We start from the raw sequence: 114,755 nt of genomic DNA on the forward strand, positions 1-114,755 counted from the left end.
GGCGAGCCGGCAGCGGTCAGGCCCAGCACTGAAGCGCCATTGGCCCGGGCAATACGTGCCACTTCCACCAGTTCCCGCGTACGGCCTGTGTAGGAAATGATCACGAACAATTCACCGGTGTGTGCCACCGAGGCAATCATGCGCTGCATGAGCACGTCGGCGTGAGCGGTCACCGCCAGATTGAAACGGAAGAATTTGTGCTGGGCATCCAGCGCCACAGGTGCCGAGGCACCCAGCCCGAAGAAGTGGATCTGCCGCGCCTGAATCAACATGTCCACAGACTTGCTGATCAGCGCCGGATCCAGTTGCTGGACTGCACTGTCCAGCGAGGCAATCGCGCTGCCGAAGATCTTCTTGGTGTAAGCCTCGGGATCATCGTCGGCTTCCACTGCACGACTGACGTACGCGGCACCGCTGGCCAGACTTTGTGCCAACTGCAATTTGAGCTCTGGATAACCGCTGACTGCAAATGAGCGGCAGAATCGATTGACGGTCGGCTCGCTGACTTTTGCAGCCTGAGCCAATGCCGCGATACTGAAGCGAGTTGCTTGTTGTGGGTTAAGAAGAATCGCTTCAGCTACCTTGCGCTCCGCTTTGTTGAGCTCTTCGAGGCGGCTCTGGATCTGCTCCAGAAGATTTCTTGAGTGGTCCATTCAAAGTCCTAATCAGGCAGTTTTGCTCAGGTTTTTTTGAGGGCAGGCACATAGGGCCTTTAGCCTGTAGCAAAGGTGGCCTATCGTACTCAGGGCCTGTGTTGATCACCACTGGAATATGCTTCTAGATGGAATGTTGTGGTTATTACTACATATGGCCTTGAGTAACGCCTTTAAAAAAGGTATTTGTAGCTTAACTTGATAAAAGAACCAACATTATGCTCTCGATTACGGTTGAACCGTGCACTTTTGCCTTGTTTGGCGCCTTGGGCGACCTGGCAGTGCGCAAACTGTTCCCGGCGCTTTATCAGCTCGACCGCGCTGGATTGCTGCACGCTGACACGCGAATTCTTGCGTTGGCGCGTGAGTCTGGCGACGCACAGCAGCATTTGGCACACATCGAAGATTCATTACGCCGCTTTGTTCCCGAAGCACAGCTTGAAACTGAACACGTGGAGCGTTTCCAGGCGCGTCTGAGTTACCTGCACGTCGACTTTCTCAAGGCCGAGGATTACGTCGCGCTGGCGGAGCGTGTGGGCGATGCGGAAACCCTGATTGCCTACTTCGCCACGCCGGCTTCGGTATACGGCGCGATCTGTGAAAACCTGGCATCGGTTAACCTGACCGAGCGCACCCGTGCCGTGCTGGAAAAGCCCATCGGCCACGACCTCGCCTCGTCGCGTCGTGTCAACGATGCCGTGGCGCAGTTCCTGCCGGAAACCCGCGTCTACCGCATCGACCATTATCTGGGCAAGGACACCGTTCAGAACCTGATCGCCTTGCGTTTCGCCAACAGCCTGTTTGAAACCCAGTGGAACCAGAATCACATCTCCCACGTTGAAATCACTGTGGCGGAGAAGGTGGGTATCGAAGGCCGTTGGGGGTATTTCGATCAGGCCGGGCAACTGCGCGACATGATCCAGAACCACTTGCTGCAATTGCTGTGTCTGATCGCCATGGACCCGCCGAGTGATCTGTCCGCCGACAGTATTCGTGACGAGAAGGTCAAGGTGCTCAAGGCCCTCGCACCGTTCACGCCGGAGCGCCTCGCCACTCAAGTGGTTCGCGGTCAGTACACCGCGGGTTACAGCGAAGGCAAGGCTGTGCCGGGTTATCTGGAAGAAGAGAATTCCAACACCCAGAGCGACACCGAAACCTTCGTTGCCCTGCGTGCCGATATCCGTAACTGGCGTTGGTCAGGTACACCGTTCTATTTGCGTACCGGCAAGCGTATGCCGCAAAAACTGTCGCAGATCGTGATCCATTTCAAAGAGCCGCCGCACTACATCTTCGCCCCTGAGCAACGTATGCAGATCAGCAATCGCCTGATCATTCGCCTACAGCCGGACGAAGGCATTTCTTTGCAGGTCATGACCAAGGATCAGGGCCTGGACAAAGGCATGCAGCTGCGCAGCGGCCCGTTGCAACTGAATTTTTCCGACACTTACCGCAGCGCGCGCGTGCCTGATGCGTACGAACGTTTGTTGCTGGAAGTCATGCGCGGCAATCAGAACCTGTTTGTTCGCAAAGATGAAATTGAGTACGCCTGGCAATGGTGCGATCAGTTGATCGCCGGCTGGAAAAAGGCGGGCGATGCGCCCAAGCCTTACCCCGCCGGAACGTGGGGGCCGATGAGCTCCATTGCCCTGATTACTCGTGATGGGAGATCGTGGTATGGCGATATGTGAACTTGAATTTCCGCAGGGCCTCGTGGCCCGTGAATTCGATAATCCGCAGCTGCTGGCCGAGACGCTGGCAGCCAATGTAGCCGAACAGCTCAGCGCTGCAATCAACGCCAAGGGCGTCGCGACGCTGGTGGTCTCCGGTGGCCGTAGCCCGGTGGCGTTTTTCCAGAGCCTGGCGCAGCAGCCGCTGGACTGGTCGAAAGTGGTTATCAGCCTGGCTGATGAGCGCTGGGTGCCCGTTGAGCATGCCGACAGCAATGCCGGGCTGCTGCAGCGTTTCCTGTTGCAAGGTCCTGCGGCCAAGGCGCGCTTCTTCGGTCTATACACCGTCGCGCCGAGCCTTGAAGAGGCCGCCGACGCGGCTGATCAGGCGCTGGCCGAACTGCCACCGATTGACGTGCTGATTCTGGGCATGGGCGATGACGGTCATACCGCGTCGCTGTTCCCGAACAGTCCGAACCTGAGCGAAGCGTTGCAACTGGACAGTACTCGTCGTTGCTTGCCGATGCTGGCGCCAGCTGTTCCGCATCAACGCCTGACCATGACCCGTCAACTGCTGGCTTCGGCGCGCCTGCCGATTCTGTCGGTTTCCGGCCAGGCCAAACTCGACACCCTGCGGGCCGCATTGGCGGGCGATGACCTCGCTGAAATGCCAATACGCGCCTTTCTTGACTCTTCACTTGAGATTTACTGGTGCCCATAACAAAAGGATCCGCCGCCATGAACACCGTCGATACCACTCAGCCGCTGAACAGCATGGCGAACAAGATCAAGCAGATTGACGACCTCTGCGCCAAGGCAAAGATTTTGCCTGTCATCACCATCCTGCGTGACGAAGACGTCCTGCCGCTGGCGGATGCTTTGGCCGCCGGTGGCATGACGGCGCTGGAAGTTACCTTGCGTTCGGCGTTTGGCCTGAGCGCAATCCGCATTCTTCGTGAGCAGCGCCCTGAGCTTTGCGTTGGCGCTGGCACCATTCTCGACCGGCACATGCTGGCCGACGCCGAGGCAGCCGGTTCACAATTCATCGTCACGCCAGGCAGTACGCAAGATTTGCTGCAAGCCGCGCTCGACAGCCCGCTGCCGCTGTTGCCCGGCATCAGCAGTGCGTCGGAAATCATGATCGGCTACGCGATGGGCTACCGTCGTTTCAAGCTGTTCCCGGCAGAAATCAGCGGCGGCGTTGCGGCGATCAAAGCCCTTGGCGGCCCGTTCAATGAAGTGCGTTTCTGCCCAACCGGCGGCGTCAACGCCGACAACCTCAAGAGCTACATGGCGCAGCCTAACGTCATGTGCGTCGGCGGTACTTGGATGATCGACAACGCGTGGGTCAAGAATGGCGACTGGGGCCGTATCCAGGAAGCCACCGCGCAGGCGATGGCGTTGTTCGATTAACACCAGTCCGTAGGACCGGCTTCAGCCGGGAGGACGTCAGTGCATTCGCTGAATTTGTTTCGTCAGAAATGCCGCCCTCCCGGCTGAAGCCGGTCCTACGAATGGATCGATATTACTGGTCAAGCTTTTGCAGCGCCTCCACCAACAACCCCATATCCGCCGCTGAGGTACTGAACCCCGGCGTAATCCGGATACAAGGCCCGCACGCTGCGCCCTCACGGGCGACGGTGAACAGGTTGTAGTCCTCCAGCAAGCGCTTAACCATTTTCTGCTGATCTGCCTGACGGGTGAAGCGCAGCGCGGTGATCCCGCAATACAGCCGCGGATCGTCCGGGGTCAGAATCTCGATATGGTCCAGCCCTCTGGACGGCTTTACCCACAAGTCGCGCAAGTAGTTCAGGCGTGCGCCTTTACTGGCCGAGCCACCCATCGCCGCATGCTCTTCGAACACTTTGGGCAAAGTCATCCAGGCCGGAATATTCGGTGTGCCATAAGGCACCAGCGACAGAATGTTATCGGGGGAGTAGCGGGTGTCGCCCATGTCCGGGTCGATGGCTGAAATCCTCTCCCGCGCTACATAGATAACCCCAAGGCTCAACGGCGCGCCAATCCACTTCTGCAGGTTGTAGCCCGCGAACGCCACGCCCAGCTCGTCGAGTTTGAAATCCAGTTGGCCCAGTGCGTGGGCACCATCAAGGATGATATCCACGCCGTGCTCTTTCGCCAGACCGGCAATGGCCTGGACCGGCATCACGAGTCCTGTGCGGTGAGTGACATGGGTCAGCGCCATCAGCTTGAGCCGTGGATACTGCTCGAAGGCTTGCTGATAGCTGTTCAACAGGCTTTCGTAGGTAACGGGGTGGACGTGGGAAATCTCGATGACTTCGACGCCACGGCTTTTGGCCAGCCAGCGCATGGCAGACTGCACGCTGATGTAATCCAGATCACAGATCAGCACCTGATCGCCAGGTTGCAGCTGGTTGTAGTTGCGGATCAGCGACTGTAACGATTCGGATGCGCAGCGGGTGATTGCGATTTCTTCTGCGCTGACTTGTAGCAGTTGCGCCAGTTCGGCGTGGATCATGCCGCTGTCATGGGTATCGAATTGGCGACGCACATACACCGAGTTGCTACGGTTCACATAATCAATATTGCGACGATAGTCTTCCATGACTTCACGTGTCATGCGCCCGAAGTAGCCGTTCTCCAGATTGATCGGCCCTGGCTCAACGTCGTAGCGCCCGGCGATGTCCTGCCAGAACTGTTCATCCCTTGCCTGTTGCTCGAGCATTGCGTCCCCTCTTGTCAAAACAATCTAACCATCTCTATGAATTGCTGACGAACTATGGAAGCGGTGCTTGGTGATGCGTAATCCCGTAGGACCGGCTTTAGCCGGGAGGGCGTCGGCAACATTTGCCAAACCTTCTTCGCCAGAAATACCGCTCTCCCGGCTAAAGCCGGTCCTACGGAATTGCAGGCGACCAAAGAATCTCTCACGTGATCCGGCTGCCAGTCAGTCCAGCTTCTTCCGCGGCCCCTTGCGTAGCGGTTCCAGCAGCTCCGACAGGCCGTTATGGTCAATCTCCTGCATTAACGCCAACAGGCTGCCCAGTTCGCCCTTGGGAAAGCCCTCCCGCGCAAACCAATTCAGGTATTGGCCCGGCAAGTCGGCCAGCAGGCGGCCTTTGTATTTGCCAAACGGCATTTCGCGGGTGACCAGCAGCAAAAGTTTTTCCGGATCCATGAGCTTCGCGTTACCTGATTTCAAAACACCCTGACGATACGTGCATTCTGCATGCAGGCCAAAGGACAGTTCATGCAGAAATCACGACTCATCTGTATGGCGTTTAATATAAGTCATTGATTTTAAAGATTTAAGTTTATTCAAAAAAGCTGGCATGCCCCCTGCAATTACCTAAGCATGCAAATCATTTTGTATAAACCTGCCCATAAGGAACTTGAAAATGACTGACATCAATAAAGAATCGATCTCCCTTCTGAACGACCTGATCGAAACCAGCAAAGATGGCGAAAAGGGTTTTCAGACCAGCGCAGAAGATATCAAAAACCCTGCGATCAAGGCTTACTTCCTGAGCCGTTCTGCAGAAATCAAAACTTCGGTCGCTGAACTGCAGGCTGAAGTACGTTCACTGGGCGGCGATCCAGAAACCTCTTCCAGCGTAAGTGGCACCCTGCACCGCGCATGGGTTGACCTGAAGTCGGTATTGACCGGCAAAGACGACAAAGCAATCCTGGAAGAAGTAGAGCGCGGCGAAGACGTAGCGCTGAAGGCTTACAAAGAAGCCCGTCAGAAAGCGGTTGAGAAAAATCTGCCAGCTTCCGTTACCTCGTTGATCGACAAGCAACTAGTTGGCGTGCAAGCTAACCACGATAAAGTCCGTGACCTGCGTAATGCTGCTCGTGCCGAGAAAGCTGCACACTAAGACTTGATTTTCTAAAAAACGCCAGCCAGTCTGGCGTTTTTTTATGGCTGTAATTCAGCGATATTTTTGGCCTCCCTCGGGACAGGCAGGAGCGAATTTATTCGCGAAGAGGCCAACGTTATCGCTGGATAATCAACTGACTGAACCCTGCCTTCGTCTCAACATCCCCTAAAACCTAAGTCGGCTCAACTCTGTTGCGCCCGTTGCTCTTGGCAACATACAGCGCCTTGTCGGCAGTGTTGAACAGCGTATCAACAGGGGCGCCAGCATTCGCCTCGGTACAGGCGATGCCAATGCTGACGGTAATTGGCTGGTTATCCCCCGCATAAGGGGCAATGTCCTGTACGGCTTGCCTGATGATCTCTGCGATGGCTCTGGCACCTTCCATATCGGTTTCACCCAGCACCACGACAAACTCTTCGCCGCCATACCGGGCCACAAAATCACCCGGTCTTCTGATGTGGTTGGCGATGGTCGTCGCTACGTTGCGTAGCGCTTCATCTCCGCCATGATGGCCGTGGCGATCATTGAAGGCTTTGAAGTGATCAACATCTATCACCAGCAGCGAAACGGGTTTGCCTGATCGTATGCTGCGCATCCATTCGCTTTTAATCACTTCATCGAGCCTGCGCCGGTTGGCCAGCCCGGTCAGCGCATCGGTTGATGCACGGGCTCGGAGCTCTTCTTCGGCCTGATGCCGCAGGCCTAGTTCACGGCGCAGCAGCAGGCTCAGCCACAAGATACCCAGACACAATACGGTGGTAGCGATGCCCACCAATAGCACATTGCGATGCCAGAGGGCGTAGACCTCTTTGACGGACTGGCCTACTACAACAATCAGCGGCAAATCGCCGACATGGGAAAACGTGTATAGGCGCTCTTTGCCGTCGATGGATGACGTACCAGAAAAACTGCCATTACCTTCTTCAATAATCCGTTTGAAATTTGGGGTGCTGGCAAAGCTGGTGCCGATAAGGTCCTTGCCGGAGATTTCTGGATGACGGGCGAGCAGAACGCCGTCAGTGTTAAGTAGCGTGATGTTGCTGTCCGGACCAATGTCCAGCGTGCGAAACAACTGCTTGAAATACACCAGGCGCATCGCCGCACTGGCGATGCCTTGAAAAGAGCCGTCCTCGCCCGATATCCGCCGACTGAAGCTGATGCACCAGTCCTTGAACCCGCCGCGGGACTTGAAGGGCGCACCCACCAGCATCTCGTTTGACGGGTTACGCCTGAGCTCCTGGAAGTGCGCGCGATCAGCAAGATTGACAGTTCGGGGCGTCACTGATGTGGAGTCGGCGAGAATACGCCCGTCCTTGTCTATCAACAGCAGGTCGCCTTTGTAGCGTGCAGCGGTGGAGCGATCAAACAGGACCAGGTGACGCAGATTCGGCGCAATGTTTTGCAGTTCGGGCATTTGCCATGCGCTGATCATGCCCTGCAACGAGGTGTCGTAAAGCTCAGCATTACGCAATACATCGGCATCAATCAGGCTCACGATATTGGAAGAAGCCCGCGCTGCAGCTTCATTTGCGTCCCGTCGTTCACGGATCAATAACGAGACAACAATGATCGCAATGGCGGCGATTGCCAGCACACTGCCGCACACCAGGAAAATCTCTGGCCGAGTCCATTTTTTATTCGGTGCCTGCATGGCGTGATGAGCAATCATTGCGCGGAGTGAACCCGGTAAATAATAAATATCCCTCAACGCTTTGTTTTAAAAGCGTTTTAAGGGATTGATATATTGATAGTGGTTGTCGACCCGCTATTTATAACCCATACAGGACGCGTTGAAACAGCAGTGATTTATTATGTTCGTGAACACGTTTTATTTGCTGGAGTGTTGTATCTGTAAAAAAACACATGCCTGGACGCTCATCCTTGTGGGCGCCGGGCTTGCCCGCAATACATGAGACGCACCTGGAAAATAGACTGCGTCATTGTTTATCGCGCGCAAGTCGGATCGCCGCACGGTGTGACCCCTCAGGATTGAATTCCAGGCCCGTTAGTCAGGTGTGGTTTGCTTCAAGGAAAACCATCACAACGGCAAGTTGATCCCGAAGGTATTAATACCCTCGCGGCTGTGCACAAATACGCTGCCGCCATGCATCAGCGCAATGGCTTTGACGATGGCCAGTCCCAGGCCATGGTTGGCACCGCTGTTGGCGCGCGAGGCGTCCACCCGGTAAAAGCGTTCGAACAGCTTGGGCAGGTGCTCGCTGGCGATCTGCGGACCGGGGTTGGCGACGCCCACACTGACATGATCGGTCTGCTCGGCAATGTCCACGCGAATCGTTCGCCCAGCCTCGGTGTGTTGCACGGCATTGTGGAGCAAGTTGATCAGCGCCCGACGCAAGTGGGCCTTTTCCATGGGCACACGAGCGTCACCGTGGACTTCGACGCGCACCTGGGCATCCTCAAGAATGAAGTCCAGATAATCCAGTGTGGTCGCCACTTCCTCAGCCAGAGACGCGCACGTCAGTTCCGTTACCTTGCTGCCTTGGTCAGCGCTGGCCAGGAATAGCATGTCATTGATGATCGAGCGCAGTCGTTCGAGCTCTTCCAGATTCGATTGCAGCACCTCGAAGTAGTGTTCCGCCGAACGCCCTCGGGTCAAGGCCACCTGAGTCTGGCCAATGAGGTTGGTCAGCGGCGAACGCAGTTCATGGGCGACATCCGCGTTGAAGGATTCAAGCCGCGCATAGGCCTGCTCGACTCGCTCGAGTGTCGAATTGAATGAGGTTACAAACTGGTTCAGTTCCGGTGGCAGGGGCGTCATCTGCAGGCGCCCGGAGAGTCTGGGAGGTGTGAGCTTGCGCGCCTCCAGTGAAAGGCTGGTCAACGGCCGCAATCCAATACGCGCGGCCCAGTAACCCAGCACCGACGCCAGCAGGATACCGAGCGTCGCGAATCCGATCAGAGCGATCATCAGCGAGTGCTGGGTTTGCAGAAATGTATCGGTATCGACGGCAATCAGGAAACGAAGAGGCGGGCGTTGCTCCCTGGCGTCGAACTGGCTGACCAACACCTTGAACGGATATTCGTGCCCGGTAATTCGCAGTTCACGCATGCCCAGAGGGCCATTGGCGAAACGACGAATGTCGGCATCCGGGTTGCCAAATTCATAGACCGGATTGTCGCTGACCACCCAGAAACGCAGGCGCTTGTCTTCTTCGCTGAGAAGCTTCAGCTTGTTTTTGATCCGGCCCCAGTGCTCGACGTCGCTGTGGCGATTGACCGCAGATTCCAGCACGCTGTAGCGGGCTTCCGCCTCGGCTTCAGGTAGCAGCGCCATGCTTTTATCAACCTGCAGATACAACGCCCAGCCGATCAGGGTAAAAACCAGCAACGCCACGAGCGCGAACAGGCCGCTCAGGCGCAGGGCGATGGAGTCCGTCCTCACTGCGGCTCTCCGGCACGACTTTCAAGCACGTAGCCCATACCGCGAATGGTGTGCAGTAATTTCTGCTCGAAGGGGCCGTCCAGCTTGGCGCGTAGCCGTTTGATCGCAACCTCGACGACGTTGGCGTCACTGTCGAAATTGATGTCCCAGACCATCTCGGCGATGGACGTCTTGGAGAGAATTTCACCCTGGCGGCGCGCCAGCACACTGAGCAACGAGAACTCCTTGGCTGTCAGGTCCAGACGCAGCCCGGCGCGCGTTGCCTTGCGGCTGATCAGGTCGATCCACAAATCGGCAATGCTGATTTGCATGGGTTCGTGACCGCTGCTGCGTCGGGTCAGCGCTTGCAGGCGAGCAACCAGTTCAAGAAATGAGAACGGCTTGCCCAGATAATCATCGGCACCTTCGCGAAGGCCGCGGATACGGTCATCCACTTGCTCGCGGGCGGTGAGCATGATCACAGGCGTTTGTTTACGGGCGCGCAACGTGCGCAGTACCCCAAAGCCATCCAGACCGGGCAGCATCACGTCGAGAATGATCACCTCGTAATCGCTCTCCAGCGCCAGATGCAGGCCTTCTATGCCGTCGCGAGCGAGGTCTACGGTAAAGCCTTGCTCGGTCAGACCGCGACGCAGGTAATCAGCGGTCTTCTCTTCGTCTTCGATGATCAGGACACGCATGGGGCAGGGTCTCGATAGGTAAACAATAACTTTTTAAATACAGCGGACCTTGTTGGCTCTCATTAAGCAAATTACAACTTACTGAATATGGCGTTTTCTGTTGGAGCGAGGCTTGCCCGCGAAGAACGATCACGCGGTGCGCCAGGCTCATCGAGTCGACGCCTTCGCGGGCAAGCCTCGCTCCAACAGGCCCGGTAGCGATGTGTCAGCGGAAATGTCCTTTGCTGGTAATCATTTGTTCATTACCAAAGAAGGCTCGGCCTCATCCTTGCGCTTATGAAACACCCGCTCCAGCTGCAAGTAGATCACCGGTGTCGTAAACAGTGTCAGCATCTGGCTGACCAGCAAACCACCCACGACGGCAATCCCCAGCGGCTGGCGCAGTTCGGCACCCACACCGTAACCGAGCATCAAGGGCAGTGCGCCCAGCAAGGCCGCCAAGGTGGTCATGATGATTGGACGGAAACGCGTCAGGCAGGCTTCATGAATTGCATCCAGTGGGCTCATGCCTCGGTCACGCTGCGCCTCGAGGGCGAAGTCCACCAGCAAAATACCGTTCTTCTTGACGATACCGATGAGCAGCACCACGCCGATCAAGGCCATGATCGAAAAATCCTGCCCCATCAACCACAGCAGCAGCAACGCGCCGATACCCGCCGAGGGCAGGGTGGAAATGATCGTCAACGGGTGGACGAAGCTTTCGTAAAGCACACCCAGAATGATGTACACCGCCACCAGCGCCGCCAGAATCAGCCACGGCTGGTTGGCCAGTGAACTCTGAAACGCCTGCGCCGCCCCCTGGAAGTTACCGATGATGGAAGCTGGCATGCCGATCTCGTTTTTGGCCTGATCGAGCATGCGCACCGCATCTCCCAACGCCACACCGTGCGACAGGTTAAACGACAGGTTGGCGGCGGGGAACATGCCGTCATGGGCGATGGACAAAGGCCCCATGGTCGGCGCGCCGACCTTGGCCAGCGCCGACAGTGGCACCATCTCGTTGGTCAGGGGCGAACGCAGATAGAAATACCCCAGGCTTTCGGCCTTGCCGCGTTGTTTGGCGTCCAGTTCCAGAATCACTTTGTACTGATTGATTTCAGTCTGGTACTCGCTGATCTGTCGCTGGCCGAAAGCGTCGTACAGGGCCTGATCGACATCGTTGGTCGTCAATCCGAAGCGAGCGGCAGCGCTGCGGTCGATATTGATATGGGTAACGCTGCCGCCCAGTTGCAGGTCATTGGACAAGTCACGGAATGCCGGGTTGGTGCGCAGTTTTTCCGTCAGGCGCTGGGTCCAGGTATTGAGGAGCGGACCGTCATTGCTTTTGAGCACATATTGATACTGGCTGCGGCTCGGACCGGGGCTCAGGTTGATGTCTTGCCCGGCGCGCAGGTACAGAACGATGCCGGGAATCTTCGCCAGCTTCGGACGTATCCGGTCGATGAACTCACTTACAGAAACGTCGCGTTCACCCCGGGGTTTAAGGGAGATCCAGAACCGCCCGTTGGCGATGGTCTGGTTGCTGCCGCTGACCCCAACCGAATGGGAGAACGCCTGCACTGCCGGATCGGCACCGATGATTTTCGCCAGTTGCAGGTGTTTTTCCACCATGTCGGGATAGGAAATATCGGCGGCCGCCTCGCTGGTGCCAAGGGCGAATGCGGTGTCCTGTACCGGAAAGAACCCTTTGGGGATCAGTACGTAGCCAACGCCTGCCAGCACAAATGTCAGCCCGAAAACCCCGAGCATGATCCGTTGATGGGCCAGGGCCTTGTTCAGGCCCCGCTCATAAAGTGCCAACAGGCGTTCGCTGAAACCTGGCTTTGCATGCGGATCATGTTTCGGCGCACGCATGAACAGCGCCGCCAGTGTCGGCGCCAGGGTCAGTGAAACGACAACCGAAATCAGAATGGTCGCGGTGGCAGTGAGGGCAAACTCCTTGAACAGCCGCCCGACCACGCCGCCCATGAACAGCAACGGAATAAACGCCGCCACCAACGAGAAGCTGATAGACACCACCGTGAAGCCAATTTCGCCAGAGCCCTTGATCGCCGCTTCGCGCATGCCGTCACCGGCTTCAAGGTGTCGGTGAATGTTCTCCACTACGACAATGGCGTCGTCCACCACAAACCCGACCGCCACCACAATCGCCACCAGCGTCAGGTTGTTCAGGCTGAAACCAAACACGTACATCATCGCGAAGCTGGCGACCAGCGAGACGCCCAGCACAGCGCTGACAATCAGCGTGGCCGACAGCTGGCGCAGGAACAGCGCCATGACCGCGACCACCAGCAGAATGGCGATCACCAGGGTCATTTCCACTTCGTGCAGCGAGGCACGAATGGTTCGTGTCCGGTCATTGAGCACCGAGACGTCGACCGAGGCCGGAAGCATTTCCAGCAGACGTGGCATCTCGCGCTGAATGCGGTCCACGGTTTCCACGATGTTGGCACCGGGCTGGCGGAAAATCGTGACGTTGACGCCTTGCTGATCGCCCGACCAGGCCTGCACGTAAGCGTTTTCCGAACCGTTGATGACCCGCGCCACGTCCTTCAGGTGAACAGGGGCGCCGTCCTTGTAGGAGACGATCAGTTGCGCGTAATCCTGAGGCCGAAACAGTTGATCGTTGGAGGCAATGGTGGACACGCTGTCCTTGCCATACAGCGCACCTTTGGCGAGGTTGAGACTGGTCTGTTGCACCGCGACGCGGATATCGGCAAGGGTCAGGCCCAGTGCGGCGAGCTTCTCCGGTGCTGCTTGCACGCGAATCGCGGGCCGCTGTTGACCGGTAATGAACACCTGACCCACACCGTCGATCTGGCTCAGTTGCCGCGCCAGCAACGACTCGGTCACATCGCTGAGTTCAGTAGGCGGCATCAGATTGGAGCTGACGCTGAGAATCAGCACCGGGCTGTCCGCTGGATTGACCTTGCGCCAGGTCGGCAGGTTGGGCATGTCAGCGGGAAGGCGGCCCGCTGCGGTATTGATCGCGGCCTGGACTTCCTGCGCGGCGGTGTCGATGCTTTTGTTGAGGGTAAATTGCAGGGTCAGGTTGGTGGAGCCCAAGGCGCTGCTGGAGGTCATTTGCGTCATGCCGGGAATGGCGCTGAATTGCACTTCCAACGGCGTCGCGACTGATGAAGCCATGGTTTCCGGGCTGGCACCGGGCAACTGCGCGGTGACCTGAATGGTCGGGAACTCGGCCTCAGGCAGCGGCGCGACGGGCAGGCGCGGGAACGCAATCGCCCCCAGCAGGACCATGGCAAACGTCAGTAATAACGTGGCGACCGGATGGTCCACGCACCAGGCTGAAACCGATCCACGGCCCTTCATCGTGTGCCGTCCAGTTCTGCCGTCTGGCTAGTCTCTGTCGTGTTACGCAGCACTTCGATTTTCGATCCTGCCTTGAGTCGTGACTGACCGTCACTGACCAGCACGTCGCCCGCCTTGGGGCCGGAGATCAGCATCAGGCTGCTGTCCTGATACAGCACCTGCACCGGAACCACTTCGACCTTGTCGCCGTTGACCCTGAACGCGAAGTGTTGATCGATGCCGCGTTGCACGACCTGCGGTGGCACTCGCAAGGCATCGCGGTCTATGGCTGTCTGGATTTTTACCGTGACCAGTTGACCTGGCCACAACAGCTGTTTCGGATTATTGAATTCGGCTTTGGCGCGAATGGTCCCGGTGGTGGCCGAGACCTGGTTGTCGATCAGGGTCAGCTTGCCGTCGCCCAGCAATGTGCCGTTATCGCCATCACCGAGGAAGGCTTTGACGGCTGCTGGCGAGCTTGAAGCAATCAAACCTTGCAGCGTTGGCAGCATTTGTTGCGGCAACGAGAACTCCACCGAGACCGGATCAATCTGCGTGACCGAAAACAGGCCCTGAGCATCGCTGACGCGCAGGAAATTGCCTTCATCGACGTTGCGAATCCCGACCCTGCCGGTGACCGGTGAGCGAATCTGGGTGTACGAAAGTTGCACTTGAGCGGCGTTGATCGCGGCCTCGTTGCCCATCGCTGTGGCTTTGAGTTGATGAACTGTGGCTTGCTGCTGATCGAAAGTCTGTTTGGAGATGCCATTGTCTTCACTGAGCAGCCGATAGCGCTTCAGGTCTATCTGGGCCATGTCCAGCTGTGCCTTGCTTTGCGCAAGCTGAGCCTTGGCCTGTTCCAGCGAGGCGCGAATGGCCCGGTCGTCAATCGTCGCCAGCAAATCGCCGACTTTGACCGTTTGCCCTTCCTTGACCAGCACTTTGGTGAGGATGCCATCCACTTGCGGGCGAATGATCACACTGTGCAAAGACAGCACCGAGCCGATACCCGTGACGAAACGCGGCACATCCTCCTCGGTCACCTTGACGACTTTGACCGGCACCGCCGTCGGTGTGCTGACTTTTGCCGTCGCCGGACGAGTCAGGGTCCAGCTGGATACACCGATCAAGCCCGTGATGACAACAACGGCAAGAACGGTTCTGGTCTGTTTACGCATTCGAGAGACGCCGGAAAGTCGGGGAAGGAGGGTCGTTGTGGATGGCGCTTCTCTTATAGCCCGTCAACCCGGTCAGCAGGGTGACGGCCACCTGTCAGAATTGTCAGCAAGAAAGGCGCAACGCGCACGAACGTTATCAAGAAACACGGGCTGGAGACGATATCTATAGAAAGGAATTCTCGGGAAATTTTCCTGCTTGTTCCAGTTGGTTTTCTTTGCTGATCAAAACGTACCAGGTTGGAGCAAGCCCATGAAGTGCAGCGTCTCAAGCGGGAACCGTTGGTTTGAAGTCGTTCATGAGGCGCGCAAGGTCATCGCCGTTCTGATTGTTGGTCCTTTATGCCTGAGTGCGTTTACCGCATCGGCCGCTAACGGTCAGCTGAGTTTTAGCGGGGCCGTCAACAATGCCAGCTGCGCGGTGCTGCCGACGAGCCTGGTTGGAGGGGTCAACACTCAACGGGTCAACGTTTCCGCCCATATGTCCATTGTGGTTGATACGGCGCAAAACGCCTGTACTGGCTCCGTCATCCCGTTCTCGACACAGTATCAGGCGCTGCCAGTATCATTATCGAAGGGCAACCCGGCGGGTGCCGGGGTTCTGACCCTCACGTATCAATAGTCTCCTGGCAAACACGTCCGCGCTATCGCCTGACAAACGTTGGACCTGCAGGAGCGACCGGGGTGGCGCTCCTCCGAGCAGGTCAGATGTTTACTGCATGAACGCTCGGCTCCTCTTACCTAATCCCTCCGCTAATCTGATACCTGTCGAGTGAGTGACAGCTCTGGTTGCAAATAAAGTTGATCGTTGTAGCAATGTCGTCAACTTTATGTGAAGTATTGCCTGACCTTTTTTATCGGGTATTATCTCAGTGTCACGGTTTATACGGGCTGCAAAAGAGTTGCGGTTATTCCTACGGAAAGTTCCTGCAAGTTCCGTGGCTTATTCCATGTGATTAAAGTAATAAAGCCGACATCGATCCACAAGATCGAACCTTATAGTGCGTGGCGTCCGATTTAGGGCATACACGGAATAACACAAGGAATGTCGTTACTATGAAAAATATCACTCTTGCCCTGGCCGTTAGTGGCGCTTTGGCTTTGAGCCTGGCTAACACCGCCAATGCTGCGAACAATGGTGTGCTGAAGTTTTCCGGCACGCTGACCAACATTTCCTGCAGCGTTTCTCCCGGCGCAGGCACCGGCCCGGGCACCGCGCCTGGCGATATTGCAGTCGATCTGGGTAACGTTTCGTTCTCTGATATTGGTACCTCTGGCGAGAATAAACTGGAGACGGCGACTCCCATTCAGTTGTTGGTCAACTGCACTGCGGGTGCCGATCAATACAATCTGGTGAAGATGCGCTTTAAAGCCGGTATGGGCCATGGTACCGATGACAATGACAGCAAGTTACTTCGCGTAACCGGTTCGGCAGGTGGTGTTGCCATTGGTGTGCTTAACGCTTCGAATCAACTGATGGATTTGTCTGGAACCGGTACCATAGACAAGCCGCTGGTCAAGGACAGTGCGAGTGGTGCCACCGCTGAGCTCAACCTGGCGGGGGTCTACATGCTGAATGGCACGGTAACCCGCCCAGGTACGGCCATGGGCGACCTGCCGTTCACTCTGGATTACGAGTAATACGCCGCATGGAGCGAGCATTGCTCGCTCCATCTCGGGTTACCTACTCCATCGAACATTGAAGGGTATGGACGTTCGCAGGGGCGGCTTAAGCCGTGCGCGGTTTGATCCCGGCCCTGCTGACCGTGTCTGGTCAAGACACTGTGGGATTTCATACCGAGTACAAGGCGAGCGCCAGCATGTTTTTGTTTTTCTACCGTCGTATGGCCCGGTTGGCTGCAGCGGCTTTATGGTCATTGCTGTTCTGCGCCAGCGCGCAGGCCAGCATCGTAATAAATACCACACGCATCATTTATCCCGCTTCAGACAAGGAGGTCAGTTTCGGCGTACATAACGCAGGAAATAAAGAGATCCTTGTGCAAAGTTGGCTGGAGCCAAGCGCCGAACATACAGATCCGAATAACCTGCCGTTTGTGATAACCCCTGCGATTGCCCGTTTAGCCAGCGATGGCAGACAACTGGTGCGTATTATCTATGCGGGCAAGGACATGCCGCAGGACCGCGAATCAGTACTCTGGCTCAATGTTCAAGAGATTCCTCAAGTGGCCGCGCAAAACACATTGCAGATCGCCATCCGGCAGCGCATGAAGCTGTTCTTCCGGCCCAAAGGGCTGGTAGGCGATGTCGCCGAAGCGCCGGAACATCTGCGCTGGAAGCTGGCGGCAGATAATAAGTTGCACGTTGAAAATCCGGGGCCGTTTCACGTTTCAATGGTCATGATTACCGCACAGCGTGCGGGCAACCAGTTGCTGAACCAGGACAGTCAGATGATAGCTCCCGGTCAGCAACTGCAACTACCGTTAAGTGCGTTCGGCGATGGAGCGACGTTGAACTTCATTAGCATCAATGATTTTGGCGGTCAGGTTGCATACCGCACCACCCTGAAATCTGGCGAGATCACACAGGCCGTCAAGGTGGAGCCTCGATAACGGTCACGTCGTTTTTCGTCACTGCGTTACTTACCCAATTCAAGCCGCGTCACGCGCAATGGCTCAGTAGTTGTGTGCCTGCCTGAAAGGGATTCGGGCAAGGCTCAGAACTTCCAGATCGAGTGGAAACAGCTAATGGAATGGCTTTACAAAAACATTGGGGAATCAACTCCGGGATCCATTCTGCGCATAGCAAAGGGGGTCAGATTCAAGTCGGTAACCGGCGGTGTGGTTCTGGTCGTCATGCAGGTGTTTACAGTGCAAGGCTGGGCGATCGAAAGTCCGCCTGTTAAACCGGTAAGGTTTAATACAGCATTCATCCAAGGCAGCGACCAGCCTCCAGAACTGACTGAATTCCTGCAGGCCAATACGCTGTTGCCTGGAACGTATCGGGTGGACATTTATGTCAATCGCGCATTGAGCGGTCGGCGCGATATCGTCTTTGCCAGCAACCCGATATCTGACCGTATCGAACCCTGCCTGACGCTGGAGATGCTTCAGGCTTTCGGGCTTGATCTCAATCGCCTGTCAGTTGACCCGACAACGCAAAGCGCACAGGCATGTTTCGATTTGCCTGCCAATGTCGAGTTCGCCCGGGTTGAGTACCAACCCAATACGCTTCGCCTCAACATCAGCGTGCCGCAAGCTGTCATGCAGCGCAGCGCCAGAGGTTATGTACCTCCGGAGTTGTGGGATGGGGGCGAGTCCGTCGGCTTTGCCAGTTACTCGTTCAACGCTGTTCGGCGTAGCAATCAGCGGGAGAAGACTGACCAGTATTACCTGGGGCTGCGCAATGGCCTCAACCTCGGCGCATGGCGGCTGAGGAACGAGTCCTCTCTGGTCTATGGCGACAATCAGTCTTATCGCTTCAGTAGCAACCGGACTTATCTGCAACGGGATCTGAGCACATTGCGCAGTCAACTGACACTCGGCGAAACATTCACCGACTCGCAAATCTTCGACAGTGTGCGTTTTCTGGGTGTGGGAGTGAGTTCCGACGATGCCATGCTGCCCGACAGTGAGCGCAACTATGCGCCGGTGATTCGCGGTACCGCTGAGACCAATGCGTCGGTTGAGGTTCGTCAAAACGGTTTCCTGCTCTACAGCGGCAACGTTTCACCGGGGCCGTTCGAGATCAATGACATTTATCCGAGCGGTTCCAATGGTGATCTGCAGGTCACCATCATTGAAGCCGACGGTCGTCGGCGCTCTTTCACCCAAGCCTATGCTTCGCTGCCGGTTATGGTCCCCGAAGGCGCATTTCGTTACAGCCTTGCGGCAGGGCAGGTCGACAGCGGCAGCGATGACGCAGCGACTCCGACCTTTGCCAGCCTTGCCCTGATTTACGGCGTGTCTGAACGGATCACGAGCTTTGGCGGTTTGCAGTGGGCTGAGGATTACCAGGCAACCAATGTCGGCGCCGGTCTCAATACCGGGTACGGGGCACTGTCAGCCGACCTGACCCACTCCGTCAGCGAGATCGATGATCAGCGGCAAGCGGGGCAGAGTGTACGCCTGCGATACGCCAACACCTTGAATGCCACTGACACTACCTTCGCAGTGGCGGGTTATCGCTATTCGACCGAGCGCTATCTGTCCCTCAACGAACATGTCGAATCCTCACGAGCGCGGTTCCGTCGGGCGATGACTGGCCGTCCCAAAGACCGCATGGAGCTGACCGTTACGCAGACCTTGCCTGCGCATTACGGCAGCCTCAGTCTGACCGCGTCCGAACAGCGTTACTGGAGCCTTGGTAGCAAGACTCGACAATTTTACCTCGCGTATAACGCTGCCTGGCGGTCGCTCAGTTACAGCTTGTCCCTGGAAAACAATCGTCAGTCTGGTCGGGACGGGCAGGCTGAAAATGACAACCGGGTCGCGGTCAGTCTGACCTTCCCGCTGGGGGAAAACTCCAGTTCTCCTCGCTTGTCCTTCAATGGCGTACGCGACAACGCGGGCGAATACAACGCTCAGGCAGGCATCAGTGGGCAGGTTCTCGATCAGCGTCATGCGTTCTATTCGGTGCAGGCCGGACACGACAGCAGTTCCGGAAGTTTTGGCTCAGGAAAAATCAACACCACGCAGCCCTATGGCCGCTTCGAGGCAGGCTACAGTCAGGGCCGTGATTACGATGCTTTCAGCCTTGGGGCTTCCGGGTCTGTGCTGGTTCATGGTGGCGGCATAAACCTGGGACAGTCACTGGGAGAAACCTTTGCCTTGGTGGAGGTCCCTAAGGTCGGCGGTGCCAGACTGACCAGCTTCAGTAATGTCGAAACTGCTGCCAATGGATATGCCGTGCTGCCTTACGCGCAGCCCTATCGAAGCAACTGGGTCAGCCTGGATACCCGTCAACTCGGCGCAGACGTTGAACTGGATAACGCGGTTAGCCAGATTGTGCCGAGTCGTGGCGCGATGCCGGTGGTGCGCTTCAAGGCTTCAACCGGACGTCGTGTGCAATTTGAACTGGTTCAGGCCGACGGCAGCAAAATCCCCTTGGGCGCGAGTGTCGAAGCCCTCGATGGCAAGGCCCTGGCGGTAGTCGACCCGACAAGTCGGGCGCTGGTTCTCAGCGAGCAGGACCACGGCGAGTTGCGGGTAAGGTGGGCCGGTCAAAGCTGCCGTGCGCCTTTCGCCCTCCCCGCCCGTGATCCTTCACGTGCCTACGAACGCATTCGGGTGATCTGCCAATGACGAAGCTCATTTATCTGGGCCTCGCCGCCTTGTTATCGAGTTTTAATCTGCAGGCTGCTGTGTCTCTGAGCGGGACACGCCTGATCTTTGATGGCCGTTACCCTGAAGTGAGCCTCGAAGTCGCCAATCGCAGTGACCGTGAAGTGTTGATTCAGGCCTGGTTGAGTGCCCCGGCCAATACCGACGGCGATCTTGAAGATGCCGCTGCCGAGCTGCCCTTCGTGCTCAGTCCGCAGCTGGCGCGCCTCGACGCCCGCGGCAAACAGACGCTCAGGGTTTTGTATCAGGGCCAGGGTATGCCGCTCAACGAGGAATCCTTGCTGCACGTGTATGTGCTGGAAATACCAAGGCGTACCGAAGTCACTAATGCGCTGAACATTGCGATTCGCCAGCGCATCAACCTGTTCTATCGTCCTGCCGGGCTTACCGAAGACCCTGCGGCAACCGCTTACCGTCTGCGCTGGACGCTGGCTTCCACCTCGTTACGCGTGAGTAATCCGACTTCTTACCATGCCGCGTTACAGGATGTGCGGTTGGGCGGGGTGGCTGCCAGGGACTACCTGCTGCTGGCGCCAGGTGCCAGCCATGAAATGGCTGTTCCTGCCGCGGGCGGAATACGGAGTCTGTCGTTCAAGGCGCTGAACGATTATGGCGGCGCGGACGCTTATTGCGCGGCGGGCAAGAGCGATGGTTTTGACAACACTGAACACCGGCAAAAGGACTGCTGAATGATGAATACCTTGTTCCAGACTGCACGCAATTTTCTGAACTCAAGCGCCTTTCCTGTAGAAGTGCGCTCCTATAAAGCAAAATATAAATCACTGAATAAACGGGGGAGCTGTTGGAGCGAGTGGGCGGCAATCCGACTTGCCCGCGAACCAATCGACTCGGTAGGTCAGACGCACCGCGCTATCGTTCTTCGCGGGCAAGCCTCGCTCCAACAGTCCAATGTTTGTTTCGCGACAGCGGGGTGCCTGGGACACAGCGCTGCCTCCCACATTAAATCGAGTTTGCCGCGCAGCTGCGGGGCGCCTTGGAGACTGGGCGGCTCCTGCAGAGTATTGTTTCTGCTTGCTCTGTTATTTACCCCCGCCACCAGCTTCGCAATGATCTGCAAAACCCAGGGCGCAGGGGAAACGGTGGTTCGTGGCGATCTGGACAGCAGCGTGGCTATCCCGGCCAGCGCGCCCGACGGAGATATTGTCTGGCGTTCTGAACGGATGGACCTTCAGGTCGAGTGCATCAAGGACAGCGAGCTATCAGCGCAGGAGGAAATTTTCCTCTACCTCAACCCGGACAACCTGAAGATAGGCCAGGGCATTCGCGCCGGTCTCACGTTGGCGGGAGTCGATCATTCGCAGAGCAGCGGGCGAATCAGTACCGGCCAGTACCTGCCTGTTTGTCACGAAGGCGCGGAGAACATCGGTGCCTGCCCCAAGGCCCGATTCAATCTCGCGTTTTCCGTGTTCATTCAGAAGTTCGGGCCGACCCCTCATTCCGGTATCGCCAGTGATCTGCTTGATTACCGGTTATTCCAGCTCGACAGTGGCAAGGGGCTTAATCCTCTGCCGGATCACAGCCTCAGTTACCGCATCAATAACCTGAACGGGCTGCGCTTTGTGGCGTGTGATGCACAGTTGCAGGTGGTGCCTGAAACCCTGGATTTCGGCCACATAGGCATTCAGCAGGTTGCGGTGGGCAAGGTCATTGAGCGCCGTCCGTTTTCGCTCGTCACCCGACGCACCTGTGATTCGCCGTTCAGCCTGGGCGCGCGCTTCAAGCCAGTCAGTGGCAGGTTGTCTGGGGACTACCTGATCCCTGCAGCCAACGACGGTGTCGGTATCCGCATTTTGAAAGCCCGAGATGATTCGGTGTTGAGCTACAACGAACCTTTTCATCTTGCCGATCTGCTTAACGATACCCAGGCGGCCACTGTCGACTTCAATGCCGAGCTGGTCTGGCAGAAAAACAACCCCCAAGCCGGGCCATTCGAGGCCGAAGTAATGGTCGATCTGTTCTACAAGTAGCTTCAGCCGATGAGAGGCTTGGCCCGGTGCAGGCGGAGGGCAAATGATTCAGGTATGCTGCGCGACCTTTCGACGACTGATTGCCAATTTCTGGAGCTTTTCATGACTTCTACTGACTCAACACCGGCTCCTGAAACCGTCGTCGCCGAGGATTCGGCTGCGGATAAGAAAGCACCGATCCCTGCGTTCAGCTTCCCTTTCAAGCCCGCTGACTTCGCGCAATCGAAAAAAGACGAGCCCTGGTATCAGAAGTCGAACAAGCACGGGCACAACAAAACCCCGGGCGCCGCTCCCCACGGAACGCGCAAGTCGATGGGCAAGCGATAAGCAGGATTAAATCATCTGGCCTGGAATGAGATTAATCGTGGGAGATTCCATGGTTGTCTTCAAGCTTGGTCTTGTAGGACCGGCTTTAGCCGGGAGAGCGGTATTTTTGACGAAGAAAATTTAGCGAATGTACCGACGTCCTCCCGGCTAAAGCCGGTCCTACGGGATTGTGGAACCTGTGGGAATTTATTCGCGAAGAGGTCGGTGATTCCATTGCATATCCACAAATTGGAAAACCTTGTTCGCGAATGAATTCGCACACAGCTCCTGCGCCATTTCGTAGGACCGGCTTTAGCCGGGAGGACGTCAGTACATCCGCTAAACATCCATCGCAGAAATACTGCCCTCCCGGCTAAAGCCGGTCCTACAAGGTCAATAGCGCATGAGCAAGCTGCAGGCCAACATAGAATCTTCCACAGATACTTCGCCCGTCAGGACTATCAACTCGCCTGCAGCGGTATGAACATGTAACCCGCAGGCTCGCCCGTCGCCAGTTCGGCCCCAGCCACATTCAGTGTCTCGATCACGGCGTCGCCTGCCACATGAAAGGTCCAGCCATTGCTTGTCGGGGCCGCATCGGTGTTGTCCACCAGGTCCATGACAGCAGTGGCAAAGGCATCCATATCCGGTAAGTACGCAACGAACCCATTGCCTTTCAAGGCCGTGACGCGAATCCCCAGCCGTTGGCAGATCGCCTCTTTGGCACCGATGTCTTCCCGGTCAGCCTGGCGAGACTGCTCAATCAGGCGGCTGAGTTCGGTATCGACCAACTGGCCGCCGACGATCAAATCCGGTCCTTGCTCCCATGCCTCGGGCGGACAGTCCTTGGCCTCTGGGCGTAGTGGAATGTGCGGGTTGATTTCCATCGGGTAGATACGGCATACCAGCGGGCGCCGCTCATAAATGCCGCAGCGATTGTCTGCGTCAAGATTCCGGCAAGGTCCTTTGTTATAGGCCGCGAAAGTGATCGCGACCTGCGCCTGGGTCACACCACTCTGGACCAGCGTCGAGCGGCGTGTCGCGTGGGTCAACTGACCCTCTGGCAAGCCGTAGCCATCAGCCAGAAATGCCTCGATCAGGATGATCAGCGAACCGCCGTCAGCCGCCCATTGCAGGGATTCCCCGAGAGTGAGTGGCACATGATGGTCGCTGCAGCAGCGGCCGCAACCGGTGCAAGAGTATCGCGTATTCATTGCAATAAAGGTCCGTCATGACAGACGTCGAACGCGACAGAAACCAGACCTGCCGGAACGACTGAGACGGTGTTCGAAGCAAGTTGTGAGCCAGCGAGCGCGATGCTTACTTTTTCACAGTGGCGGGAAGCTCGGTCCACTCACTGACCGTGGCTTTCTTGCTCGTTCGGTTGTAAAGGCACAGCTCGGCTCCGGGCTGGTTTTTCATATGCGGCTGTGGGTAACGGCCTCTGAGCATGAGCGCTTCGTACCCGACATGGTCGTCAAACCCCGCCTTGCCGACAGCGCGCACTTCTTTGAGCTGGCTGGCTTTCATGCAACTGTCGATAACCGCTTTGTCCAGTGCCTTCCAGGCGTCTGTGCTGGAAGCATTGGCCTGGCTGGCGAGTGTCGCCGAGGCGATCAGCAGGAAGGTGGACGCTTTCATTGTCGTTCTCCATGAACATCGATTGATGATGGAGTATGCCAGATCAGACCTGATCGGTTTCCTGGCGCTGGACGTAGCGCATGCCTGCCTTCTCATACAGGCAGCGCGCGGCCAGATTATTCTCCATGACCTTGAGGTCCACCCAGGCTTCGCCTCGCTGCCGAAAAATGTTGAATACATGGTTGAGCAACTGAAGCGCCAGGCCTTGATTTCTGGCGCGGGGGTGTACGACCAGATCCTTGATGAAGGCGCTGGTCCAGCCCTGAATCAGCCCGACCATTCCTTGCTCATCCCGGAGGGCAAAGCACAGCGTCGGATCGTATTCGGGATCGGTTCGCCAGTCGTTTACCCAGTCTTGATACTCGGGCATCCGTATATCGTCGGCATGCCCCTGCAACAACAGAGCGTGAGCTTCCGGGGCGTCTTCGAAGGTGAACGGCGTGATCTGGATATGACCGGGCCATGCTTGTGCCGGGGCCAGATTTCCCAGATCACGGCGCATCAGCCACCAATGCCGGTCTGAACCGCCGAGGCGGTCCATCACACTCATGCGCCTTGAGCCTTGACCGCGCGTGCAGCGACGATCAGGCAGCGGGTCAACTCAGGTGACGAAAACTTGGTCAACACCGCGTTGGCCCCTGCAAGCCTGGCTTTCTCACTGTTCATGGCGCTGTCGAGCGACGTGTGCAGCAGGATATACAGGTCTTGATAGTCAGGCGTTTCACGCAGTGTGCGGGTCAAGGCGTAGCCGTCCATCTCGGACATTTCGATGTCCGAAACCAGCACGTTGATCTGCGCAGGAGAACCCTGGAGTTCGAGCAAAACGTCAATGGCCTCCTTGGCGCTGCGGGCCGTGTGGCAATCGATACCCAGATTGCGCAGTGTGAGCAGCGATTGCTGCAGCGCCACCTGGCTGTCATCGACTACCAGAATGCGGGTGGCAGCCAGCAGTTCAGCTTCTTCCATGGTCAGCGCATCCGGCTGTGCAACGATCTGCGCCGGGGCGATACCGTGGATGACTTTTTCGATATCCAGTACCTGCACCAGCGTGCCATCGACCTGAGTGACACCGGTGATGAACGATCTGCCGTTGGCACCAAAGGGCGGTGGGCGGATATCAGTCGTCAGGCAATGCACGATCTTGCTGACGGCCTGAACATGCAGCCCCTGTTTCGAACGACTGACGTCAGTAACGATCAGGCAGCCGCCATCCGGGTCGACCAAAGGTCTTTCACCAATGGCCCGGCTCAAGTCGATCACCGACAGCGAAGCTCCTCGCAGCGTGGCGACGCCTTTGACGTGCGGGTGCGATTCGGGAAGTCGTGTCAGGGCAGGGCAGGGGATGATTTCGCTGACTTTCAGCAGGTTGATCGCCATCAACTTGCCGCTGCGTAATGTGAACAGCAGCAGCGAAAGGGAATCTGCTCGGACGTTCTTGGTGGACATATAAAACCTTCTGGCAATAAAAGTTTTGCCGCAGTAAGCAGCAAATAGCCTTCTCTGGACAGGTTATCGACCCGGTACAGGCACGCTTGAGGGTTTTTTGTGCGCTAACCGGATTTGCCTGATCCAGTCGACATGTCGACAGCGGACTGGATGAAGCTCACAGCGATGAGTCATTAAGACCTCGTGTAGTCATAATGACCGCTTTTCTTTTGGAGTCTATTTGACTAATAACCGCTAACTCATTGATTTTAAAGGTCTGAAATTTTGGCATGGTTTCTGATACGGCATGAGTACTTTTTTCAACGCCTTTCTGCAAGGAGTACATCATGTTGACCGCCTCGGATCGCGCCATTGTCAAAGCCACCGTCCCACTGCTGGAAAGCGGGGGCGAAACATTAACAACTCACTTCTACAAGAAGATGCTCGATGAGTATCCACAAGTCAGGCCGCTGTTCAATCCAGCGCATCAGGCCAGTGGCGATCAGCCCAGAGCTCTGGCCAATGGTTTGCTGATGTATGCCCGGCACATTGATGAACTGGAACAGTTGGGTGGCTTGCTGACAAAAATAATCAACAAGCACGTCGCCCTGCAAATCCTGCCGGAGCACTACCCGATTGTCGGTCGTTGCTTGCTGAGTGCTATCCGCGAGGTGCTGGGTGATGTGGTCGCCACTGAAGAGGTGCTGCAGGCCTGGGGTCGTGCCTATCAACAACTCGCGGATGTGCTGATTGGCGCCGAGCACGCAATCTATGAAGAAAAGGCGCAGGCCCCTGGCGGCTGGCGTGGTACGCGTGAATTCACGCTGGCAGCCAAAGTCGCTGAAAGCTCGGAGATCACCTCGTTCTACCTGCGGCCCGCAGACGGTGGACAGATACTGGATTTCGCGCCGGGCCAGTACATCGGCGTGCAATTGCAGATCGCCGATGAGGAGGTGCGCCGTAACTATTCGCTGTCAGCGGTGGCGGGTGATAACCAGTACCGGATCAGCGTTAAACGCGAGCCTCGCGGTAAGGTTTCCAACTATCTGCATGATCAGTTGCAAGTGGGCGACAGCCTGCACCTGTTTCCACCCTCGGGCGAGTTCACCCTGACAGCCAGCGACAAGCCGCTGGTGTTGATCAGCGGGGGAGTGGGCATCACCCCAACCCTGGCGATGCTCGAAGCTGCACTCACAACACCGCGTCCGGTGCATTTCATCCACTGCGCCCGCAACGGTGGCGTGCATGCCTTTCGCGACTGGGTTGACGGGCTGGCGGTCAGGCATCCGCAACTCAAACGCTTTTACTGCTACGCCGAAGATGACGGTGTCAGCCCGGCGGCAGATGCACTTGGCCTGCTTGATCAATCGCGCCTGGAGCAGTGGTTGCCCGAGGAGCGAGATCTGGATGCGTACTTCCTCGGCCCCAAGGCTTTCATGAAGGTCATCAAACGTCAGCTCAAAATCGCCGGAGTGCCGGAAAAGCAAAGTCGCTTCGAGTTTTTTGGTCCGGCTTGTGCGTTGGAGTGAGGTGCGACAAATAGTCGCGCTCTTCTATATATAGAAGAGGGGCTCCCGAGGAATGCGTTTTCCTCAAGCATGGCTGCCGCCGATAAGCAAAATATGTTCCGTTTGCTTTCTGTAGGAGCTGGCGGAGGCTGCGATAGCGTGCTGCCTGACACACCGCTATCGCAGCCTCCGGCAGCTCCTATAGGGGTGGCCCGATGCTATGCGCTGCGACAAATAGTCGCATCCCTCTATATATAGAAGGATGCGGTTTGTCCCGATTTGGTCTTTGAATGGAGATGCGTTTTCTGTAGGAGCTGCCGAAGGCTGCGATAGCGTACTGCCTGACACTCCGCTATCGCAGCCTTCGGCAGCTCCTACAGGGGTGGACCGATGCTACCGGCTGCGACAAATAGCCGCATCCTTCTATATATAGAAGGATGCTGTTCGTCCTGCGCAATGCAGTTGCTCATGCACTGAACTGGCGCAACCAACACCACCGGGCGGCCAAATATGCCCATATGGCGGGTACAGGCTTGAGTTGTCTGTCACGGACCATGATTATCGCGAGCGATCAGGGCGTTGAGCCTTTACAATCCGGTGTCTGCCCTCGGGGTGCTGGCATCAAGTCCCCCGGCATTGATCGAACGGTCCCAATGGACACCCTTTCGAAAGGTAAGTGAATGAGCGACAACATGTTGTACCTAAAACGCGAGAAGCGCTTTCTGGTCCTGCTGGGCGTTATCTGCCTGGCGCTGATCGGCGGGGCGCTGTACATGCAGATCGTATTGGGCGAGGCGCCTTGCCCGCTGTGCATCCTGCAACGATATGCGCTGCTGTTCATCGCCATCTTCGCCTTCATCGGCGCGGCCATGCCGGGCCGCCGCAGCATCACTGCGCTGGAAACACTGGTAGTGCTCAGCGCAATAGGCGGGATTGTTGCCGCAGGCCGCCATGTCTACATCCTTTCGCATCCTACCGAGAGCTGTGGCATCGATGTGCTGCAACCGATTGTCGACGGCCTGCCTCTGGCCTCGATGTTCCCGATCGGGTTCCAGGTCAGTGGGTTCTGCACGACCCCTTATCCGCCAGTCCTCGGATTGTCACTCGCGCAGTGGGCTCTGGTCGCGTTCGTTTTGACCGTCGTACTGGTGCCGATCGGCATCATTCGTAACCGTCGGAAATACCGCGGGCTACAGGGCCTGTAAGGAAAAAATGCCCCTACGGAAAGGGGTATTTTTTGTGAAAAATTCGTGAGCTGTTTGTCGATTTTTACAGATCCTGATACAAACTGTTGCTAAAAAAAACATAGTCATTAAATTTCTAGATATCTACAATCCCCGCACTTGCCCCGCTGGCTTACCCAGTGATGAGCATTTTCGAGGTCAAAAAGCGCCTTTTGCGCAGGCTGTGCCGTAGTGCCAGTCGGACTCTGAAGTACCATGAATGCATGCACCAAAGGGAGTTGGCCCGTATTCCGGGCGTGATGCCACGCATTCGAACAAGAAATTAAAGATAAATATGGATTTGTCGTTACGCTTTGCATGCGTCGTGACAGGCTTTGTTCAATCCAAAAAATATGCCAACACGGCAGGTTTCGGTGTTGGCGGTCGAAAACCAATTGCACCCGCAAGCTGCTTTTGCTTTTAGAGGTCGTGAGATGAGTAAAAAAAGGTACCCCAGGTTTTTTGGCTTCTTGGCCCTTTTCAGCATGCTTTTGCTCAGTGGTTGCGAGGGCGTGCCTCTGCTCGATCCTAAAGGGCAAATAGGGCTTGACCAGCGCAACCTGATTATCACCGCAACGCTGTTGATGTTGATCGTGGTGATTCCGGTCATTTTCCTGACCATCATCTTCGCCTGGAAATATCGTGCCACCAACAAGGACGCCACTTACACGCCTGAATGGTCGCACTCCACCAAGATCGAGGCCGCAGTCTGGGGCATTCCTCTGGTCCTGTTGGTGTTTCTTGGCTACATCACTTACAAGTCTACTCACGCTCTGGACCCGTATCGTCCAATCGAATCCGATGTGCCGCCGATTACCATCGAGGTGGTTTCGCTGGACTGGAAGTGGGTCTTCATCTACCCGGAACAAGGCATCGCGACGGTCAACAAGATCGTTTTCCCAGCCAATACGCCGGTGAATTTCAAGATTACCTCTGATTCGGTGATGAACTCGTTCTTCATTCCGGGTCTGGGCGGCCAGGTTTATGCCATGGCTGGCATGCTGACCAAGCTACACTTGATATCTAACGAAAATCACGAATACGACGGTATCTCCGCCAACTACAGTGGCGCGGGTTTCACCGGCATGAAGTTCAAGGCAATTGCAACGTCCAAGGCGGATTTCGACGCCTGGGTCGCCGAAGTCAAGAGTTCACCTAAAAAGCTTGAAGCTTCGGAATACGCTGCTCTGCTCAAACCGAGCGAGCGTAACCCGGTCGAGCTGTTCTCCGCAGTCACTCCGAACCTGTTCAATGCCGTCATCGACAAGTACGAAGGCATGAAGCCAGGCAAGGTGAACCCTCACGAGCAGGAAGGTACTGCACGCGAGTCGGACGCCAACGTGGGTGAGAAAGTGATGGACATGGGCAAGGGTAAGCATTCAGCTGCTGGGGCAGAGGAGTAAACGATGTTTGGTAAATTAAGTCTGGACGCGATCCCGTATCACGAGCCGATAGTCATGATCACCCTGGCGATGATCGCCTTGGGTGGTATCGCTCTGGTTGCGGCACTCACCTACTTCAAGAAGTGGACCTACTTGTGGACTGAATGGCTGACGTCAGTCGACCACAAGAAAATCGGTGTGATGTACATCGTGGTTGCCATGGTCATGCTGTTGCGCGGTTTCGCCGACGCCGTGATGATGCGTACCCAGCTGGCTTTGGCCCAGAATGGTGCCGAAGGCTATCTGCCGCCTGAGCACTATGACCAGATCTTCACCGCTCACGGTGTGATCATGATCATCTTCATGGCGATGCCATTCTTCACCGGTCTGATGAACATCGTCGTGCCGCTGCAGATTGGTGCCCGTGACGTTGCCTTCCCGTTCCTGAACTCCCTGAGCTTCTGGCTCCTGGTGTCCGGCGTACTGTTGGTCAACATCTCCCTGGGTGTCGGCGAGTTCGCTAAAACCGGTTGGGTTGCTTACCCGCCATTGTCCGGGCTTGCTTACAGTCCTGGAGTGGGGGTCGATTACTACATCTGGGCGCTACAGCTATCCGGACTCGGGACGACGTTAACGGGTGTCAACTTCCTCGTCACAGTGCTGAAAATGCGCACGCCTGGCATGAAGCTGATGGAGATGCCGATCTTCACCTGGACCTGCACCTTCGCTAACATCCTGATCGTTGCTTCGTTCCCGATCCTGACTGCCACCCTGGCAGCCCTGACTCTGGACCGTTACCTGGACTTCCACATTTTCACGAACGAGTTGGGCGGTAACCCAATGATGTACGTGAACCTGTTCTGGGCGTGGGGTCACCCTGAGGTTTACATTCTGGTACTGCCGGCGTTCGGTGTGTTCTCCGAAGTCATCTCTACCTTTACCGGCAAGCGTCTGTTCGGCCACAAGTCGATGATCTACGCCAGCGGCGGTATCACCGTCCTCGGCTTCATGGTCTGGCTGCACCACTTCTTCACCATGGGTTCTGGCGCCAGCGTCAACGCCTTCTTCGGTTTGGCAACGATGCTGATTGCGCTGCCGACGGGTGTGAAGTTGTTCAACTGGCTGTTCACCATTTACCAGGGCCGTCTGCGCTTCACCGCGCCAGTGCTCTGGACCCTGGGCTTCATGATCACCTTCTCGATCGGCGGTATGACCGGCGTTCTGTTGGCGATCCCGGGTGCTGACTTCGTGCTGCACAACAGCCTGTTCGTAATCGCTCACTTCCACAACGTCATCATCGGCGGTGCGGTATTCGGTTACATCGCTGGTTTCGCGTTCTGGTTCCCTAAAGCGTTCGGCTTCAAGTTGAACGAGAAGTGGGGCAAGGCTTCGTTCTACTGCTGGTTCTTCGGTTTCTTCGTCGCGTTCATGCCGCTGTACTTCCTGGGCTTCCTGGGTATGACTCGTCGTCTGAACACTACCGACAACCCGGCCTGGAACCTGTACCTGGACATCGCCTGGTTCGGTGCAATGCTGATCGCCGTTGGTATCGCATGCCAACTGATCCAGATCTTCGTGAGTATCCGTGACCGCAACAAGCCAGAGAATCTTGATCTGACTGGCGACCCATGGAATGGCCACACGCTGGAATGGTCGACGTCTTCGCCGCCACCGTTCTACAACTTCGCTGAACTGCCTAAAGCCGACGAGCTGGATGCATTCACCGCGGCCAAGCGTGATGGCGTTGCTTACAACGTACCGGCTCACTACTCGGCGATCCATATGCCGAACAACACTGCGACTGGCCTGGTAATGGGTCTGCTGTTGACAGTGTTCGGTTTTGCCATGATCTGGCACATCTGGTGGTTGGCTATCGCCAGCCTGGCGGCGACCGTTGTTTCGTTCGTCATCCACGCCGCACGTGACGATCAAGGCTATATGGTGCCCGCTGAAGAAGTGGCGCGTATCGAAGGTGAGCAGCACAAGGTCCTCGTGGCTCAGGGTGCATACACGCCTGGCAAATCCACACTGGAACAGGTTTAAACATGTCGAACTTAGTATTGAATCCAGGAGATGCCCACGATCACAGTGATCACGGGCACGATCACCACGATGCGGGGCCGATGACCGTTTACGGTTTCTGGCTCTACCTGATGACCGACTGCGTGTTGTTCGCATCCTTCTTCGCGATCTACGCGGTGTTGGTAAACAACGTTGCAGGCGGTCCTTCGGGACACGACATTTTCGAACTGCCATTCGTGGCCGTCGAAACTGCTTTCCTGTTGTTCAGTAGTATCACTTACGGCTTTGCGATGCTGGCCGTTCACAAGGGCAAGAAGAGTCAAGTGCTGGGCTGGTTGGCCCTCACCTTCCTGTTCGGTGCCGGCTTCATCGCGATGGAAATCTACGAGTTCCATCACCTGATCGTTGAAGGTTATGGCCCTAGCCGTAGCGGCTTCCTGTCTGGCTTCTTCGCACTGGTAGGCCTGCACGGTCTGCACGTGACCAGCGGCCTGATCTGGATGGGCATCATGATGTATCAGGTCAAGACTCGCGGCCTGACGTCGACCAACGCTACCCGTCTGAGCTGCCTGAGCCTGTTCTGGCACTTCCTGGACGTGGTGTGGATTTGCGTCTTCACCGTTGTTTATCTGATGGGGACTTTGTAAATGGCTAACGCACACGCGCATACCTCTGCTGACGACCATAGCAATGGCGTAAAGGACTATGTGATCGGCTTCGTCCTGTCCGTGATCCTCACTGCTATCCCGTTCGGCGTTGTGATGTACCCGGTCATGTCCAAGTCAGCGACGCTGATCACTATCCTGTTGTTCGCTGTGGTGCAGGTTCTGGTTCACCTGCGCTACTTCCTGCACCTTGATCGTTCGGTTGCCCAGCGCAATAACGTGTTCGCTTTTGCGTTCACTGCGATGGTCATCGTGCTGCTGGTCGGCCTCTCGTTGTGGATCATGTTCAGCATCCACACCGTCATGATGGCTAAATGAGGTAACCCTGATGTCCCTTAAGCACTTTATCCAAATCACCAAGCCGGGGATCATTTTCGGTAACGTGCTTTCGGTGGCAGGTGGCTTTTTTCTGGCCTCCAAAGGGCAAATTGACTTCGGCATGTTCCTGGCCGCAGTCATAGGCACCTCATTGGTCGTGGCATCCGGTTGTGTATTCAACAACTGCATCGATCGTGACATTGACCAGAAGATGGAGCGCACCAAGAACCGTGTGCTGGTACAAGGCCTGGTCTCACTGAGACTGGCCTTGCTCTACGCGACGATTCTCGGTGTTGGCGGGGTGGGGTTGCTTTACACCAAAACCAACCCGCTCGCAGCGATGCTCGCCGTGATCGGCTTCGTGATTTACGTCGGCTTCTACAGCCTGTATTTCAAACGCAAGTCGGTACACGGCACATTGATCGGTAGCTTGTCGGGGGCTATGCCTCCGGTAATCGGTTACTGCGCAGTGAGCAACAGCTTCGACTTTGCGGCATTGACCCTGCTGGTGATGTTCAGCCTCTGGCAGATGCCGCATTCCTATGCCATCGCGATTTTCCGTTTCAATGACTACCTGGCTGCAAAGATTCCGGTTCTACCGGTTGAGCGCGGTATCAAGGTCGCCAAGCGGCATATCCTGCTCTACATCCTGGCGTTCCTGGTCACCACCTTGATGTTGACCTTCGGCGGTTACGCCGGGCTCAACTATCTGGCGGTTGCTGCGGGCATGGGTATGTACTGGCTGTATATGGCCTGGAAAGGCTACAAGGCGGTGGATGACACCGTCTGGGCCCGCAAGCTGTTCGTGTTCTCCATCTTCACCATCAGCGCTTTGAGCTTCATGATGTCGGTGGACTTTCAGGTAACCAAAGATCTGCTGGTGACTTACGCCTTCTGATCCACAGTTAGTCTGAAAACAGAAAGCCCCGTTGCTCGTTTGAGCAGCGGGGTTTTTTATTTCTGGCGTTTCACCTCTCACTCAATTCTCAAACCAAAACTCATACTTCCCCGTCGGCTGCTCCAGCGCATAAGCCTGCATCACCTCCCTGAGTGTCTGCGCTGATTGCTCGTCGGTCGCGTAAAAAGCAACGTGGTTGAACGCCGTAGCGATTTTAGGGATGTGCATCTGCAGTTCGCCGACCTTGATCCAGTTGTCCGGGCGTTCGGGGAACCACTCTTCGTAAACGAAGGCATAGTGGACGTTCTTGCGATCCATCAAATCCTTGATCCATTGCGGGCCGCTTTCGGACTTGCGCAGTTTCAGCGCTTCAAGGTTGCCCAGGCCCCAGAGGTCCAGCACGTATTGTCTGGAGTTCAGCGCCACCAGTCCAAGATCGTTGACTGCCACCGGGGCGTTGAGCCGCTGGGCGATCTGTGACATCGGGTACTGCTGGTTATAGACCGCTGCTGACGCTAGCGGTGTGCTCAGGGTGGTGTACACCAGTTGCGCGAACGCCAGTGGTAGCAGGCCGAAGATGATTGCTGTGGTGCGCGCCTTGAGATGGGTCAGGCACAGGTGCAGGAAAAACACCCCAAGAAATGTCAGCCAATAGATTTCATAGCGCCCGAACCATCCATTCTTGCCAAACAGGGTATGCAGCGCGGTGACCGTAATCAGCAGCATGACCAGCAGTTTTCGGTTCGGCATGAAGGCACACATGACCAGCATCGCGAGAATGATCCAGCCATACTTTTCGAACTGGCCAATGGCATTCATGACGATGGACGATAGCCCGGTCGTGTCCGATTTGGCGATAACAGAGGAGGGCAGGTAGCCAACGCCCAGCCTGGCCAGAAACAGAGAGAACAGCGCCACGATACCGACCAGTGCGACTCCGCAGACCAGCGGCTTCAGACGCTCACTCTTGCACAGCAAATAGAGCAACACCGGAAGAGACACCGCCAGCCCTTCGTAACGCACCAGTGGCAATAGCAGGATGGCCAGGTAGACGCCGTTGCTCGTGATCTGTTTGCCGTAAAACTCTTTGCGCAGCACGCCCACTGCAATTACCGCCACCAGATAAATCTGCAGGCAATGTTCCATGCCGTTGAAGATCAGCCCGTAGAAGTTGGTCGCGAGGAACCAGCCGCCCAGAATGAAGAACCGATGGGCAGAGCTGATACCCGACAGCAGTCGGTTGAAAAGCGAGAAGGTCAGAAAGGAGAAACCGATGTTCAGGAGCAGCGGCACCCACAGCATCAAGCCGCTGAGAGGGGTAAAAGGCGCCAGTAGAAAGGGCCAGAGGATGCTCGACGACGGTGCCGAATATTCGCCGGGATTGATGCCGTAATGACCGCTGAAGATGCGCCTGGCCAGATCGATATGGATATATGGATCATCGAGGGTATACATCAACGTGCCGCCGTTGATGACCAGTATGCTCAGCAACAGCAGAGTGACTGGCAGGCAGAACAGCAACAGCAACAGCATCAGGCGGCGATCAGGAGTGGTTGCGATAGAGCAAGTTGCTGCGTTGATGCCCGTATCCATGGCTATCTGCTCATCAAAGAAGGCGAAGGAGTCCTGTTTGTCTGAAACAGGGTCAGCCTAACGCAGCACCACTTGATGTCAAATTAATGGCCTCAATCGCGTCCTGTTTGGTGGGGTGTTTATCACGCGTCAAAATAACCACTTCAGGCGTGAAGGCTGCTGTCACGAGTGCGACTGACAGCCTCCGCCCTGAACCTGATTACTTGGCGAACAACTGACCGATGTCCTTGAACGCCTTGAACTCCAGCGCGTTGCCGCATGGGTCGAAGAAAAACATGGTGGCTTGCTCACCGACTTCGCCTTTGAAGCGCACGTAAGGTTCGATCACAAACTTGATGCTCTGCGAACGCAGGCGCTCGGCCAGGATTTCCCAGTCTTCCCAGCTCAACACCACACCAAAATGCGGAACGGGCACGTCATGGCCGTCCACCACGTTAGTGCCTGCCGATTCTTGCGAGGCGGTTTTCGGGTGCTCGTGGATCACCAGTTGGTGGCCGTAGAAATCGTAATCAACCCAATGATCGCTGGACCGGCCTTCGGTGAAGCCGAAAATATTCGTGTAGAAATGGCGGGCGGCGGCCAGGTCGTGGACGGGGATAGCTAAATGGAAAGGGGCGAGGCTCACGGTAGTCATCCTTTTTTTATGAGGCAAAGGCTATGGAAGATGGATTGATTCTAGATAAGAATAAATTTATGCAAAGCGGATATATTTACTGCTCAGCTCAAATAAAATCGATCAATTGGACGGCTTATGTTGCGTGAATTGAAGACCTTCATCGCCGTGGCCCGCTATGGCACCTTCGCCGCGGCGGGCATGCACATTGGTTTGACCCAGTCAGCTGTCAGTTCGCAGATCAAGAACCTTGAACAGGCGCTCGGCGTGCGTTTGTTTGATCGCACCGGGCGTCAGGCGATTCTCAATGCCGCTGGCGTTCGCGCGCTGCCCCTGGCGCAAGAAATGTTCGAGCTGTTCAATCGCATGTCGACGCCGGTGGACCCGGATGAGTACCGCGGCGAAATGAAGATTGGCGCGATTGCCAGCGCGCAAACCGGGTTCCTGCCTCAAGCGTTGTTAAGGCTGAGGCGTCGCGCACCGGCGGTGGAGGCCAAGCTGGTGCCTGGCGTGTCGCTCAACCTGCTGAGTCAGCTGGACGCGGGTGAGCTGGACGTGGCGATCCTGATCAAGCCGCCCTTCGAGTTGCCCAAAGAACTCCATGTGCAGGTGCTGGAAACTGAGCCCTTTGTGCTGATTGTGCCGCTGGATGTCGAGGAGACCGATCCACTCAAGCTGTTGGCCGGGCAGCCGCACGTGCGCTACGACCGCGCTTCGTTCGGTGGGCGTCAGGTCACCCGGTTTTTGCGTGAGCAGCAGATCGAGGTGCACGTCGCGCTGGAACTCGACGAGCTGGACGCCATCGTCAAGTTCGTCGAAAGCGGGCTGGGCATTTCCCTGATACCTCGGGCCGGACTCTGGCTGGAGCGCGAAGCCAGGGTGCGGGTCATCAGCCTGGGCGACCTGACCTTTCATCGCGAAGTGGTGTTGATGATGCGCCGTAGCCAGCGCGATCTGCCGCTGCACAAGCTGTTCACCGATTGCCTGACACCTGACGCCGGTGGAGAGAATTCGTCAGATTGAAGGTGTATCAAGGTTTATGCGTATTTGAGGCCGCAAGCCGCGGATGATCTGGCAGAATACGGCCATTGCCTGATTCGTCCAGGCAGCCGCTAAATGAAAGAGGGCGTTATGAGTCACGACAGCATTAACTGGGACACTCTGGGTTTCGACTACATCAAAACTGATATGCGCTACCTCTCTCACTGGCGCGATGGCGCATGGGACGAAGGCTCGCTGACTGAAGACAACGTACTGCACATCAGCGAAGGCTCCACCGCGCTGCACTACGGCCAGCAGTGCTTCGAAGGCCTGAAGGCCTATCGCTGCAAGGACGGCTCGATCAACCTGTTCCGCCCTGACCAGAACGCCCTGCGCATGCAGCGCAGCTGTGGTCGCCTGTTGATGCCGCAAGTGCCGACTGACGTATTCATCGAAGCCTGCAAGAAAGTCGTTGCTGCCAACGAGCGTTTCATCCCGCCTTACGGTTCTGGCGGCGCGCTGTACCTGCGTCCCTTCGTCATTGGCGTGGGTGACAACATCGGCGTGCGTACTGCGCCCGAGTTCATTTTCTCGATCTTCTGCATTCCAGTAGGCGCCTACTTCAAAGGTGGCCTGAAGCCGAACAACTTCGTGATCTCCGGCTACGACCGCGCAGCGCCACAAGGCACAGGCGCAGCCAAGGTCGGCGGTAACTACGCCGCCAGCCTGATGCCAGGTTCGGAAGCCAAGAAACTGAGCTTCGCGGATGCCATTTATCTGGATCCGCAAACCCACACCAAGATCGAAGAAGTCGGCTCGGCCAACTTTTTTGCGATCACTCACGACGATGTGTTCGTCACGCCGAAATCCCCATCGGTTCTGCCGGGCATCACTCGCCTGTCATTGATCGAGCTGGCGCAGAGCCGTCTGGGCCTGAAGGTCGTGGAAGGTGATGTGTTTATCGACAAGATCTCTGACTTCAAAGAAGCCGGCGCTTGCGGCACTGCTGCGGTTATTACGCCAATTGGCGGGATTTCGTACAACGACAAGCTGCACGTGTTCCACAGCGAAACCGAGGTCGGCCCGGTGACCCGCAAGCTCTACGCAGAACTGACCGGCGTACAGTCCGGTGACGTTGAAGCGCCAGCAGGCTGGATCGTCAAGGTTTGATGTAAACCTGTAGGAGCTGCCGAAGGCTGCGAACGAGGCTGTGTCAGACAGACCGCTTTCGCAGCCTTCGGCAGCTCCTACAGATCTCCGTTATTTCGTGGAATCTGTCTCCTTCGCCGGCCCCAGCACAATCACCAGGTGCCGCAAGTCTTCCACGCTCAAACTGATGCTCTTTCCCGACGGGCTTTCGCTCACTTCACCCAGCGCATACACCGTAAAGAACTTCACCTCTTCGGCATGGCTCAGCAGTTCGCTGATGTATCGGCTGGAGCGGTAGGCTTTCATCTGCGCAGGCGACACATACAGCGTCACCAGCTTGCCCTCAAGCCGGTCGAAGAACTTGAACTTGAACCCCAGCCCGTAGCGCTCCACCAGACCGCCGCCGTATAGCACCCGACCGTTATCGCCCAGCTTCGCGTATTTGATATGCCGGAAGTAGGAGCGCAGCGTCAGCTCGCCCTGGCCAGGAATCTTCAGGGTCAGCAGCTTGAAGTCATCGGCGGATAATTGCGCTTTGGCTTGACGATAGCTGTCGACGAGACGTTCAAGGTTGTTGGTGCGGGTTTCGCTGTCGCGAGGTTGCTTTGCCGCTGGAGCCTTAACGGGAGTGGGTTCGTCCGCTATCTCTGCGGCGACAGCAGCCGGTTTGGCTTCTTTGGTTTTTCCTGCACCGGGCGTCTTGATGGCTGGATCAAAGACATCAATGTAGTCATCCAGCTTGCGCTTGGCCTTGCGGATGCGCGTCTGTGGTTCGGTTTCTTCGCTGCCAGCGGGCAGCTGGTTTTCTTCTGCCTGCTCATCGATCCACTCACAATCGGGATGATGATCGGAGTGCGGGTTAGCGCGAAAGTGAGCAGACACAAACGTCGGATTGTCCTGCGGCTTCACGTCGTAACGCACGCCCGTAATCTTCGCCCCGAGCCTGCGACAGGGTTCGCTCGAACAGAGAAACTCAAAACGCTGCCGAGGCTCTTCCTGAGAAAAGTATTCCCGGCGCGCAGCACTGATCGACAACTCCTCCTGGAGCTCGACACAGAACGCACGGGTGATGGTTTTGTTGGTTTTCATCTGGCAGGTCCGACAGGTCAGAAGCACGTCGTAGTGTCTTTGACATAACTGTGTCCTGCAATAGACACCAAACCGGTAGGAGCCAACCTGTTGGCGAGGCAGCGTGTCTGATACACCGCGTCAAGCCTCTCGCGAACAAGTTCGCTCCTACCGGTTTTTGGGTTTTACTGTCCCGGCACTGCCAGCCAGTTACCCACTGCTTTCTGATAAGCACCGGTGGCTTTGCTCAAGTGCAGCCACTGATCGACATAGCTTTTCCAGGCCACATCGCCACGCGGCAGCAGATAGGCTTTCTCACCGTATTGCAAAGACTGGGTCGGATTGATCGCGCACAAACCCGGCATGCGCTTCTGCTGGTAGAGCGCTTCGGAGGCTTCGGTGATCATCACGTCAGCTTTTTTATCCAGCAGTTCCTGGAAAATGGTTTTGTTGTCATGGAACGCCAGCTGCGCGTTGGGCAAGAAGGCGCGGGCGAAGGCCTCGTTGGTGCCACCGGCCGGTTCGATCACGCGTACGGACGGCTTGTTGATCTGCTCGAGGGTTTGATACAGCGCCACATCTTCACAACGGGCCAGTGGAATCTTGCCATCGACGTCCAGCGTGCTGCTGAAGAACACCTTCTTCTGGCGCTCCAGTGTCACGGAAATCCCACCCACGGCGATGTCGCATTTCTCGGCGACCATGTCCGGGACCAGCGTTTTCCAAGTGCTCGGCACCCATTGCACCTTCACCCCAAGGCTTTGCGCCAGAGAGCGGGCCAGTTCGATATCAATGCCTTCGTACTCACCGTCTTCGCGCAGGAAAGAATACGGCTTGTAATCACCGGTGGTGCACACCGCGAGTTGTCCCTCTTGCAACACCTTGTCCAGATGCGACGGCAGTTCCTGTGCCTGGGCAAAACCCGACAGCCCGAAAAGCAGGGCGGCGGTAGCGCTGTGTTTCATGTTTTTCATAAGAGGAGAAGCTCGAGGGTTGGAGTGATGCTGCGGACAAAGCAAGAACGGAGCCATGTCGCGCAAGTGCGCAACCACTCAAACCCTGTAGGAGCTGCCGAAGGCTGCGAAGCATTCATCCTGACATACCGCGATCGCAGCCTTCGGCAGCTCCTACAGGTGAACGTTCTTCTTACTGCCCCGGCACCGCCAGCCAATGACTGACCACGGTCTGATACGTCCCGGTTGCCTTGCTCAGGTGCAGCCATTGATCGACATAGGCCTTCCAGGTGGTGTCGTCCCGTGGCAGCAGATAGGCCTTCTCGCCGTATTGCATGTAGCGCGTCGGGTTGATCGCACACAGCCCGGGCATGCGCTTCTGCTGATACAGCGCCTCGGACGAATCGGTAATCATCACATCGGCTTTCTTATCCAGCAGTTGCTGGAAAATCGTCTTGTTGTCGTGGAAGGCCAGTTGCGCCGCAGGCAGGTGGGCGCGTACAAACGCTTCGTTGGTGCCTCCGGCTGGCTCGATCAAGCGTACCGAGGGCTTGTTGATCTGCTCGATGGTTTGATACAGCGCCTGGTCTTCACAGCGGGTCAACGGGATCTTGCCGTCAACGTCCAGCGTGTTGCTGAAGAACGCCTTCTTCTGGCGTTCCAGCGTTACCGAGACGCCGCCCATGGTCACGTCGCATTTACCGGCCAGCATGTCCGGCATCAGGGTTTTCCAGGTCGTCGGCACCCACTGCACCTTCACGCCAAGGCTCTGCGCCAGCGAGCGGGCCATTTCGATATCGATGCCTTCATATTCGCCATCCTCGCGCAGGAAGGTGTAGGGCTTGTAATCCCCCGTGGTGCAGACAGCCAGCTCGCCGGACTGCAGAACCTTGTCCAGATGCGAGCCTGAATCGTCAGCCAGGGCGGTGCCGGAGAGTCCCAGCAGCAGGGTAGCGGTGATGCAAAGTTTCTTATTATTCATGGAGGGCAGAACTCGAAAAGTTAAGTAATGAGGCGGCGTAATCCTGCCTGACAATGTTCAGCGATTCCATCGTTCGCGGTGCCGGGTAGGAGGTAACTTGTTGCCGAGAGGGTTAAACGCGGCGGTCCTGCTCTGACGCCTCTCGCGAACAAGTTCGCTCCTACCATGTGGCGTGGTGTTGGGTAGGAGGTAACTTGTTGCCGATAGGATTTGACGCGATGGTTCCAGTTTTATGTTTCGCGGCGCACCACGGCAGTGCGATCCGGTGCATAAACAGTGCATTTTCTGCCTATTGGCGCGTGATATACGCATATCTATCTATTTAGCGCGCACATCGATCTTTTATTGGGTAATCTGTGCGCGCTTTGGTTGGTGGTTTTCTGCTGGCCAGCTATTCCTCCTTACACTTTTCAAGAGTTCGTCATGACCCAGATCGCCGCCACTCAGACCGTCAAGCACTCCATGTTCGAAGACATATTTGCGATCGTCATTGGTACGTTGATGGTGTCCTTTGGGGTGATGATGCTGCGTCAGGTGGGCGGTGTGACCGGTAGCAGCGCCGGGATCGCGTTCCTGATCAGCTATGCGACCCATTTGTCATTCGGCGTGGCATTCTTTCTGATCAACCTGCCGTTCTATTACCTGGCCATCCGCCGAATGGGTTGGGCGTTTACTATCAAGACCTTCTGCTCGGTGGCGCTGGTGTCGATATTCTCCGAACTGCACGCGCGGTTCATCCATATCGACCAGTTGCAGCCGATCTACGCAGCGCTGTTCGGCAATATCATGATGGGCCTGGGGTTCATCGTTTTGTTCCGGCACAAGGCAAGCCTGGGCGGTATCAATATTCTTGCGCTGTACCTGCAAGACCGCATCGGTCTGCGCGCAGGCAAGTTGCAGATGGTCGTAGACGTACTCGTGGTGCTGGGCTCTCTGTACCTCGTCAGCCTGCCGATACTGTTGGCATCCATCGCCGGTGCAATCGTGCTGAACCTGATCATCGCCGTGAACCATCGGCCGCACCGTTACACCGCCTGATTGCCTTTCAGCAGGGCAGAAAAAACAAGAGCAAGCCCTGGTGAGAGGGCCTGCTCTTTTTTTTTGCGGTGTTTCACTGGTTCTTACTCTAGGTTGTTGCGCTGGCTATTTATCCGACCGATAGCTGATTGCCGCATAACCACGGGTTGAATGCGACTGAAGTTCTCGAGTCAGTTGCCCTAGAGTCCGCAGACTCTTCAAGGTCTGGTTCACCTGAAAGCCACGTTTGAGAATAACGGCCTGCTGATCAAAACGTTTTAACGTTGAGTCAAATACGGCGGGTGCAGCCTCAAGTGTCTCCAGATCCTGTCGGGGCGAATGTCCAGTTAAAGCCATGGTTACCTCCTGTTCAATTTAGGGTTTGGGTCAGCTTTCGTTCAAACCATCAAGCGTCTTTGCCTTGCACAAAACCTGAGCCCAGATCAGCCGCAGTGATCGGGTTGGCCTCCGGATCGGACATGGTTCGGGTTTTCATATTCAGCAGTACGTCTTCATCTTCATCTGACAACACGACAGACGCACTGCCGTCGCCACCATCCACCGCAGGCTCTGGCGATTCGACGTATTCCCACTCTTCACCCTCGTTCCATGGGCCGCGCACATCCGGGCCGCCAGTGGACAGGTTGAAGTACACGTTGGTGAACTCAGGCATGCCGGGCAACTTGCCTTGCGGGAAGTTAGGCTGGATGGAGTGCAGTGCTTTTTCGAACGACTTCTGGTGAGCAATTTCCCGAGTCATCAGGAAGCCCAGCGCTTCTTTCACACCTGGATCATCAGTCACATTCATCAGGCGCTCATAGACAATCTTGGCCCGTGCTTCGGCGGCAATGTTGGAACGGAAGTCCGCCGTTGGTTCGCCGATGGTGTCGACATAAGCGGCAGTCCATGGCACGCCGGCCGAGTTAGTCAGTGGCGCGCCGCCGCCATACAACAGGCTGGTGATGTGCGAATCGTTACCGGCACCGTTGATAGCGCGATACAGTTCGCCTTCTTCCTGTACGCCTTCAGCCAGTTGGCCTTTGCCGCCACGGTTAAGCATGCAGATGATCGAGCCAATGATTTCCAGGTGGCTCAGCTCTTCAGTGGCGATGTCCATCAGCAAGTCTTTACGGCCTGGATCTTCTTCGGCCAGGGCTTGAGTGAAGTAGCGCGCTGCTGCCGCCAGTTCACCTTGAGCTCCACCAAATTGCTCAAGCAGAAGATTCGCCAAACCCGGGTTTGGTCTTGCCACGCGCACGGTGTATTGCAAACGTCGGTTATGTAAAAACATGGAGTTATTCCTCAACTTTATTTTTGGCTAAAACGGCTGTGTGGTCATCTTTGTGGCCACAGGAAAGAGAGCAATTGAAAAGAAGTACCGTTCCGGAAAGTTGACCGGCGGTATTAAAATTTTAGAACTTGCAAGTTGATAGAGTCGACTGAGTGTTTATCGTCGTATAAATGCACTGTTTTGGGTGGGTGGCTTTTGATCGGTAGCTATTGGCCATACAGAAGCTGTCCTGATTACCTGACACCGCGCTGTCACGAAGACACAAACAGATACCCGTAGGACCGGCTTTAGCCGGGAGGACGTTAATTGGGCGAGGATTGCCTTGTGGATGTAATGGCCCCCTCCCGGCTGAAGCCGGTCCTACGGAAACCCGTTTATTCCCCAAAGCCTACAGTGCCGCCTATATGTTAATTAGTTGTATTGCGGAAAATTCTTACACCTTTTGAAGTACTGTCTTATTGCTATATTTTTCTTTTAAATTCTTACCTTATAAGCACTTGCGACATGAAAAACATGCGACTAGTCTCCGCTCCGTTGCTCAAAACAAGCGACCGGATTTAGCGATCCGAACCTCAATAAAACATATCTCCTGCGGAATTTTTCAGGTGTTCATCTACGCTTGAAACATACGTTATGGCGGTTGTGCGTCGGAGACCTTCGGGTCTGCCGGTGCGTTTATGTTTTGTTGAGGCCGGTTCGCTAACCCTCGCACAACTGCCACCCTTATTCCGTTAGCCGGGTTAAGGATGGCAAGCCATGACCGAACGGAGTTAAACGGATGCAAGCGCTTCAACCCCAGCCAACTCGTCCAGCCGATTGTTTCGAACCCCTGCTGTTCGTCCGCCACCAACGCATGCTGCGCGCCCTGATGCTCGAAGGGCAGGGCTGGTTCTGCCTGCAGGATCTGGCACGCCTGATGGGCAAAGCACTGGATCAACGTTCCATCTACAAACTCGACCCGGACCAGTACCGTACTGCGTGGCTGCTGGCCAGCGCTCAATGGAGCAAACAGATACTGATCAGCGAGTCCGGCGCCTACGCCATGCTGGTTCACCACTACGTCCCGGAAAACCGCGCATTGCGCCGCTGGCTGACCAACGAAGTCATGCCCGTCCTGCGTGAGGCGCCGCAAACCCGGCAACCCAGCCTTAGCGTGATGCAGTGGCCCGGCAAAAGTCTTTGTTTGCTGCAGTGGCAAAACGAACAGTGGATCAAATTGCGCGACATGCCGGACGTGTTGCCCGCACCCCAGGCATGGGAAAAGCCGTGGTGGCGCAAGGCGCTGGACATGACCCGCCAGTGACCAGCCGTAGTTCAAGCGCTTGATTAAAACCCGCCCCCGTAATCGTGATTAGCTATTTTCGGTGCGCGAAAAAAAACCAGACACTGGATCCGGTTTTCTTTTTTTTATAATTTATTCAGGCATATACAGCCCGTTATCCGAAAACAACGTTTTTTCGCTGGAAACCTCGTTCCAGAGCCTCAAGTCTTCGCCGTTTCAGCCGCTATCAGTCGTATACATTTACGCGTAATCAATACCGATTGCTGCTTGCCTGCCTCTGATAAAAAACGTGTGCGGAGTTACTGCTTTATGATTTTCAATAAACGATTGAAGCAGGAGTTGTTAACGATAAGCGAAAAGCTTTCGTCCATGGAGCAGGTACGCGACAGTCTCGAAATCGAAATGCTGTCCATCAACCTTGATGAGCGCGGCAAGATCGAGTCAGTCAACCGCAAATTCGAACAGGAAATGGGCTACACCAGCAGCGAGTTGGTCGGCCGCTCGCTGCTGGAAATGGTGCCCAAATACGCCCAGAGCACTGATCACTTTTCGCGCATGAGCAAAGCGATTCAGCAGGGCAAGCACTGGGCTGGGGCGCTGCAGATTTTCCGTGGTGATCAGAGAGAAGCCTGGTTGCGGGTGATTGTTCAGCCGGTGACCAACAGCAGTGGCAAGGTTACGCAGTTCTCCGTGTACGCCAGTGACCTGACGCGCACCATCGAGGCCTCCCGTGAGCACGAAAACCTGATCGAAGCGTTGCAGCGTTCCACGGCCGTTATTGAGTTCGATCTGAGCGGTACCGTGCTCACAGCCAACCAACGCTTTCTGGATTCCATGGGCTATTCGCTGTCGCAAGTAGTCGGCAAGCATCACAGTATTTTCTGCGAAGCGCAGGAAGCCAACTCCCCGCAGTACCAGGTATTTTGGGACAAGCTGCGCCGTGGCGAATTCGTGGTCGATCGCTTCAAGCGTATCGACAGCCGTGGCCATTCTGTCTGGCTGGAGGCGTCCTACAATCCGGTGACAGATGCTCACCGTCGTCTCTACAAAGTTGTGAAATTCGCCACGGTCATCACCGAGCAAGTCGAGCGCGAAGAGGCCGTTTCCGAAGCCGCAAGAATTGCCTTCACGATTTCGAAACACACCGACGAAACTGCGCGTAAAGGCAGCGTCGTGGTCAAGGAAACCGTCGACGTCATGCGCGCCCTGGCTTCTCAAATGGAGCTGGCTGTAGAGGGCATCGGCGCACTCGACAAGCAATCGCAAATCATCGGTTCGATCATCACCGCGATCAGCAGTATTGCCGATCAAACCAACCTGCTGGCCCTCAACGCCGCCATCGAAGCCGCCCGCGCCGGTGAACAAGGCCGAGGCTTCGCCGTCGTCGCCGACGAAGTCCGCCAACTCGCCTCCCGCACCAGCAAAGCCACCGCCGAAATCGTCGACGTAGTGCAGAAAAACCAGGCACTCGCCGAGCAAGCGGTCGGTGTGATCGAACACGGCAAAAAACAGGCTGAACAAGGCCTGGAACTGTCAGGTCAGGCCGGCAAAGTCATCGTCGAAATTCAGGATGGCGCCCAACAGGTTGTGAACGCAGTGGGGCAGTTTGCGAATCAGGTTTCGGGTTGATCGATCAGCCAGGCCCGGGTTAAACCGGGCTTGGTTTATTGGCTTCACGCCGCCTTGGCCTCGGCCCATTTGCTGTTGCTCAGCATGAATACGGCACCTTCATCCGGTGCCGCATTGGGGGCGATTTCAAAAGGCCCGTTCTGGATATGGCGGAAAGCGGCATAAAACGCCCGCATTGCAAAATCCGCCGGGCCAGGCACCGCATCGACCCCTTTTTTCTCCCAATTGGCGACCGTCTGCACATCAATGCGCAGCATCGCTGCAAGTTCCGACTGCACCAGGTCCTGCTCCTTCCTCAGAAACCGAAACTGCATCTCAAGCTCATTCCGTCATGGTAGGACCGACCGGGGGGAGCTCCACTTCATTCGGGAAGGCAGTATTTTAGTCGATACAAAGGCTGCGGATGCACCGGCCTCTTCGCGAATGAATTCGCTCCTACCGGGATCAACGTTTGCAGGCCAACATAGAACCTCCCACAGAAAGTGTTTGGGGCTGATAACTCCTAAGACTGCTGCGCCTGACACCCCACTGTTGTTTGGTCGATTCGGAACTCTGTGGGAGCTGAGCTTGCTCGCGATGAATGCAACGCGGTCCAACTGATACACCGCAGCGTCTGCATCGTGGGCAAGTCTCCTAAAGGGACACAGTTGCGGTGCGAATCGTGATGTCAGGTAGATCGCCGCGACACTCCAGGTGCGCACGATAAGGCTCTCCACCCAGTCTGTGGTCAGCAATATCTACTACCGGCTTGTAATCAGAGCTGAGTTGACCATTCAGGCCAGGCACACATCAATCCTCAGGATCAACCTGACTCTCCGGCTTCCAGCGTGCCACCAGATCAGCCATCCCCTCAACCCGGAGGAATAGTACCCAGCACACCCACGCCGATTGCTACCAATAAAAAAATCGCCATGTAGATCGTTAGCTTGCCCATAAGGCCTCCCGATATTGGGTGAGGTAGCGAGTCCAGATGCACGCTGAAAACTGCGCTATCAGTGGCCGGTTCCCGGCTGCTGAGGCCTTGATTATCGGGGGAAGGGTATTTTCAATACAGATTCAGATGGCGGAGAAAAATACGGATCAGATGGCGAGGCAGGTGAGCAGACGTTAGGGCTGTACGGTGAACAGGTAGCGTTGAGCATGACTTCTAATGAGTACCGGGGCTGAAAAACTGCTCGAAGTCGGTGATGCGTATGGTTGGTGCCAGATCACCAAGGACCGCAATCTCCTCATCTGCCTTTGTTGGCTTGTCCCGGTCATCCACTATGAAAAGCATATCGACAGGGTCTTCAGCTTTGTTGACCAGTAGCGCTTTCCTCAACCTTGCATTGATGGCGTTGGCCGTAGGCGTGACTGAATCGACATAGGTAGACCCCCATAGAAAGTCAAAGTGAGTTCCAGTTCCGCCCACGTTAATAAGTACGTTTCGATCCAGGTGTCTTGTCGGATCTTTCGCCCGCAACATCAGTTCAACTTCTTGGGTTAGCGAGAAGTCTGTGTCGCCCTCCGAAAAGCGATCCTCCTCCCAGGTGGCGATAGAGGAGAAGAGGCGCAGTATTTTCGCACCCCAGATACTCAATTCAGACTCAATAAAAACAGTTTCGAAAGCGCCTGCGTCCGACAGTGAAAAGCCATGCCTGATTGCAATGTTTTCAAGGCTCCGCCAGTTGCGTTTATCCCCCAGTGGATAGCCAAGAGAACGCAGTGCAAACAAAGTGATGCCGTCGTCTGTGAATTCCAGATTTCCAGCTTCTGCGAACAGATAAAAGTCCAGTGACTTCCCGCCCCGTAACGTGAAGGGCGTACTTATGTAGGTAGCGATCCTGCTACCGGTCTCGATGGTCTGGCAGTGCCATCCGGATCTCTCAAAGAAGTCGTTGCAACTTATGTTATCCATCGTCACTCCCGAAAAGATCGTCTTTGAAGGGAGGGGATAGCGTGCGGTCTTTATTATCAAGAACTCTCGCATGGCGCCTGAACCGCTCAACCCACCGAGACATCGTAGCTGATCTGAGCTGCGAGATAACCGTCCTGGTGACCTGACAGAGTCTTTCATCGCCAAGATGGATATGTGGGCCAAAAAACACTTTGCCGTGTTCCTTGTGAGAGCGCTCGTGTGTGGGAAAAATCTCCAGCATGAAAACCCGGCGCTTCTCCTTACCATTGCGAAACATCAGGCCATAGCTCATACGCTCACCTATGTGACCAGGCTGGTACTCGCCTTTGAAATACAGATGAGGAATTGAGACTCGGCGCTCATCCAGCAGCATGCTCGTAGCTTGAAGCCATCCTGAATGTGTTGGCTTCGCCTGCCATTCGATTTCGTCAGAGAGGTATTTCGCCCTTCGACACCAATCACGACACGCGGCAAGCCAGTCTTCTTCAACCATTATCAATTCCAGCGGCTTGAGTCAGTAGCTTTTAGCGCTACTTTGGGTGAGGAAATGCTAATGAAAGTCAGGGAGGGTTGCTGTCGGATTAATCTGTTAATGGCTTGTGATGTTTCGCCGTGGCAGGCAGGGAGTGGCGCATTCGTGATACTGCATGTCTCAAGTCGGGCTGGACTCAAGTGCAAATGAATAGGTGCCCCATCTCGTGGACTTCATCTGGAAAAAGGTCCCTCCATTATTCCTGAATAACCTCCTGGTCTTCAGCGCTCGCGCTTATAAAGCCAACGGGCCTTATGCCTCGCGTCCGTCGGATGGACCAGCCCTCAAATTGAAAACCCCTCCCTTGGTTCGCTATCATCGTGGCGTCGCAATCCGACCACCAATGGAAAATACAGTGCTTCGCTCGAACTGGCTGCCTACGCCGCCTTAGCGCTTCGCCCCCATCGCAATACCCTGACCGCCTTCTAGCTGCGGTCGCCTTCTGCTGCGCCTCGTTATTGGCCGTGGCAACACCATAACTCTACTGAAAGAGACGCACCTGCCTTGCACAGCGCCGTCCGCGCTTTGCGTAGTGCTGCGTTTGCCATGGGTAAATCTATGTTTGAAAAAATCAACGCCGCCTGGCTATGTAACGTGCGGGCAGATGTGCTCGCGGGTCTCGTTGTCGCATTGGCGCTCATTCCTGAGGCCATCGCTTTTTCCATCATTTCCGGCGTCGACCCCAAGGTGGGTCTCTACGCTTCGTTCTGTATCTGTACGGTGATCGCCTTCGTGGGCGGTCGTCCCGCCATGATTTCTGCTGCGACAGGCGCCATGGCTTTGCTCATGGTGAACCTCGTCAAGGATCACGGTCTTCAATACTTGCTGGCCGCTACATTGCTATGCGGCGTCATCCAGATCCTTGCGGGTTATCTTAAGTTGGGAGAGCTGATGCGCTTTGTATCGCGCTCGGTGGTCACCGGTTTTGTCAACGCGCTTGCGATTCTGATTTTCATGGCTCAGTTGCCTGAGCTCACCGACGTCACCTGGCCGGTGTACGCGATGACCGCTGGTGGTCTGGCGATCATCTATCTTTTTCCGCGCATACCTTTGGTTGGGCGGCTGTTACCGTCGCCACTGGTGTGCATCATCGTGTTGACTGCGATGGCGGTCTATCTCGGTCTGAACGTGCGCACCGTTGGGGATATGGGGTCTCTGCCTGACAGCCTGCCCATCTTCATGTGGCCTGAGGTGCCGCTGAACTTCGATACGTTGCTGATCATCCTGCCTTACTCAGCCGCACTTGCCGTTGTCGGACTGCTGGAATCCATGATGACGGCGACCATCGTCGACGACCTGACCGACACCACCAGCGACAAGAACCGCGAGTGCAAAGGGCAGGGCATTGCCAACGTCGCGACGGGACTTATCGGCGGCATGGCAGGCTGCGCGATGATTGGACAATCCATGATCAACGTGAAATCGGGCGGCCGGACGCGTTTGTCTACACTGAGTGCTGGCGTGTTACTGCTGATCATGATGCTGTTTCTGGGCGACTGGCTGGCTCGTATTCCCATGGCCGCTCTGGTTGCCGTGATGATCATGGTATCGATCAGCACCTTCAGTTGGGCGTCCATCCGCAACCTCAAGCAATATCCGCTTTCGACCAACATCGTGATGGTCGTCACCGTCGTTGTGGTCGTCGCCACTCACAACCTGGCTTACGGCGTCATTGCCGGGACGCTCCTGGCCGCAATGTTCTTTGCCAACAAGATTGCCCGCTTTCTGGACGTCACTTCCCAGCGTGATCCGGACCATAGTCACCGCACGTATTACGTGACCGGGCAAGTGTTCTTCGGCTCTGCAGATCGCTTCACCAACGCCTTCGACCCCAAGGAAGAACTTGAAACGTTGACCATCGACTTGCGTGACGCGCATTTCTGGGACATCACAGCAGTGGCCGCTCTGGACAAGGTCGTGCTGAAACTGCGCAAGACTGGTGCCGTGGTTGATGTGATCGGCATGACTCGGGCGACGGCTACGTTGGTGGATCGCTTCGGTGTGCACGACAAGCCAGATGGGATTGATACGCTGATGGGGCATTAATGCCGCGAGACGGCTGCTTTGATCGGTTTCGAACTGCTGGAGGAACTGTCTCGTGCTCTCGCGCTTGGGTTCATAGGGTTCGCGAAAGCAAGCGCGAGCCTCTGTGTGATGGAAACCGATCAAACTTGCATGGCTACTCATGGAGGGATGTACAAGCTTGTCTGGCCGTCGAAAGGGTAGACTCCCACCGATACCGCCAAGCCATCCGCCAATATCAGAAAGTGACATGAGGGTGAAACATTGCACGCAGTGACCAGATTCTTATTATGCATGCTCGTGTCAGCAGGCTTTAATGCAACCAGCGTGCTGGCTAGCTCCTATGAAGACAGCAAAAGCGAAAGCCTCTTGAATACTCACTACTTTGGCAGATTTGAAATCGCACTGCCTCGCGGGTCGGAAATCTCTGCAGACTATAAAAACTTTGACGAAAAAATAGAGTGGGTCAGCAACGAGGGAGACTCCCGTATAAATCAAGCTGTGGACCAGAAAGTAGAAGACTTGAAAAAAGGCATAGCGGTCGGCACTTTCAGTGTTTACGAGAAAACGGTCCCTCTTGACAATGGAAGCGTATTGCTCGTTTCGCGACTTAACAAGTTTTATACCTTTAACGTATACCTGCTCACTGCCAAAAATACGCTTTACCACATGATGGCAGCAAACATATCTGAACAGGGCCTGGAGGGTGGCATCGAGAAAATGCGCCTGTTAAGTAATTCCATTTACTCCCGACCGCCACACCAGGCTCCTCCGCAGGGTGGTTTTGCAATAGAGGCGGGCTACACGACGCTTGGTAGCGAAAAGTTCTTGGAGTCTGTTTACATGGGCGCGCAAATTGCGGGACATCCAGGTACCTATATCAGCTTTCTCACAAAGGCAATTTTTACTCAGGAAGACAGCTTGATAGAGCGATTTGAAAAACGTCAGTACGACGTGTCGATAGGAGAGCTTGCTAATTCCGGCAGTATCAAGACCCTCAGGAAAAGGCCTCGCCTGGTAAACGGAATTCAGGCTGAGGAAGTTGCGGTTAGCGCCCGCGTAGATGGCAAACAGTTTTATGCTTTCCAGCTAGAGTACAAAGGCACAGTAGAGTCCAACACACGGCCTTATATTGCGCTTGAACTCGGTACGCACGAGAAAGGCAGCGATTTTAAATCCGATGAAGACGCGTTGAAATTCTGGGACGGGATTGTCAATAGCCTGAAACCGCTGCCTTGATCGGTGGTTCAAGTAACCGTGTGAGTCGTGACGCTTGGTGTTACGACTTGCACGGTTTTGCTTTGGCGCTCCCAATCACAGCGAGACTCAAGCGTCAGCGAATCTGCGCACCAACTTTGCTGATTTCATCCGCCGAAAGGTCTCGCCAATCCCGTGGAGATATCCCGTACTCCGCGCTCGCAGCTTCAAGCACTTCTTCAAGTGAATGATAGAGATGGTCGCCGTCAACGATGTTTGGGTAATCGTTATAGCGAATAACCAGATAAAAAACCTCATCCTCCGTGGTCACCAGACCGAACGCCACCAGCGCTGCGACGCCTGAATCATCCGGCTGCTTTAGTGCTGCGAACAGGTAGCTCGGTTGTGAAGCCATGGTGTTGCTCCTCTAGCGGTTTGCGGGATGAGCGGCCTGGTTATCCTTGACCTCTTCCAGGCGACCGCCGCAGTCAATAAACGACTCCTCGTAATTCTGCCGACAGATCTTGCTTTGCGCCGCCCCAGGGTCGACCGGCTCCGAGCCGCAGGGGTTTGAAATTTGCGGGGTCTCTGGGGTCTGCTGCATGCAGGCTCGGTAGCCTACCATTCGCCCCTCGTAAATTATCCGCTGGCCCTGAACGCTTTGCTCTGCCCGTTTCTCACAGGCCTGAACTCTTGCATCCAACTCGGTAACGCAGCGCTGGCCCTGCTCGGTTTCGGGTTTGACATAGCGGTAGTGCGTGCAGGCGGCGAGGTTGATTAAGGCAAGGGCGGCGAGGGAGATAACAGTGAGGCGGCCAGTCATGTATTTCATATCCGTATGGGTAAACAATGCGCTTTTCTTATCGCTGATCTTGCCTTGGGATGCCAGGAAAACCCGGCAGCAGGTCTGCTGAAAATCGCTCGGGAGCGACGATCTAGAGCGCTTGCCACGTGGACTTACGTGACCAAAAATGCGTCAGTATGAGTTCCATTAATGAGCTGGCAATTCAAAGTGGAAACGGATGCAACCATTCTGTATGCGTATCCGCCAGATGGAATTCAAAGCGGATGGAACGGTGCCCCTACTTGGTATTCGCTCCGTGTGAAGCCCGAATAATCATGTAGTTCCTGACCGGCTGCAGCGATCTCTGCCTGCCAATGTTCAAGCGCTAATGCAGCGAACCCAATCACTGGCCAGCTTTGACCCTGTTCCGCTCCAGCTTGCGCAGCCCCTTGGTAATCAACCAATAAAAAACGATAAGCAACGGTATGGGCTGCGTCGCTATCAGCATCGCGCGTTTAATTTCCGGCAAATCTTGCAGGTGGTAATTCTCGAATACACTGGCCACTACGACAATCGTCACCAGCGACGAGAACAGGTAGCACATAAAGACAGCCATGATCCGGAAGAAGATTCGCCACGCTCGGGAGGGATGGTCGATATTTCTGGAGGCTGGTGAAGGAGTCGGGTTAGGGAATACGACGCAGAAGCCTATCATTCCAGCCACGAACTGGAATGTCACGACGCACACTAGCGGTGACATGAGGGATAACCCGCGTCGATTGATGATGAGGTAGGCAAACGATTGGCCCATCCATGAGTGTGGGTTGGAGATGCGATCAACGAGTTCTTACTGACACTTCCTACGCGCTTTAGATCTGCACCGGGAAGTTTTTTCGCGTGTAGTGTACGTGACAGTCATGCGTGTCAGACCTTACGGCGCTATCTTCAACCCGGTGCCTTCGGATCTCAGGAGGCCAGCAAGCCCAGGCAGGTCACCGTCCTTTATCATCGGAAAACCCAAATCCCACCCACAAAAAAACCGGCGCAATGGCCGGTTTCTTTGTATTCAAGCTGCATTGAGCAGCAGCTTGAAGTGTGTCGTGGTGCCCCGAGGGAGAATCGAACTCCCACTTCTTTCGAAAACGGATTTTGAATCCGCCGCGTCTACCAATTCCGCCATCAGGGCTCAATGGCGGCGAAGTCTACAGACGGTATTACCGTTGGTCAATCACCTTTCATGGTCAATTTTGTCTCTTTCCGCTAAACTTCGCGGCCCTGCTAGACGAACTCGATCATGCGCGTTGCTGACTTTACTTTCGAACTCCCTGATTCCCTGATCGCTCGCCACCCTTTGGCCGAGCGCCGCAGCAGTCGTTTGTTGACCCTGGACGGGGTGACTGGCGCGCTGGGGCACGAGCATTTTTCCGATTTGCTGGAGCATGTACGCCCCGGTGACTTGATGGTGTTCAACAACACCCGAGTGATTCCGGCGCGCTTGTTCGGCCAGAAGGCGTCCGGCGGCAAGCTGGAAATTCTGGTGGAGCGGGTTCTGGACACGCACAGCGTGCTGGCCCACGTGCGGTCGAGCAAGTCGCCCAAGCCGGGGTCGATGATTGTTATCGATGGCGGCGGCGAAGCCGAGATGGTCGTGCGTCACGACACATTGTTCGAGCTGCGCTTTACCGAGCCGGTCTTGCCGTTGCTGGAACGCGTCGGACATATGCCGTTGCCTCCTTATATAGACAGGCCCGATGACAGCGCCGACCGCGAGCGTTATCAGACCGTCTATGCCCAGCGTGCCGGTGCGGTTGCTGCGCCGACCGCGGGTCTGCATTTCGACCAGCCGCTGCTGGATGCCATGAAGGCCAAAGGCGTGGAGATGGCGTTTGTCACCCTGCACGTTGGCGCGGGCACGTTCCAGCCGGTGCGGGTCGAGAAGCTTGAAGACCACCACATGCACAGCGAATGGCTGGAAGTCGGCCAGGATGTGGTTGATGCCGTGGCAGCGTGTCGTGAGCGCGGCGGTCGGGTGATTGCAGTCGGTACAACCAGCGTGCGTTCGCTGGAAAGTGCTGCACGCGACGGTGTGTTGAAGCCGTTCAGCGGCGACACCGATATCTTTATTTTTCCGGGGCGTCCCTTCCATGTGGTCGATGCCCTGGTGACCAACTTTCATTTGCCGGAATCCACGCTGTTGATGCTGGTTTCGGCATTCGCCGGTTATCCCGAGACCATGGCTGCCTACGCGGCGGCAGTGGAAAACGGCTACCGCTTCTTTAGTTACGGTGATGCGATGTTCATCACCCGCAATCCCGCGCCGACCGCTCCCAAGGCATCGGGCCCAGAGGATCACGCATGAGCCGCACCAGTCGTATGTCTTTCGAGTTGTTGGCCACTGACGGCAAGGCGCGTCGTGGTCGATTGACCTTCCCGCGTGGCGTGGTGGAAACCCCCGCGTTCATGCCGGTGGGCACTTACGGTACGGTCAAGGGCATGCTGCCGCGCGATATCGAGGCCACCGGCGCGCAGATCATTCTGGGCAACACCTTTCACTTGTGGCTGCGTCCGGGCACCGAGGTCATCAAGACCCACGGCGACCTGCACGATTTCATGCAGTGGAAAGGTCCGATCCTGACCGACTCTGGTGGTTTTCAGGTGTTCAGCCTGGGCGCGATGCGCAAGATCAAGGAGGAGGGTGTGACCTTCGCCTCGCCTGTTGATGGCGCCAAGGTGTTCATGGGCCCGGAAGAGTCGATGCAGGTTCAGCGTGATCTGGGCTCGGACATCGTGATGATCTTCGACGAATGCACGCCTTACCCGGCTGACGAAGATGTCGCCCGTGTGTCCATGGAGCTGTCGCTGCGCTGGGCCAAGCGTTCGAAAGTCGCGCACGGTGAAAGCACGGCTGCGCTGTTCGGTATCGTTCAGGGCGGCATGCACGAAAGCCTGCGCAAGCGCTCGCTGGAAGGCCTGGATCAGATCGGTTTTGATGGCCTGGCCATTGGCGGTCTGTCGGTGGGTGAACCCAAGCATGAAATGATCAAGGTGCTGGATTACCTGCCCGGCCTGATGCCCCCTGAAAAACCTCGTTACCTTATGGGGGTAGGCAAGCCTGAAGATCTGGTTGAGGGTGTGCGCCGCGGAATCGACATGTTCGATTGCGTGATGCCGACCCGCAATGCCCGCAACGGTCATTTGTTCATTGATACAGGTGTATTGAAGATCCGTAACGCGTTCCATCGTCATGATGATTCGCCGCTGGATCCGACCTGCGATTGCTACACCTGTCAGAACTTCTCGCGCGCTTATCTGCACCACCTGGACAAGTGCGGCGAAATGCTGGGAAGCATGCTTAATACGATCCACAATTTGCGGCATTACCAGCGCCTTATGGCTGGTTTGCGCGAGGCTATTCAACAAGGTACATTGGCCGCCTTTGTCGATGCCTTCTATGCCAAGCGCGGGATTCCAACGCCGCCGATGGACTGAGTCAAAACAAGTTTTTCTGCTTTCTACTTAATTATGCAACTGGAGTGCTAAATGAGCTTTTTCATCTCTCCCGCTTTCGCGGATGCTGCTGCACCTGCTGCCGGCCCTATGGGTGGCGGTTTTGAATGGATCTTCCTGGTCGGCTTTCTGGTCATCTTCTATCTGATGATCTGGCGTCCACAGGCCAAGCGCGCCAAAGAGCAGAAGAATCTGCTGGGCAACTTGCAGAAGGGCGACGAAGTGGTTACTACCGGCGGTATCGCTGGCAAGATCACTAAAGTGAGTGACGGCTACGTGGTTATCGAAGTTTCCGACACTGTTGAGCTGAAAATGCAGAAGGGCGCTATTGCTGCCACGCTGCCAAAGGGCACCCTGAAAGCGATTTAAGATTCAGACTTTTACCAATCGACGGGGCGCGCAAGGCGCCCCGCGTTATAAGCGGGCGGCGTGATGCTGAACAAATACCCTCTGTGGAAATACGTACTGATCCTGGCGGTGCTGGTGATCGGTTTTATTTATTCCGCACCCAATCTCTACCCTGACGATCCAGCGATCCAGATCAGCGGCGCAAGCACTGCGTTGCAGGTGGGTCAGGCTGATCTGGAGCGTGCGAGCAAAGCGCTTGTTGATTCCGGAATCGCGGTCAAGGCCTCTTCCCTGGCCGAGAATGGCAAAGGCGGTTTGTTGCGTCTGACCAAGCAGGAAGACCAACTGCCGGCCAAGGATGTTGTGCGCAAGGTGTTGGGTGATGACTATGTCGTCGCACTTAACCTGGCACGTACCACTCCGACATGGTTGCGTAATCTTGGCGCAACCCCGATGAAGATGGGTTTGGACTTGTCCGGTGGTGTGCACTTCCTGTTGGAAGTTGACATGGACAAGGCGCTGGATGCGCGTCTGAAAGTTTATGAAGGCGAAGTCAAAAGCCTGTTGCGCAAGGAAAAGGTGCGTTATCGCAGCCTGCCGCAAGTGGGTGGCGCTATTCAACTGGGGTTCAGCGATGACGCTGCCCGTGAAGAAGCCCGCGTACTGGTTCGCAAGAATTACACCGATTTCGAGATCACTCCGGCTGAACTGAACGGGATTCCTGTTCTGCGCCTGGCGATGACTCCGGCGAAAATCAACGAAATCCGCGATTACTCCATCAAGCAGAACCTGACCACGGTGCGTAACCGGGTCAACGAGCTGGGTGTTGCCGAGCCTCTGGTTCAGCGTCAGGGTGCCAACCGCATCGTGGTTGAGTTGCCGGGCGTGCAGGACACCGCTGAAGCCAAGCGTATTCTGGGCAAGACGGCCAACCTGGAATTCCGTCTGGGCGCAGGTCCGGATGACTCCAAAGCCACTACCGAGATGTTCGAGTTCCGCGAAGGCGGTCGTCCGGCAGCTCCTGTGGAGCGTGGTCTGATCATCACCGGTGATCAGGTGACTGACGCCAAGGCCAGCTTTGACGAACATGGTCGTCCACAGGTGAACATCACGCTGGACGGTCACGGTGGCGATTTGATGAGCCGTGCCACCCGCAGCAATGTGGGCCGCAGCATGGCGGTGATTTTCATCGAGCAGAAGCCAACCACTACTTACACCAAGCAGATGGTCGACGGCGTCGAGAAAGACGTGCCGGTTCAGACCTTCAAGGAAGAGAAGAAAATCATCAGCCTGGCGACCATTCAGTCGCCGCTGGGTGCTCAGTTCCGGATTACCGGTCTGAACGGTCAGGGTGAGTCTTCCGAGCTGGCGCTGTTGCTGCGTGCCGGTGGTCTGGCTGCGCCGATGTACTTCGCTGAAGAGCGCACCATCGGCCCGAGCCTGGGTGCTGACAACATCACCAAGGGTATCGATGCTTCCCTGTGGGGCATGCTGTTCGTGTCGTTGTTCATCATGGCGATCTATCGCTTCTTCGGTTTGATCGCAACAGTCGCTCTGGCGCTGAACATGGTCATGCTGCTGGCATTGATGTCGCTGCTGAGTGCGACGCTGACGCTGCCGGGTATTGCCGGTATCGTCTTGACGATGGGTATGGCGGTGGACGCCAACGTGCTGATCTTCTCGCGGATACGCGAGGAAATCGCCAATGGCATGACCGTCCAGCGTGCGATTCATGAAGGTTTCGACCGCGCCTATACCGCGATCCTCGACGCCAACCTGACGACGCTGCTGGTCGGCGGCATTCTCTTCGCAATGGGCACCGGCCCGGTGAAGGGTTTTGCGGTGACCATGTCGCTCGGGATCTTTACCTCGATGTTCACGGCCATCATGGTGACCCGCGCAATGGTCAACCTGATCTATGGCGGGCGTGACTTCAAGAAGTTGTGGATTTAAGGGGCTGCCATGTTACGTACCATTAACTTCATGGGCGTTCGCAATATTGCGTTCGCCGTTACGATGCTACTTACTGCTCTGGCGTTGTTCAGCTGGTTCCATAAGGGCCTCAACTATGGTCTGGACTTTACCGGCGGTACGCTGATCGAGCTGACTTACGAGCGTCCTGCCGACCTGGGCAAGGTTCGTGAAGAACTGGTCAGCTCCGGTTATCACGATGCTGTGGTGCAGAGCTTTGGCGCTACTACCGATCTGCTGGTGCGTATGCCCGGTGAAGATCCGCAGTTGGGTTCTCAGGTTGCCGATGCGCTGCGTAAAGCAGGTGGCGACAACCCGGCTACCGTGAAGCGTGTCGAGTTCGTAGGCCCGCAAGTGGGTGAAGAGCTGCGCGACCAGGGTGGTCTGGGCATGTTGCTGGCTCTGGGCGGTGTTCTGATATACCTGGCTTTCCGCTTCCAGTGGAAGTTCGCGGTGGGTGCGATCATCTCCCTGATCCACGACGTTGTGGTGACCATGGGTATCCTGTCGTTCTTCCAGATCACCTTCGACCTGACGGTGTTGGCGGCGGTGCTGGCGATCATCGGTTACTCGCTGAACGACACCATCGTCGTATTCGACCGCGTGCGGGAAAACTTCCGTTTACTGCGCAAGGCGTCGTTGATCGAGAACATCAACATCTCTACCACTCAGACGCTGCTGCGTACTGTCGCAACGTCGGTTTCGACCTTGCTGGCGATTGCTGCGTTGTGGGTATTTGGTGGTGACAACCTCGAGGGTTTCTCCATCGCGCTGTTCGTGGGTGTTGTGGCGGGTACTTACTCCTCCATCTACATCGCGAACGTGGTGCTGATCTGGCTGAACCTGACCACTGAGGATCTTATTCCTCCTGTGGTCGTCGATAAGGCTGACGATCTACCCTGATCGCAGTTCTCTCCGAGTGTGATGCCAAAAGGGCATGAGTATTGAACTCATGCCCTTTTTTATGCTCCAAGGCTTGGGTTCGTGGATTGCCGAGGCTCACGCTGGAACGGTAACGACCCCAAGCACTGCGTAGGAAACTACGTTTGAGATGGTCAGGAGGTTCACGTGAACAAATCGTTGCTTGTTGGTGCTGTGCTGGGCGCTGCCGTTGTTACGGCTGGCGGTGCTGTTGCCACCTACAGCCTCGTTAAAAGCGGCCCGGAATATGCGGATGTACTGGCAGTCGAGCCGGTTAAACAGCAAATAAAAACGCCGCGTGAAGTTTGCAAAGATGTAACCGTAACCAAGCGTGCTCCGGTCAAGGATGAGCACCAGATTGTGGGCAGTGTGATCGGCGCTGTTGCAGGCGGCTTGCTGGGTAACCAGGTAGGCGGCGGTAACGGCAAGAAGATCGCCACCGTAGCGGGCGCTGTTGGCGGCGGCTATGCCGGTAACAAGGTTCAGGAAGGCATGCAGAACCGCGACACTTACACCACCACCGAAACTCGCTGCAACACGGTCAATGACATCAGCGACAAGGTCGTGGGTTATGACGTGAAGTACAAGCTGAACGACAAGGTGGGTCAGGTGCGCATGGATCGTGATCCAGGCGGTCAGATTCCAGTCAACAAGGAAGGCCAGCTGATTCTGGGTCAAAACCAGCAATAAGTTTTGAGTCTGTGTTGATCAGAAAAAGCACCTTCGGGTGCTTTTTCTTTTTTGGTCTGGCGGAAAGTGGCAGGCACAAAAAAACCGGCACTTGGCCGGTTTTTTATGGGGCTGAATCTTAACGCTTCATCGTGGCCGGCAGGTGCGGTGCGATGGAGGTCAGAACAGCTTTGAAGCACTTGGTGTTACCAGCAACGATGTGGCCTTTCTCCAGGAAGTCGTGACCGCCCGTGAAGTCGCTGACCAGACCGCCTGCTTCCTGAATCAGCAGTGCGCCTGCAGCCATGTCCCACTCGGACAGGCCCGATTCCCAGAATGCGTCGAAGCGACCGGCAGCTACGTAGGCCAGGTCCAGGCTCGCGGCGCCTGCGCGGCGGATGCCTGCGGTCTGACCTACCAGGCTGCGGAACATGCCCAGGTAGTTTTCCAGGTTGTCCATCTGGTCGTCGCGGAACGGGAAGCCGGTGCCGAGCAGGGCGCCATCAAGGCTGGTGCGCGGGCTGACGCGCATGCGGCGACCGTTAAGCTGTGCGCCGTTACCTGCGCTGGCGGTGAATTCTTCCTGGCGAACCGGATCCAGAACCACTGCGTGAGCCAGGCGGCCTTTATGTTTGCAGGCAATGCTGACGGCGAAGTGCGGGATACCGCGAACGAAGTTGGTGGTGCCGTCCAGTGGGTCGATGATCCACAGGTAGTCAGCGCCTTCGCCGCTGCCCTCATGCATGCCGGTTTCTTCGCCAAGGATGCCGTGAGTCGGGTAGGCCTTGCGCAGGGCGGTGATGATCAGTTGCTCGGCAGCGCGGTCGATTTCGCTGACGTAATCCTTCGCACCTTTTTCATCGACCTTGATGGTATCCAGGCGCTCGATGGAGCGGAAGATCAATTCGCTGGCGCTGCGGGCGGCGCGCAGCGCGATATTCAGCATGGGCTGCATGGACGTTTCACCTAGGTCGTTAAAGAAAGCCGAACATTGTATTGGCTGTGGCGGAACTTTTCCAGTGGTTAACTGGATGTGTTGAGTATCTAGCCAATGTCGTGGGAACGGCTTTAGCTGGGAGGAGGCCGCTACAGACGACGCATTTGTATCGTCAGACACTGGTTCCTGTGGGAGCAGAGCTTGCTCGCGATAAGGCTGGATGCGATCTGGAGTGAACTGCGTCCAGCCTTATCGCGAGCAAGCTCTGCTCCTATCAAACAAAATGCAACTACCTGATTTGGAATGCTTTCACTGTAGGAGTGAGCTTGCTCGCGATAGCGTCAGCCCAGGCGACAAATTAGTCGGCCAAGAGATCGAATCGCGAGCAAGCTCACTCCTACAGGTCCACTGTTTGCTTTGCGACAGCGCTGTGTCAGGGACACCGGGTGATCTCCCAAAGGATCTGCGTAATCCTGGATATTGGTGTGAAGTCTTGGGGTCTGCTTTGGCCGGGGAGAGGTCGCTACAGACGACGTATTTGTATCGTCAGAAATGCCGCCTTCCCGGCTAATACCGGTCCCGCTTCGCGCCCGTGCGTAGCAAGCCGCAACCGTTCATAGCGTTCACCTCGGCTGTTCTGTAAGATTTCACCCCCTCTACTTATCTGTGAGCACTCGCCTTGCTGCAAAACATTCGTGTTGTCCTGGTCGGTACCAGTCACCCCGGTAACATCGGTGGGGCTGCTCGTGCCATGAAAAACATGGGGCTTTCGCGCCTGGTGCTCGTTGATCCGCAGTTCTTTCCTCACCATGAAGCGGATGCCCGCGCTTCGGGCGCTGGCGATATTCTGGAGAAAGCCCAGGTCGTCGCGACCCTTGAAGATGCTCTGGTGGGATGCAATCTGGTCATGGGTACCAGTGCCCGGGACCGTCGTATTCCGTGGCCGTTGCTCGACCCGCGTGAATCGGGCGTGATGGCTGCCGAGCAGGCAGGGCAGGGCGCAGAAGTCGCTCTGGTGTTTGGTCGTGAATACGCCGGCCTGACCAACGAGGAACTGCAGCGATGTCATTACCACGTGCATATCCCGTCTGATCCAGAGTTCAGCTCGCTGAATCTCGCTGCGGCGGTGCAGGTCCTCAGCTACGAGGTGCGCATGTCGTGGCTGGCTACGCAGGGCCAGCCCACCAAGGTCGAAAAAGTTGAAGTGACCTCGGTGCGCAGCGCTGACCTGGCGACCATGGATGAGATGGAAGGCTTCTATGGCCATCTCGAATCAACGCTGGTGGCTATCGGCTTTCTCGATCCGGAAAAACCTCGCCACTTGATGGCCCGACTGCGTCGCCTGTACGGCCGCAGTGAGGTGAATCGTTCCGAGATCAGTATTTTGCGCGGCATCCTTACCGAGACCCAGAAGGCTGCACGTGGTGAACCGTACAAACGGAAGGAACAATGATGTTCGAGCGTCTGCGAGAAGATATTCAGAGTGTGTTTCATCGCGATCCTGCTGCGCGCAACTCCTTTGAAGTGCTGACCTGCTACCCCGGCATGCACGCCATCTGGCTGCATCGGCTGGCACACATTCTGTGGACCAACGGCTGGAAATGGCCGGCGCGGGTGGTTTCGAATTTCGGTCGCTGGATGACTGGTATCGAAATCCATCCCGGCGCCAAGGTCGGGCGGCGTTTTTTCATCGATCACGGCATGGGTATTGTGATTGGCGAAACGGCTGAAATCGGCAATGACGTAACGCTCTATCAGGGCGTTACCCTGGGAGGCACCAGCTGGAACGCAGGCAAGCGCCATCCGACGCTGGAAGACGGCGTTGTGGTGGGGGCGGGCGCCAAGGTACTTGGGCCGTTTACCGTCGGTGCTGGCGCCAAGATCGGGTCCAATGCGGTTGTCACCAAGGCTGTTCCGGCAGGTGCTACGGCGGTAGGGATCCCTGGGCGGATCATTATCAAATCCAGTGATGATGTAGAGGCCAAGCGCAAGGCGATTGCCGAGAAGCTGGGTTTTGATGCCTACGGGGTTAGTGAAGATATGCCAGACCCGGTGGCGCGTGCGATTGGTCAGTTGCTTGATCACTTGCAAGCGGTGGATGGTCGTCTCGAAGGCATGTGCGAGGCCCTAAAAGGCCTTGGCAGCGATTACTGCGCCAAGGAGCTGCCAGAGCTGCGTGACGAAGTGTTTGATTGCGTGAAAGACAAGGGCGAAAGCAAGGTTGGTTGACGGGGCTGCATCCGGGGCGTGCCATGCACCCCAGTGTTTGCTATGATGCGGCCGCTGTTTTGCGTCCAATCCCGACTGTTTTGCTAGGTCTTATAGTTGACTTAAATACTCGGGAATAGCATACTCGCTCTCATTCCGAACCTCTGCGGTATACGCCATGCGACTGACTACTAAAGGCCGATACGCTGTAACTGCCATGCTTGATCTGGCGTTACATGCGCAGAACGGGCCAGTGTCTCTGGCCGACATTTCCGAGCGTCAGGGCATTTCCCTGTCCTACCTTGAGCAACTGTTCGCCAAGCTGCGCCGTGGCAATCTGGTCTCCAGTGTGCGTGGTCCCGGTGGTGGTTATCAGTTGTCCCGCGACATGCACGGCATCAAGGTTGCCCAGGTGGTCGATGCCGTCAACGAATCTGTAGATGCCACGCGTTGCCAGGGGTTGGGTGATTGCCACGCTGGTGACACTTGCCTGACTCACCATTTGTGGTGTGACCTCAGCGAGCAGATTCACGAATTTCTAAGCGGTATCAGTCTGGCCGACCTTGTCACTCGCCGTGAGGTACAAGAAGTTGCCCAGCGCCAGGATATGCGCCGTACCAGCGCCAAGACCCAGTACCTGGATAAGATTGAAACGTCCGCCGTTGAATGAGCGTAGATGAATCAGCGGTGCGCCTGCCTGATAGGAGAGATTCAATGAAGTTGCCGATTTACCTTGATTACTCCGCGACGACCCCGGTCGATCCGCGTGTCGCTCAGAAAATGATTGAGTGCCTGACCGCTGACGGAAACTTCGGTAACCCGGCATCGCGCTCCCACGTATTCGGCTGGAAAGCTGAAGAGTCGGTCGAGAACGCTCGCCGTCAGGTCGCCGATCTGGTCAATGCCGATCCGCGTGAAATCGTCTGGACCTCCGGTGCTACCGAGTCCGACAACCTCGCCATCAAGGGCGTTGCGCATTTCTACGCCAGCAAAGGCAAGCACATCATCACCAACAAGATCGAGCACAAAGCTGTGCTCGACACCACGCGTCAGCTTGAGCGTGAAGGTTTTGAAGTCACTTACATCGAGCCTGGTGAAGACGGTCTGATCACGCCTTCGATGGTTGAAGCCGCTCTGCGCGACGACACCATTCTGGTTTCGATCATGCACGTTAACAACGAAATCGGCACCATCAACGACATCGCTGCCATTGGTGAGCTGACCCGCTCCCGTGGTGTGCTGTTCCACGTTGATGCTGCGCAGTCCACCGGTAAGGTTGAAATCGATCTGGCCAGCCTCAAGGTTGACCTGATGTCGTTCTCTGCCCACAAGACCTATGGCCCTAAAGGTATCGGCGCGCTGTACGTCAGCCGCAAGCCGCGTGTTCGCCTTGAAGCGGCCATGCACGGCGGTGGTCACGAACGTGGCATGCGTTCCGGGACTCTGGCGACGCATCAGATCGTCGGTATGGGTGAAGCCTTCCGTATTGCCAAGGAAGAAATGGCCGCAGAAAACGTGCGAGTCAAAGCCTTGAGCGATCGCTTCTACAAGCAGGTCGAGCATCTCGAAGAGTTGTACGTCAACGGCAGCATGACTGCTCGTGTGCCGCACAACCTTAACCTGAGCTTCAACTACGTCGAAGGCGAGTCGCTGATCATGGCGCTCAAGGATCTGGCCGTTTCGTCCGGCTCTGCCTGTACTTCCGCGTCGCTTGAGCCTTCCTATGTGCTGCGCGCCCTTGGTCGTAATGACGAACTGGCGCATAGCTCGATACGCTTCACCTTTGGTCGTTTCAGTACTGAAGAAGAAATGGACTACGCCGCGCAGAAAGTCTGCGAAGCGGTCACCAAGCTGCGTGCACTTTCGCCGCTATGGGACATGTACAAAGACGGTGTCGACATTTCCAAGATCGAGTGGGCGGCGCACTAATTAAAAGCCGCCTTACAGACAGGCCATGTTTCAACCAGTTGCTGCATGGCTTGCAGAGCGGCTCCCTGATAGAGGAATAGCATCATGGCTTACAGCGAAAAGGTCATTGACCACTACGAAAATCCGCGCAACGTCGGCAAGATGAACGCGGAAGATCCAGATGTTGGCACCGGCATGGTCGGCGCTCCTGCTTGCGGCGACGTTATGCGTCTGCAAATCAAGGTCAACGAGCAGGGCGTCATCGAAGACGCCAAGTTCAAGACTTATGGTTGCGGTTCGGCTATCGCTTCCAGCTCTCTGGCAACCGAGTGGATGAAGGGCAAGACTCTGGATGAAGCAGAGACCATCAAGAACACTCAGTTAGCCGAAGAACTGGCTTTGCCTCCGGTGAAAATTCACTGCTCGGTACTCGCGGAAGACGCTATCAAGGCGGCAGTTCGTGACTACAAGCAGAAGAAAGGCCTGCTGTAATAGCAGCGTTTTCTAAAGAAGCTGGTGTGAAGTAATAAGGAGTTCCGATGGCTATCAGCATGACAGAAGCTGCCGCAAATCACGTAAGACGCTCCCTTGATGGGCGCGGCAAAGGTGACGGCGTTCGTCTGGGTGTTCGCACCACAGGCTGTTCAGGTCTTGCCTATGTGCTTGAGTTCGTCGATGAGGCGCAAAGCGAAGACACCGTGTTCGAACTTCACGGCGTCAAGGTGATCATTGACCCGAAAAGCCTGGTCTATCTCGATGGCACCGAGCTTGATTTCGTCAAGGAAGGGTTGAACGAAGGCTTCAAGTTCAACAATCCCAACTCGCGCGGTGAATGTGGCTGCGGCGAAAGCTTCAACGTCTGAGGCTTATTGTGGGTACTCCTTGTCATTTCGCTCTATTCGAGCTTCAGCCGGGCTTTCGCCTCGACCTTGATCAGTTGGCGACGCGCTACCGTGAGCTTGCTCGCGAGGTTCATCCCGACCGTTTTGCGGACGCCTCCGAGCGTGAGCAGCGGTTGGCGCTTGAGCGCTCCGCCAGTCTTAACGACGCCTACCAGACGCTCAAGAGCGCTCCGAAACGGGCGCGCTATCTATTAGCGATGCGCGGCGAAGTGCCTCTTGAAGTCACCGTGCACGATCCCGAGTTTCTTCTGCAGCAGATGCAATGGCGCGAAGAGCTTGAGGATCTGCAGGACGAGGCTGATCTGGCGGGTGTCGCGGTTTTCAAGCGTCGCCTCAAGACTGCTCAGGACGAACTGAACGAAAGCTTTGCGGCCTGTTGGGATGATGCTGCGCAACGCGAACAGGCCGAGCGCCTTATGCGGCGCATGCAGTTCCTCGACAAGCTCTCTTACGAAGTGCGCCAGCTTGAAGAGCGCCTCGACGATTAACTCCGTGCTGCTTCTGGCCGCACGCCTGTGAAATTCTGATAAAGCATGGCTCTACTGCAGATCGCCGAACCCGGTCAAAGCCCCCAACCTCATCAGCGTCGTCTGGCGGTGGGTATTGACCTGGGGACTACCAATTCGCTGGTTGCTGCACTGCGCAGTGGCCTTTCCGAACCGCTGGCCGACGCAGAAGGGCAAGTCATTCTGCCGTCTGCTGTGCGGTATCACGCTGATCGCGTTGAAGTGGGGCAGGCTGCCAAAGGCGCCGCTTCGACGGATCCGTTCAACACTGTATTGTCGGTCAAGCGCTTGATGGGTCGTGGTCTGTCCGACGTCAAGCAATTGGGCGAGCAGTTGCCTTATCGCTTTGTAGGCGGTGAGTCGCACATGCCGTTCATCGAGACCGTTCAGGGGCCGAAAAGCCCGGTGGAAGTCTCTGCCGATATCCTCAAGGTTCTGCGTCAGCGTGCTGAGCAGGCGTTGGGTGGTGATCTGGTCGGGGCGGTCATCACTGTTCCGGCTTATTTCGACGACGCTCAGCGCCAGGCCACCAAGGACGCCGCCAAATTAGCGGGTCTTAACGTGCTGCGCCTGCTCAATGAGCCGACCGCTGCAGCCGTGGCTTATGGTCTGGATCAGAGCGCCCAGGGCGTTGTTGCGATTTATGACTTGGGCGGCGGTACGTTCGACATCTCTATTCTGCGTCTCACTGGCGGCGTGTTTGAGGTTCTGGCAACCGGTGGTGATACTGCGCTGGGCGGCGACGACTTCGATCATGCGATTGCGGGCTGGATTGTCAGTGAGGCAGGCTTGTCTGCCGATATCGACCCGTCTGCTCAGCGAAGTTTGTTGCAAGCGGCTTGTTCGGCTAAAGAAGCGCTGACCAGCGAGGCTTCAGTCGACGTCGAATACGGCACCTGGAATGGCACGCTGACGCGGCCCGCTTTCGAAGCGCTGATCGAGCCAATGGTTGCCCGCAGTCTCAAGTCTTGCCGTCGTGCTGTGCGTGATGCTGGTATCGAGCTGGATGAAGTCGAAGCGGTGGTCATGGTCGGCGGTTCTACTCGCGTCCCGCGTGTGCGGGGCGCTGTAGCTGAATTGTTCGGTCGCCAGCCGTTGACGGATATCGACCCGGATCAAGTGGTCGCCATTGGTGCGGCGATCCAGGCAGATACCCTCGCTGGCAACAAGCGTGACGGTGGTGAGTTGTTGCTGCTCGACGTGATTCCGCTCTCGTTGGGACTGGAAACCATGGGCGGCCTGATGGAGAAGGTGATTCCGCGTAACACCACGATCCCGGTCGCGCGCGCTCAGGAGTTCACCACTTACAAAGACGGCCAGTCGGCAATGATGATTCACGTGCTGCAAGGCGAGCGTGAGTTGATCAGCGACTGTCGCTCCCTGGCTCGTTTCGAATTGCGCGGCATTCCGGCCATGGTGGCGGGTGCGGCAAAAATCCGTGTGACGTTCCAGGTGGATGCGGACGGTCTGCTCAGTGTCTCGGCCCGCGAGCTGGGTTCGGGTGTTGAGTCGAGCATCCAGGTCAAGCCGTCCTATGGGCTGACCGATGGCGAAATTGCCCGGATGCTCACGGATTCCTTCGCCAACGCCAGTGACGACAAAGTTGCCCGCGTATTGCGCGAGCAGCAGGTTGATGCCCAGCGCCTCGTCGAGGCAGTGGAAGCAGCACTGGAAGTCGACGGCGAGCGCTTGCTGGATGCCGAAGAGCGCATGGTCATCGACCTGCAGTTGCAGGAATTACGTGAATTGATGCAAGGCACCGATGGCCCCGCCATCGAGCAGCAGACCAAGCTTCTCTCGCAGGTGACCGATGCATTTGCAGCCCGCCGCATGAATATGACGGTAAAAGCCGCTCTGGCGGGGCGCAATCTGAATGACATTGAGGAATAACTGATGCCGCAGCTGATTTTTCTGCCCCATGCCGTGCTGTGTCCGGATGGGCTGGTTGTTGAGGTCGAGCCCGGCACGTCTATTCTCGAAATTGCTCACGAGCATCACATCGAGATTGAAAGTGCCTGTGGTGGTGTTTGTGCCTGCACCACATGCCACTGCGTCATTCGCGAGGGTTTTGCCTCGTTGAATGAAGCGGATGAGCTGGAAGAAGACATGCTGGACAAGGCATGGGGGCTGGAACCTCAGTCTCGCCTGTCTTGTCAGGCGATCGTCGGAAATGAAGACCTGACGGTTGAAATTCCCAAGTATTCGCTTAACCATGCGGCCGAAGCGCCGCACTGATCGAGAAGCTGTCATGAGTTACGGTTGGAATGACGTACAACGAATCGCTGAGGAACTGGCCGAGAATCATCCCGGCGTCGATCCTTACTCGGTGGGGTTTACCAAGCTGCAACTGATGATCAAGCAGTTGCCGGACTTCGACGACACCTCTGGCCGCGTCGGCGAGAAAGTGCTCGAAGCGGTTCAGACGCTTTGGGCCGACGAAATCGGCTGATCCAATTTGCACGTTAGGCAATAACCTCAAACCCGCGTATAATTCGCGGGTTTAATTTTTCGCTTTAATCATCGTTTCTGGAGTTACACCATGGCTGTTCAACGTACTTTCTCCATCATCAAGCCTGACGCCGTTGCTAAAAACGTAATCGGCGAGATCACCACTCGTTTTGAAAAAGCCGGTCTGCGCGTCGTTGCTTCGAAACTGAAGCAGCTGTCCAAGGCTGAAGCTGAAGGTTTCTACGCTGAGCACAGCGCTCGTGGCTTCTTCGGCGACCTGGTTGCGTTCATGATCTCCGGTCCTGTTGTTGTTCAGGTTCTGGAAGGCGAAAACGCTATCGCTCTGAACCGTGAGCTGATGGGCGCTACCAACCCTAAAGAGGCTGCTGCCGGCACTATCCGTGCTGACTTCGCTGATTCCATCGACGCCAACGCTGTTCACGGCTCCGATTCCGAAGCAGCCGCTGCTCGCGAAATCTCGTACTTCTTCGCAGCTACAGAGGTAACCGCTCGCTAAGTCCTGGACTAACGAGCGAAGGGTGAATTCATGATTGCAACGACTGGCAAAACAAACCTGTTGGGTCTGACCCAGCTGGAAATGGAAAAATTCTTCGATTCCATCGGGGAGAAGCGCTTCCGTGCCGGTCAGGTCATGAAGTGGATTCACCACTTTGGCGTCGATAATTTCGACGCCATGACGAATGTCAGCAAGGCCTTGCGTGAAAAACTCAAGGCTTGTGCTGAGGTTCGTGGTCCTGAAGTCGTCAGCGAGGACATCTCCACCGATGGCACCCGTAAGTGGGTGGTGCGTGTGGCGTCCGGCAGCTGCGTCGAAACCGTTTATATCCCCCAGGGCAAACGCGGCACCTTGTGTGTTTCGTCCCAGGCGGGCTGTGCGCTGGATTGCAGTTTCTGCTCTACCGGCAAACAAGGCTTCAACAGCAACCTCACCGCCGCCGAAGTGATCGGTCAGGTGTGGATTGCCAACAAATCCTTTGGCAGCGTCCCGGCTACCGTCGACCGTGCCATCACCAACGTGGTGATGATGGGCATGGGTGAGCCGCTGCTGAACTTCGATAATGTCGTTGCCGCCATGCATCTGATGATGGATGACCTGGGGTATGGCATTTCCAAGCGTCGGGTGACTTTGTCCACCTCCGGCGTGGTACCGATGATCGACGTGCTGGCTGAGCACATCGATGTATCGCTGGCGTTGTCACTGCACGCGCCAAACGATGCGCTGCGCAATCAACTGGTGCCGATCAACAAGAAATACCCGCTGAAAATGCTGCTTGAATCCTGCCGTCGCTACATGGCGACGCTGGGTGAGAAGCGCGTGTTGACCATTGAGTACACCTTGCTCAAAGACGTGAATGATCAGGTCGAACATGCTGTTGAAATGATCGAGCTGCTCAAGGACACGCCTTGCAAGATCAACCTGATTCCGTTCAACCCGTTCCCGCATTCCGGTTACGAGCGTCCGAGTAACAACGCGATTCGTCGCTTTCAGGATCAACTGCATCAGGCTGGGTATAACGTCACGGTGCGTACTACCCGTGGGGAAGATATCGATGCAGCTTGTGGTCAGTTGGTCGGGCAGGTCATGGACCGCACTCGCCGCAGCGAGCGTTACATTGCCGTACGTGAGCTGAGTAGCGAGGCGAGTGTGGCTCAAAACGCCGCGACTCGAACCTGATCGCTAACCTGGCCGAGAGAATCTCAATGTCCGTGCGCGCCACCCTGCTGCTCTGCTTCATGATCGCGCTGGCTGGGTGTGTGACCTCAGGCAAAGTTGATCCGATGAGCACCAGCCAGGGTCGTGATGCCGCACGCGAGGCCTATGTCCAGTTGGGTATTGGCTACTTGCAGCAGGGGCAGACCGAACGGGCCAAGGTACCCCTGAAGAAAGCGCTTGAACTGGACGGTTCCGACGCGGATGCCAACGCTGCCCTGGCGCTGGTGTTTCAGGTCGAGATGGAACCCGAGCTTGCTGACCAGCACTTTCAAAAGGCCCTGTCTTCTCGTCGAGGAGATGCGCGCATCCTTAATAATTACGGCAGTTTCCTTTACGAGCAAAAACGCTATAAGGAAGCCTATGAGCGTTTCGAACAGGCCGCTGCTGATAACCTTTATCCTGAGCGCTCGCGGGTTTTTGAGAATCTTGGCATGACTGCCGTGATGCTCGGTGATCGCGAAGCGGCGACGGCGCATTTCACCAAAGCCCTGCGCATGGACCGTATGTTGCCACGCGCATTGCTGGAAATGGCTGAGTTGTCTTACGAAGACAGGCATTATGTGCCCGCGCGTGATTATTACGACCGTTTTAGCCAACTCAGCGAGCAAAATGCACGTAGTCTATTGCTTGGTACGCGATTGGCAAAAATCTACGATGATCGCAACAAGGCAGCCAGTTTTGGCCTGCAACTCAAAAGACTCTATCCCGGTACGCCGGAATATCAGCAATACCTGTCGGAGCAATGATGAAAGCGGTGCAACCCGAAGTCGTAGCAGCCACTCGCGTCAATCCTGGCGAAACCTTGCGTCAGGCTCGCGAGAATAAAAACTGGTCGCTGCCAGACGTCGCCCAGAGGCTCAATCTCACGGTCACTTCGTTGAGTAACCTCGAGGCTGGCCACTTTGACAAGCTGCCGGGTCATACTTTCGCCCGCGGCTATGTTCGTGCGTACGCCAAAGTCCTGGATCTCGACCAGACTGCACTGGTGACTCAATTTGACCAGTACACAGGCACAGACAGCGCGGGCAGTTCGGTGCATGCGTTGGGTCGTATCGAAGAACCGGTACGCCTGTCGCACAATATTCTGCGAATCGTCAGTCTGCTGTTGCTGGTTGTTCTGGTCGGCGGTGGTTTCTTCTGGTGGCAGGATCAGACGTCCTTGCGAGGCAAGGACTCAGGCTTGAGCCTTGAGCACGTTGAAGTCGAGAGTGCCGACGGCACCACCCAGATTCATCCGCTGGACGAACCTGAAGATCAGGCTGTCGCCGAAGCGCAAACCTCCGATTCGGCTCCGCTGGCGCTGAATCCAGCCAACCCAGCGAATCCGGCAACCCCTGCCGCACAGGCGCCTGCTCAGACCGCGACTGCTCCGTCGACGACCACTCCGCCTGCCAGCTCAACGGCGGCAGCGCCGACCAACACCGCGCCTGCAACTGCTCCGTCAGCTCCCGCTGTTGCGCCTGCGCAATCTGCACCCGCCGCTGCGCCTGAGGCACCTGTTGCCGGTGCGGGTCAGGTAAGTATCTCGTTTACAGCCGATTGCTGGACTCAGGTGACTGACAGCACCGGTAAAGTTTTGTACATGGGCATCAAACACAAAGGCGATACTCTGGATGTGAGTGGCAAGCCGCCACTCAATGTACGTCTGGGGGCTGCGGCCGGTGCTCAGGTCAGCTACAACGGCATGCCTGTCGATGTGGCTCCTTTCACCAGCGGCGCTACCGCACGCCTGAAACTGGGGCAATAACTCATGCACGGTGAATCTCCGATCAAGCGTCGCGAATCCCGGAAGATCTGGGTGGGCTCGGTCCCGGTAGGCGGCGATGCCCCCATCGCGGTGCAGAGCATGACCAACAGCGATACCAATGACGTCGCTGCTACCGTCGCGCAAATCAATCGCCTTGAAGCGGCCGGTGTAGATATCGTGCGGGTTTCGGTCCCCGACATGGACGCAGCGGAAGCCTTTGGCCGTATCAAGCAATTGGTGAAAGTGCCGTTGGTTGCCGACATCCACTTTGATTACCGGATTGCCCTGCGCGTTGCTGAGCTGGGTGTCGATTGCCTGCGTATCAACCCGGGCAACATCGGTCGCGAAGACCGGGTGAAGGCTGTGGTCGACGCCGCCCGTGATCGTGGTATTCCGATTCGCATTGGCGTCAACGCCGGTTCGCTGGAAAAAGACCTGCAGAAGAAGTACGGCGAGCCAACGCCAGCGGCGCTTGTAGAGTCAGCGCTGCGCCACGTCGAGCACCTCGAACGCCTGAATTTCAAGGACTTCAAGGTCAGTGTAAAAGCTTCCGATGTGTTCATGGCCGTCGAAGCCTATCGCTTGCTGGCCAAGGAAATTGTCCAGCCATTGCACTTGGGTATCACTGAAGCGGGCGGATTGCGTTCAGGCACGGTGAAATCGGCCGTTGGCCTAGGTATGCTGCTCGCCGAGGGAATTGGGGATACTATCCGCATCTCGCTGGCGGCTGATCCGGTCGAAGAGGTGAAAGTCGGCTACGACATCCTTAAATCGCTGCGCCTTCGTTCTCGCGGGATCAACTTCATCGCCTGCCCGAGTTGCTCGCGGCAGAACTTCGATGTGGTCAAGACCATGAATGAACTGGAAGGGCGGCTTGAGGATTTGCTGGTGCCGCTGGATGTTGCGGTCATCGGGTGCGTGGTCAACGGCCCGGGTGAAGCCAAAGAGGCGCATGTAGGCCTGACAGGCGGCACGCCGAATCTGATCTACATCGACGGCAAGCCGGCCCAGAAGCTGACCAATGACAATCTGGTGGATGAGCTGGAACGCTTGATTCGCCGGAAAGCGGCCGAAAAGGTCGAAGCTGACGCAGCCCTTATCGCGCGCGGCTAACCAGAATTGCTAAGGATTTTTTGTGAGTAAGTCTCTACAAGCCATTCGTGGCATGAACGACATCCTGCCCGATCAGACCCCGCTGTGGCGTCACTTCGAAGGCACGGTCTCGCATCTGCTGGATAACTACGGTTACCGCCAGATTCGCATGCCGATCGTGGAATTCACCGATCTGTTCAAACGCTCCATCGGTGAAGTGACCGATATCGTTGAAAAAGAGATGTATACCTTTGCCGATCGCAACGGTGACTCCCTGACCCTGCGCCCTGAAGGCACTGCTGCCTGCGTGCGCGCAGTGCTTGAGCACGGCATTACCGGTGGCGGTCAGGTTCAGAAATTGTGGTACATCGGCCCGATGTTCCGCCACGAGCGCCCGCAGAAAGGTCGCTATCGTCAGTTTCACCAGATCGGCGTCGAGGTTTTCAACCTGGACGGTCCGGACATCGACGCAGAGCTGATCGTACTGACCTGGCGCCTGTGGGGCCTGTTGGGCATTCGCAACGCAGTGAAGCTCGAACTGAATAGCCTGGGCACCAGCGAGGCGCGTGCGCGGTATCGCGATGCGCTGGTCGAGTTCCTGTCGGCACGTCTCAGCGAACTGGACGAAGACAGTCAGCGTCGCCTGAAAACCAACCCGCTGCGGGTACTGGATACCAAGAACGCCGACACTCAGGCGCTGCTGGTTGATGCGCCGAAGCTGGCGGATTATCTGGATGACGAATCGCGAATTCACTTCGAAGGTCTGAAGGCGCGTCTGGATGCAGCGGGCATTCCGTATGTCATCAATCCCAAGCTGGTTCGGGGTCTCGATTACTACAGCAAAACCGTTTTCGAGTGGGTGACCGATCAACTGGGCGCTCAAGGTACAGTCTGCGCGGGCGGCCGTTACGACGGTCTGGTCGAGCAAATGGGCGGCAAGCCTACCAGTGGCGTTGGATTTGCCATGGGTATCGAACGTCTGGTCCTGCTGCTTGAAACACTTGAGCAGGTTCCGGAAGAAATTTCCCGTCAGGTCGACGTGTATCTGTGTGCCTTCGGCGAAGCGGCTGAACTGGCTGCGCTGGCGCTGACCGAGCGTGTTCGTGACGAGCTGCCGAACTTGCGTTTACAGGTGAATGCCGGAGCTGGCAGTTTCAAAAGCCAGTTCAAGAAAGCCGACAAGAGTGGTGCATTGTTTGCGTTGATCCTCGGGGAAGAGGAGCTGGCGCAGCAGATCATCGGCGTCAAACCCCTGCGTGGTCAGGGTGAACAACAAAATATTGCCTGGGATGCTCTGTCCGAGCACCTGGCCTCCTGCGTTGTGCAGGGTTGAAGCTGATTTACAGCCGATTTAGCGAATAGGAGTATTGGGGTGTCAGGTACTGAAGATGATGAACTGGCGGCAATGAAGGACTGGTGGCAGCGCAATGGTAAACCCCTGGTAACAGGTGGCTTGCTGGCGTTGGTAGTGGTGCTTGGCTGGCAGGCCTGGACCAGATACGAAAGCAATCAGTCGCAAGGTGCTTCGGCGCTTTACCAGCAATTGCTGGAAACAGCCCTTACGCCAAGTGGTCAGGCTGACACGGCTCGTGTGGCTGATATCGCCAACAAACTGAAAAGCGAGTTCGGTGGTTCTGCCTACGCCCAGTATGGCAGCCTGTTCGTAGCCAAGGTGGCTGTCGACAATGGCAAGCTTGATGACGCAGTAGCCGAGTTGAAACTGGTGACTGACAAGCCGGCCAGCGATACGCTGGGCGAAATCGCTCGTCAGCGTCTGGCTCGCGTACTGGCTGCACAGAACAAGGCTGACGACGCTCTGAAGCTGCTCGATGGCGATGCTGAAAAGGCATTCCTGGCCAGCCGTGAAGAACTCAAAGGTGACCTGCTGGTACAGCTGGGCCGCACCGACGAGGCCCATGCTGCATACCAAAAAGCCAAATCCGCGCTGTCTGAAGAAGCGGCCGTAGGTGGCTTACAAATGAAGCTCGACGACCTGGCCAAAGGGGATGCGTGACGTGATCCGTTGGAAACATGCAGCATTGCTGGCCCTGGCCATTTTGGCCGCGGGTTGCAGCAGCAACAGCAAAAAGGAATTGCCACCGGCCGAGCTGACCGACTTCAAAGAAGAAGTCGTGCTGCAGAAGCAGTGGAGCCGCTCCATTGGTGAGGGGCAGGGCGAGACCTACAACATGTTGGTTCCGGCTATCGATGGCGACCGTATCTTTGCCAGCGATGTAGAAGGTTACATCGTCTCGATGGACCGCATGAACGGTAATGTCATTTGGGAAAAGGACCTTGAGTTGCCTGTTTCCGGCGCCGTTGGCGTTGGTTACGGCATGCTGATGTTCGGCACCCTGAAGGGCGAAGTCGTTGTGCTGGATTCCAGCACCGGTGAAGAAAAATGGCGCGCTCGCGTGACCAGTGAAGTATTGGCCCCGCCGTCCACCAATGGTGATGTGGTCGTGGTCCAGACTCAGGATGATCGCGTAGTCGGCTTTGATGCTGCTACCGGCAACCAGCGCTGGATTTACGAAAGCACGCCAGCGGTACTGACCCTGCGCGGTACTGGCGCTCCGATCGTGACCAACCACCTCGCGGTGGCGGGTCTGTCGACCGGTAAAGTGGTCGCACTGGACACCTCCAACGGCGTGCCGGTCTGGGAGCAGCGTGTCGCTGTCCCACAAGGTCGCTCCGAGCTGGATCGCGTCGTTGATATCGACGGTGGTCTGCTGTTGTCCGGTGGTACGTTGTATGTCGCTACCTATCAGGGCCGGGTTGCCGGTTTGGAGCTGGAAAGCGGCCGTGTCATCTGGCAGCGCGACGCCTCGAGCTACTCCGGTGTAGCACAAGGTTTCGGTAGCGTTTATGCCAGCCTGGCTTCCGGTACTGTCGAAGGTATCGACGAGCGTTCGTCCTCCGCACTGTGGAGCAACGAAGCACTGGCCCGTCGCCAATTGGGCTCGCCAGAAGTGTTTTCCAGCTATGTAGCCGTTGGCGACATGGAAGGCTATCTGCACCTGTTGAGCCAGGTGGATGGTCGTTTCGTGGGCCGCGAGCGCATTGACAGCGACGGCCTGCGTGCTCGTCCGTTGGTAGTGGGAGACATGATTTACGTCTACGGCAACAGCGGCAAGCTGGAAGCCCTGACGATCAAGTAATGACTTGAGGCCTGAGCCTCTAGCGACCCCGTTTCGGCGGGGTTTGCAGCACCTTGCGGTGCTGCTCCGAACTCCGGCCGCTGCCCTGCAGCGGCTTTTGTATTTTCTGAAATAACGAAGTGGAGAGCCGCATGGTTCCCGTAATCGCCCTGGTGGGTCGACCGAACGTCGGCAAGTCCACCTTGTTCAACCGCCTGACCAGGACTCGCGACGCCATTGTTGGCGATCTGTCCGGTCTGACCCGTGATCGCCAATACGGTGAGGCCAAGTGGCAAGGGCGCTCCTACATTCTGATCGACACCGGCGGTATCTCCGGTGACGAACACGGCATGGACGAAAAGATGGCCGAGCAGTCGCTGCTGGCCATTGAAGAAGCTGACGTTGTTCTGTTCCTCGTTGATGCGAAGGCTGGCTTTACTGCCGCTGACCAGATGATCGGTGAGCACTTGCGCAAACGTGGCAAGCGCTCCTATGTGGTTGCCAACAAGGTCGACAACATCGACCCTGAAATGGCCCGCGCCGAGTTCGCGCCGCTGGGTATGGGTGATGCCATCCCGGTTGCCGGTGCTCACGGTCGCGGCATCAGCCAGATGCTGGAAATCGCCCTCAGCCAATTCCCGAAAGATGAAGGGGAAGAGGATGAGGAAGGCGAAGCCGAGGTCGTTGCTGAAGGCCAGGAAGCCAAGCGCATTCCCGGCCCTAGCGAAAAGGACGGTATCAAGATCGCCATTATTGGTCGTCCTAATGTCGGCAAGTCGACACTGGTCAACCGTATGCTGGGTGAAGACCGGGTTATCGTTTATGACGAGCCGGGCACTACCCGCGACAGTATCTACATCCCGTTTGAGCGTAACGACGAAAAGTACACGCTGATTGATACGGCCGGTGTGCGTAAGCGCGGCAAGATCCACGAGGAAGTTGAAAAGTTCTCGGTGGTGAAAACCCTTCAAGCCATCAAAGACGCCAACGTGGTGATCTTTGTCATGGACGCTCGTGAAGGCGTGGTCGATCACGACTTGAACCTGCTGGGCTTTGCCCTGGAAGCAGGTCGCGCACTGGTTATCGCGTTGAACAAATGGGACGGCATGGTCCCGAGCGAGCGCGACTATGTGAAGACCGAGCTTGAACGTCGCTTGTTCTTCGTCGACTTCGCGGACATTCACTTTATCTCGGCACTGCACGGCACTGGCGTGGGCAACCTGTACCAATCGGTGCAGAACTCCTTCAAGTCTGCTGTGACCCGTTGGCCAACCAGCCGTCTGACGCAGATTCTCGAAGATGCGGTCAGCGAGCATGCGCCACCGATGGTGGGCAGCCGTCGCATCAAGCTGCGTTACGCTCACTTGGGTGGTGCTAACCCGCCGCTCATCGTGATCCACGGTAACCAGGTCGAGAAAGTACCGAAGTCTTACGTCCGGTACCTGGAAAACACCTACCGTCGTGTGCTGAAACTGGTCGGTACGCCGATCCGTATCGAGTTCAAAGGCGGCGAGAACCCGTACGAAGGCAACAAGAACACGCTGACAGACCGCCAGGTCAACAAGAAGCGTCGAATGATGTCGCACCACAAGAAAGCCGACAAGAAGCGTAGAGACAAACGCTGATCCAACTCTGTTGGAGCCGGGCTTGCCCGCGAACCAGACGCTGCGGTGTGTCAGATTCGGTGGCGTCATCGTTCTTCGCGGGCAAGCCTCGCTCCAACATATCTTCATGAGTTAGCTATCCGTCATTCGGTAAAAAGCTTTCTCAATAAAAGGCGCTAATAGCGCCTTTTTTTATGCGCGCGCTATGGGCTATCCTGCCTGACCCGTGCCACCGTGGAGCCGGGCGTACAGCAGGAAAAAGGCCCCATGATTGACAGCAAGTTGCCCAATGTCGGCACCACTATTTTTACCGTCATGTCCCAGCTCGCCGCTGAGACGGGCGCGATCAACCTGTCCCAAGGCTTTCCCGATTTCGATGGTCCCCAGGCGCTGCGCGATGCATTGAGTCGTCACGTCGCTGAAGGTCATAACCAATACGCACCCATGACCGGTTTGCCTGCGCTGCGTCAGCAAGTCGCGGCCAAGGTATCGCGCTGCTATGGCCGTCAGGTGAATCCGGACACCGAAATCACCATTACACCGGGCGCTACCCAGGCGATTTTCTGCGCGATCCAGGCCGTGATTCGTTCCGGTGACGAAGTGATCGTTTTCGATCCTTGTTATGACAGCTACGAGCCCTCGGTTGAACTGGCCGGCGGACGCTGCGTGCACGTCCAGCTGGACGCAAACGACTTCTCCATCGACTGGCAGAAGCTGCACGATGCGCTGAGCCCCCGCACCCGGATGATCATCATCAACAGCCCGCATAACCCAAGCGGTGCGTTGATCAGCCGGGCTGAACTGGATCAACTGGCTGCACTGATCGCCAACCGGGATATCTACCTTGTCAGTGATGAGGTCTATGAGCATCTGGTATTCGATGGCGTTCAGCATGTCAGCATCCTGAGCCACGAAGAGCTGTATCAGCGCTCCTTTGTCGTCAGTTCATTCGGCAAGACCTATCACGTCACCGGTTGGAAAACCGGCTACGTAGTGGCGCCGCCCGCACTGAGCGCCGAGCTGCGCAAGGTCCATCAGTACGTCAGTTTCTGTGGTGTCACACCGCTGCAATGGGCACTGGCTGACTTCATGGCTGAGCATCCTGAGCACGTCGAAGAGCTGCCCGGGTTTTATCAGGCCAAACGTGATTTCTTCTGCGATCAATTGCAGGGTTCGCGCTTTACGTTTGATCGTGTTGGCGGCACCTACTTTCAGCTCGTGAACTACGCGCAGATCCGCCCCGACCTCAACGATGTAGAGATGTCGCTGTGGATGACTCGCGAACATGGTGTAGCGAGTATTCCTGTTTCGGTCTTCTACCAAAACCCACCTGAGGGGCAGCGCTTGATTCGGTTGTGCTTCGCCAAACGTGAGGAGACGCTGCGTCAGGCAGCGGAAAAACTATGCGCGATCTGAGTGAGCTGCCGAACCTGAACGTGGCGCTGGTGCAGACCTCTCTGGTCTGGCATGACCGCAAGGCCAACCTTGAGCACTTCGCCATGCTCCTGGCTCCCGTCAAGGGGGCTGATCTGGTGATCCTGCCGGAAATGTTCACAACGGGTTTTTCCATGGACTCTGAAACCCTGGCCGAACCGGAAGCCGGTCCGACATCCAGATGGATGCTGGAGCAGGCCAGGCTGCTGGATGCGGTCGTCACCGGTAGCGTTATTATCAAAGCTGCGGATGGCAGTCACCGTAACCGGCTGTTGTGGGCGCGTCCGGATGGTGAGTTGCTGCACTACGACAAGCGTCACCTGTTTCGCATGGCAGGTGAGCATGAGCATTACAGCCCCGGCGAGCGTCAGGTGCAATTTGAACTCAAGGGATGGCGTGTGCGTCCGCTGATCTGCTATGACCTGCGTTTTCCGGTCTGGAGTCGTGACGCCCAGCACACAGATTTACTGCTTTACACCGCGAACTGGCCGGGTGCCCGACGCTTGCACTGGAATCGCCTGTTGCCCGCCCGGGCAATCGAGAACCTTTGTTACGTAGCCGCCGTGAACCGGACCGGAACCGACGGCAAAGGCTTTGCTTATACCGGTGACAGTCAGGTGCTCGATTTTCAGGGTGAGAGCCTGTTCAACGCCGGGGAGGCCGATGGCGTTTTCGAGGTGACGCTGAATGCCGCGGATCTGGCGGCTTACCGGACAAAGTTTCCAGCTCATCTCGATGCCGATACATTCGAGATACACTAAATCCTTTCAGCGCGGGTGGCGCATGTCGATATAACAGACAGAGATGACTCAATGTTTCTATCTGGAGATCGACATGACCACCATCAACACATCGTCCCTCAACACCTACGCAAGCTCCTTCAGTGTCACGATCAAGAAAGATGACACGGCGACGGCTGCGGTCAATTCGGACGCCACGACTGCGACGGGCGATGAAGCCAGCACTGACAGCACCAAAGTGGCTGCTGGTGGTGCGCCAGCGGGTGGGGGCGCGGCGGGGAGTTCGACGTCCGACAGCACTCAGGAAAGTATCGAGAAGCTGCAAGAGCAGATCGAGAAAACCGAGAAGCTGTTGAAAGAGCAACAACAGCAACTGGCTGCTGCGCAAAACGGTAACGCCACGCCTGAGGAAAAAGCTCAGAAGGCCATGGCGATTCAGGCCCAGATCTCAAGTACCAATGCGACCCTTGCCTCCCAAGAAGCTGCATTGGTGCAACTGACCACATCTGGCGGTATCGACACGACGGCCTGATAACAGCTGCACCGCACTTATAGAGTGGCTTTCGCCACGTTGAAACGCCTTGAAGCTTCGCTGCTTCCGGGCGGTTTGTGCTGCGTGTCACAAAATCCTTTGCAGTAGCTTCAGTTCTGCCTTGGGCGGCCGATAACGCGCATAACCGCCTAGGAGTCGACCATGACTACAATCAATACCAGTTCATTGGGTCTCTACCCTGCAACGCTGACTGCCACCATCAAAAGCAATGTAGACAAGGCCAGTGAAACCCAGTCTGGCGATTCGGTCCCGAGCAAAATCAACGTCGACTTGCGCGGCAACGTCTATCAGACTGACGATGCAAAAGCAGGTGCGGCAGGTCCATCGAGCCCGGCCCAGGCGGCGATAGAGAATTTGCAGAAGCAGATAAAAGAAGTTCAGAAGCAGCTATTGCGCGAACAGCAGCAATTGGCAGCGGCGCAAAACAGTAAGGGTTCCGAGACCGAGAAGGCTTCGCGAATCATGGCCATCCAGCAGCAGATTTCAGGTACTACTGCGCAGTTGGCGACCATGCAGGCCGCTCTGCTCGATTTGATGAAAGGCAATGTTAAAGCCACCGCCTGATAATTGCGCCTAAATAAAAAGGCCCTGAAGCTTTCACTTCAGGGCCTTTTTTGTTTCGTCGGGATGTAGGCGGGGCCTTGTAGGACTGGCTTTAGCCGGGAGCGCGCTAGTACAGTCGATGCAAATACATCGCCAGGCATGATGCCCTCCCGGCTAAAGCCAGTCCTACAGAGATATCTCTCAACCAGAAGTTGTACTTAACCTCTTGGCGGCGGTTGCCGCCAAAAGGTGTAGCGCTTATGCAGCCTTGGCTTCTGCCTGGCTCAGCGAACGGTTCAGTGCACTGAAAAGCGCCTTGAAGCTCGCCGTGGTGATGTTCTCGTCAACACCCACGCCGTGGACCGCACGATCGCCGTTCACGCGCAGCTCGATGTAGGCAGCGGCTTTGGCCGTGGTGCCTGCGCCGATGGCGTGCTCGTTGTAATCCATGATTTCCACACCAATTGGCAGGCTCGAGACGAGGGCTTCCAGCGCACCGTTGCCTTTGCCTTTCCAGCGCTGGGTTTCGTCGTTGACGCTGACTTCGGCGTCCACGGCGCTGGTGTTGTTCTCTTCCTGCAAGCGATGGCTGATCAGCGCGTAAGGCTTGTTGGCCTGCAGGTATTCACGTTTGAACAACGCGTAGATCTGTTGGGCACTCATTTCCAGGCCCAGACGATCGGTTTCGCCCTGAACCACCTGGCTGAATTCGATCTGCATGCGGCGGGGCAGGGAGATGCCGTATTCCTGTTCCAGCAAATAAGTGATACCGCCTTTGCCGGACTGGCTGTTGACGCGGATCACCGCCTCATAGCTGCGGCCGATATCAGCCGGGTCGATCGGCAAATAAGGCACTTCCCACAGCGCATCGTCTTTCTGCTGGGCGAAGCCTTTGCGGATTGCGTCCTGGTGGGAGCCGGAGAATGCGGTGTGCACCAGATCGCCTACGTACGGTGCACGCGGGTGAACCGGAATCTGATTGCACTCCTCGACGACTTTACGAACCCCGTCGATATCGGAGAAGTCCAGTTGCGGGTCCAGACCCTGGGTGTACATGTTCAATGCCACGGTCACCAGGTCCACGTTGCCGGTGCGCTCGCCGTTACCGAACAGGCAGCCTTCAACGCGATCTGCGCCCGCCATCAGGCCCAGTTCGGTAGCGGCAATGCCAGTACCACGGTCATTGTGGGTGTGCAGGCTGATGATCACGCTGTCGCGACGAGTGATGTTGCGGCAGAACCACTCGATCTGATCGGCATAGATGTTCGGGGTAGCGACTTCAACCGTGGCAGGCAGGTTGAGGATGACCTTGTTCTCAGGCGTCGCGTTCCAGACTTCGATGACCGCGTCGCAGACTTCCTTGGCGAACTCCAGCTCGGTGGCGCTGAAGGTTTCCGGAGAGTACTCGAAGGTCCACTGGGTTTCCGGCTGTTCAGCTGCATATTTAACGAAGAGCTTGGCAGCGCTGACTGCGATTTCTTTCACGCCAGCCTTGTCCTGATTGAAGACAATGCGGCGGAACGACGGGCTGGTAGCGTTATACAGGTGAACAATGGCCTTCTTCGCGCCGCGCAGGGATTCGAATGTGCGGGCAATCAGGTCTTCACGACCTTGGGTCAGCACCTGAATAGTGGTGTCGTCCGGGATATGGCCGTCTTCGATCAGGGTGCGCACGAAGTCAAAGTCTGTTTGCGAAGCTGCAGGGAACGACGCTTCGATTTCCTTGACGCCGACGTTGACCAGAGTCTTCCAGAAACGCAGCTTTTTGACTGCATCCATTGGCTCGATCAACGACTGGTTGCCGTCACGAAGGTCCGAGCTGCACCAGATCGGCGCCGCGGTGATGGTCTTGGAAGGCCAGGTGCGGTCAGGCAAATCAATGGTCGGGAAAGCACGGTACTTCTTCGAGGGATCTTTGAGCATTGGCATTGGAGCGAATCCTTTGGGGTACTTATTTTGTATGGGCCGGGAGAAGGCGGCCAACCGATAAAGCGAAAGGCGGGGTGAGGCACATCGATCTAGCCTGGCAGTCGCGCACTGACCAGGCTGAGACAGCGATGTTGCCGCAACAAAATGAGGGTTTGAGAGGTTTTCATAAGGCCAACCGTACCCATTGGGGTGAAAGTTGGCAAGCAGTTGAAAAAAATTGAGAGAAGTTCTCTGGAATTGGTTTTTAGTGGTTATTTATGGCTTGAATCTTTAGTGAATAAATTATTTATTGCGCGAGTTCGTTTCCTTGCAGGAGCTGCCGCAGGCTGCGAAGCGATGGCGCAGGCAAAATCGCTTCGCAGCCTGCGGCAGCTCCTACAAAAAACTTTTTACGGCTGAAACGCACCGATGAATATCGCCGGATCGACCCGCGCATCATTCAGGCTGACGTTCCAGTGCATGTGCGGACCTGTGGCCCGACCGGTGGAGCCAACGCGACCTACCACGCCGCCACGTGGCACGGCATCGCCGACTTTCACGTCGATCTTCGACATGTGGCAGAACATGCTGATAAAGCCCTGACCGTGGTCGACGAATACCGTATTGCCGTTGAAGAAGTAATTACCGGTCAGGATCACTTTGCCTGCCGCCGGAGCTTTGATCGGAGTCCCCGCCGGAACAGCGAAGTCCAGCCCTGAATGAGGATTGCGCTCTTCGCCATTAAAGAAGCGGCGCACACCGAACTTGCTGGAAAGAGGGCCTGCCACGGGTTTGTCCAGCGCCAGATTGCTCGGCGTACCGGGGCTGAAGCTGCGATAGGCCTTGAGCTGCTCAGCCAGTTCGCCATCAATGCGTTTCAGGTCATCCGGGTTGGGATTGACCTGACGCTGATTTTTCAAGGTGATGCGTTGCTCCGGGTACTTCTTGTTGCCGACGACAAAGTTCAGGGTGCGATTGCCGCTGGCATCTTTTGCTATCAGTTTCTGCGCGCCTGGTTTAACCGTCAGAGGCACGCCAACAATCGCCAGCCAGCGAACGCCTTGTTCCTTGACCACCAGCACCGGTTTGCCGTCGTACGTGGCGGTTGGTGCCTGCGCGGCATTGCCCAGATCAACCACTGCCACGCCTCCGGGCACCGGCTTGTTCAGCAGTCGGGTGATGTAACTGTCAGCGTGGGCGGGCAGGCACAGGCAAAGAGCGAACAAGGGAGCGAGAAAACGCAGCATCAATAATCAATCCAGAAGAGAAAGGGTGACAGGCGTCAGGTGATTGTCTTCGACCCGCACTTGCAGCTCGCCTTCGCCAAGTCGGGCGGTCAGACGCTGGCCGGTGCGGGTTTGTGCCGCGTTGCGAATCGCATGACCGCGCTCGTCGAGCAAAATGCTGTAACCCCGACCTAGCGTCGCCAGCGGGCTGACCACTTGCAGGGTTTGTACCTGGGTTTGCAATTGCAGACGGCGGGTTTTCAGCGTGTCACGCATGGCTTTCGGCAGGCGCTCAGCCAGCACGTCCAGCCGCTGGCGCAGAAATGCCAGTGTTCGGCCGGGATGCTGCGCCGCGAGACGGCTTTCCAGATGAGCGAGCCTGACTTGCCGCTTGTGCGTTTGCTGCTCGAAGGCCCGGCGCATGCGCATGTCCAGATCATCCAGACGTTGTGCTTGCTGACGCAGACGTTCGCCGGGATGCCGCAAACGACGGGAGACGCCTTCCAGACGCAGTCGCTCACGCATGAGCTTGTCTTTTATGCGGCTGACCAGTCGACGATGCAGGTTGTCGACCCGGCGATGCAGGTCGCTGGAGTCGGGGGCCAGCAGTTCAGCGGCAGCGGAAGGCGTGGGTGCGCGAACGTCCGCTACAAAGTCACTGATGGACACATCGGTTTCGTGGCCGACGGCGCTGACGATGGGCGTTACACAGGCGTCGATGGCGCGTGCTACTGCTTCTTCGTTAAAGCACCACAGGTCCTCCAGAGAACCGCCGCCGCGGGCGAGGATCAGCGCATCGAAACCGCGTGAATCCGCCAGCTTTAAAGCACGGACAATCTGGTTGATGGCTTCGCGGCCCTGGACTGCGGTGGGGATCAGGGTCAGCTCCACCTGAGGCGCACGACGCCGGAAGACGCTGATGATGTCGCGGATCACCGCGCCGGTCGGTGAACTGATAATGCCGATGCGCTGCGGATGAAGGGGCAGGGCGACTTTGCGCTCGGCGCTGAACAGTCCTTCGGCGCTGAGTTTTTCTTTCAAAGCGTCGAAAGCCAGCCGCAATGCGCCGTCACCCGCAGGCTCTACGGTATCGAGAATCAACTGATAGTCGCCGCGACCTTCAAACAGTGAAACCTTGCCGCGTACCTTGACCTGCAAGCCGTCCTTCAGCGCCTGACGAACCCGTGCGGCGCTTTGCCGGAACAGTGCACAACGCACCTGAGCCCCGGAGTCCTTCAAGGTGAAGTACACGTGACCGGATGCCGGGCGCGAAAGGTTGGAGATTTCCCCTTCAACCCAGATATTGCTGAACACATCCTCCAGCAACACCCGGGCACGGCCGTTGAGCTGGCTGACAGTAAGGACTTCCCGGTCGAGGCCGAGTCTAGCGAAGGGGTCTTTGATCATGGTGGGCATGATAAAGGCAATGCGCAGCAAGCGCACGACGGGAAATACATGTCTGCCTGATACGCCGCCATCGCGGCCTTGCGGAGCTCGTGCGCCCCCCGTTCTGTAGGAGCGCACGAGCACCGCGAGGCCGCGATGGCGTCAGTTCAGGCGATAGATTCGTGGACCAGGAACCGAATTCGCGAGCAAGCTCACTTCATCAAAGAACATATAATTATCTGAATTCATACAGAACCGGTGGGACCGAATTTATTCGGGAAGAGGCCATTACATTCGCCGCATTTTTGTCGTCAGGAATGCCTCCTACCCGGATAAAGTGGAGCGCCACCCCGGCCGTTCCACATGTCCTCTGTTTGCCACGAGACAGCGTGGAGCCTGGAACATCTGGGCAGCGCCTACAGGTCCATGACACCGACTTGACCTGAGCCACTGGGGTATTAAGCTGCCAACCCTCAAACACATCAGCCAAAGATCGCCATGAACAGCCAAAGCATTATTGTCCCGCAGATTTCCGGTTTTCCCGGCCGTGAAGCCCGGGCGCGTCTGATTCTGCGCTGGCTGGTCAAGCTCAATGTCGTCGAGCCGGAGCTGACCACTTGCGGGCGCACCTATAACAAAATGGCCTACGCCATTGCGCCCGGCGCCCGTGCAGTCGTCGAAAACCCTGATGCTCTGCCATTCGGTCAGCCGGTCAATGGTCTGGAAATCGTCACCAAGCGCTGCATCTATACCCCGCTCAAGGATTTCGCTGAAGAGGCCGGCTGCCCGGAGTGCCGCAAGGAAATCGGTGAAGCGCTGTTCGACAGTCTTGAGGACTGGATGCCAGGCCACACCGATAACTTCATTTGCCCGGAATGCCGTCATGAAGACGACATTAATGGCTTTCTTTTTCTGCAGCCGTGCGGGTTTTCTAACCTGGGCTTCATCTTTAATGACTGGCTCGACGCGCCCTTCAAACAGAGCTTTCTGGACGACTTCGCCGAACGTCTGGATCGTCCCGTTTCTTTCGTCAAAGTGCGTCTATAACGCTCTGTGATAATTGCCTAAGGTTTACATTGAGCCGACGGGGCTGTCTGGGTATAATGGCGCGCTTCCAATTTCCCGCTCGGGAGCCCCCGCGATGCTGCGTATCAGCCAAGAAGCACTTACTTTCGACGACATTCTCCTTGTGCCCGGATATTCCGAGGTACTTCCTAACGAAGTCAGTCTGAAAACCCGTTTGACCCGTGGCATCGAATTGAACATTCCGCTGGTCTCCGCTGCCATGGATACCGTGACTGAAGCCCGTCTGGCAATTGCCATGGCTCAGGAAGGCGGTATCGGTGTTATCCACAAGAACATGACCATCGAGCAGCAAGCTGCCGAAGTCCGCAAGGTCAAGAAGTTCGAAGCCGGTGTCGTGAAAGACCCGATCACCATCCAGGCTGACGCCACGGTTCGTGACCTGTTCGAACTGACCCGTCTGCACAACATCTCAGGCGTACCTGTCCTGCACAATGGCGACCTGGTCGGCATCGTGACCTCCCGCGACGTACGCTTTGAAAATCGTCTGGACGTTCCTGTTCGTGAAGTGATGACGCCTAAAGAGCGTCTGGTCACTGTTCGCGAAGGCGCTGACAAGAACGAAGTGCGCGAACTGCTGCACAAGCACCGTCTGGAAAAAGTCCTGATCGTCGACGCCAATTTCGCGCTCAAGGGCATGATGACCGTCAAGGACATCGAAAAAGCCAAGGCTTATCCGCTGGCCAGCAAGGACGACCAGGGTCGTCTGCGCGTTGGCGCGGCGGTCGGCACCGGCAAAGACACCGGCGAGCGTGTGACTGCATTGGTTGCAGCGGGCGTTGACGTAGTGGTTGTCGACACCGCTCACGGTCACTCCAAAGGTGTGATCGATCGCGTTCGCTGGGTCAAAGAGAACTTCCCGGAAGTGCAGGTCATCGGCGGCAACATCGCCACTGGCGCTGCTGCCAAGGCACTGGTTGCCGCTGGCGCTGACGCAGTCAAGGTCGGTATCGGCCCGGGCTCGATCTGCACCACGCGTATCGTTGCCGGTGTCGGCGTGCCGCAAATCAGCGCCATCGCCAACGTATGTGCTGCCCTTGAGGGCACTGGCGTTCCATTGATCGCCGACGGCGGTATCCGTTTCTCCGGTGACCTGTCCAAGGCCATCGTGGCCGGTGCTTCCTGCGTGATGATGGGCTCGATGTTTGCCGGTACTGAAGAAGCGCCAGGCGAAATCGAACTGTTCCAGGGTCGCTCCTACAAGGCTTACCGCGGTATGGGTTCGCTGGGCGCCATGTCTCAGGCTCAGGGCTCGTCCGACCGTTACTTCCAGGATTCGTCCGAAGGTGCCGAGAAGCTGGTGCCGGAAGGTATTGAAGGCCGTGTTGCCTACAAGGGCTCGCTCGCTGCAATCATCCATCAATTGATGGGCGGCCTGCGTTCTTCCATGGGTTACACCGGCAGCGCTGACATCGAAGAGATGCGTACCAAGCCTGAATTCGTGCGTATCACCGGTGCCGGTATGGCTGAATCCCACGTCCATGACGTGCAGATCACCAAGGAAGCGCCGAACTATAGGGTCGGCTAAAGCCGACCAGCTATAAGCTCCAAGCTTCTAGCTGCAAGCGATGGCTGTGGTGACACAGCCATCGCATACATCCCGATTAGCTTGCAGCTTGCGGCTTGAAGCTCGCAGCTGCTCTTCAGAGCCTTTTCCATGTCCCTCGACATTCACGCCCACCGTATCCTGATCCTCGACTTCGGTTCCCAGTACACCCAGTTGATCGCCCGTCGCGTGCGTGAAATCGGCGTTTACTGCGAACTGCACCCGTTCGACATGGACGACGAAGCGATTCGCGAATTCGCTCCAAAAGGCGTGATCCTCGCCGGCGGCCCCGAGTCCGTACACGAGGCCGACAGCCCGCGCTGCCCGCAAGCGGTATTTGACCTCGGCGTGCCGGTTTTCGGTATCTGCTACGGCATGCAGACCATGGCCGAGCAGTTGGGCGGCAAGGTTGCAGGTTCTGAGCTGCGCGAGTTCGGCTATGCCCGCGTTGACGTCGTCGGCAAAAGCCGTCTGCTCGATGGCATCGAAGACCATATCGACGCCGATGGCCTGTTTGGCCTCGACGTATGGATGAGTCACGGTGACAAGGTCACCAAGCTGCCTGAAGACTTCCACATTCTGGCCAGCACCCCGAGCTGCCCGATTGCCGGTATGGCTGACGACGCTCGTGGTTACTACGGCGTGCAGTTCCACCCGGAAGTGACCCACACCAAGCAAGGCGGTCGCATCCTGTCGCGCTTCATCCTCGACATCTGCGGCTGTGAAGCACTGTGGACCCCTTCGAAGATTGCTGAAGACGCTATCGCTCAGGTTCGCGCTCAGGTTGGTACTGACAACGTGTTGCTGGGCCTGTCCGGCGGCGTTGACTCCTCTGTTGTGGCTGCGTTGCTGCACAAGGCTATCGGCGACCAGTTGACCTGCGTATTCGTCGACAACGGCTTGCTGCGTCTGCATGAAGGCGAGCAGGTCATGGCCATGTTCGCCGAGAACATGGGCGTCAAGGTTATCCGCGCCAACGCTGAAGATCAGTTCCTGAACAATCTGGCTGGCGAAAGCGACCCGGAGAAGAAGCGCAAGATCATCGGCCGTACCTTCATCGACGTGTTCGATGCCGAATCCTGCAAGCTGGACAACATCAAGTACCTTGCCCAAGGCACCATCTACCCGGACGTGATCGAGTCGGCTGGCGCCAAGAGCGGCAAGGCTCACGTGATCAAGTCGCACCACAACGTGGGCGGCCTGCCGGAAGAAATGAACCTCAAGCTGGTCGAGCCACTGCGTGAACTGTTCAAGGACGAAGTGCGTCGCCTCGGCCTCGAACTGGGTCTGCCATACGACATGGTTTACCGTCACCCATTCCCGGGCCCGGGCCTCGGCGTGCGGATCCTCGGTGAAGTGAAAAAGGAATACGCCGACCTGCTGCGTCGCGCTGACCACATCTTCATCGAAGAACTGCGCAAAGCCGACTGGTACCACAAAGTCAGCCAAGCGTTCGTGGTATTCCAGCCAGTCAAATCGGTTGGCGTTGTAGGCGATGGCCGTCGTTACGCGTGGGTCGTTGCACTGCGCGCCGTAGAAACCATCGACTTCATGACTGCACGCTGGGCGCACCTGCCTTACGAGCTGCTTGAAACCGTCAGCGGCCGGATCATCAACGAGATCGAAGGCATTTCTCGTGTGACCTACGATGTGTCGAGCAAGCCACCGGCGACGATTGAGTGGGAGTGACCCCTACAGCGCTGCATGAAAAAACCGGCTTTTGCCGGTTTTTTTTGCTCGCGATAATGGCTTACTGTCGCTATTGAAAGAGCCGTATTGTGTTCGTAGCAGCGCTCTGTCGGTAGCTGGATATCATCAAGCACGGAAGGCCAGAATGAAAGTACTCACAGATGATGAAATTGGCGTTGCATACGCACGGGTAGTAATAAATTAATGATCTGAGCGGGCCTATTGATAATAGAGTGGGAGTAAGTTTTTTAGTAACTATCTGATTTTTTATGAAAAATAAGATTGGATAGCGATTTTACTGTTTCATCAATGGCGTTTTTCATGGTGTGGATGGTAGGTATCAGCAGTGAAGTGCCCCGATACCATGTTTGGCACTAGTGATGCCAGCATGGTGTCGAGAGTATTAATTCTGCAAATGTGGTTAAGAACTGAATGCCACTGTGCAATACTCTTTCAATCCTGCCTTGTAAATTTTGACAAAAAGTTTTGTGAGCGAACTTTGTATTCTTTATTAAGCAAGTTTAAAACATTCGTTAGGAACACATACAGATCCCCCTCGAAATAATCTTCAATGAAAGATGTTTCTTGCCCGAACGGAGGGTCTACATATTCCAGACCTTCCGGGGTTGTGTGATTTTTAATATATTTCTTTATTTGTGCTTTTAGGAAAAATACATTAAGCAGATTGCGTTCATCGATGTAGCTCTTAACTATTTGGTCTAGGCCCAAAGGCGTAAACTGCGCCTTCTCATCATCTGTCAGGAACTCTCCGACACCTTCTCCCAAATCATAAATGAAGTCAGTTATTAATCCGTATGCCATAACTCTAGTCTCATGTTTATGGAAAAAGCAGTTACTATGAAGTATGACATAATGTTGCACTCAAAAAAATTAATCACTGCATAAAATTTAGGTCAGAATACTAGCTGAATTTCAGCACGAATTACCAACCCGACCTGTGTTTAGGTTGGTCGAACGTTGAGAGGTAGTCATGAGGCTTGCCAGTTGAAAGGCGTATCTGATGGTAGGCGAGCAAGCATCAGTCATGATTGGAGTGTTATATTTCATGGTGTCTACATTGACTGTGCTAATCGCTACTTTCGACGGTCGATACCATGTCGACTTAGCAGGGAAGGGCATGGATCCATGACTGCCACGTTGATATAAAAAAATAAAAATTTGGGGGTACAGATGAATCGCCTATCTCATGCAGCAGCCTTCGCAACCGCCATGATGATCGTTGCAGCACCAGCCCAAGCCCGTATTACAAAACTGGAGATCCTGCGGACCGAACCCGCTTTCGGAGGCGAAAGCTTTGGGAAAGCCGGGGCTTACGAGCGCGTCTTTGCGCGCGCTTATGGTGAGTTAGACCCGGGAGCTTCGGGAAACAAGATTATTCAGGACATCGAACTTGCACCACGCAACAGCCGTGGAATGGTTGAATATACGACTGATGTTGCAATTCTGCGTCCCGCTGACGTGGCTAAATCGAATGACACTCTTCTGTTTGATGTGCCAAATCGAGGCTCCAAGCGGGCGATGTTATTGTTCAATGCTGATATGCGGGGTAACCCAGCAGCGGTCAACAACATCGAAGTCGCTGGGGACGGTTTTTTACAACGGCTGGGTACGACGGTGATCTCGTTTGCCTGGCAGGGCGACGTTGCCCCAGGTGACAACCGTATGATGGTGCAATTGCCGACGGCCATAAATACTGATGGGTCGCCCGTAACAGGTGTGGTGCGCAGTGAATTGACCACGCTCTCACCGACCGTCAGCCTTAACCTGTCCGCAGGTTGGTTTACCTCCACGCCTCCTCATACAAGCTACAAAACTGTTGAAGCCGACAACACCAAAGTGCTCGCGAATGGCTTTCGCCCGACGTTGACGGTGCGTTCGCGGGCAAATGCGCCCAGGCAGGAGATTCCCGCGAGTGACTGGAGTTTTGGCGATTGCAAAACGCCGAACGAAACCCGGATATGCCTATCCGCTGGTTTTCAGCCTGGCAAGCTTTACGAGTTGATTTACCGGGCCAAGGAACCTGCGGTAATGGGTATTGGTTTTGCTATCGCGCGGGATGTCGGGGCGTTTTTCCAGCAGGCTGAGCATGACGATGCAGGTGTGCCCAACCCTGTAGTGCATGGGCAGAAGGTCAAGTCGATCATCACTGGCTCATCACAAGCTGGGCGATTCATCCGCAGCATGATCGCGCTGGGTTTCAACCGCAGCGAGGAAGGTCATCAGGTCTATGATGGTGCGATGCCGCATATTGGCGGCGGGCTCATGCCGCTCAACATCCGGTTTGCTCAGCCAGGTCGGGCTTGGGGCCAGCAGGTGGATCACGACTATCCTGCTTACGACTTTCCGTTTACCTATGGGCGGGAAACCGATCCAATTACCGGGCGCTCGCAAGGTTTGCTGGATCGCTGCACCGATAACAATACTTGCCCTCGGATATTCCACATGGCAACGGCCCTTGAGCTCTGGGAGGGGCGCCAGTCGCTTGGCCTTACCGATCCACTCGGCTTGCGCGATGCCCATGAGCCGGAAAACGTCCGCACTTTTATCATGGCAAGTACGCAGCATGCACCGCCGTCCTTGCCACTCCCGGTTAACCCACCCTTTGGACTTTGCCAGCTTCAATCAAATCCAAATCCACACATCTGGACAATGCGCGCAGCGTTCATCAACCTCGTTGGTTGGGTTCATGATGAGACGACGCCACCCGCTTCGATAAAACCTTCTGTGGCAAGCGGCACCCTCGTGCCGGCGGACAGAGTCAGTTTCCCGCTCATCCCCGCGACCAATTATGGTGGCGTTCCGCGTCCGGCGCTCCGCTACACCGGTGCTGTCAACAGCCTGCAGGTGCTTGATTTTGGTCCGGATTATCGTCCAGAAGATAGCTCTGGCATTCTCACCAGCGAGCCGCCGCAACCGGGTGTTGGCAGTTACGGCATCCTGGTGCCGCAAGTAGATTCAGACGGAATTGATGTGGCTGGCGTTCGGGATGTGTATCTGGGTGCCCCCATCGGGACTTACACGGGCTGGAACACCTTCCGGCCCGAGTTTTTTGATCGTGGCTTTTGCAACTTCCAAGGCAGCTTCCTCCCATTTGCCGCGACGAAGGAAGAGCGAATCGCGGCCGGAGATCCTCGCCTTTCCCTGGAGGAGCGCTACCCCACCAAGGAGGCTTATGTGTCTGCGGTGAGTAAAGCAGCTGACTCGCTGGTTGAAGCGCGGATGCTGCTTCCTGAAGACCGTGAGCGGCTTGTAAAGGAAGCACAGGAGAAAGGTGTGCGTACGGGGCCTTGAGAAGAGGTGATCATTCCTGACCTTGCCGCCTGACTGACCTCGACGCCAGGTCTAGGAAAAAAAGCCCTGAAGCCCGTGTAGTTGCGGGCTTCTGGCTTTTTGGATCGGCAAATGCGACAAGCACGCAACACGTTTGACGGCGAGGGGCTCATTGGCTTGTGCTGCGCGGCGCTTGCAATAATACTTTACGGACAAAGCCTGCATTGGAGAAAAGGGGTGAGTGAAGATCATTGCCAACTATTTAAAGGCGCACCACTATCGGCTCTGCAACCTGCCGGAGGATATTATGAATAAAAAGCTGGAAAAAGCTGTAAAGGACTACTATCGCAGCTCTTCTTCAGGAGCCTTTAGGTATCCTGATTCAATGGATGTCCTGCTTGAAAATAATATGATTTTTCCAGCAGAAGAAATCGAACATGACGAATTGATAGAAAGACTTTTCCAGGAAAAGCAAAAAGCAACGAAAGAAAGCGTCGTCGAGTCTTTTCTCGTGGGGCTTGGGAAAGGCCAGCCAGAAAAAAGAGCTGCGATTTCGGCCTACGCTGTTGCGTTTAACTTTCCAATGCATACCTTCCAGTCGACTGAACATTTTCAGTGTAAAATCTGCGGTTTAATCAAGAAAAAAACAAGAAACTTTACTCTTTGGAATCTGGGTCGACACAGTTTAGGGGCGACTATTAACGGAAACCCTGAGCAGTTGTATTTTTCGTTACGAGAGCATAACAAAGCTCCTTCAGAAAAAGTTGAATCCATTGAGTTCTTACAAAAAATGTTAACGGTTATCAGGCAGTCGGACCCTGAAGAAAAGCCAGTGACACTGGAGAAAAAAATCAGAAATATACCTGGGTCCATGTTGAATAAGGAACTCTGCAGAGGGTTGCTGGATTTGTTAGGTCATATTGGAGTTTTGGAAAGCCCAGATCATAAAGGTTTGATTCACAAATGGACATATCTGGGGCTTGCACCGAGGAAGTCTCATTCAACAGATTGGAGTTATCCTGTGGATTTTTGGAAAGGCATATATGGGGTTAATGAGGAGGCGGTAGAGTTTTGGTTTGGTGATTATCTTAAGCGCTTTAGTTGAAAGATTCACTTAAGGCATGGCTGAGATTTTTGATGCTGTTTTCTAGCTTGGTCAAGTTTTGTATTTAGTTTATATTAGGTATTATTCTATTTGGAGGGTGGCGTGTATGGCTAAGATTTCCATTCTGAAAATATCTGACTCATACCCTGAAAGTTATTGGTTTAAAAGCAAGATTTTGACAGGTCAGGATCCGATCTCTTTGAAAACCGGGAATGAGATAACAGAGAAGTTGGTGATTGAGTTTGCGTTAACCTCAAAGGTCAGCATTGATAGAATTCTTAAATATGATTTTTTCTTTAGCGATGGACCTGATTTCATTAGCCCCAGATTTCATCAGCTACTATTGAAGGAAAATGTCTCGGGCGTTCAGTTTCTTGACGCAAACGTGTTTATAGCGGGCAAGAAATATGAAGGTTATAAAGTTTTCAATGTTACTTCAATGCATAGCGTATTCGATAAGGAAAAATCTAAAAGCAGGCCACTTTTAAGCTATCTGCCAGAGGGGCCTCAAACGTACACTGAGATTGTGCTGAGAGATGATGTTGACTTGGTCGTGGATGTTTTCAGATCCGAGGAAAGCTTTACGACGGTGTTGGTGTCTGATCGAGTACGAAAAGTGTGCGAGCTTAACAAGGTTCGTGGTTTACAGTTTATAGATCGGTTCTCCAGAGCCTGACGCCCAAGGTGCTCATGTATTCTATAAACATCCGATCCACCCTGTTGTTGGGTGTGTATTCGATGATGGTGACGAGTCCGGCCTGAAAAGCGCGTTCCAATAGAAACTAATAAAGGATTTGGGAGTCTCAAGCTTTCGGGCAGCGGTAGGTAAAGACAATGATATCTGACAAGTTGATAAGCTTTTTCAAGAGTCAAGGTTGGTGGTATGACGATGCCAGCGCAGATTATAAGGTAGAGCTGGAAAAGCTGGGTGTTGATCCGTCATCAGACTTCGCTCGGTTCTATCTGCATGTTGAGTACGGTCCGACGTTCATGCAGCATGGAAAGGAAATATATCAGGTATGTTGGTTTTCCAAAAATACCGATTTTGATCTTGCGTTGAAGAGCGCGCATGAAACCTTAGGGCTTCCACAGGTGTATGTACCACTGGATAGCTTCGAAGGTGAAAGCGGCTATTTTTATAATAGAAGCACTGGAGAGGTGCTTCGTATTTCTTTGGGAAATGAGCTTTTGGATTTTAGAGAAGGGCGGCTCAAGCCTCAATGGAAAAATTTTAACGATTTCCTGGAATTCTATTTTGAGCTGGCGTGATGGGCCCTTTGCTATGAGGATGTTGGCATGAAAGATTTATACATAGTCAGCTATAAACCTGACGGTGAGGGTGCACCCTATTTTTTTGATAGTAAATGGGCTCCTGACCTTCCAGCATTTCACTTCCCAAGTGAGAGTCCCGTAGAAAGCACCCTCAGTACGCGCTATCACGTAACGGCTGATACTCCAAGAATAACTGCCGATTGGTTGCCGGATCATTTTTTGGCATCTAAACGCTTTTTGGGAATTTGCGAACAGTTTGTCTGTTCGTATATAAGTCGCGCTGTTGATATTGATCTTCAAGGAGCGGCTTGTGGTGAAGCGTACTTTTTCTTTGTTCCTTCTGAAAGAATAAATGCAATGAACCCGGAAAAATCGGTGTTCACCCTTGATGAAAACCCCAAGATCGATGGTAGCAAATCAATCAGCCCTGTCTACGAGCGTATAGACAAATTGGAAGTGTCAGATGATGTGGAATCACACCTTTTCTACTTTAATGAAATAGCCGAGGTAGCATGCTCGACTGAGTTTCGTGATGAATGCATCAGAAAAAGCATTTCAGGCTTGAGCTTTAAAATGATAGACGAGCACTATCAGTACGCGCCATGGGATGATTTCTAAAACTATGAGTGTGCTGAAGAACATATTCTGGACGCCCACATCAACGCTGTAGGCAAATATATGAGTATAGGATTGGCTATTTACGGGGTGGATGATGTCAGCCCGGTTGCAGTGTTTGAAGTGGCCCAGCGGTTTTTTGAGAAGCTGAACTATCCTGTCACGGCAGCGGCATTTCATAAAAGAATCGCCCCAACAGCAGATGGAGAGATTCTAGACTTCGTAGAGGTGGAACCTGATGAGCTCAGAACAGCGCTGACTGTCGGGGAAGCAAACGATTTCAGAATATACAGTGAAGCAGGGGATAGTGACCCTTGGTTCAGCTCCTTCGGTTATACAACCGAAAGCTTCGGTAATTTTTTCTGCATAGACGCGCAGTCGGAAGAGTGCTTTGAAGCTGCTCAAGATAAATTCACCTGCTTTGTAGATGAGATAGCACAGCAGGTGAATTTCACGTACGCGATTATTTATAACGTAGAGAAAGTCTCGGACGCCGTGTGGTACGCTCGCGGCGACAACATGAAGACGTTATTTCCTTTTGAGAGTCCAGTCGCTTTTTCTCACGATACGCCTGGGTTGTATGAAGGTGAACGCACTTATGAAAAAACAAAGCTTAGAATGGTTTATCCGGTAAATTATTTAAATAAAAACCATATGTCGATATGGGTCGATAATACTCCTCTACCTGAATGGATCGCTATGAATCCGGAGCGGGGTACGTTGATGAGTATCTCCAAAAAAATACGCTGGACAGTGCCGGAGAGCGCTCTGCTGGAGGTGAATAAGTCTTGTGGGGCGTCAGGGGCTTTACTGGCCTGGATGCCAGAGAAGATAAAGAAAAGACCGAAGTTACCTTAGGTTCTGGATTTTACTGATTTGGTGACTAAAAATGGAGAGCGGTAGTGGTGAAATATAACTCAGGGGATGTCTTTCTGATTCCAGTCACCTCTGGAGGGTTCGCTGTTTGTCAAATAATATGCGCGTTCCGGGACCGCTTCAAAAGAGTGTTCTCTTTTGGGGTTTTGAGCGTGACTGATGATGACAGCAAGGTTGATCTACTGGACAACGAGTTTCTCTACTTCAAGAGTTCCAGGGGCGCCGAAAACCTTATATTTACTTCTGTTGAATATCTTAAAAAAGGAAAGTGGAGAATCGTGGGGAATATCCCGCTTAGCACCGAGAAAACGAAGCTGAAATATTTTAGAGATGCGGGCGCATTATATTTCGACGACGAATTTCTGGAGATGTTAGAGTTTCCCAGATACAAAGACTTCAATGTCTTGGGGGTGGCTGGGTATGAACTGGTTAACAGTTATCTAGAGCAGTTTTTTGATAAGCCTAAGTGAGAAGCCTAAAATCGACAAAGGGTTAATATAGATATGCCTATAGTTTATAAAAAAGGCTTGCAAAAAATTGACCTGGATTTTATAGAGTCAGAACTTAACAGATCCTTGTCGGCCGATTATAAGGTTTTTTTGACCAGAATGAACGGCTGTTATCTGTCAGCGCCTGACTACGCGCAGATACCTTTGACCGCTGTTGATGAAGGTGCAGTAAGTTTTGACAGGTTTTTCGGCTTGCTGCCGCTCGATGAATGTAATGATCTAATACAGTTCAATAACGAATTCGTCGGCGAGGTTGATTTTCTAAAAAACGCAGTGGTTATTGGTGAGGACGGCGGAGGGAATCCTTACGTGATGGTCGATGAGGGCGAGGGCGCTCGTGCCGGTATTTACTACTGGGATCGCAGTCATCTGCATGATTCCAACACGAACAACCATTTTGATATCCCTGAGGTAGCGGCCTGCGGAAACCTGTTTTTCATTGCTTCTGGTTTTAGTGAATTTTACAGGTTGATTCTGCAGTGCGTAGGGGCGTCACCAGAATTTTTAGAGGAGGTGTGATAGATGGACGCGAAGATCGCCGTTGAATTGGTTTGCGCAAGCCTGCTTGGAGAACACTCAATTCCGGTGAAGATTCGTACAAGAGATCGTGTAACTGAAGAAGAGGTTAATGAGCTGTTCTTGGCGATCGATTTTCTAATCAGGCATTACAGAGAGCAGGACGCGGTTCCCAAGAACCTGGCGCTTGCTTTTGTAGATATATATGCTGGATTCAGCGTTGCCGAAGGGTTCTATAGCGAGGATGAGATCAAGCGATATGAAGCTATCGGAATAACTCTTCAGGAAAAAGCATACGATTTATTCGAAGGGGTTTGAGAAATTATCTTAAGTGAAGCTAAGCGCGGGTCTTGGCCCCCACGTAGACGCCCATGTTGAATCCGTTAAGCGAGGTCTGAAATCGCAGAAGCATTGATGCTGCACCAAGCCAGGATTTCGTATTATGATCCGGAAATGGAACGATCTGTCGTGGAGGTTTAGCTCAAGACGTTCGTTGGTAAAGATGTTTAAAACATGTGCTTGATGCAGGAGTGATTCATGGGTAAGGAAAATCGTATTTTTTTTGAAGCCGAATTGCAAAAGGAGCTCAAACTTATCGAGTGCAAGGACTTGGTAGTTAAGGCAGTTAAAAGAGGTTTGAAATTTCGCTTTGAAAAGAAGCTTGTTGCGGAGTTTTATTTTCAGTATCTGATGAGCTCACACTCATTTATTCTGCTTGGGCGTGTCTTTGGAGGGCCCATTTTTGATGGTATGTCCAAAATAGAGGTGCCTTACAAAAGTAACCTGGGCAGTGAGGCGTGTTTCTCGTTTATTTCCTCAGCAAAACAAGATAAAAAATTTAGTCCCAACATTGACGGCGATATAGCTGTTCCTCGCCCTGAGCAGGCGAGTGACGTGTGTAAGTACATCCGTAACAGGCTGGAGGAGTACTATATCCCTTTGGTTGTCGGCTGTGTATTTCCGAAAGAACGTACTATTGACGATGTCTTATATTCGCCGAGAGACTATTCCTATCCTGCGGCATTTATTCATTGCGCGGTTGCCTGTGATCCGTCGATATTAAAATCTGGCATGAAGGAAAAACTGAAATCCAACAAGAAAATTATCAAAAATAAAGCTTTTGATCTTAAGCTTTTAGATTTCGACGTTTCGTAACGTTCGAGTTCCAGGCGCTCCCAGGACGTTACGACGCACCTGGCACCGCCAAGCCAACAGGCTGGCATCAGATTAAAAGTCGAACACATGACGAATTCACGGCTGAGCTGTTCAACGCCGCATCGGCAAGCCCGCATCCCTAACGAAATAGTAGTACGCACGTTTGGGTCTAGCGTTGAAGTAAATTGTTAATTTCTTCTTTGGTATGCGTATAATTTTTCTTTTGTGGGAAGAAATCGAAACGTTTTAGCGTCTTCGAATCTAGCAACGGCTGTAAGTCACCATCTTTGACTGCCCAGAATTTTACGGACTGAATTTTCTTAAGGTTTGGGATGAAATTGAGTGAGTCTAGTTCTGACGCAAAAAATGTTTCTAGCGAATTATTGCCTGAGAGAAACGAATAATCCCTTATGTTCTTGCATTTTTCTACGGAGAGTTTTTTCAGTTGTATCAGGTCGTTTAATTGGCTGATGTCAGCAAGTTTGGCACAGTGACTTATCTCAACATTGCCAAGAGTTTTACTTGCTTGTAAACCTTCGAATGACTCTAGATTGCCTCCACTGACCCTTAACGTTTCGAGTTCGGGCGCGAAAAGAAAGGTCAGGTCTTGATTTTTTATACCCGCGAGTAATAAGTCACTGACATTGCTAATATGTAAGCTTTCTATTTTATCGTGGACTTTCATAATGTATAGCGTTTTCAGCGAAGTAAGCTTTGAAAAGTCTAACGCATCTTTTAGATAAGAAACTGTTAACGCTTTTAAAGAGGAGCATGTATAAAGTGGTGAGAAATCAACCTTTTTAAGGTTGATGTCTTGCGAGATATTGAGGGTTTCTACTGATTCACTAGACGCGAGTGGACTCAAGTCCAGTGCGGTTGAACTGGCGACAGAGTTATCTCTCATGATTCTGATATTTCTATGGTCTTTTTTTTGTGCCTGCTTTAAACCCTCTAAAAAGAAACGTTCCGATATTTCAAATGCATCAATATTTTCGTTATAGAAGAATTTTTTCATTTTATATTTTTCCTCGCCCTTTAGAGGCTTTAAACTTCTTGTCTAGGTTATTGGCAAGTCTGTTGGCGTTTCTCTGTGTCTGAATGACGGCCGCATCATTATATTTTTTTGCTAGGCGATTTTTTTCTGGGTCATTGGGAAGCGCACCGGATCATAATACCGAAGCGTATTGTAGTGCGGTTGCATGTCAGATGGGTAGATCTTTACCGTCAGTTTTGTTTTTAAAGAACTGGTTTCAATATCCGGGATCAATATCTACACTTTCAATATCTACCACGAGCAGAGGATCAATCAACGGTGCCTCATTGACTCTGTGGACTGTAACTACTGCAAGCATGGGGCCAAACTCACCATCTATCGGATCAAATGCTCGGAGATGCACATTTAATTCAACAGATTCGCCTTCACCCAAAAGATCTATTTTTGGCCAGTTATTTTCTCGGCATAAAGGCCAATTAAGTAACTGCTCTCCGGGTACAACGCTTAGCTTTCTGATGTCATTTCGAATTTTATATAGTCCGCGAAGCTGAGGTTTTTTAGCACAAGGGATCAGGTTGACATCTGACCCAGATGAAAGGCCATATATATAATATTGCCAAGGTGTCATGCCCCAAACCAGGATAAGAACCCCCGCTTCGAATAAATCGTTCGCGATTTCAGTCTCGCAAAATTCTTTTTGTAAATCGATAATTGCAGTGCTGGACGCCTCCGTGATGATCGCATCCATTTTATCTAGATCGGCCAGGAAAAAGCCCAAGCGACTAGCTCCATCATATACCGGTCCCGCATGAAGTATGGGTGAGGGTGTGGAGTCAAGCTGTTTGTCAACGATCGCCGTTACATTTAATATTTCACTGTAGTGCAGTAGCGGCTTTATATGGTCGGGGACTTCACCCAGTGTTTCTAGAGGTCTATCCAGAAAAACCTTCAACTCTAGGGTGTAGTTTCCAGCAGGCATGGCTTCCAGGTCGAGGTTTATGCGCCTACCTTCCAAGTTAATAGAAGCGCCTTGAGAGTCAGCGTCCAAAGTGAACGTGACTTTTTTCTTTGAAACGAGTGTTGACTTAAATGTTTCACTGTACTTGACATTTTCTCGGCCTCGAGCCCAGCCAAAAATCACTTTGCGTTGCACTGTTGAGAATTCTGAGAAATCAAACTCACAGAGTCTTATGAGCTTCCCTCCAAAATCGAGCTCGCCACTCGCTATCACTCTACAATCATTAAGAGTTATATATTTTACGTGTTCGTTTGTCATTAACTGCATCCTCCCAAGATAAGTCTTTCTTTCGGATGATTTTTGCGTCTAGTGGCGATCTAGTATAGCCCCGACGTCGTTGTAACTATGCATGGAGCTGTGTTCAGTTGCAGCTGGTGGCCGCTGCCGTAATACAACGGGTTGAGGTGCTGACGGTGGGCGGTTGGCGTTGTCGTACTGGTAGTCAATCGCGGTGCCCTTGCCCTTGCCCTTGCCCTTGCCCTTGCCGTGGGTGTGAGTGCGGACTTGGCCCGGTCCATTGGGGCTTTCTGCATTTTTTGAGACCGCGAAATTTCATCCGATACCGACGAGCTGCGCAGTCTCCCCCGACAAGCCTATTGAGTTCCCATTTCTATAAGCGTACAGTCGTGTTCACTTATAGAGAGGAAGCCGTCATGACACCCAATAGAAGCGCTTCTCTGGCTCACGCGCCGATCAAACCGTTAATCGGCAGTCGTGTTCTCAATGGCAAGGATGATTTGCTGTCTGGCGGACTGGCCAGTGAAATACGCGATCTATTGGCCGAGCGTGGCGTGCTGGTTTTTCCGCAGGTCAGCTTCACTGATGCCGAGCAGATAGCGTTCACACAAACGCTTGGGGTTTTCTCGCCTGAGATCAGCGATGGTCAAGGCGTCACCAAGATCACTCTGGATGCGAAGGAAAACCCGGCCGGTGCCGAGTTTCTCAAAGGGTCACTGTATTGGCACATCGACGGCACGCGCAACGAGTCGCCGATTCTGGCTTCGTTGCTGTCTTGTAAGGTGACGGCGACGTGGGGTGGCAATACGGGTTTCTGTAATACCTACGCTGCTTACGAAGCGCTGTCCGAATCTGACAAGCAACGCTACGAGGAGATGCGGGTCATTCACGCGCCCTGGGCGTCGTTGCTGTATTACGAGCCGGAACCCAGTCTGAAGAAGCTGCAGGCGATGCAGGCCATTGGTGAGAAAGAACTACCGCTGGTATGGAAGCATCGCTCTGGGCGCAAGTCGTTGATTCTCGGCTGCACGGCGCTGCAGGTCACCGGCTTGAGTGTTGCGCAAAGCGCGCAAATTCTGGTTTGCCTTCGGGAGTGGGCGACTGCGGAGCCTTTCAGTTATAGCCATGAATGGCAGGTGGGGGATCTGGTGATCTGGGACAACACCGGCACCATGCATCGCGCGGAAGCTTACGATCCGGGCTGCTCACGCATGATGCATCGCACAAAACTGGAGGGTGAAGAGCCGTTCGAGTAACGCGTTCGATGCGGGCTCTTCAAGCTCGCGGTGCATTAGCGAGGTGCGGCACCTTTGAGAAACATGTCTACGGCTGTTGTCACCATTTCTTCTATTTCAGCGTGGGTCATGGGGGCCGGGTTCTGTTGGAAAAGCCGCTCTTCGGGCTCGGATGTAATCAGCGAAAGAAACTGTTTTGCCCTGACCCTTGGATTGCCCGGTCTTATTTCACCGCTTTCGATAGCAGCAGACATGAGCGAAGCGAGCGCGTCGATGCCCTGGCTGGGACCTGATTCGTAAAACAGCTTGCCGATGTCCGAGCGACCCGATTCTGCGAGCACCATCCGGTACACCTTGATGGCGGTCGAGTCGTTCGTGACGATCATCAGCATCTGACGCCCGAATTCCAGGAGTTTCTGTTCGAGCGTAATGCCTGTATCCGATTTTGCCGTCAGGTCCGCCACGGCATTGTACAAGTGCGAGGTGGCGTACATCTGGACGACGGCGACGAAGAGTGCATCCTTGGATGCGAAGTAGCCATAAAGAGTGGCCTTGGAACCTCCGAGTCGCGTCGAAACCTCCTTCATGGAGGCGCCTTCGTACCCGAGTTCAAGGAATACGCTGGCAGCCGTTTCTACGATGGCGGTACGTCGACTCTCGGTACGAACCTTCATTATTTCTCCATAAGAGTACACTGGTGTACATTTTAGTGTTGACGGTGACCGGGTAAGCGGCTAAAAGTATACAGGCTAGTACGGTTTTGGGCGACGTGACGGATAGGGTGTTGATTTCAGTACCAAGCGGGGTATTGGCGTAGGTCTTTATAGGCGGAGTGAGCGGGTCAATACAAACTGACTTGATCAAGGTTGCTTTTGATCAGGCCGAAGTTTGGCGCGGCCTCCTGGTGTTATTAGCGCAGCCTGATCACAACTACTTTCAAAAGAAGTATTGAACGGCACAGGCCTTATTGGTTATTTGCAGAAGCATATATCTGCTGACACTTTGCGCCTGCGATATGTAAATCGAGCACTGGCCCCTGAACGCTTTACCGTGTTTAACCTTCGGAGAAACAGATATGTGCGCAGATAAAGAACCCAAAGCGGGTGTGTTTTTACTGTTGGCACTGGCATTGGCCGGGTGCGCGTCTCAAGAGCCTTTTCCGTACGCAGGCATAGAGTCTGCTCGAGAGATGCGACCCAATAAGGCGGATGAGTCTGATCGCGTTCCGTATGCGTATAAAACTCGCGTGGACTGGAGTCGGTACAAGAATGTCATGCTGGAGCCAGTGACACTCTATTCCGGCGCAGATGAGCAGTTTTCCGGGATTACGTCGGAGGATAAGCGTGATCTGGCCAACTACATGACCGTCGAGTTCTCCGAGGCCTTGGGCAAGCGCTTTCGATTCGTGTCCACGCCTGGACCCGATACGCTGAGGATTCGGCTGACCTTGACCGGGGTGGAGACAACGACGCCGGTGCTGGCAACGTTCTCGAGGTTCGACATCGGCATGGGTTCTTATAATCTCGTTCAGGCTGCACGTGATCGCAAGGGGACGTTTACCGGCTCAGTCAGTTACGTGGTCGAGATCTACAACGCATCAACAATGCGTCTCCTTGAGTCCTATGTCTCCCGGCAATATCCGAAGGTGTATGACATCAGTTCGACGTATGGCCGCTTATCTGCCGCGAAATCGGGTATTGAAAGAGGGGCGGACAGTCTGGTTGATACGTTGGCTGAAAAATAGAGTCGCGCGCTCACTAAACAATAGTAACTCTCTGATTGAAGTGCTTCTTATCTGTAGGAGCGCGCTTGCCCGCGATTCAGTGTGTCAGTCGATAAATATGTCGGCTGCTCTAACGCTATCGCGGGCAAGCGCGCTCCTACAGATAATGCAGTGCTTTTTAATGGATAGGTTTGTTTGATATGAGCGTGACGCGGCTAGTTATTTATTTATCCAGACATACAAAAAAACCGGGAGATATATTCCCCCGGCGTTATCTGCAGACAGTGAACAAGTATCAGCGGTCAGTCGGTAAGTTCTGGTAGAGAATTGCAGTCGCCAACTCCATATCCGAGGCCTTCAGCTCAGGGTTTTCAGCGCGTGCACTGGCGATAGCCGCTTCCAGGTACGGGCCCCGGATGCTCCCGCCACTGGCGATAAAGCTGCTGGCATCGTCCTGGGTGGCGACGATCTGCTTGTTGTCCTTGGAAGTCAGGTAGCTGGAGCCGGTGGTAGCCCCCGACGTTAGTACGTTGCGCCAGAACGAGTCGGCCATTGCCGATGCCATGGGGACCGACAGCGCTGCGATGGTGGCTAAAGCGAATTTAAGACGCATGGGCATAAACCTCAATGGGTGGTGTTTTTTCTAAACCGTACAGTACGGTTCATTTATGAAAAGATCAACTCATCCATTTCAATCAAGCCTGTTGCGCCGGATCCGTTGAGCTCCTGAGGGCTAATCTCTGTCGCGCGACACCACCGCACTTAAGTTTTGCCAGATGCAGGTGTATCGTATTCGCCCCTCGCATCGACTCTCGACTGCGACCCGTGTCTGGTTTTTTGAGGTGTTCACGTTTATGTCTTTTACCCGTCGACAAATACTCGGTGGCCTTGTCGGTCTTGCCGTGGTTGGGCTTGGGGCGGGAGGAGCTTCGCGTTACTGGCTGGGTCGTCGTGGGCCGGGGGAGGGGCATGATTTCGAGCTGATCGCCGCGCCGCTCGATGTGGAGCTGGTGCCCGGGCATCAGACTCCGGCGTGGGCCTTCGGCGGATCTGCGCCGGGGACCGAGTTGCGGGTGCGTCAGGGCGAGTGGCTGCGCTTGCGCTTTATCAATCACCTGCCGGTTGAAACCACCATTCACTGGCACGGCATCCGTCTTCCGCTAGAGATGGATGGTGTGCCTTATGTGTCGCAACTGCCGGTCAAGCCGGGCGAGTATTTCGATTACAAGTTTCTGGTGCCGGATGCAGGCAGCTACTGGTATCACCCCCATGTCAGCAGCAGTGAAGAACTGGGACGTGGGCTGGTCGGCCCGCTGATCATCGAGGAGCGCGAGCCCACGGGTTTCAAGCATGAGCGCACGGTCAGTCTGAAAAGCTGGCATGTGGATGAGGTGGGCGCGTTTACCGAGTTCAGCGTGATTCGTGAGGCTGCACGTGAGGGGACGGCGGGGCGGCTTTCTACTATTAATGGCATTCCCCAGGGCGTGATTGAATTGCCTGCCGGGCAGATCACTCGCGTGCGCATTCTGAATCTTGATAACACCGTGACCTATCGCCTGAATCTGCCGGACGCCGAGGCGCAGATTTACGCCCTGGACGGCAATCCGGTCAAGCCTCGGCCATTGGGCAAGGATTATTGGTTGGGCCCGGGCATGCGCCTGTGTCTGGCGATCAAGGCGCCGCCAGCGGGTGAGGAGTTGTCGTTTCGAAATGGCCCGGTGCGCCTGGGGACTTTTCGTTCGGTCGCCAATGACGACGCGCCGGGTGAATGGCCGCCGGAACTGCCGGCTAATCCGATCGCCGAGCCGGATCTGGAAAACGCCGAGAAACTCAATTTCAACTTTGAATGGGTGGGCTCGGTGTCAGTCAATGTCGACAATGGCAAGCCGCCGAGTCTGTGGCAGATCAATGGCGAAGCCTGGGACATCACTGACAAGACCTGCGCTGATCGCCCGATAGCAAAACTGGTGCTGGGCAAGAGCTACATCTTCGAGCTCAAGAACATGACCCAATACCAACACCCGATTCACCTGCATGGGATGAGCTTCAAGGTGCTGGCCTCGGACCGGAGAAAGATCATTCCGTATTTCACCGACACCTTCCTGCTGGGCAGAAACGAGCGCGCACGTGTGGCGCTGGTGGCGGATAATCCCGGCGTGTGGATGTTCCACTGCCATGTGATCGATCACATGGAAACCGGACTTATGGCAGCAATAGAGGTTTCCTGATGCGGCAGCCGCAAATTATTGATCGCAGCCGCGATCAGGACTTCATGCGCGAAGCGTTGGCGTTGGCCGCTCAAGGTGCTGCGCTGGGCGAGGTGCCGGTGGGCGCGGTGCTGGTGCAGGACGGCGAGATCATTGGCCGCGGCTTCAATTGCCCTATCAGCGGCAATGACCCCAGCGCGCATGCAGAGATGGTCGCAATACGAGCCGCGGCGCAAGCGGTCAGCAATTATCGGCTGCCCGGCAGTACGCTGTACGTCACCCTTGAGCCGTGCAGCATGTGCGCGGGGCTGATCGTTCACTCGCGTGTTACTCGCGTGGTGTACGGCGCACTTGAACCCAAGGCCGGCATTGTCCAGAGCCAGGGGCAGTTTTTCACTCAGGGCTTTCTCAACCATCGTGTGTTGTTTGAGGGCGGGGTACTGGGGGAGGAGTGCGGCACGATGCTGAGCGAGTTTTTCAGGATGAGACGGGCGAAGGGCTAACACGAGCTGCTTGATTTGAAATGCGCTCCCACAGAGGCCGGGTTCATCACGTAGGACCGGCTTTAGCCGGGAGGGCGATGGGACATTAACCCAACGTTATCAGCGCCAAAGATACTGCTCTCCCGGCTAAAGCCGGTCCTACGGAATTTCAGGCGACAGAGAGTCTTCCGCAGGAGATCGCGTTTCAGTTCGAGATTGTAGAGAGGTAGACAGAGAAGTCTTTTAAAGCGGAGGATTTTCTTCTGCAGGCTTGGTCTTGTTAACACCCGGCACATGCATATTGCTTTCTGCAACCTGGCTGCCTTCAAGCTGAGGCTGAGTGGCCCAGGTGAGAATGTCGTAGTAGCGGCGGATGTTGGCCACGAAATGCACCGGCTCGCCGCCTCGGGCGTATCCATAGCGAGTCTTGCTGTACCACTTTTTCTGCGAAAGGCGGGGCAACATTTTTTTAACGTCGAGCCATTTATTTGGATTCAGGCCTTCGTTTTGTGCCAATTTCCGCGCATCTTCCAAATGTCCGCTACCAATGTTGTAGGAAGCGAGAGCAAACCACGTACGATCCGGCTCTAAAATCGTGTCGTCCAGCTGTTCCTTCACGTAGGCAAAATACTTTGCACCACCCTGAATGCTCTGTCTGGCATCCAGTCGGTTGGACACACCCATGGCCTGGGCGGTGTTTTGGGTCAGCATCATCAGGCCGCGCACGCCAGTCTTGGAAGTAACGCCGGGCTGCCACAGTGATTCCTGATAGCCGATGGCTGCCAGCAGACGCCAGTCCACTTGTTCTTTCTTGGCAGACGCCTGGAAGTGCTTCTCGTATTTAGGCAGGCGTTCCTGCAAATGCTGGGCGAAGGTGTAAGCGCCCACGTAGCCCAGAACGTCAACGTGCCCGTAATAGCGATCTTTCAACCGCTGCAAGGTGCCGTTTTTGTTGACCTTGTCGAGGTAGGCGTTGATTTCGTTTAGCAGGCTGTTGTCTTCTCCAAGTGCAACTGCCCAGCGCTGCCCTTTACCTTCGCCCAGATCGAAGGCCACGCGCACGTTGGGAAAGTAAACCTGATTCATCGCCAGTTCGTTGGAATCCACCAGCGTGATGTCAGTTTGGCCCTCATCTACCATTCGCAGCAGGTCAACAACCTCAACAGCGTCGGATTCTTCGTACTCGATTGCAGGATTTTGTGCTTTCAGAGCGGCCATCTGTTCGGCATGACTGCTGCCTTTAAGGACCATAATGCGCTTGCCGACCAGATCTGAAGGGTCGGTAGGGCGTGACTGGCCGTTGCGATAAATGACTTGCGGGGTGACATCAAGGTAGGAGTGAGAGAAGCGCGCCTGCTTTTTACGCTGCTCCGTATCGATCAATCCAGCGGCTGCCAGCACCGGACCGCCTGGTTTCTGGATCTGATCGAACAACTCATCAAGGTTGTCGGCTGTTTCGATCTTCAGCTCTACGCCGAGATCTTCGGCGAAACGCTTGACCAATTCGTACTCGAAACCCGTCTCCCCGTTGCGATCCTGGAAGTAGGTCGCGGGGCTGTTGCGAGTGACCACGCGCAGCACGCCGTCCTCCTTTACTCGCTCCAGTGTGTTGGGTTTATCAACACAGGCGCCGAGCATCAGGAAGAGTCCGGTTGCGATGAGCCATCTGGCACAACGAGGGCGGAAGTCTGATTGGGAAAACATCGGAGCAGTATACGCAAAGCGCACCCGTCGCCATATCTCGACAGCGAAGCTCGGGTCTGCTAGAGCACCGCCTTTCTGATGGGCAAGCTGAGGGCTGCGTGAACGGCAACATGAGCCGTGACCCGAGCCGCCGATATGCGGACACCGTCAATCTGGCCGTTTTGGGTGCTCAAGCAGTCGCTTTAGGCTAGAATGCACGGCCTCAAAGCACACCCCCTTCCCGAGGCTGTCCCGAAGATGTTGATCCTGCGCGGTGCTCCTGCCCTTTCTGCCTTTCGCCACAGCAAATTGCTGGAACAACTGAAACAGAAAGTTTCAGCTGTCAGCGGCTTGTATGCCGAATTTGCCCACTTTGCCGAAGTTACTGGCGATCTGACTGGCGAGGAACAGGAAGTTCTCGTTCGCATCTTGAAATACGGCCCGAGCGTGCCGGTTCAAGAACCGAGCGGCCGGTTGTTCCTGGTGATGCCACGTTTCGGCACTATCTCGCCGTGGTCCAGCAAAGCCAGCGATATCGCCCGTAATTGCGGCCTGGCGAAGGTCCAGCGTATCGAGCGCGGTATTACCTTCTATGTAGAAGGACAGTTCAGCGAAGCTGAAGCGCAAATCATCGCCGGTTGCCTGCATGACCGCATGACGCAGATGGTGCTGGGTTCCGTACAGGAAGCCGAAGGCCTGTTCACTCACGCCGAGCCCAAGCCGCTGACGGCGATTGATGTGCTGGGCGGCGGTCGTGCCGCGCTGGAAAAAGCCAACGTCGAGCTCGGCCTCGCACTGGCTGAAGACGAAATCGATTATCTGGTCACCAGTTTCAATGGTCTGGGGCGCAACCCTCATGACATCGAGCTGATGATGTTTGCCCAGGCAAACTCCGAACACTGCCGTCACAAGATCTTCAACGCCAGTTGGGATATCGATGGCGAGAGTCAGGAAAAAAGCCTGTTCGGCATGATCAAGAACACCTATCAGATGCACAGCGAAGGCGTCCTGTCTGCTTATAAGGACAACGCCTCGGTGATCGTCGGCAGCGTGGCGGGTCGTTTCTTTCCGGACCCTGAAACCCGCCAGTACGGTGCGGTGCAGGAGCCTGTGCACATTCTTATGAAGGTCGAGACTCACAACCACCCGACTGCGATTGCCCCGTTCCCGGGCGCGTCGACCGGTTCAGGCGGCGAGATTCGCGACGAAGGCGCAACGGGTCGCGGTGCCAAGCCCAAGGCTGGCCTGACCGGTTTCACCGTTTCCAACCTGCAGATTCCAGGCTTCGAACAACCGTGGGAAGTGAACTACGGCAAGCCGGAGCGCATCGTCACCGCGCTGGACATCATGCTTGAAGGCCCGCTGGGTGGCGCAGCGTTCAACAACGAATTCGGCCGTCCGGCCCTGACCGGTTATTTCCGTACGTTCGAACAGTCCATCAGTACGCCGCACGGCGATGAAGTTCGCGGATACCACAAGCCGATCATGCTGGCTGGCGGTATGGGTAACATCCGTGCCGAACACGTGCAGAAAGGCGAAATCACCGTTGGCTCCAAGCTGATCGTGCTTGGCGGCCCGGCGATGTTGATCGGTCTGGGCGGCGGTGCGGCTTCTTCCATGGCCACCGGTACCAGCTCTGCGGATCTGGATTTTGCGTCGGTTCAGCGTGAAAACCCTGAAATGGAGCGTCGTTGCCAGGAAGTTATCGACCGTTGCTGGCAATTGGGTGACAAGAACCCGATCAGCTTCATTCATGACGTCGGCGCGGGCGGTTTGTCCAACGCCTTCCCGGAGCTGGTCAATGATGGCGGCCGCGGCGGTCGTTTCGAATTGCGTAACGTACCGAACGACGAGCCGGGCATGGCCCCTCTGGAAATCTGGAGCAACGAATCCCAGGAACGTTACGTGATGGCTGTTGGCGCCGAAGACTTCGAGCGTTTCAAGGCGATCTGCGAACGTGAGCGCTGCCCGTTCGCGGTAGTAGGCGAGGCGACTGCCGAGCCTCAACTGACAGTGACCGACAGCCACTTCGGTAACAATCCAGTTGATATGCCGCTGGAAGTGCTGTTGGGCAAGGCTCCACGCATGCACCGCAGTGCTGATCGCGAAAACGAGTTGGGCGATGATTTCGACCCAAGCGTGCTGGATATCGAAGAAAGCGTACAACGCGTTCTGCACCACCCGGCCGTTGCCAGCAAAAGCTTCCTGATCACCATTGGTGACCGCAGCATTACCGGTCTGGTCGCTCGCGATCAAATGGTAGGGCCTTGGCAGGTGCCAGTCGCTGACGTCGCCGTGACTGCGACCAGCTTTGACGTCAACACCGGTGAAGCGATGGCGATGGGCGAGCGTACTCCGCTGGCACTGCTGGACGCTCCTGCTTCGGGCCGTATGGCCATCGGCGAAACGCTGACCAACATCGCTGCATCGCGCATCGAAAAGCTTTCCGATATCAAAATGTCCGCCAACTGGATGTCCGCTGCCGGTCACCCAGGTGAAGACGCTCGTCTATATGACACTGTGAAAGCGGTCGGTATGGAGCTTTGCCCAGCGCTGGGTATCACCATTCCGGTGGGTAAGGACTCGATGTCCATGAAAACCCGCTGGAGCGATGACGGCGTCGAGAAGAGCGTAACGTCGCCGCTGTCGCTGATCGTGACCGGTTTTGCCCCGGTGACCGACATCCGCAAGACCCTCACCCCGGAACTGCGCATGGACAAGGGCGTTACCGACTTGATCCTGATCGACCTGGGTCGTGGCCAGAACCGTATGGGTGCTTCGATCCTGGCTCAGGTTTACGGCAAGCTTGGTCGCGTTGCGCCGGACGTCGATGACGCGGAAGACCTCAAGGCCTTCTTCGCTGTTATTCAAGGTTTGAATGCTGACGGCCACCTGCTGGCTTACCACGACCGTTCCGATGGCGGTCTGTTGACCACCACGCTGGAAATGGCATTTGCCGGGCATTGTGGTCTGGACCTGCACATGGACGGCCTTGCTGAAACGTCGGCTGAATTGGCTGCGATCCTGTTCAACGAAGAGTTGGGTGCAGTGATCCAGGTTCGTCAGGACGCCACGCCAGACGTGCTGGCTCAGTTCAGTGCGGCCGGTCTGGAAGATTGCGTCGCGGTGATCGGTCAGCCGGTCAACAACGATGAAGTCGCCATCAGCTTCAATGGCGAGCCAGTGTTCAGTGGCCAGCGTCGTCTGCTGCAGCGTCAATGGGCTGAAACCAGCTACCAGATCCAGCGTCTGCGTGATAACGCAGAGTGTGCTGATCAAGAGTTCGACGCGCTGCTGGAAGAAGATAATCCAGGCCTGACCGTCAAGCTGGGCTTCGACGTCAACGAAGACATTGCTGCGCCTTACATCAAGACTGGTGTGCGTCCGCAAGTGGCTGTGCTGCGTGAGCAGGGCGTCAACGGTCAGGTCGAAATGGCAGCTGCCTTCGACCGCGCCGGTTTCAATGCGATTGACGTACACATGAGCGATATCCTGGCGGGCCGTGTCGATCTGAACGACTTCAAGGGCATGGTTGCTTGCGGTGGTTTCTCTTACGGTGACGTACTGGGTGCTGGCGAAGGCTGGGCCAAGTCGGCGCTCTTCAACAGCCGCGCGCGTGATGCGTTCCAGGGCTTCTTCGAGCGTCAGGACAGCTTCACCCTTGGTGTATGCAACGGTTGTCAGATGCTGTCCAACCTGCACGAGTTGATTCCGGGCAGCGAGCTGTGGCCACACTTCGTGCGCAACCGCTCCGAGCAGTTCGAAGCGCGTGTTGCCATGGTGCAGATCCAGGAATCGCCGTCGATCTTCCTGCAAGGCATGGCCGGTTCGCGTATGCCGATCGCCATTGCTCACGGTGAAGGTCACGCGGAGTTCGCCAACGATGAAGCGCTGGTCGCTGCCGATGTTTCCGGCACTGTGGCGCTGCGCTACGTCGATACCCACGGCAAGATCACCGAAGCCTACCCGGCCAACCCGAACGGTTCGCCGCGCGGTATCGGTGGCCTCACCACCCGCGACGGTCGCGTCACCATCATGATGCCGCACCCTGAGCGTGTATTCCGTGCGGTACAGAACTCGTGGCGTCCGGAAGACTGGAACGAAGACGGTGCGTGGATGCGCATGTTCCGCAACGCCCGTGCGTGGGTGAACTAAGAAACAATGTACAAGCTCGCGTTCTTTGTACCGCCGAGCCATGTGGAACAGGTCAAAAGTGCCGTATTCGCCGCTGGTGCAGGGCGAATCGGGGCTTATGATCAGTGTTCATGGCAGGTGCTGGGTCAAGGCCAGTTCCGCCCGCTGGATGGCAGCCAGCCATTTATTGGGCGGAGCGGTGTGGTCGAGCAGGTACAGGAATGGAAAGTCGAGCTTGTCGTTGCGGATGAGTTGATTCAGCCAGTAGTGGCGGCTCTCAAGCAGAGCCACCCCTACGAAACGCCGGCCTATGAGGTTTGGCGGCTGGAGGTTTTTTGATCTCCCCAGCGCTAATGATGCGGCATATGGGGACTTGTGGGAGCGAATTCATTCGCGAATAAGGCGGCACAGACGATAAATCTTTATCGACTGTACGTGCCTCTTCGCGAATGAATTCGCTGCCACAGGGATCGCGCTTCCGGTAGGACCGCTTTAGCCGGGAGGGCGTCGGGACATCCGCTGAACTTCCTTTGCCTGAAATACCGTCCTCCCGGCTAAAGCCGGTCCTACAAGATCAAGATCAGGCTTGCTGGCAAACATAGAATCTCCCATAGGGATCGCGCAGGCAGTTAGATATGCGTCATCCCGATGCCTGGATTAAGGCCTGATCTCAATCATCGTGCCGTCCTTCACCAGGCCCCACACTTCCCGCATGTCGTTGTTCTTCAGCGCGATGCAGCCGTTGGTCCAGTCCAGCGTGTGGAAGTACCACTCCGGATATTCCTCATCCACTGGCGTGCCATGAATCATGATCATGCTGCCGGGCTTCACGCCTTCGCGTTTCGAACGCTCGGTATCCGTCGCGTTCGGGTAGGAAATGTGCATCGACAGGTTGTAGTTGGTGCTGGTTTTGCGCCAGTCAAGCCAATAGAAGCCTTCCGGTGTGCGCTGGTCGCCTTCCTTGAGTTTGGTGCCTTTGGGTTGTTTGCCCAGCGAAATACGGTAAGTCTTCAGAGGCTCGCCGCCGCTGATCAGTTGCAATTGGCGAGCTGACTTGAGCACCAGCACCTTGTCGATTTTCTTGTCGGCAATGTTCTCAACGTTGACTACTTTTTCGCCGACGATCTTTTGCTCGCTGCCTTTGGGAACAATGGTCTGGGTAAACGAGGCCTGGGACAACGGCATGAAAGACAAGCACAGAGCAGCGAGCAACCAACGCATCGAAACGGTATCCCTGAAGCGGCGCCTGTAAGGGGCTGGCCTGATTAAGTGTCTTGAATGGGCCGCGACGGCGGCAGGGCTTCGTTACGCACAGGGTAAGCCTGCTCGCGACGATCAGCGAAGAAGCATTCTAGGGTACGCCGGACGGTCATGAAAGCCAGGTCCGACCAGGGTATATCCGCTTCATCGAACAACTGGACTTCCAGGCTTTCAATTCCCGCGGCGAATTCCGGTGTGGCCAGTTCGCCCCGGAAGAACACATGAACCTGATTGATATGCGCCACATCCACCAGCATGTACAGGTTCAGTTCGCTTGGT

The 114,755-nt window shown here is 55.4% G+C and carries 109 protein-coding genes, 1 tRNA gene and 3 pseudogenes (2 of these 113 cut by a window edge); 75 read left to right on the forward strand and 38 right to left on the reverse strand.

All coding sequences use genetic code 11. The features are described from left to right. Positions 1-653, reverse strand: the 5' portion of a protein-coding gene (locus AO242_RS02650; protein ID WP_027901054.1) for a MurR/RpiR family transcriptional regulator. 214 nt of this gene lie to the left of the window's left edge; only the first 653 of its 867 coding nucleotides appear in the window; its start codon is at positions 651-653; its stop codon lies off the left edge, out of view. A 218-nt stretch (positions 654-871) separates the two neighbouring features. Here AO242_RS02650 and zwf point away from each other — a divergent pair, with 218 nt between their 5' ends. From zwf to AO242_RS02665, 3 genes are read left to right on the forward strand one after another with little or no spacing between them, the layout of a single operon-like run. Beyond that, the gene (gene zwf, locus AO242_RS02655; protein ID WP_027901053.1) at positions 872-2,341 is read left to right on the forward strand and encodes a glucose-6-phosphate dehydrogenase; all 1,470 of its coding nucleotides are present in this window, start codon (positions 872-874) and stop codon (positions 2,339-2,341) included. Continuing rightward, positions 2,328-3,041: a 6-phosphogluconolactonase gene (gene pgl / locus AO242_RS02660; RefSeq protein WP_099267571.1), complete on the forward strand. Its 714-nt coding sequence runs from the start codon at positions 2,328-2,330 to the stop codon at positions 3,039-3,041. Before zwf ends, pgl begins: the two co-directional genes overlap by 14 nt. A 17-nt stretch (positions 3,042-3,058) precedes the next feature. Further along, the gene (locus AO242_RS02665; protein WP_099267572.1) at positions 3,059-3,733 is read left to right on the forward strand and encodes a bifunctional 4-hydroxy-2-oxoglutarate aldolase/2-dehydro-3-deoxy-phosphogluconate aldolase; all 675 of its coding nucleotides are present in this window, start codon (positions 3,059-3,061) and stop codon (positions 3,731-3,733) included. Between the two features lie 112 nt (positions 3,734-3,845). Here AO242_RS02665 and AO242_RS02670 read toward each other — a convergent pair whose 3' ends face one another. Both AO242_RS02670 and AO242_RS02675 read right to left on the reverse strand, forming a co-directional pair. Further along, positions 3,846-5,024 carry an aminotransferase class V-fold PLP-dependent enzyme gene (locus tag AO242_RS02670; RefSeq protein ID WP_099267573.1) on the reverse strand — a complete coding sequence of 393 codons (1,179 nt, stop codon included), beginning with the start codon at positions 5,022-5,024 and terminating at the stop codon, positions 3,846-3,848. A 222-nt stretch (positions 5,025-5,246) separates the two neighbouring features. Continuing rightward, entirely contained in the window at positions 5,247-5,477 is a 231-nt protein-coding gene (locus AO242_RS02675) for a DUF3820 family protein (protein WP_099267574.1), read from the reverse strand. Between the two features lie 220 nt (positions 5,478-5,697). Here AO242_RS02675 and AO242_RS02680 point away from each other — a divergent pair, with 220 nt between their 5' ends. Next, positions 5,698-6,177, forward strand: coding sequence for a PA2169 family four-helix-bundle protein (locus tag AO242_RS02680; protein WP_027901048.1), 480 nt, complete (start codon positions 5,698-5,700; stop codon positions 6,175-6,177). Positions 6,178-6,352: 175 nt separating this feature from the next. Here AO242_RS02680 and AO242_RS02685 read toward each other — a convergent pair whose 3' ends face one another. The 5 genes from AO242_RS02685 to AO242_RS02710 all read right to left on the reverse strand — a co-directional run bounded on the left by AO242_RS02685 (position 6,353) and on the right by AO242_RS02710 (position 14,753). After that, the gene (locus AO242_RS02685; protein WP_099267575.1) at positions 6,353-7,849 is read right to left on the reverse strand and encodes a sensor domain-containing diguanylate cyclase; all 1,497 of its coding nucleotides are present in this window, start codon (positions 7,847-7,849) and stop codon (positions 6,353-6,355) included. Between the two features lie 369 nt (positions 7,850-8,218). Continuing rightward, complete coding sequence (locus tag AO242_RS02690; protein WP_099267576.1) at positions 8,219-9,583, reverse strand: heavy metal sensor histidine kinase; 1,365 nt, start codon at positions 9,581-9,583, stop codon at positions 8,219-8,221. Beyond that, positions 9,580-10,263, reverse strand: coding sequence for a heavy metal response regulator transcription factor (locus tag AO242_RS02695; RefSeq protein ID WP_099267577.1), 684 nt, complete (start codon positions 10,261-10,263; stop codon positions 9,580-9,582). Before AO242_RS02695 ends, AO242_RS02690 begins: the two co-directional genes overlap by 4 nt. Positions 10,264-10,494: 231 nt before the next feature. Continuing rightward, positions 10,495-13,596, reverse strand: coding sequence for a multidrug efflux RND transporter permease subunit (locus AO242_RS02705; protein ID WP_099267579.1), 3,102 nt, complete (start codon positions 13,594-13,596; stop codon positions 10,495-10,497). Then, positions 13,593-14,753, reverse strand: coding sequence for an efflux RND transporter periplasmic adaptor subunit (locus tag AO242_RS02710; protein WP_099267580.1), 1,161 nt, complete (start codon positions 14,751-14,753; stop codon positions 13,593-13,595). The genes AO242_RS02705 and AO242_RS02710 overlap by 4 nt, the downstream gene beginning before the upstream one ends. 250 nt (positions 14,754-15,003) lie before the next feature. On the opposite strand from AO242_RS02710, the gene AO242_RS02715 reads away from it, so the two are divergent. The 7 genes from AO242_RS02715 (at position 15,004) to AO242_RS02745 (ending at position 22,365) form a co-directional block, all read left to right on the forward strand. Next, positions 15,004-15,372 carry a hypothetical protein gene (locus AO242_RS02715; RefSeq protein WP_099267581.1) on the forward strand — a complete coding sequence of 123 codons (369 nt, stop codon included), beginning with the start codon at positions 15,004-15,006 and terminating at the stop codon, positions 15,370-15,372. A gap of 434 nt (positions 15,373-15,806) precedes the next feature. Beyond that, entirely contained in the window at positions 15,807-16,391 is a 585-nt protein-coding gene (locus tag AO242_RS02720) for a fimbrial protein (RefSeq protein ID WP_099267582.1), read from the forward strand. A 179-nt stretch (positions 16,392-16,570) separates the two neighbouring features. Then, positions 16,571-17,320: a fimbrial biogenesis chaperone gene (locus tag AO242_RS02725; RefSeq protein WP_099267697.1), complete on the forward strand. Its 750-nt coding sequence runs from the start codon at positions 16,571-16,573 to the stop codon at positions 17,318-17,320. A gap of 243 nt (positions 17,321-17,563) precedes the next feature. Next, positions 17,564-20,011, forward strand: coding sequence for a fimbria/pilus outer membrane usher protein (locus AO242_RS02730; RefSeq protein ID WP_257153367.1), 2,448 nt, complete (start codon positions 17,564-17,566; stop codon positions 20,009-20,011). Then, positions 20,008-20,739 (forward strand): fimbrial biogenesis chaperone, encoded by a 732-nt coding sequence (locus AO242_RS02735; RefSeq protein WP_099267584.1) that lies wholly within the window; start codon positions 20,008-20,010, stop codon positions 20,737-20,739. The genes AO242_RS02730 and AO242_RS02735 overlap by 4 nt, the downstream gene beginning before the upstream one ends. 312 nt (positions 20,740-21,051) lie before the next feature. Beyond that, a complete protein-coding gene (locus AO242_RS02740; protein ID WP_306475035.1) occupies positions 21,052-22,038 on the forward strand; it encodes a fimbrial protein in 987 nt (328 codons plus the stop codon). Between the two features lie 102 nt (positions 22,039-22,140). After that, a complete protein-coding gene (locus AO242_RS02745; protein ID WP_099267699.1) occupies positions 22,141-22,365 on the forward strand; it encodes a hypothetical protein in 225 nt (74 codons plus the stop codon). A 440-nt stretch (positions 22,366-22,805) separates the two neighbouring features. Here the strand turns inward: AO242_RS02745 and AO242_RS02750 are convergent, their stop codons facing one another. The 4 genes from AO242_RS02750 to AO242_RS02765 all read right to left on the reverse strand — a co-directional run bounded on the left by AO242_RS02750 (position 22,806) and on the right by AO242_RS02765 (position 25,431). Continuing rightward, the gene (locus AO242_RS02750) at positions 22,806-23,558 is read right to left on the reverse strand and encodes a YkgJ family cysteine cluster protein (protein ID WP_099267585.1); all 753 of its coding nucleotides are present in this window, start codon (positions 23,556-23,558) and stop codon (positions 22,806-22,808) included. A gap of 106 nt (positions 23,559-23,664) precedes the next feature. Next, the gene (locus AO242_RS02755; protein ID WP_099267586.1) at positions 23,665-23,985 is read right to left on the reverse strand and encodes a hypothetical protein; all 321 of its coding nucleotides are present in this window, start codon (positions 23,983-23,985) and stop codon (positions 23,665-23,667) included. A 43-nt stretch (positions 23,986-24,028) separates the two neighbouring features. Continuing rightward, complete coding sequence (locus AO242_RS02760) at positions 24,029-24,535, reverse strand: GNAT family N-acetyltransferase (protein ID WP_241154121.1); 507 nt, start codon at positions 24,533-24,535, stop codon at positions 24,029-24,031. Then, entirely contained in the window at positions 24,532-25,431 is a 900-nt protein-coding gene (locus tag AO242_RS02765) for a chemotaxis protein (RefSeq protein WP_027901033.1), read from the reverse strand. Before AO242_RS02765 ends, AO242_RS02760 begins: the two co-directional genes overlap by 4 nt. A 326-nt stretch (positions 25,432-25,757) precedes the next feature. Between AO242_RS02765 and hmpA the strand changes: the two genes are divergently transcribed. The 7 genes from hmpA (at position 25,758) to cyoE (ending at position 33,426) form a co-directional block, all read left to right on the forward strand. Further along, the gene (gene hmpA / locus AO242_RS02770; RefSeq protein ID WP_099267587.1) at positions 25,758-26,939 is read left to right on the forward strand and encodes an NO-inducible flavohemoprotein; all 1,182 of its coding nucleotides are present in this window, start codon (positions 25,758-25,760) and stop codon (positions 26,937-26,939) included. Between the two features lie 659 nt (positions 26,940-27,598). After that, positions 27,599-28,123, forward strand: coding sequence for a disulfide bond formation protein B (locus AO242_RS02780; RefSeq protein ID WP_099267589.1), 525 nt, complete (start codon positions 27,599-27,601; stop codon positions 28,121-28,123). 452 nt (positions 28,124-28,575) lie between these two features. Beyond that, positions 28,576-29,544 (forward strand): ubiquinol oxidase subunit II, encoded by a 969-nt coding sequence (gene cyoA / locus AO242_RS02785; protein ID WP_027901030.1) that lies wholly within the window; start codon positions 28,576-28,578, stop codon positions 29,542-29,544. Positions 29,545-29,547: 3 nt separating this feature from the next. Continuing rightward, positions 29,548-31,566 carry a cytochrome o ubiquinol oxidase subunit I gene (gene cyoB / locus AO242_RS02790; RefSeq protein WP_099267590.1) on the forward strand — a complete coding sequence of 673 codons (2,019 nt, stop codon included), beginning with the start codon at positions 29,548-29,550 and terminating at the stop codon, positions 31,564-31,566. A gap of 2 nt (positions 31,567-31,568) precedes the next feature. Further along, positions 31,569-32,192, forward strand: coding sequence for a cytochrome o ubiquinol oxidase subunit III (locus tag AO242_RS02795; RefSeq protein WP_027901028.1), 624 nt, complete (start codon positions 31,569-31,571; stop codon positions 32,190-32,192). After that, positions 32,193-32,528, forward strand: coding sequence for a cytochrome o ubiquinol oxidase subunit IV (cyoD, locus tag AO242_RS02800; RefSeq protein WP_027901027.1), 336 nt, complete (start codon positions 32,193-32,195; stop codon positions 32,526-32,528). It abuts the gene before it with no gap. A 10-nt stretch (positions 32,529-32,538) separates the two neighbouring features. Next, positions 32,539-33,426 carry a heme o synthase gene (gene cyoE, locus AO242_RS02805; protein WP_027901026.1) on the forward strand — a complete coding sequence of 296 codons (888 nt, stop codon included), beginning with the start codon at positions 32,539-32,541 and terminating at the stop codon, positions 33,424-33,426. 81 nt (positions 33,427-33,507) lie between these two features. Here cyoE and AO242_RS02810 read toward each other — a convergent pair whose 3' ends face one another. Together AO242_RS02810 and AO242_RS02815 are read right to left on the reverse strand one after the other, a co-directional pair. Beyond that, positions 33,508-35,019, reverse strand: a complete 1,512-nt coding sequence (locus AO242_RS02810) for a hypothetical protein (RefSeq protein ID WP_099267591.1) — start codon at positions 35,017-35,019, stop codon at positions 33,508-33,510. 199 nt (positions 35,020-35,218) lie between these two features. Then, complete coding sequence (locus AO242_RS02815; RefSeq protein WP_027901022.1) at positions 35,219-35,644, reverse strand: VOC family protein; 426 nt, start codon at positions 35,642-35,644, stop codon at positions 35,219-35,221. A gap of 126 nt (positions 35,645-35,770) precedes the next feature. Between AO242_RS02815 and AO242_RS02820 the strand changes: the two genes are divergently transcribed. Next, positions 35,771-36,655 (forward strand): LysR family transcriptional regulator, encoded by an 885-nt coding sequence (locus AO242_RS02820; RefSeq protein WP_099267592.1) that lies wholly within the window; start codon positions 35,771-35,773, stop codon positions 36,653-36,655. A 108-nt stretch (positions 36,656-36,763) separates the two neighbouring features. Next, positions 36,764-37,783, forward strand: coding sequence for a branched-chain amino acid aminotransferase (locus tag AO242_RS02825; RefSeq protein ID WP_099267593.1), 1,020 nt, complete (start codon positions 36,764-36,766; stop codon positions 37,781-37,783). 90 nt (positions 37,784-37,873) lie between these two features. On the opposite strand, the gene AO242_RS02830 is transcribed toward AO242_RS02825, so the two are convergent. The 3 genes from AO242_RS02830 to AO242_RS02840 all read right to left on the reverse strand — a co-directional run bounded on the left by AO242_RS02830 (position 37,874) and on the right by AO242_RS02840 (position 40,765). Further along, positions 37,874-38,851: an ATPase gene (locus AO242_RS02830; RefSeq protein WP_099267594.1), complete on the reverse strand. Its 978-nt coding sequence runs from the start codon at positions 38,849-38,851 to the stop codon at positions 37,874-37,876. Between the two features lie 164 nt (positions 38,852-39,015). Beyond that, entirely contained in the window at positions 39,016-39,804 is a 789-nt protein-coding gene (locus AO242_RS02835) for a transporter substrate-binding domain-containing protein (RefSeq protein ID WP_099267595.1), read from the reverse strand. Between the two features lie 172 nt (positions 39,805-39,976). Continuing rightward, on the reverse strand, positions 39,977-40,765 hold the full coding sequence (locus tag AO242_RS02840; protein WP_027901017.1) for a transporter substrate-binding domain-containing protein: 789 nt from the start codon (positions 40,763-40,765) through the stop codon (positions 39,977-39,979). 423 nt (positions 40,766-41,188) lie between these two features. On the opposite strand from AO242_RS02840, the gene AO242_RS02845 reads away from it, so the two are divergent. Beyond that, positions 41,189-41,803 carry a YitT family protein gene (locus AO242_RS02845; protein ID WP_099267596.1) on the forward strand — a complete coding sequence of 205 codons (615 nt, stop codon included), beginning with the start codon at positions 41,189-41,191 and terminating at the stop codon, positions 41,801-41,803. A gap of 105 nt (positions 41,804-41,908) precedes the next feature. Here AO242_RS02845 and AO242_RS02850 read toward each other — a convergent pair whose 3' ends face one another. Together AO242_RS02850 and AO242_RS02855 are read right to left on the reverse strand one after the other, a co-directional pair. After that, positions 41,909-42,139, reverse strand: a complete 231-nt coding sequence (locus tag AO242_RS02850) for a hypothetical protein (protein WP_099267597.1) — start codon at positions 42,137-42,139, stop codon at positions 41,909-41,911. A gap of 49 nt (positions 42,140-42,188) precedes the next feature. Continuing rightward, positions 42,189-43,073: a manganese catalase family protein gene (locus AO242_RS02855; RefSeq protein WP_099267598.1), complete on the reverse strand. Its 885-nt coding sequence runs from the start codon at positions 43,071-43,073 to the stop codon at positions 42,189-42,191. Between the two features lie 778 nt (positions 43,074-43,851). On the opposite strand from AO242_RS02855, the gene AO242_RS02860 reads away from it, so the two are divergent. The 3 genes and pseudogenes from AO242_RS02860 to AO242_RS30035 form a co-directional block, all read left to right on the forward strand. After that, entirely contained in the window at positions 43,852-44,376 is a 525-nt protein-coding gene (locus AO242_RS02860) for a BRO-N domain-containing protein (RefSeq protein ID WP_099267599.1), read from the forward strand. A gap of 381 nt (positions 44,377-44,757) precedes the next feature. Then, positions 44,758-45,444, forward strand: a pseudogene (locus tag AO242_RS30030) (PAS domain-containing protein); the annotation flags it as partial. A gap of 105 nt (positions 45,445-45,549) precedes the next feature. Then, a pseudogene (locus AO242_RS30035) lies at positions 45,550-45,984 on the forward strand (methyl-accepting chemotaxis protein); the annotation flags it as partial. A 44-nt stretch (positions 45,985-46,028) separates the two neighbouring features. Here AO242_RS30035 and AO242_RS02870 read toward each other — a convergent pair. From AO242_RS02870 to AO242_RS02880, 3 genes are all read right to left on the reverse strand, one after another. Continuing rightward, positions 46,029-46,298: a helix-turn-helix domain-containing protein gene (locus AO242_RS02870; RefSeq protein ID WP_176560560.1), complete on the reverse strand. Its 270-nt coding sequence runs from the start codon at positions 46,296-46,298 to the stop codon at positions 46,029-46,031. An 833-nt stretch (positions 46,299-47,131) separates the two neighbouring features. Beyond that, positions 47,132-47,881: a DUF1828 domain-containing protein gene (locus AO242_RS02875; protein WP_099267600.1), complete on the reverse strand. Its 750-nt coding sequence runs from the start codon at positions 47,879-47,881 to the stop codon at positions 47,132-47,134. Then, entirely contained in the window at positions 47,874-48,374 is a 501-nt protein-coding gene (locus tag AO242_RS02880; protein WP_099267601.1) for a hypothetical protein, read from the reverse strand. Before AO242_RS02880 ends, AO242_RS02875 begins: the two co-directional genes overlap by 8 nt. Positions 48,375-48,971: 597 nt before the next feature. Here AO242_RS02880 and AO242_RS02885 point away from each other — a divergent pair. Together AO242_RS02885 and AO242_RS02890 are read left to right on the forward strand one after the other, a co-directional pair. Continuing rightward, positions 48,972-50,459, forward strand: coding sequence for a SulP family inorganic anion transporter (locus tag AO242_RS02885; protein WP_099267702.1), 1,488 nt, complete (start codon positions 48,972-48,974; stop codon positions 50,457-50,459). 270 nt (positions 50,460-50,729) lie between these two features. Next, complete coding sequence (locus tag AO242_RS02890) at positions 50,730-51,674, forward strand: T6SS immunity protein Tli4 family protein (RefSeq protein ID WP_164581780.1); 945 nt, start codon at positions 50,730-50,732, stop codon at positions 51,672-51,674. A 94-nt stretch (positions 51,675-51,768) separates the two neighbouring features. Here the strand turns inward: AO242_RS02890 and AO242_RS02895 are convergent, their stop codons facing one another. The 4 genes from AO242_RS02895 to AO242_RS02915 all read right to left on the reverse strand — a co-directional run bounded on the left by AO242_RS02895 (position 51,769) and on the right by AO242_RS02915 (position 53,602). Then, a complete protein-coding gene (locus tag AO242_RS02895) occupies positions 51,769-52,047 on the reverse strand; it encodes a hypothetical protein (protein WP_099267602.1) in 279 nt (92 codons plus the stop codon). 12 nt (positions 52,048-52,059) lie between these two features. Next, positions 52,060-52,455: a hypothetical protein gene (locus AO242_RS02900; protein WP_241154120.1), complete on the reverse strand. Its 396-nt coding sequence runs from the start codon at positions 52,453-52,455 to the stop codon at positions 52,060-52,062. 364 nt (positions 52,456-52,819) lie between these two features. Further along, entirely contained in the window at positions 52,820-53,155 is a 336-nt protein-coding gene (locus AO242_RS29250) for a hypothetical protein (RefSeq protein WP_141562179.1), read from the reverse strand. 362 nt (positions 53,156-53,517) lie between these two features. Then, positions 53,518-53,602 (reverse strand) — tRNA-Leu (locus AO242_RS02915). 108 nt (positions 53,603-53,710) lie between these two features. Here AO242_RS02915 and queA point away from each other — a divergent pair. From queA to AO242_RS02945, 6 genes are all read left to right on the forward strand, one after another. Then, a complete protein-coding gene (queA, locus tag AO242_RS02920; protein ID WP_099267604.1) occupies positions 53,711-54,775 on the forward strand; it encodes a tRNA preQ1(34) S-adenosylmethionine ribosyltransferase-isomerase QueA in 1,065 nt (354 codons plus the stop codon). Positions 54,776-54,789: 14 nt separating this feature from the next. Continuing rightward, positions 54,790-55,905: a tRNA guanosine(34) transglycosylase Tgt gene (gene tgt / locus AO242_RS02925; RefSeq protein ID WP_099267704.1), complete on the forward strand. Its 1,116-nt coding sequence runs from the start codon at positions 54,790-54,792 to the stop codon at positions 55,903-55,905. A 51-nt stretch (positions 55,906-55,956) separates the two neighbouring features. Next, complete coding sequence (yajC, locus tag AO242_RS02930) at positions 55,957-56,292, forward strand: preprotein translocase subunit YajC (RefSeq protein ID WP_099267605.1); 336 nt, start codon at positions 55,957-55,959, stop codon at positions 56,290-56,292. A gap of 63 nt (positions 56,293-56,355) precedes the next feature. Next, the gene (gene secD, locus AO242_RS02935) at positions 56,356-58,224 is read left to right on the forward strand and encodes a protein translocase subunit SecD (protein ID WP_099267606.1); all 1,869 of its coding nucleotides are present in this window, start codon (positions 56,356-56,358) and stop codon (positions 58,222-58,224) included. 9 nt (positions 58,225-58,233) lie between these two features. Beyond that, positions 58,234-59,145, forward strand: a complete 912-nt coding sequence (secF, locus tag AO242_RS02940; RefSeq protein ID WP_095094266.1) for a protein translocase subunit SecF — start codon at positions 58,234-58,236, stop codon at positions 59,143-59,145. A gap of 165 nt (positions 59,146-59,310) precedes the next feature. Then, on the forward strand, positions 59,311-59,853 hold the full coding sequence (locus AO242_RS02945) for a glycine zipper 2TM domain-containing protein (RefSeq protein ID WP_027899883.1): 543 nt from the start codon (positions 59,311-59,313) through the stop codon (positions 59,851-59,853). Positions 59,854-59,971: 118 nt separating this feature from the next. Here AO242_RS02945 and suhB read toward each other — a convergent pair whose 3' ends face one another. Then, complete coding sequence (suhB, locus tag AO242_RS02950; RefSeq protein ID WP_027899882.1) at positions 59,972-60,787, reverse strand: type III secretion system regulator SuhB; 816 nt, start codon at positions 60,785-60,787, stop codon at positions 59,972-59,974. 661 nt (positions 60,788-61,448) lie between these two features. On the opposite strand from suhB, the gene trmJ reads away from it, so the two are divergent. From trmJ to AO242_RS03065, 23 genes are all read left to right on the forward strand, one after another. Further along, the gene (trmJ, locus tag AO242_RS02955; protein WP_027902652.1) at positions 61,449-62,222 is read left to right on the forward strand and encodes a tRNA (cytosine(32)/uridine(32)-2'-O)-methyltransferase TrmJ; all 774 of its coding nucleotides are present in this window, start codon (positions 61,449-61,451) and stop codon (positions 62,220-62,222) included. Beyond that, complete coding sequence (gene cysE, locus AO242_RS02960) at positions 62,222-62,998, forward strand: serine O-acetyltransferase (RefSeq protein ID WP_099267607.1); 777 nt, start codon at positions 62,222-62,224, stop codon at positions 62,996-62,998. Before trmJ ends, cysE begins: the two co-directional genes overlap by 1 nt. Positions 62,999-63,155: 157 nt before the next feature. Next, a complete protein-coding gene (iscR, locus tag AO242_RS02965) occupies positions 63,156-63,647 on the forward strand; it encodes a Fe-S cluster assembly transcriptional regulator IscR (RefSeq protein WP_027902650.1) in 492 nt (163 codons plus the stop codon). Positions 63,648-63,691: 44 nt separating this feature from the next. Then, the gene (locus AO242_RS02970) at positions 63,692-64,906 is read left to right on the forward strand and encodes an IscS subfamily cysteine desulfurase (protein ID WP_027902649.1); all 1,215 of its coding nucleotides are present in this window, start codon (positions 63,692-63,694) and stop codon (positions 64,904-64,906) included. A gap of 84 nt (positions 64,907-64,990) precedes the next feature. Next, positions 64,991-65,377 carry a Fe-S cluster assembly scaffold IscU gene (iscU, locus tag AO242_RS02975; RefSeq protein WP_002552476.1) on the forward strand — a complete coding sequence of 129 codons (387 nt, stop codon included), beginning with the start codon at positions 64,991-64,993 and terminating at the stop codon, positions 65,375-65,377. Between the two features lie 47 nt (positions 65,378-65,424). Then, on the forward strand, positions 65,425-65,748 hold the full coding sequence (iscA, locus tag AO242_RS02980; RefSeq protein WP_027902647.1) for an iron-sulfur cluster assembly protein IscA: 324 nt from the start codon (positions 65,425-65,427) through the stop codon (positions 65,746-65,748). An 8-nt stretch (positions 65,749-65,756) separates the two neighbouring features. Further along, the gene (gene hscB, locus AO242_RS02985) at positions 65,757-66,275 is read left to right on the forward strand and encodes a co-chaperone HscB (RefSeq protein ID WP_099267608.1); all 519 of its coding nucleotides are present in this window, start codon (positions 65,757-65,759) and stop codon (positions 66,273-66,275) included. 45 nt (positions 66,276-66,320) lie between these two features. After that, complete coding sequence (gene hscA, locus AO242_RS02990) at positions 66,321-68,183, forward strand: Fe-S protein assembly chaperone HscA (RefSeq protein ID WP_099267609.1); 1,863 nt, start codon at positions 66,321-66,323, stop codon at positions 68,181-68,183. 3 nt (positions 68,184-68,186) lie between these two features. Continuing rightward, positions 68,187-68,528 (forward strand): ISC system 2Fe-2S type ferredoxin, encoded by a 342-nt coding sequence (fdx, locus tag AO242_RS02995; RefSeq protein ID WP_027902644.1) that lies wholly within the window; start codon positions 68,187-68,189, stop codon positions 68,526-68,528. A 13-nt stretch (positions 68,529-68,541) separates the two neighbouring features. Further along, on the forward strand, positions 68,542-68,742 hold the full coding sequence (gene iscX / locus AO242_RS03000; RefSeq protein ID WP_099267610.1) for a Fe-S cluster assembly protein IscX: 201 nt from the start codon (positions 68,542-68,544) through the stop codon (positions 68,740-68,742). Positions 68,743-68,832: 90 nt separating this feature from the next. Beyond that, a complete protein-coding gene (gene ndk / locus AO242_RS03005; RefSeq protein ID WP_002552482.1) occupies positions 68,833-69,258 on the forward strand; it encodes a nucleoside-diphosphate kinase in 426 nt (141 codons plus the stop codon). A gap of 30 nt (positions 69,259-69,288) precedes the next feature. After that, positions 69,289-70,437, forward strand: coding sequence for a 23S rRNA (adenine(2503)-C(2))-methyltransferase RlmN (rlmN, locus tag AO242_RS03010; RefSeq protein WP_099267611.1), 1,149 nt, complete (start codon positions 69,289-69,291; stop codon positions 70,435-70,437). A 26-nt stretch (positions 70,438-70,463) separates the two neighbouring features. Then, positions 70,464-71,222, forward strand: coding sequence for a type IV pilus biogenesis/stability protein PilW (gene pilW, locus AO242_RS03015; RefSeq protein WP_027902641.1), 759 nt, complete (start codon positions 70,464-70,466; stop codon positions 71,220-71,222). Then, on the forward strand, positions 71,222-72,223 hold the full coding sequence (locus tag AO242_RS03020; RefSeq protein WP_099267612.1) for a RodZ domain-containing protein: 1,002 nt from the start codon (positions 71,222-71,224) through the stop codon (positions 72,221-72,223). The genes pilW and AO242_RS03020 overlap by 1 nt, the downstream gene beginning before the upstream one ends. A gap of 3 nt (positions 72,224-72,226) precedes the next feature. Continuing rightward, positions 72,227-73,336 (forward strand): flavodoxin-dependent (E)-4-hydroxy-3-methylbut-2-enyl-diphosphate synthase, encoded by a 1,110-nt coding sequence (gene ispG, locus AO242_RS03025; RefSeq protein ID WP_027902639.1) that lies wholly within the window; start codon positions 72,227-72,229, stop codon positions 73,334-73,336. 22 nt (positions 73,337-73,358) lie between these two features. Beyond that, positions 73,359-74,648: a histidine--tRNA ligase gene (hisS, locus tag AO242_RS03030; RefSeq protein ID WP_099267613.1), complete on the forward strand. Its 1,290-nt coding sequence runs from the start codon at positions 73,359-73,361 to the stop codon at positions 74,646-74,648. Between the two features lie 39 nt (positions 74,649-74,687). Beyond that, on the forward strand, positions 74,688-75,329 hold the full coding sequence (locus AO242_RS03035) for a YfgM family protein (RefSeq protein WP_027902637.1): 642 nt from the start codon (positions 74,688-74,690) through the stop codon (positions 75,327-75,329). Then, a complete protein-coding gene (bamB, locus tag AO242_RS03040; protein WP_099267614.1) occupies positions 75,322-76,473 on the forward strand; it encodes an outer membrane protein assembly factor BamB in 1,152 nt (383 codons plus the stop codon). The genes AO242_RS03035 and bamB overlap by 8 nt, the downstream gene beginning before the upstream one ends. A 131-nt stretch (positions 76,474-76,604) precedes the next feature. Further along, positions 76,605-78,077 (forward strand): ribosome biogenesis GTPase Der, encoded by a 1,473-nt coding sequence (gene der, locus AO242_RS03045; RefSeq protein ID WP_027902635.1) that lies wholly within the window; start codon positions 76,605-76,607, stop codon positions 78,075-78,077. Positions 78,078-78,323: 246 nt separating this feature from the next. Further along, on the forward strand, positions 78,324-79,472 hold the full coding sequence (locus AO242_RS03050; RefSeq protein WP_099267615.1) for a pyridoxal phosphate-dependent aminotransferase: 1,149 nt from the start codon (positions 78,324-78,326) through the stop codon (positions 79,470-79,472). Then, positions 79,460-80,251, forward strand: a complete 792-nt coding sequence (locus AO242_RS03055) for an amidohydrolase (protein WP_099267616.1) — start codon at positions 79,460-79,462, stop codon at positions 80,249-80,251. Before AO242_RS03050 ends, AO242_RS03055 begins: the two co-directional genes overlap by 13 nt. 73 nt (positions 80,252-80,324) lie before the next feature. After that, positions 80,325-80,762, forward strand: a complete 438-nt coding sequence (locus AO242_RS03060) for a hypothetical protein (protein WP_099267617.1) — start codon at positions 80,325-80,327, stop codon at positions 80,760-80,762. A 162-nt stretch (positions 80,763-80,924) separates the two neighbouring features. Then, on the forward strand, positions 80,925-81,347 hold the full coding sequence (locus AO242_RS03065; protein WP_099267618.1) for a FlxA-like family protein: 423 nt from the start codon (positions 80,925-80,927) through the stop codon (positions 81,345-81,347). A gap of 237 nt (positions 81,348-81,584) precedes the next feature. On the opposite strand, the gene leuA is transcribed toward AO242_RS03065, so the two are convergent. Beyond that, positions 81,585-83,255: a 2-isopropylmalate synthase gene (gene leuA / locus AO242_RS03070; RefSeq protein WP_027902630.1), complete on the reverse strand. Its 1,671-nt coding sequence runs from the start codon at positions 83,253-83,255 to the stop codon at positions 81,585-81,587. A 189-nt stretch (positions 83,256-83,444) separates the two neighbouring features. Between leuA and AO242_RS29255 the strand changes: the two genes are divergently transcribed. Beyond that, positions 83,445-83,654 carry a hypothetical protein gene (locus AO242_RS29255; protein WP_141562180.1) on the forward strand — a complete coding sequence of 70 codons (210 nt, stop codon included), beginning with the start codon at positions 83,445-83,447 and terminating at the stop codon, positions 83,652-83,654. On the opposite strand, the gene AO242_RS03080 is transcribed toward AO242_RS29255, so the two are convergent. Both AO242_RS03080 and xseA read right to left on the reverse strand, forming a co-directional pair. Beyond that, positions 83,645-84,481, reverse strand: coding sequence for a peptidoglycan DD-metalloendopeptidase family protein (locus AO242_RS03080; RefSeq protein ID WP_099267620.1), 837 nt, complete (start codon positions 84,479-84,481; stop codon positions 83,645-83,647). The two genes, AO242_RS29255 and AO242_RS03080, sit on opposite strands and share 10 nt — an antisense overlap. Before the next feature lie 6 nt (positions 84,482-84,487). Continuing rightward, positions 84,488-85,867 (reverse strand): exodeoxyribonuclease VII large subunit, encoded by a 1,380-nt coding sequence (gene xseA / locus AO242_RS03085; protein ID WP_164581793.1) that lies wholly within the window; start codon positions 85,865-85,867, stop codon positions 84,488-84,490. A gap of 477 nt (positions 85,868-86,344) precedes the next feature. Here xseA and AO242_RS03090 point away from each other — a divergent pair, with 477 nt between their 5' ends. From AO242_RS03090 to guaA, 3 genes are all read left to right on the forward strand, one after another. Then, entirely contained in the window at positions 86,345-86,893 is a 549-nt protein-coding gene (locus AO242_RS03090) for a sugar ABC transporter ATPase (protein WP_099267621.1), read from the forward strand. 94 nt (positions 86,894-86,987) lie between these two features. Then, entirely contained in the window at positions 86,988-88,457 is a 1,470-nt protein-coding gene (gene guaB, locus AO242_RS03095) for an IMP dehydrogenase (RefSeq protein ID WP_099267622.1), read from the forward strand. A 129-nt stretch (positions 88,458-88,586) separates the two neighbouring features. Then, positions 88,587-90,164 carry a glutamine-hydrolyzing GMP synthase gene (gene guaA / locus AO242_RS03100; RefSeq protein ID WP_099267623.1) on the forward strand — a complete coding sequence of 526 codons (1,578 nt, stop codon included), beginning with the start codon at positions 88,587-88,589 and terminating at the stop codon, positions 90,162-90,164. A 453-nt stretch (positions 90,165-90,617) separates the two neighbouring features. Here guaA and AO242_RS03105 read toward each other — a convergent pair whose 3' ends face one another. After that, positions 90,618-90,986 (reverse strand): hypothetical protein, encoded by a 369-nt coding sequence (locus AO242_RS03105; RefSeq protein WP_099267624.1) that lies wholly within the window; start codon positions 90,984-90,986, stop codon positions 90,618-90,620. Between the two features lie 369 nt (positions 90,987-91,355). On the opposite strand from AO242_RS03105, the gene AO242_RS03110 reads away from it, so the two are divergent. From AO242_RS03110 to AO242_RS03155, 10 genes are all read left to right on the forward strand, one after another. After that, positions 91,356-93,476: an alpha/beta hydrolase domain-containing protein gene (locus AO242_RS03110; protein WP_099267625.1), complete on the forward strand. Its 2,121-nt coding sequence runs from the start codon at positions 91,356-91,358 to the stop codon at positions 93,474-93,476. A 220-nt stretch (positions 93,477-93,696) separates the two neighbouring features. Continuing rightward, the gene (locus AO242_RS03115; protein ID WP_176560561.1) at positions 93,697-94,560 is read left to right on the forward strand and encodes a hypothetical protein; all 864 of its coding nucleotides are present in this window, start codon (positions 93,697-93,699) and stop codon (positions 94,558-94,560) included. A 106-nt stretch (positions 94,561-94,666) separates the two neighbouring features. Beyond that, a complete protein-coding gene (locus AO242_RS29360; protein ID WP_176560562.1) occupies positions 94,667-95,236 on the forward strand; it encodes an imm11 family protein in 570 nt (189 codons plus the stop codon). Positions 95,237-95,394: 158 nt separating this feature from the next. Next, the gene (locus tag AO242_RS03125) at positions 95,395-95,829 is read left to right on the forward strand and encodes a hypothetical protein (RefSeq protein WP_099267626.1); all 435 of its coding nucleotides are present in this window, start codon (positions 95,395-95,397) and stop codon (positions 95,827-95,829) included. A 27-nt stretch (positions 95,830-95,856) separates the two neighbouring features. Beyond that, positions 95,857-96,450, forward strand: a complete 594-nt coding sequence (locus AO242_RS03130) for an imm11 family protein (RefSeq protein ID WP_099267627.1) — start codon at positions 95,857-95,859, stop codon at positions 96,448-96,450. A 60-nt stretch (positions 96,451-96,510) separates the two neighbouring features. Then, the gene (locus AO242_RS03135; protein WP_099267628.1) at positions 96,511-97,305 is read left to right on the forward strand and encodes a hypothetical protein; all 795 of its coding nucleotides are present in this window, start codon (positions 96,511-96,513) and stop codon (positions 97,303-97,305) included. Positions 97,306-97,349: 44 nt separating this feature from the next. After that, the gene (locus AO242_RS03140) at positions 97,350-97,793 is read left to right on the forward strand and encodes an Imm26 family immunity protein (protein ID WP_099267629.1); all 444 of its coding nucleotides are present in this window, start codon (positions 97,350-97,352) and stop codon (positions 97,791-97,793) included. Between the two features lie 33 nt (positions 97,794-97,826). Continuing rightward, positions 97,827-98,351 (forward strand): SMI1/KNR4 family protein, encoded by a 525-nt coding sequence (locus tag AO242_RS03145; RefSeq protein WP_099267630.1) that lies wholly within the window; start codon positions 97,827-97,829, stop codon positions 98,349-98,351. Between the two features lie 3 nt (positions 98,352-98,354). After that, positions 98,355-98,666 carry a hypothetical protein gene (locus AO242_RS03150; RefSeq protein ID WP_099267631.1) on the forward strand — a complete coding sequence of 104 codons (312 nt, stop codon included), beginning with the start codon at positions 98,355-98,357 and terminating at the stop codon, positions 98,664-98,666. 219 nt (positions 98,667-98,885) lie between these two features. Beyond that, positions 98,886-99,503 carry a hypothetical protein gene (locus tag AO242_RS03155; RefSeq protein WP_099267632.1) on the forward strand — a complete coding sequence of 206 codons (618 nt, stop codon included), beginning with the start codon at positions 98,886-98,888 and terminating at the stop codon, positions 99,501-99,503. A 169-nt stretch (positions 99,504-99,672) separates the two neighbouring features. Here the strand turns inward: AO242_RS03155 and AO242_RS03160 are convergent, their stop codons facing one another. Continuing rightward, complete coding sequence (locus AO242_RS03160; RefSeq protein ID WP_099267633.1) at positions 99,673-100,518, reverse strand: toxin; 846 nt, start codon at positions 100,516-100,518, stop codon at positions 99,673-99,675. 235 nt (positions 100,519-100,753) lie between these two features. Further along, complete coding sequence (locus tag AO242_RS03165) at positions 100,754-101,773, reverse strand: hypothetical protein (protein ID WP_257153364.1); 1,020 nt, start codon at positions 101,771-101,773, stop codon at positions 100,754-100,756. A gap of 395 nt (positions 101,774-102,168) precedes the next feature. Here AO242_RS03165 and AO242_RS03170 point away from each other — a divergent pair, with 395 nt between their 5' ends. Next, the gene (locus tag AO242_RS03170) at positions 102,169-103,008 is read left to right on the forward strand and encodes a TauD/TfdA dioxygenase family protein (RefSeq protein WP_099267635.1); all 840 of its coding nucleotides are present in this window, start codon (positions 102,169-102,171) and stop codon (positions 103,006-103,008) included. A 35-nt stretch (positions 103,009-103,043) separates the two neighbouring features. Here the strand turns inward: AO242_RS03170 and AO242_RS03175 are convergent, their stop codons facing one another. Beyond that, the gene (locus tag AO242_RS03175; protein WP_099267636.1) at positions 103,044-103,661 is read right to left on the reverse strand and encodes a TetR/AcrR family transcriptional regulator; all 618 of its coding nucleotides are present in this window, start codon (positions 103,659-103,661) and stop codon (positions 103,044-103,046) included. 401 nt (positions 103,662-104,062) lie between these two features. Between AO242_RS03175 and AO242_RS03180 the strand changes: the two genes are divergently transcribed. Continuing rightward, positions 104,063-104,731 (forward strand): DUF3313 domain-containing protein, encoded by a 669-nt coding sequence (locus tag AO242_RS03180; RefSeq protein ID WP_099267637.1) that lies wholly within the window; start codon positions 104,063-104,065, stop codon positions 104,729-104,731. Between the two features lie 274 nt (positions 104,732-105,005). On the opposite strand, the gene AO242_RS03185 is transcribed toward AO242_RS03180, so the two are convergent. Beyond that, positions 105,006-105,323, reverse strand: a complete 318-nt coding sequence (locus AO242_RS03185; RefSeq protein WP_099267638.1) for a DUF2388 domain-containing protein — start codon at positions 105,321-105,323, stop codon at positions 105,006-105,008. A 241-nt stretch (positions 105,324-105,564) separates the two neighbouring features. Here AO242_RS03185 and AO242_RS03190 point away from each other — a divergent pair, with 241 nt between their 5' ends. Both AO242_RS03190 and tadA read left to right on the forward strand, forming a co-directional pair. Further along, positions 105,565-106,938: a multicopper oxidase family protein gene (locus AO242_RS03190; RefSeq protein WP_027902586.1), complete on the forward strand. Its 1,374-nt coding sequence runs from the start codon at positions 105,565-105,567 to the stop codon at positions 106,936-106,938. Next, positions 106,938-107,420: a tRNA adenosine(34) deaminase TadA gene (gene tadA, locus AO242_RS03195; RefSeq protein ID WP_027902587.1), complete on the forward strand. Its 483-nt coding sequence runs from the start codon at positions 106,938-106,940 to the stop codon at positions 107,418-107,420. The genes AO242_RS03190 and tadA overlap by 1 nt, the downstream gene beginning before the upstream one ends. Before the next feature lie 222 nt (positions 107,421-107,642). Here tadA and mltF read toward each other — a convergent pair whose 3' ends face one another. Next, complete coding sequence (gene mltF, locus AO242_RS03200; protein WP_099267639.1) at positions 107,643-109,103, reverse strand: membrane-bound lytic murein transglycosylase MltF; 1,461 nt, start codon at positions 109,101-109,103, stop codon at positions 107,643-107,645. 237 nt (positions 109,104-109,340) lie between these two features. On the opposite strand from mltF, the gene purL reads away from it, so the two are divergent. Together purL and AO242_RS03210 are read left to right on the forward strand one after the other, a co-directional pair. Further along, positions 109,341-113,237 (forward strand): phosphoribosylformylglycinamidine synthase, encoded by a 3,897-nt coding sequence (gene purL, locus AO242_RS03205; protein WP_099267640.1) that lies wholly within the window; start codon positions 109,341-109,343, stop codon positions 113,235-113,237. A gap of 6 nt (positions 113,238-113,243) precedes the next feature. Further along, positions 113,244-113,555: a Nif3-like dinuclear metal center hexameric protein gene (locus tag AO242_RS03210; RefSeq protein ID WP_099267641.1), complete on the forward strand. Its 312-nt coding sequence runs from the start codon at positions 113,244-113,246 to the stop codon at positions 113,553-113,555. Positions 113,556-113,873: 318 nt separating this feature from the next. Here AO242_RS03210 and AO242_RS03215 read toward each other — a convergent pair. Both AO242_RS03215 and AO242_RS03220 read right to left on the reverse strand, forming a co-directional pair. Then, a pseudogene (locus AO242_RS03215) lies at positions 113,874-114,293 on the reverse strand (L,D-transpeptidase family protein); the annotation flags it as partial. A gap of 188 nt (positions 114,294-114,481) precedes the next feature. Next, positions 114,482-114,755, reverse strand: the 3' end of a protein-coding gene (locus AO242_RS03220; protein ID WP_099267642.1) for an NUDIX hydrolase. It continues 278 nt past the right edge of the window; the window shows 274 of its 552 coding nt (coding positions 279-552); the start codon falls outside the window, past its right edge — the gene reads right to left on this strand; the stop codon is at positions 114,482-114,484.

The organism is Pseudomonas sp. ICMP 561, from assembly GCF_002699985.1.
Lineage (GTDB): Bacteria > Pseudomonadota > Gammaproteobacteria > Pseudomonadales > Pseudomonadaceae > Aquipseudomonas > Aquipseudomonas quasicaspiana.

Coding starts and splice junctions, on each gene's coding strand:
- zwf (WP_027901053.1), top strand. CDS start 872: ATGCTCTCGATTACGGTTGAACCGTGCACTTTTGCCTTGTTTGGCGCC.
- pgl (WP_099267571.1), top strand. CDS start 2,328: ATGGCGATATGTGAACTTGAATTTCCGCAGGGCCTCGTGGCCCGTGAA.
- AO242_RS02665 (WP_099267572.1), top strand. CDS start 3,059: ATGAACACCGTCGATACCACTCAGCCGCTGAACAGCATGGCGAACAAG.
- AO242_RS02670 (WP_099267573.1), bottom strand. CDS start 5,024: ATGCTCGAGCAACAGGCAAGGGATGAACAGTTCTGGCAGGACATCGCC.
- AO242_RS02675 (WP_099267574.1), bottom strand. CDS start 5,477: ATGGATCCGGAAAAACTTTTGCTGCTGGTCACCCGCGAAATGCCGTTT.
- AO242_RS02680 (WP_027901048.1), top strand. CDS start 5,698: ATGACTGACATCAATAAAGAATCGATCTCCCTTCTGAACGACCTGATC.
- AO242_RS02685 (WP_099267575.1), bottom strand. CDS start 7,849: ATGATTGCTCATCACGCCATGCAGGCACCGAATAAAAAATGGACTCGG.
- AO242_RS02695 (WP_099267577.1), bottom strand. CDS start 10,263: ATGCGTGTCCTGATCATCGAAGACGAAGAGAAGACCGCTGATTACCTG.
- AO242_RS02705 (WP_099267579.1), bottom strand. CDS start 13,596: ATGAAGGGCCGTGGATCGGTTTCAGCCTGGTGCGTGGACCATCCGGTC.
- AO242_RS02710 (WP_099267580.1), bottom strand. CDS start 14,753: ATGCGTAAACAGACCAGAACCGTTCTTGCCGTTGTTGTCATCACGGGC.
- AO242_RS02715 (WP_099267581.1), top strand. CDS start 15,004: ATGAAGTGCAGCGTCTCAAGCGGGAACCGTTGGTTTGAAGTCGTTCAT.
- AO242_RS02720 (WP_099267582.1), top strand. CDS start 15,807: ATGAAAAATATCACTCTTGCCCTGGCCGTTAGTGGCGCTTTGGCTTTG.
- AO242_RS02725 (WP_099267697.1), top strand. CDS start 16,571: ATGTTTTTGTTTTTCTACCGTCGTATGGCCCGGTTGGCTGCAGCGGCT.
- AO242_RS02730 (WP_257153367.1), top strand. CDS start 17,564: ATGCAGGTGTTTACAGTGCAAGGCTGGGCGATCGAAAGTCCGCCTGTT.
- AO242_RS02735 (WP_099267584.1), top strand. CDS start 20,008: ATGACGAAGCTCATTTATCTGGGCCTCGCCGCCTTGTTATCGAGTTTT.
- AO242_RS02745 (WP_099267699.1), top strand. CDS start 22,141: ATGACTTCTACTGACTCAACACCGGCTCCTGAAACCGTCGTCGCCGAG.
- AO242_RS02750 (WP_099267585.1), bottom strand. CDS start 23,558: ATGAATACGCGATACTCTTGCACCGGTTGCGGCCGCTGCTGCAGCGAC.
- AO242_RS02755 (WP_099267586.1), bottom strand. CDS start 23,985: ATGAAAGCGTCCACCTTCCTGCTGATCGCCTCGGCGACACTCGCCAGC.
- AO242_RS02760 (WP_241154121.1), bottom strand. CDS start 24,535: ATGAGTGTGATGGACCGCCTCGGCGGTTCAGACCGGCATTGGTGGCTG.
- AO242_RS02765 (WP_027901033.1), bottom strand. CDS start 25,431: ATGTCCACCAAGAACGTCCGAGCAGATTCCCTTTCGCTGCTGCTGTTC.
- hmpA (WP_099267587.1), top strand. CDS start 25,758: ATGTTGACCGCCTCGGATCGCGCCATTGTCAAAGCCACCGTCCCACTG.
- AO242_RS02780 (WP_099267589.1), top strand. CDS start 27,599: ATGAGCGACAACATGTTGTACCTAAAACGCGAGAAGCGCTTTCTGGTC.
- cyoA (WP_027901030.1), top strand. CDS start 28,576: ATGAGTAAAAAAAGGTACCCCAGGTTTTTTGGCTTCTTGGCCCTTTTC.
- cyoB (WP_099267590.1), top strand. CDS start 29,548: ATGTTTGGTAAATTAAGTCTGGACGCGATCCCGTATCACGAGCCGATA.
- AO242_RS02795 (WP_027901028.1), top strand. CDS start 31,569: ATGTCGAACTTAGTATTGAATCCAGGAGATGCCCACGATCACAGTGAT.
- cyoD (WP_027901027.1), top strand. CDS start 32,193: ATGGCTAACGCACACGCGCATACCTCTGCTGACGACCATAGCAATGGC.
- cyoE (WP_027901026.1), top strand. CDS start 32,539: ATGTCCCTTAAGCACTTTATCCAAATCACCAAGCCGGGGATCATTTTC.
- AO242_RS02810 (WP_099267591.1), bottom strand. CDS start 35,019: ATGGATACGGGCATCAACGCAGCAACTTGCTCTATCGCAACCACTCCT.
- AO242_RS02820 (WP_099267592.1), top strand. CDS start 35,771: ATGTTGCGTGAATTGAAGACCTTCATCGCCGTGGCCCGCTATGGCACC.
- AO242_RS02825 (WP_099267593.1), top strand. CDS start 36,764: ATGAGTCACGACAGCATTAACTGGGACACTCTGGGTTTCGACTACATC.
- AO242_RS02830 (WP_099267594.1), bottom strand. CDS start 38,851: ATGAAAACCAACAAAACCATCACCCGTGCGTTCTGTGTCGAGCTCCAG.
- AO242_RS02835 (WP_099267595.1), bottom strand. CDS start 39,804: ATGAAAAACATGAAACACAGCGCTACCGCCGCCCTGCTTTTCGGGCTG.
- AO242_RS02840 (WP_027901017.1), bottom strand. CDS start 40,765: ATGAATAATAAGAAACTTTGCATCACCGCTACCCTGCTGCTGGGACTC.
- AO242_RS02845 (WP_099267596.1), top strand. CDS start 41,189: ATGACCCAGATCGCCGCCACTCAGACCGTCAAGCACTCCATGTTCGAA.
- AO242_RS02850 (WP_099267597.1), bottom strand. CDS start 42,139: ATGGCTTTAACTGGACATTCGCCCCGACAGGATCTGGAGACACTTGAG.
- AO242_RS02855 (WP_099267598.1), bottom strand. CDS start 43,073: ATGTTTTTACATAACCGACGTTTGCAATACACCGTGCGCGTGGCAAGA.
- AO242_RS02860 (WP_099267599.1), top strand. CDS start 43,852: ATGCAAGCGCTTCAACCCCAGCCAACTCGTCCAGCCGATTGTTTCGAA.
- AO242_RS02870 (WP_176560560.1), bottom strand. CDS start 46,298: ATGCAGTTTCGGTTTCTGAGGAAGGAGCAGGACCTGGTGCAGTCGGAA.
- AO242_RS02875 (WP_099267600.1), bottom strand. CDS start 47,881: ATGGATAACATAAGTTGCAACGACTTCTTTGAGAGATCCGGATGGCAC.
- AO242_RS02880 (WP_099267601.1), bottom strand. CDS start 48,374: ATGGTTGAAGAAGACTGGCTTGCCGCGTGTCGTGATTGGTGTCGAAGG.
- AO242_RS02885 (WP_099267702.1), top strand. CDS start 48,972: ATGTTTGAAAAAATCAACGCCGCCTGGCTATGTAACGTGCGGGCAGAT.
- AO242_RS02890 (WP_164581780.1), top strand. CDS start 50,730: ATGCTCGTGTCAGCAGGCTTTAATGCAACCAGCGTGCTGGCTAGCTCC.
- AO242_RS02895 (WP_099267602.1), bottom strand. CDS start 52,047: ATGGCTTCACAACCGAGCTACCTGTTCGCAGCACTAAAGCAGCCGGAT.
- AO242_RS02900 (WP_241154120.1), bottom strand. CDS start 52,455: ATGACTGGCCGCCTCACTGTTATCTCCCTCGCCGCCCTTGCCTTAATC.
- queA (WP_099267604.1), top strand. CDS start 53,711: ATGCGCGTTGCTGACTTTACTTTCGAACTCCCTGATTCCCTGATCGCT.
- tgt (WP_099267704.1), top strand. CDS start 54,790: ATGTCTTTCGAGTTGTTGGCCACTGACGGCAAGGCGCGTCGTGGTCGA.
- yajC (WP_099267605.1), top strand. CDS start 55,957: ATGAGCTTTTTCATCTCTCCCGCTTTCGCGGATGCTGCTGCACCTGCT.
- secD (WP_099267606.1), top strand. CDS start 56,356: ATGCTGAACAAATACCCTCTGTGGAAATACGTACTGATCCTGGCGGTG.
- secF (WP_095094266.1), top strand. CDS start 58,234: ATGTTACGTACCATTAACTTCATGGGCGTTCGCAATATTGCGTTCGCC.
- suhB (WP_027899882.1), bottom strand. CDS start 60,787: ATGCAGCCCATGCTGAATATCGCGCTGCGCGCCGCCCGCAGCGCCAGC.
- cysE (WP_099267607.1), top strand. CDS start 62,222: ATGTTCGAGCGTCTGCGAGAAGATATTCAGAGTGTGTTTCATCGCGAT.
- iscR (WP_027902650.1), top strand. CDS start 63,156: ATGCGACTGACTACTAAAGGCCGATACGCTGTAACTGCCATGCTTGAT.
- AO242_RS02970 (WP_027902649.1), top strand. CDS start 63,692: ATGAAGTTGCCGATTTACCTTGATTACTCCGCGACGACCCCGGTCGAT.
- iscU (WP_002552476.1), top strand. CDS start 64,991: ATGGCTTACAGCGAAAAGGTCATTGACCACTACGAAAATCCGCGCAAC.
- iscA (WP_027902647.1), top strand. CDS start 65,425: ATGGCTATCAGCATGACAGAAGCTGCCGCAAATCACGTAAGACGCTCC.
- hscA (WP_099267609.1), top strand. CDS start 66,321: ATGGCTCTACTGCAGATCGCCGAACCCGGTCAAAGCCCCCAACCTCAT.
- fdx (WP_027902644.1), top strand. CDS start 68,187: ATGCCGCAGCTGATTTTTCTGCCCCATGCCGTGCTGTGTCCGGATGGG.
- iscX (WP_099267610.1), top strand. CDS start 68,542: ATGAGTTACGGTTGGAATGACGTACAACGAATCGCTGAGGAACTGGCC.
- ndk (WP_002552482.1), top strand. CDS start 68,833: ATGGCTGTTCAACGTACTTTCTCCATCATCAAGCCTGACGCCGTTGCT.
- rlmN (WP_099267611.1), top strand. CDS start 69,289: ATGATTGCAACGACTGGCAAAACAAACCTGTTGGGTCTGACCCAGCTG.
- pilW (WP_027902641.1), top strand. CDS start 70,464: ATGTCCGTGCGCGCCACCCTGCTGCTCTGCTTCATGATCGCGCTGGCT.
- AO242_RS03020 (WP_099267612.1), top strand. CDS start 71,222: ATGAAAGCGGTGCAACCCGAAGTCGTAGCAGCCACTCGCGTCAATCCT.
- ispG (WP_027902639.1), top strand. CDS start 72,227: ATGCACGGTGAATCTCCGATCAAGCGTCGCGAATCCCGGAAGATCTGG.
- bamB (WP_099267614.1), top strand. CDS start 75,322: ATGCGTGACGTGATCCGTTGGAAACATGCAGCATTGCTGGCCCTGGCC.
- der (WP_027902635.1), top strand. CDS start 76,605: ATGGTTCCCGTAATCGCCCTGGTGGGTCGACCGAACGTCGGCAAGTCC.
- AO242_RS03050 (WP_099267615.1), top strand. CDS start 78,324: ATGATTGACAGCAAGTTGCCCAATGTCGGCACCACTATTTTTACCGTC.
- AO242_RS03055 (WP_099267616.1), top strand. CDS start 79,460: ATGCGCGATCTGAGTGAGCTGCCGAACCTGAACGTGGCGCTGGTGCAG.
- AO242_RS03060 (WP_099267617.1), top strand. CDS start 80,325: ATGACCACCATCAACACATCGTCCCTCAACACCTACGCAAGCTCCTTC.
- AO242_RS03065 (WP_099267618.1), top strand. CDS start 80,925: ATGACTACAATCAATACCAGTTCATTGGGTCTCTACCCTGCAACGCTG.
- leuA (WP_027902630.1), bottom strand. CDS start 83,255: ATGCCAATGCTCAAAGATCCCTCGAAGAAGTACCGTGCTTTCCCGACC.
- AO242_RS03080 (WP_099267620.1), bottom strand. CDS start 84,481: ATGCTGCGTTTTCTCGCTCCCTTGTTCGCTCTTTGCCTGTGCCTGCCC.
- xseA (WP_164581793.1), bottom strand. CDS start 85,867: ATGATCAAAGACCCCTTCGCTAGACTCGGCCTCGACCGGGAAGTCCTT.
- AO242_RS03090 (WP_099267621.1), top strand. CDS start 86,345: ATGAACAGCCAAAGCATTATTGTCCCGCAGATTTCCGGTTTTCCCGGC.
- guaB (WP_099267622.1), top strand. CDS start 86,988: ATGCTGCGTATCAGCCAAGAAGCACTTACTTTCGACGACATTCTCCTT.
- guaA (WP_099267623.1), top strand. CDS start 88,587: ATGTCCCTCGACATTCACGCCCACCGTATCCTGATCCTCGACTTCGGT.
- AO242_RS03105 (WP_099267624.1), bottom strand. CDS start 90,986: ATGGCATACGGATTAATAACTGACTTCATTTATGATTTGGGAGAAGGT.
- AO242_RS03110 (WP_099267625.1), top strand. CDS start 91,356: ATGAATCGCCTATCTCATGCAGCAGCCTTCGCAACCGCCATGATGATC.
- AO242_RS29360 (WP_176560562.1), top strand. CDS start 94,667: ATGGCTAAGATTTCCATTCTGAAAATATCTGACTCATACCCTGAAAGT.
- AO242_RS03125 (WP_099267626.1), top strand. CDS start 95,395: ATGATATCTGACAAGTTGATAAGCTTTTTCAAGAGTCAAGGTTGGTGG.
- AO242_RS03130 (WP_099267627.1), top strand. CDS start 95,857: ATGAAAGATTTATACATAGTCAGCTATAAACCTGACGGTGAGGGTGCA.
- AO242_RS03135 (WP_099267628.1), top strand. CDS start 96,511: ATGAGTATAGGATTGGCTATTTACGGGGTGGATGATGTCAGCCCGGTT.
- AO242_RS03145 (WP_099267630.1), top strand. CDS start 97,827: ATGCCTATAGTTTATAAAAAAGGCTTGCAAAAAATTGACCTGGATTTT.
- AO242_RS03150 (WP_099267631.1), top strand. CDS start 98,355: ATGGACGCGAAGATCGCCGTTGAATTGGTTTGCGCAAGCCTGCTTGGA.
- AO242_RS03155 (WP_099267632.1), top strand. CDS start 98,886: ATGGGTAAGGAAAATCGTATTTTTTTTGAAGCCGAATTGCAAAAGGAG.
- AO242_RS03160 (WP_099267633.1), bottom strand. CDS start 100,518: ATGAAAAAATTCTTCTATAACGAAAATATTGATGCATTTGAAATATCG.
- AO242_RS03165 (WP_257153364.1), bottom strand. CDS start 101,773: ATGACAAACGAACACGTAAAATATATAACTCTTAATGATTGTAGAGTG.
- AO242_RS03170 (WP_099267635.1), top strand. CDS start 102,169: ATGACACCCAATAGAAGCGCTTCTCTGGCTCACGCGCCGATCAAACCG.
- AO242_RS03175 (WP_099267636.1), bottom strand. CDS start 103,661: ATGAAGGTTCGTACCGAGAGTCGACGTACCGCCATCGTAGAAACGGCT.
- AO242_RS03180 (WP_099267637.1), top strand. CDS start 104,063: ATGTGCGCAGATAAAGAACCCAAAGCGGGTGTGTTTTTACTGTTGGCA.
- AO242_RS03185 (WP_099267638.1), bottom strand. CDS start 105,323: ATGCGTCTTAAATTCGCTTTAGCCACCATCGCAGCGCTGTCGGTCCCC.
- AO242_RS03190 (WP_027902586.1), top strand. CDS start 105,565: ATGTCTTTTACCCGTCGACAAATACTCGGTGGCCTTGTCGGTCTTGCC.
- tadA (WP_027902587.1), top strand. CDS start 106,938: ATGCGGCAGCCGCAAATTATTGATCGCAGCCGCGATCAGGACTTCATG.
- mltF (WP_099267639.1), bottom strand. CDS start 109,103: ATGTTTTCCCAATCAGACTTCCGCCCTCGTTGTGCCAGATGGCTCATC.
- purL (WP_099267640.1), top strand. CDS start 109,341: ATGTTGATCCTGCGCGGTGCTCCTGCCCTTTCTGCCTTTCGCCACAGC.
- AO242_RS03210 (WP_099267641.1), top strand. CDS start 113,244: ATGTACAAGCTCGCGTTCTTTGTACCGCCGAGCCATGTGGAACAGGTC.